This is a genomic window from Spirosoma terrae, assembly GCF_010435915.1.
Classification (GTDB): Bacteria; Bacteroidota; Bacteroidia; order Cytophagales; family Spirosomataceae; genus Spirosoma; species Spirosoma terrae.
On sequence record NZ_JAAFZH010000002.1, the window covers coordinates 461,372 to 576,714 of the forward strand.

Below are 115,343 nucleotides of genomic sequence, written 5' to 3' on the forward strand. Positions count from 1 at the left end.
CATTACCGAAAATCGTATCCAGACAAAAGCCTGGGGACCGAGTAAACCCATTGCCAGTAATGAAACCGAAGATAAACGCAAACTAAACCGCCGGGTAGAATTCACGATTCTGAAGCTATAAGAACTCGAATTTTGCGCTAGTTTTGCCGCAATGTATACCCCTTCCTCGCGCAAAACTTTGTTTTTATTGAGTGCTTTGCTTATTATGGCACTGGCACTACGTCTGTACCGTGTTGGTACGTACAGCATTTACTTCGATGAAAAGTCGACTCTGCTTATTAGTCAGAGTGTGGTTCTGGAAGGCTATAATCAGAAAGACGTTTTTAGTAAAACGTACTTTACACCAGCCGAATTCTGGAAACCCAAGACATTTAATGACTTTATTGAGGCCAACATTCGGGGCGATATTGGCAATAGTCCTGCTTACTACGGCGTATTATGGGTGTGGTTGAAAATCTTCGGCCTTAGCGATGCGTCGTTACGTATGCCTTCGGTTATTTTCAGTACGTTAATTGTTGCGCTACTGTTCGTCTTTGTCCGACGGCACTTTAAGTCGGATGCTTTAGCCCTAACGAGTGCCGCCATTGCTACCATTGAGCCGTTTTTTGTGGCCTATAGCCATATTGCCCGGAACTACTCCATGACATTCTTCCTGACCTTATTAGGTACGCACCTGTTCCTGCTCATTATGGAAAGGGTCCGTAACGCATCAAGGAACAGTAAGCAAGAGTCGCTGGCTGGATTGTATCTGGCCTATGGCTTTGTGTTTGTCACATCGGTATTGTCGCATTACCTGACAGTAACGGTGTTTTTGTGTCATGGGTTGTATGCGCTGCTCTATCTACGGAATAGCAGAAGCTGGGTGGCTTTAGGCCTTACAGGCATTGTTGGTCTGGGGCTGGTGTCGCTTTGGTTTATTTTCGGAGGGGGCAAATACACATTCTTTACGTTAGATTATCAGGCTAAATTTTACCGGAATATAGCGCTGACTAATCCGTATAAATCAGGTTTCGGCACCATTCTGCCAGCTACCATTCCAAATATTACCGTACGGGCCATCCCGATTTTTACCGACCTGTTCATGCTGACCAACGGCGTCATTGCTGCTCTGGTTAGCCTACGTAACGTACTGATTGCGGTAGGCGTAGGGGCCGCCGTTACGTTCGTTATTCATCAATACATTGACGTAAGGAAACCGCCCGTCTGGGTCTATGCCGCTGTAGCGGTTTTATTGCTCCTAGGTTTACCATTCTACGTATTCGATCCCGTACGAGCCCTGATTTTGTCGGTAGTGCTTCCATTCGTGTACCTAATCGGACGGTATATTGTCGAGAATGTTGGTCGAGAGCAGAAGCCACAGGTCGTCATGCTGTTTTTACTGGCATTCGTGCCAACCTTTTTCTTGTTATTTATGGCCTGGCGTTCGGGCCACACATTTGGCATTACACAGCGCTATTCTGGTTTTTCTTTTCCGTATGTCTGTATTTTTGTGGCTATGGGCATCCAGAAACTGGCTTCGTTACGTTGGTGGTTCAGTGTGCCTATTGCCGTTGTGCTGCTCATCCAGGCGGGCAACGTAATCCAGTTAATAGCGGATCTCTACGCCGATCAGGCACCGAAATATACCTTTTTTTCTACGCCACGGATTGCCAACCCCTATTGGTCATCGGCTCAAAAACTAAAGGAACTTTATATGCCGGGCGATACAATCTTATATCCCAATAAAGAACGACCGATTTATTCAGAAAAGATTGATAAATCGTTTACGGATCTTTCTCTGTTAGATGCTCAGCTTGTCAATGTTTATTTGCCTAAAGAGGCTACTTACATCCAGCGCATCGATCCGGTCGAACGAAATCGCATCGTATTAGTTAAGGGGAAGACAGGCGAAAAAATTACTATTTTTGATTTTAAAGGCAAAACCTATCGCTACGGCGAATAGGACGTTGACCGTATCAACCAACTACTACTTTGACAACAGAAACTATTGATCTGCCAACACTCCAGGGACAGCTTCGGCTAAAAATTTTGGGGTTATATCATCAGGCTCACGCTGGACACATCGGCTGCTCATTAAGCTGTGTTGATCTGATGGTCGGAACGCTGATTATGCGGAAACGCGAACAGGATACTTTTCTGCTTTCGAAAGGTCATGCCGCAGCAGCTTTATATGCCTGCCTTAATCATACAGGCGAAATCTCGGATGAGGTTCTGGAAAGCTATTATAAAAACGGTACTACGTTGCCCGCTCACCCAGCTCCTAATCAGCACAAAGGAATTCCGTTTGCAACCGGCTCACTTGGGCATGGTTTTCCCATCGGAGCAGGCATTGCCCAGGCCAGTAAATTGCTCGGCGACGATTCGCGCGTGTACGTATTGATGTCAGACGGCGAAACCAACGAAGGAACAACCTGGGAAGCGGCTCATTTCGCGGTTCAGCGTGGATTGAGTAATCTGATTGTGCTGATCGATAAAAACGGTTTGCAGGGATTCGATCAAACGGCTAATGTACTGGGCGATACGGCTGATGTTCAGACTTGGAAAGCGATTGGGTTCGATACGTACGTAGTAGATGGTCATAACGTTCAGGATATTCTGGAGACAATTGACCAACTGAACGAAACCGACAACGGAAAGCCCAAAGTGGTGATTGCTAAAACAGTGAAAGGGAAAGGCGTATCGTACATGGAAAATCGGCTGGAATGGCATTATTTACCCATGACACCGGCTCAGTATGAGCAGGCGACTGTTGATGTAAACGAACGTTACTTATCAGCGCAAGTGGTATAAATTCATTAACCATTCAATAGCCGTTGGCTATAAAACTAGCAGCCAATACGTAGATCTATGCCTTTTGCCGTAATATTGCGGCCTGAATGAATCAGTCTGCCCCCATTTTGCTACCAGAAAAAATCGCCCGACTTCAGGGGCCAATTATTATTTTCGGAGCCAGCGGCTTCATTGGTGCGAATCTGTTTGAACAATTGTTTCGCGTTCGTACGGATGTTTTCGCGCTGACTCATGATGCCACCAAAGCATGGCGGCTTAAACTGCTGGATGTGCCGGCTGAGAACATCGTTCACTGCGATATTCTCTCGAATACCTCCGTTCAGGATGTTTTTGGGAAAATAAAACCCAAAATAATCTTTAACCTGGCTGCCTACGGTGCTTACAGCAAACAGAAAAACGTTGGACTCACGTACGAAACCAACGTACTGGGCACGGTTAATATTCTGGAAAACTGCTCGACTGATACGGTCTATATTCATGCCGGTAGCAGCTCTGAATACGGTTTTAATTGTACGGCTCCTAAAGAAACAGATCCTGTTGAACCCAACAGTCATTATGCTGTTTCGAAAGTATCGGCTGCTTATACACTAGACTATTACGCTAAAGTAAATGGCATAAATACGCTTAATCTGCGGCTCTACTCTATTTACGGCGGTTGGGAAGAACCCGATCGGTTGATTCCCCGATTAATTGAGGAAGCCCGGAAAGATAACTTACCACCGCTGGTCTCGCCTGATATTAGTCGCGACTTTGTTTATGTTGACGATTGCGTAGACGCTTTTGTTCAGGCAGCTTTACGAGTCAATAAAGACATTCGTGGGCGATCCTACAATATTGCGACGGGGCAGAAAACAACCATGCGGGAACTGGTCGACGTAACGCGCCAAACATTTGGTATTGTTCAGGAACCCGTTTGGGGAAGCATGAATAACCGGAACTGGGACCTGGCTGATTGGTATGGTGATCCCAGGGCTGCGGAGGCTGATCTGGGCTGGAAAGCGTCGACAACGCTTAGCGATGGACTACGTCGGACGGCTAACTGGCAAATTTCTCATGAGTATGAGAATCGAGTGATTCCGGCGTTTAATACACCAACGCTGAATCCGGTTATTTCACCGATTATAGCCTGTTATAAAGACGCTCAGGCCATTCCCTGTATGTATGAGCGTTTGGTGAAGACTTTCAATGACATGAAGGTTCGGTACGAAATCATTTTCGTGAACGACAATTCACCCGACAATTCCGACGAGGTACTGGCTGAGATTTGTGCGAAAGATCCGAACGTAATCGCTATCAAACACTCCCGTAATTTTGGCTCTCAGTCGGCTTTTCTAAGTGGCATGGAGATTGCCACGGGCGATTCGGTGGTTTTGATGGACGGCGATTTGCAGGATCCACCCGAAGTGATACCGAAGTTTTACGAGAAATGGCAGGAGGGCTACGACGTCGTGTATGGCGTTCGGGTTCAGCGCGAAATGGCTCCTCAGGTTCATTTCTTCTACAAACAGTTTTATCGGCTGTTCCGGAAAACGGCCTATATCAATATCCCTGTCGATGCCGGAGATTTTTCGATGATCGACAGAAAGGTTGTTCGTGAGTTGGTCAATCTGCCCGAAACCGAACAATTCCTGCGCGGATTACGGGCCTGGGTTGGTTTCAAGCAAACCGGTGTTGACTACGTACGGCCCGAGCGGATGTTTGGGGTATCGACTAACAACTGGACAAAGAATATCTGGTGGGCGAAGAAAGCCATTTTCTCCTTCAGTTTTGCGCCATTAGAGTTAATGACCTACGCCGGGTTCGTGCTTACGGGCTTATCCGTGCTAGGTATTCTGTGGCAAATACTGGCTAAATTCGTATTCTTCCCCGATACGCCCGCTGGTTTGTCGACCGTAATCATTCTGGTCATGTTTTTTGGCGGCATCAACCTACTGGGAATTTCGTTTCTGGGTGAATACATCAGCAAAATTTTCGAGGAAACGAAAAAGCGACCGAAGTTTATCCGTACGATGGTACGTAAAGGGCAACGGGTTTATAAAACAGCGGCTGAAATCAGCACGTTGGTTGAGCAGCGGAAAAGTAAATGAGGTTGTAGCTTGCGGTTGACGTAGTGCTACACACCACAACATAGTAACCATGAGAAACGAATTTTCAGCGGCTGTTGAACGGATAGCGCGCGAAGACGATAAAGTGGTCTTTATTACCGGCGACTTAGGGTATAATGCCCTTGAGAACGTCGTAGAAGCCTTGGGTCCTCGTTTTATCAATGCGGGTGTTGCCGAACAGAACATGGTCGGCGTGGCTGCGGGCATGGCTTACAGAGGCTACAAAGTATTCTGCTATAGTATTGCCCCATTCGCCGTATACCGGTGTCTGGAGCAATTCCGGAATGATGTGTGTTTGCACAAAATGCCTGTATTCCTGGTCGGGAACGGTGGGGGATACGGGTACGGGATTATGGGCAGTACTCACCATGCTATTGAAGACCTGGCCTGTTTGAGTAGCCTTCAAAACGTAAATACGTATATTCCTGCCTTTTCGGATGAAGTAGCGCCCATGCTCGACCAGATCATAGCCGAGAGCGGTCCGGCTTATCTTCGTCTGGGTGCTGGACCTAAAACACCTGACGGAGCCGAAAAGCTTGGGACGTTTAAACACATTGTACGTAGCAAGTCGCCGGTGGGGACGGTGGTTGCGCTTGGGCCGGTAGCGGCTAACGTATTAACTGCGTTGCAGGATGAACTACTGACGGGGCAGTTTGATGTGTATACTGCCACTAACCTTCCGCTCGAATTGCCTGCTAGCCTGGCGCACCGGTGGGCGGGTAAACCATTACTGGTTGTTGAGGAACACGTATCGATTGGTGGGTTGGCGCAACAATTGTCTGTGAAACTGCTGGCCGATGGAGCGGCTCCCAGCCATTTTGTAAGTCTGTCTGCTCAAGGCTATCCGAATGGCTTATATGGCGATCAGAAGTACCACCAACAGCTTTCGGGACTTGATCCGGCCAATATTTCTCGCCAGCTAGCGTCCTTTTTGATTGGCTAGCTGCTGAGTGATCCATCGTGAATCCCTATCTGTAGACCTTAATAAATCAACCGCATTTGCCAACCCTGCAACATACGGCTCCACCCCGGTTAGAATCGACCCAGTCGCGGTCGGTTGATCGGCTATTGGGCGGAATTGCTGTAGCTGTTCCGGTAGTTTTGTTTTGGATTATCTGGAGCTACTACGCCGTAAATGTGCCCAAGTGGGACGACCATGCATTGCGGGGCTTTCTGTATGATTTAGATGAGGAAACAACCTTTTTCGGGAAGATTTACCAGTTCTTTCGTCAGCATAACGAACACCGTATCGTAGTTGACCGCCTTGTTGCTTTTATTGATTACAACGTAACAGGCAAGCTTAATTTTCGCCATTTGATGGCTGTCGGTAATCTTAGCCTGATCGGTATTGTCTTATTACTGATGGATCTCTTTCGTCGTGAAGGACGGTCGGCCTGGTATGTTGTTCCGGTACCGTTTCTACTGTTGAATCTGGCTAACTGGGAGAATATGTATTGGGGCATGGCTGCTCTGCAGAACTTCTGGATCGTATTCTGGAGTATGCTGACCTGCTATTTACTGGCCTACACGCAACACTGGAGGTGGGCTATTGCCGTTGCTACGTTGGCAACGCTTACCAGCGGCAATGGACTGTTGATCTGGCCGATCGGTATTATTCTTCTCGCGCTACGTAGCGTCGATAGTCAGATTGGTGGTAAACACAGGTTCTTACCTTTGGTTGCATGGGTTGTTAGTGCCGGAATCGTCATCGGTTTGTATTTCGCTGGCTATAAAAAACCCGCCGGTAATCCGCCTGATAAAAGTTCTGTTTTTGAGGTAGTAAAGGGGGGCGTAGCATTCCTGGGTGCTTCAGTTGAGGCTTTACCTGTACGGTCGGCCCTTCAATCCAGCGTTCTTTTTGGAGGTGCTTTGGTGCTTGTAGCCATCTTGCTTATTGGATTCGGATTGCTACGTTACGGCCAGGTAATAGGGCATACAATCCTTCAATTTACAAAATCATCTGCTTCTGGTAAGAGTAAGGCCATTCCGCCGATTACCCTGTTTTTCTGGGGAGTCATGGCATTTATATTCGGGACAACAGCGGTCGTGGCCTGGGGACGTACGGGGTTTGGGCTGGATCTAATCATCACGAGTCGGTACAAGATTTATTCGCTTCTACTGCTCGTTATGCTGTATGTTTATGTCGTTCTTATTGCCGGGCGGGCGTTAGGAAAATGGATAATGGTAGGAGGGATTGCCGGTAGTGTTCTTTTTTACTGGTCTTCGTATTTTTCGTTTCTGGATGAAGCCATCTGGTTTCGGCACTGGCAGCTGACCAACCAGTTTAACTGGACGTATACGATGAGCAAACCCATATCGACTCTCAAGCCAGAGGCCTATACCGAACCTGCACCTGCCTTTTACGACGTAGCATTGCCGGTAATTTATGGCCCTGCCGAGCAGAAAACGATTCCATTAACAGTGATAAAGCAACCGACCGGCTATCTGATAGAAACTGATAAGTCAACACCCGCTGATTTGTTGAAGCCGCAAACGGTTGAGCAGGATGCTGGCTCTTATTTGCTGGCGCGGTCGGCCAAACGTTCATATTTGTTTCCGGTAAGGCCTAACAAGCGTTCGCTAATTCAGGCTCGACTCTGGCCTTTTAACCAATTTACGGACGGCTTCAAGACCGAGATCATGCCTGGAACACTGGAACCCGGCACGTATCAGCTTTTTGTGCTACGTGTTACGTCACAGAATCAATGTAAAATATATCCGACTAATCAGCTCGTTACGTCTTCGGAGCTACCAAAGGATGTTGAAAAGAACTGGTAATTGAGTAACAAATACATGCAGACAAACGCACCTACAACGACCATGACTCGGCCAGCGTTAAACCACCTCCAGCAACTCGATGGTGTACGGTTTATTGCGGTTGCTTTGGTGCTTTTCGACCACTGGATGGCGGGCCAGATCGAGTTACCATTAGGCGCTTTGGGGGTAACCATATTTTTTGTGCTTAGTGGTTTTCTGATAACCCGAATCCTGCTGTCGAGTAAGGATAAGCTTAAGGACAACCCGAATGGTGGACTAAAGAAATACCTCAAGATTTTCTACATCCGGCGGACTATACGAATTTTCCCGGTCTACTACTTGCTTCTGTTCGTCTTATATGCTGTTAATGAACCACCGGTAAGGAAGACCTTTGGCTGGCTGTTTTTTTATGCTACTAACCTTTATATGGCCTATTACCATGTGTGGATGGGAACAGTTGACCATTTGTGGTCATTAGCAGTAGAGGAGCAGTTTTATTTATTTTTCCCGTTGCTGCTGTTTGTCGTGCCACGTCGCTGGGTACCGCTTACGGCTACGTTAATGATTGTGGGCGCGGTTGCGATGCGTTACTTTCTCTTTCGGGCAAGAATGCCCTGGTTTATCGGCTACGTAACCATGCCTGCCTGTCTCGATTCATTTGGCCTCGGAACCATCATGGCTTTCTGGTGGCTGTATCAGCGGGATCGCTTTGTACAGGTTTTTCAGAATTCTATCTGGATTTTGGTGAGTATTCTTCTGTTTGTGACGGTGGTATACATGACTAAAATTTTACCGGCCATTCCAGACCCTCGGGGATGGCTGGGACATCATAATGTGATGTCTGATGTTTGGGAGCGTTTTGCCGGTTCACTTATTGGCTTTTTCCTGATTGGTCGGGCTGTTCTCGGATTCAGTGGGCCTATGAAATGGGTGCTGGAGAATCCGGTTAGTCAGTACCTGGGTAAAATCAGTTATGGATTATATCTGTACCACAACTTTGTGTACAACGTATATCATACTCCTCCAACGCACTTTACGATGCGAGCCTGGCGTCGAATTACAGATATTGTTCCATTCCTGAACAGCTCTTACTTCTTTCAGTTCAGTTACTTTTTGGCACTTACGCTGCTGATTGCTACGTTATCCTGGTACTTAATTGAAAAGCCAATCAATAACCTAAAAGATCGGTTTACCTATTGACCGATCTCGGCCCGGTGTCTGATCAATAGCTGGAAAATAAGATCGCCACTATGTTACGACTAGATTATAAAAAATATGTCAGGTTGTTTGTTGTAGTAAGTTGTTGTGATACAGGCTTTTGTTGCTTTTGTTTGGCGCTGCAATAACTCGTAGTTGAACCGGAAGGAATGAGCGTGAAGAAGCTATAGATTCTGCCCGTAGAGGATGAGTGCGAAAGCCTTCCCGCTCAATAAAGTCCTATTCAGTTTAAGTAAGCACCAACAACTATTTCCTATATTTGCAAAGTTTTATACTTGTACCCTATTGGCGTCGTGGCTGAACTGATTGCTCGGCGTTTAGGTGAATCGGCAAACGGCTCACCGATTAAAGACTCCATAAATACGCTGCATGAGCATTCTGCTGTCAATTGTAATGCCCGCTTACAACGAAGAGGAAGTTATTGAAGTCGTTGTTAAGCAATGGACTGATTTATTAACCCGTCAGTTCCCTACCGAAAACACCCGGCTTATCGTGGTAAACGATGGGTCGCGGGATAATACGGGAGCCATTCTGGATCAGATCAAGAGTAAATACCCTAAGCTGATGGTGGTTCACCAACCCAACGGTGGTCATGGCAATGCCGTTGTGAACGGATATTGGCAATCTGTCGCGTTAGATTCGGAGTACGTATTCCAGACCGATAGCGATGATCAGTTCGTTACCGACGATTTTGCAAAATTGTGGGCTAAACGGGACGCGTCGCCTTTTATTCTGGGGTACCGCGAAGAACGGTTCGATGCGCCTGCTCGTTTGATCATTACCCGAATTTTGCGGCTTAGCATTGCCTTTATCTACGGAACGTATATTATGGATAGCAATATTCCGTTCCGGCTTATTCGGGGAAGCTTCCTGAAGAAACTATTGAATCAATTACCGAAGCCAACTCCGTTTGCGCCTAATATTTTCCTGGCGGTGATGGCTAAAAAAGCGGGCTTCAATACGTTTGATATTCCAATTACGCATAAAGAAAGGCAGACTGGGACGGTTTCTATTCTGAAATGGAAACTGTTAAAAGTGTGTATTCAGAGTTTTAAAGAACTGGCACAGTTCCGGCTTGACTTAGGAGGCAAAGTAAAAGAACTGAAGAAACCGGAGCCCGTTACTGCTTAATCGAGTTGGTAGGTTATAGTTTACTGCTTTTCGTCGTATCGAATAGGCTGTACTCTATGAACCCAAAACTATATACTCAATTCATGAACTATAAGTATGTTATTATTGGCTCAGGACCAACGGGACTGGGTGCTGCATATCGACTGAAAGAGCTGGGCATTACGGATTTTATCGTTCTGGAAAAAGAAAACCGTATTGGTGGCTTATCAAAAAGTTTTGTTGACGAGAAAGGATTTACGTGGGATGTAGGCGGCCATGTGCAGTTCTCACACTACAAGTATTTCGATGATCTGATGGCTAAAGCGCTGGGAGAAGATGGCTGGTTGAGCCACCAGCGCGAGTCGTGGGTCTGGATTGAGAATCGATTTGTTCCATACCCTTTCCAGAATAACATCAAATACCTGACGCCCGAAACCATGTGGAAGTGTCTGGAAGGCATTATCCATAATTATAAACATCCTTCTAACCAGAAACCGGCCAACTTCCGCGAATGGATTCTGGCTACGTTCGGGCCTGGGTTAGCCGAAACGTTCATGTTTCCCTACAACTTCAAGGTTTGGGCGTATCCGCCTGAAGATATGAATGCCGTGTGGGTTGGTGAACGGGTGGCGATAACCGATTTGCAGCGCGTTACTAAAAATATTATTTTCAATCAGGACGATTTTTCGTGGGGGCCAAACAGCACCTTTCAGTTTCCTAAACACGGCGGGACCGGTGGTATTTGGGAAGCTGTTGGTAATTTGGTTGGGCGGGAGAACATCAAGCTCAATGCCACGGTCGAAAAAGTTGTTGGACCGGAGAAAAAAATCGTGCTGGCCAACGGGGAGGAAATTCATTATGAATACCTGATGAGTACAATGCCACTCGATTTGTTTACACAGCGAGTGGATGGTCTGGATTCAACTATTGTGCAGACTGCTCAGGGCCTGAAACACTCCTCGACAAATGTGGTCGGTATTGGCTTAAAAGGTAAGCCTAAAGAAAGCCTGAAAACGATGTGCTGGATGTATTTTCCTGAATACAACAGTCCTTACTACCGGGTAACCGTGTTCTCAAATTATAGTCCTAACAACGTACCGGATAGTAACGAATACTGGTCGCTGATGACCGAAACGAGCGAATCATCGGCCAAACCAGTTAATCGCGAAACCCTGATCGACGATACCATTCGGGCCTTACTGGAAGATCAGCTGATCGAGTCTGCTGATGACGTTGTGTCGACGTTTCATATGGCTTTTGATTATGGATACCCGACGCCATCGGTTGAGCGGGATGCTATCCTGAAGGCTGTATTACCTCAATTAGAACCATTCGGCATTTATTCTCGTGGCCGTTTTGGTGCCTGGAAATATGAAGTTAGTAATCAGGATCATTCGCTGATGCAGGGTGTAGAATGGGCCAATCGGGTTGCACTTAATGTGCCTGAGTTGACGCTACCTTTCCCTGAAACAGCGAATGCAATGTGGGGAAAATAAAATATAGTTGTAAAGTTTAGAGGTTGTAGCGCTATAAAGTAGCCTTCTTAGGATTTATAGCACTACAACCTATTCTTTTATAACGCCTTACGTCTATAATGAATCGCAAACTCTGGATTGGCATTGGAACAATAATACTGTTGTTTGGGGGATGGTTTGGGTATCGCCAATTTTTTCCATCGAATCGTACGGTTTGGTCTCTCATGCCTTCCGGGTCTTTGCTGGTGTTGGCTAGCGATCGCTTGCAGGATACTGTTTCGGCGCAGGCTTTACGGACAACTATTGCGCTACAGCAGTTGCCCATCTTTCACGAAGCTCGCCAGCGACTCGATCGATTTATCTATGCGGCTATGGATTCGGCCACGGCGATTCAATTCGTTAAGGGTAAAAATATTCGCTATTCGTTACACACCATCTCAAAAACAACGCTTGATTTTATCTTTTACATACCCAGGGCAGAGGTCGATCAACCTTTTATAGACCGGTTAACTAACCCCGATCCTCGTCAGCATCGTATCCTCCGACATACATTTTCTGGTGAAAAAATTCTGGATCTGGTAAACCGGTCCAATGAATCTGTCGGCTCATTTATACTTACGGATAATTTTCTGGTTGGCAGCGCTTCCGGAATCCTGATTGAGAACGTAGCTAAGCGAATGCATCAGACCTTTCAACTACCCCGGTCTGAACCTAATTTCCGAGTCGATTCCGACCATTGGGCTGGTATATCCATCCGTCCTGAAGTCCTTCAATCGCTCTTCGGCAATGCTACGTCGCTGGTACGGCTGTTTCTGCCCGAAGAACTAAATCTGCAATTTCGTCCATCGGCCTCGCGGTCGCATCTGATCGGTTATGCCGCTGATGCCATCGGAGAACGGCAGGATGTAGCCTCTTTGTTTACAGGCCAGACGCCCCGACGTATCCAGAATTCAGATTTAATACCGCAAACGACAGCCTCGTTATTTCATATCGGTATAAGCGATGCCAACCGTTTTGGCAAGTCGCTGAGTCGATTGCTCAGCTCAGCATCCAGCGATTTTCTTCGTGAACGATTCGAACAAATCGAACCAGCTACTGAAGCTATTTACCAATCGTTAGGAACCGAAATTTTGCTTTGTCGGATGGAGTCACCATCGGGCGCCCGGCAGCATGTGCTGGTGCTGAATGCGAAAAATATAAAGGAACTCTCAAACGCCTATCAGCAGGCTGCTTATCTGGCAGGAGCCAAAGCCCCCGCTACGTTAAAAACGTTTCTGGGACACAAAACGCTGCGGCTTGACGTCCCCGAATTACCGGCTTCTTTATTCAGTAGCTTGTTTACTGGCTTCCAGCGGAGCTGGATCACGCAGCATGGTTCGTCGCTCATTGTGGCGAACGCTGAGGAAGCAATGCAGGAATATTTGCAGCAGATTCAACGTAAAGCTGTTTGGTCTACGGATGAACGGCAGGCCGATTTGCTGAAGAATACGTTACGTCCTGCCAATTTTACGGCCTTTGTTCGGTTAACACGTATCAATGCCGATCAGTCGCAGACAATGCTAACCTCGACCTGGCCGCTGGCATGGCAAAACCTGTTGAATGGCTCGGAAGAGGGATCGGCCTTATCGAATCTGGAAAATATCGCCTATCAGGCCAGTTATGGGAACGAAAAAATCCTGTCTACACTGGTTTTAGGACGTACTACCCGCCGGGCGAGTCAGGCCGTTCTGAACCGATTGTTACTACAGAAGAAAGTAGAGTTTAATGTATCATTGATTGCTGCGCCGGTGGTAACAGGCAGCCTGAGCGACGGTACAGCCCAGTTCTATGCACAGAATAGCGCTGGCCAATTTGTACTGGTTACACCAGAGGGCGATAAGATTGTACAGGATACAACCGATGGGCCAATACGTAGTAATGCGTTAGCCGTTGACTTTCTGGATAATAGCAACCTTCAGTATCTGTTCATGACCGATCGGACGCTCTATATTGCTGATCCAAAGAAAAAATCGGTTCATTTAAACACAATCCGTCTGCCAGCGGGTATTGATCCTACTTTCCTGACACGCCCTCGCGGAAGTTTGCAGCGGAACTGGGTTGCGTTGGTCGCGCATCAGGATGGGCATGTGTATGCCTTAGATCGCCAGCGTAAAGCATTTGTGCGAATCATATCGTCTACCAATAAAAAGCCACTTATTCTGCCTTTTCAGGTTATTGCGTCGCCAACCGGAATGGAAATCATGGCTACGCAGTCCGACGGAACGCTGAATCGCTGGAATGAAAATGGTACGCAGTTGCCGCATTATCCTGTGAAAATCGAACGAACAAAAGAAGAAGAAGTCGAAGTTCGTTTTTCAGGCCCGGCATTGTTACCACCGGGCCAGCAACAGATTCAGACCATTACGGAAGAAGGGCAGTTATTGACCCTGAATCAAAATGGTCTGATTGCCAGTCGTACGCAGCTGTACAGACCTGTACGCAGGGGCGTTTTTCGGCTCTTCCCTGACCAGGCTATGACGAATTGGCTGCTCTTACGGGCAACTGATACGGAGGTGGCCATATTAGATCAGAAAGGGCAGCAGCGATTTGATGTACGGGCTTTACAGTCGGGTAGCAACAACGTTCGTTACCACAGGCTCGGGGCTGGTGTAGAACTGATTAGTGTTAAGTCGGGAGGTTTTACAACGCTGTACGATCTGAGTGGCCGTATTATCGGTAGCCGACCAATTCCAAGCGACTTTCCGGTTTCACTGCAATTTGATGAGCGTACCAATGAGTTATATATCCTGAGCGGATCCAAACAAGCCGTTCAGTTATTTAGTATTCGGCTTCGATAATAGAAGCATTAATCGGCGCTTGGTTGGCAGGCGGTGAGTAACAACAACTATGAGAATTATACGCTATATCGTTCTTGTTTTTGCACTGGTTTTGTGGATAGGAGGCCTTTCTTCTACCGTATCACATTGGTTATATACTGTAGGGGTTATTGTCGATGACTACCGGTACGGCGATTTATATCGGATATCGGCTTTATCTCAGTTTAAAGATGTACAGCCTGTTTGTTCACCCTCAAACCGGGCCAGCGATACGGCATCGGCGCATTTATACATTATAGGCGATAGCTTTTCGGAGGAGCAACGTATTGGGCGTGAGGATTTTCGGGTAAGTTACTACAAACGAGTGAAGTGGGATTTCCCGAAACGCATTCAGCTAGACACAACCAAACGTAACGTATTGATTCTGGAAACGGTGGAGCGCCATTTTCGGGAGCATTTTGCCCAGCCAGTCGATGACTTGATTGTTGAAAAAGATACAACTCTGACGCCAGCCAGCAAACGCTCGTGGTGGCAGTGGCTGAATGAAGATTTTCATCGGAGCGATGTTGAAGAACGACTGGCTTCTACCTTATTCAGCCAGGACTGGGCCTTCTGGTTTAAAGAACTGAAAGCATCTATAACACTGAACTGGTTCGATCGGGCCAGTGCTGGCGTAAGTTTGTCGCGCGATTACCGTAACATTTTTCTTGATTTTGATACGGATACGACCCGGAAAAAGCTTTCCTCGTTTGTTGATTTTCCAGACGTTGAAGCCCGGATGTTAGTAGATAGTATTAATTCAACGGCGGATCGGTATCGGAAACTAGGTTTTGATGAGGTTTATTTGTCTATTATTCCCAATAAGGCCAGTATTCTTGAACCCAATCGGGGTCAGTACAACCACTTGATCGAGCGTATTCAGCATGATCCTCTGCTACGAGTGAAAACTATTGATGTCTATTCATCATTTAAAGCGGCCCGGCAGTCGCCTTATTTAAAAGGAGATACGCACTGGAATTGCATGGGACGGTCGTTGTGGCTCGATGCTGTGCACAAACAGGCTGACTTGTAAAAGTCGCTATTTTTCAATCAAATTAGTAACCTATTTTTGTCCCTTTTGAACAAGTGCCTCCTTTCACTAAGAATAGCTATCAGCTGTGATTTTGCCGATACGTAGTGTTGGCGTTATTTGATATTTTCGGCCTCCGCAACAATACTCCGACAATAGTAGTAACTACTGTTTAAGGTCTTTACTAATCGTTACGGGATCTACGAATGGTGGCCACACTACCTTATCTATGTCGGAGAATTAATTTAGCCTTCGCTGGTTACTATAAACAGGCTTTATGGCTTTGGTTTCTTTTTACACTAATGGTTAGTGTGTCGAAAGGACAGCATAGAGTAACGGATAGTTTACATCGCGAATTGAGTATATCTACTCAAGATACAAACAGGGTACTTCTTTTATCCGAACTCTCCCTCCAATATCGATTATCGACGCCCGATTCAGCCATGTGGTATGGCCAGAAAGCGTTAAGTCTGGCGCGCCAAATTAATTATCCCAAAGGCGAAGCCGACGCATTGGGAAGTATAGGGTTTGTGATGCGGGAAATGGGAAATTTACCGAACGCGCTAAAAGTTGAATTTAAAGCCATTCAACTTGCTGAAGAACATAACCAGCCCTATGAAGTTGCTCGCAGCCAGAATATTATAGGAAATATCTATCTGGATTTAAAGGATTTTTCGCAGGCATTGTCATACTATCACCGAGCCCGAAAAAAACACGCAGCTATTCATAACAGAACTGGTCTGGCAATTACAGAGTCAAATATTGGCAGTGCATATGAGCAGCTCAATCGCCTGGATTCTGCCTGGTATTATGAGCAACGAGCCCTTCGGGAGATGGTTCAGTTGAAATTAATTAACAATCTGCCCTATGTTTTGCGTGTTTTAGGGAATATTCAGGCTAAGCGCGGAAATTCTGATTTAGCCATGCACTATTATCAGGCTAGCTCAAACATCGCTTTTCAGGAAAATAGTCTGCGGAATATAGCTTTTGCCAACACGGCAATCGCCAGACTCTACCAGAAAAAAGGTCAGATCGACTCGTGTATCTATTACGCCAGAAAAAGCTTGTCGGAAAGTCAGAAAGGATCGTACAGGCGCGGAGTGCTCATGGCCAGTAGTCTACTGGCCAGCGTGTATGAAACTCAGGACATGAACGAAGCGGTGCGGTATTATAAACTGGCCGCAGTGGCGAAGGATAGTCTATACGGGGCCGAAAAACTACAGGCTCTTCAGACTATATCGTTCGAGGAAACAGAGCGACAACGCGACATTGAAATGGCCCAGTTGGCATACCAGCAGCAAATGAGGCAATATATTTTTGTGATAAGTTTGCTCATTCTTCTGCTGATAGCTCTCCTTCTTTGGCGCACCAATCTACAAAAGCAAAAGGCGAATGCACTTTTGTTTCAGCAAAAAACTAAAATCGTACAGCAGGCCGATCAGTTAAAGCTTATGATGCGGGAGCTTCACCACCGGGTGAAAAATAACTTCGCTATTGTAGCCAGTCTGCTCAAGTTACAATCCGTCCGATTACAGGATGAAAAAGCTATCCAGGCCATGCTGGCAGGCCAGCAGCGGGTAGAAGCTATGTCGTTGATTCATCAGAGGTTGTATCAGGGGGAACGCGTTACGTCTGTCAATATGGATGAATACCTAACCGATTTGGCTACCGGGCTCATGCAGGCGTATGATTACAATGCCAAGAACTTTGATCTCTATATTTACATTGAACAACGGACGTTGGATGTTGATGTGGCCATGCCGCTGGGCTTGATAGCCAATGAATTAATTACCAATGCGTTTAAGCATGCATACGGAGATGTACAACGACCCATGCTACGTATCGCTTTATTAAGACGGGATGGAATTACGCTGGAAGTACAGGATAATGGACGGGGAATCGACGCGGAAACCTGGCGAAAAATTAACAACCGGTTGTCGTTTGGGAAACAGCTAATTATGTCTCTCAGTGATCAGCTGGAGGCCGAAATCGACGTTATTAGTCAGAATGGTATGCTCTTTAGAATTCGGATGCCTATTCATCCCAAAGGCAACATGACCTCCGTTCTGCCCAAACAAACGGTACGTACTTCCTGAAATTCCTGGCAGGTTGTATAGCCCACGGATCGTTACGATACGTATCATAACAATCCGTGGCGCATGAGCTTGTGCTAATTGGTAAGCGCTATATTAACTGAAACAGGTCTTTTACGCCCAGCATACGCCGACTAATAAAGCCCTCCCCAAATTCAACACCAATCATGTGTCCATGTTCGCGGGTGCGTGCTTCAAGAAATTTCATAAACGGCTCACCCGAAATATAGCTTTGTGGCTCGTCGCTATCCGGATTGAAAAACTGACTTTTGTAAGCCTGAATGGCGGCTAATTTTTGATGCCAGTAGGGCGTTACGTCAACCACAAAATCAGGTTTTAGCGAACGATCCTGAATGAAATGATAAATGTATGTAGGGCGGAACGCTTCCTGCGGCTGACCATCTTTACCAACGGTTTTGATTTGCCGCAAGCCAGCATAAAAGCAGGCGTCGATTACAAGTTGAGCTGCTCTGCCATGATCGGGATGGCGATCATCGACCGTATTAGTTAAGATGATTTCGGGCTGATAGTGCCGGATGATAGGAATAAGTGCCATTTGATGCTCTTCGTCATTTCGGAAAAATCCATCCCGAAAGCCCATATTTTCGCGGGCAACGAGGTTCATAATCCGAGCACCTTCGGCCGATTCCTGGAGTCTGATTTCGGGTGTGCCGCGCGTTCCCAGCTCTCCTCGGGTTAAGTCAACACCAGCTATGGTTTTACCTTGTTCACTGAGCGAAAGAATTGTGCCCGCACAAGTCATTTCAATATCGTCGGGGTGAGCCGCAATGGCTAATACGTCAACCTTCATGTATCTGTTTATTAATAATTCGCTATTTGTGATAGCCTGCTACCTTGACAATCAAAGTCAGAAAGAATTTGTTCGTATCCCGACTACCGATCGGGTATCATTTTTTCAGCGGAAACCTATAATTTAGGCCCTGAGACAGCTATGTTTCAACCCACCCAACCCTATCTATGTCATATAAAGCCCTGGCACTTCAGCTAACCTGCCAACCAGTAAATGCCTGTCAAACCCGCGATGAAGCCGAAGCGGTAATGCTCAAAACGATTGACCGCCTGGAAAAAAAAATAGCCGCTTCCATTAATTTTATTGGCCGCGATACGCTTCTGGTTGTTGTACCAGAATATTTTCTAACGGGTTTTCCGATCAGCGAAACAACCGACCAATGGCGCGAAAAAGCCGCTCTCGATATTGATGGCCGCATTTATGAAGCGTTGGGGGCCATGGTGCAGCGGCAACAGATTTACTTTTCTGGCAATGCGTACGAACAGGACCCATTCTTTCCCGAACTCTACTTCCAGACTAGCTTTATTATAGGTCCCAATGGCGATGTGCTGCTACGTTATCGGCGTTTGAACGCTATGTATTCGCCAACGCCACACGATGTTTGGGAGCTATATATGGACGCCTACGGCTATGATTCGCTGTTTCCTGTTGTTAAAACCAATATCGGGAACCTGGCTTGCATCGCTTCTGAAGATATCTTGTTTCCGGAAGTCGCCCGGTGCCTGGCGATGCGTGGGGCAGAGGTATTGCTGCACTCAACATCAGAAATGGCAAGCCCATTGTTAACACAGCGCCACGTTGCCAAAGTGGCACGCGCTATTGAGAATATGGCCTACGTCGTATCGGCCAACACCGCCGGTCTAGCCGATAGCCCGATCCCGTTTGGATCAACGGATGCTGGCTCTAAGATTGTTGATCCGAAAGGTTTAGTGCTGGCCGAAGCCGGGTACGGGGAAAGTATGGTCGCCAACGCCGATATTGATCTGGCCGCGCTACGTGAATTCCGTCAGCGTCCGGCATCCGGTAATCTACTGGCTCGCCAGCGATCTGAATTGTATGCGCAGAGTTATGCGGAGCATACCATTTATCCTCCGGGCACTTTATTGAGTCAACCCGCTGAACGACAGCAGTTTGTTCGAACTCAGCAAGAGGTTATCAAAAAAATATACACGTAGCAATACCTCGTCTCTCTTTGACAAACGTAGGGAAGCTACTCGTTATTTGATTTCAGCCATTGGGGAACAGGATGGCTGGTTTGGTGAAGAACAGAATTAGGTTAGGCGACAGCACGTTCCAGTAGCTGAATGGTGCCTTTGTCGGCGTTTATTTCTGCTTCCAAACCAACTGGAATAGTGAACTTATCAGTAATATGGCCGATCATTGCGCCTGCATAAGCCGGTATATGTAAGGGTGTAATGTGATCATTTAGAACATCTTCGAATGTAAGAGAGCCGTAGCCACCGCTGCCTGCTTCGCAGGAAGTGCATTTCCCAAAAACAAAACCCGCTAGCTTGTCCAGTACACCCGCCAGCTTGAGGTGAGTTAGCATACGGTCTACACTGTAAATGTCTTCATGAGTATCTTCAACAAATAGAATTTTTCCTGCCCAGTCGGGAACGTACGGCGAGCCCAGCAAATGCGAAAGCACAGTCAGATTGCCGCCAACTAACTGGCCTCTGGCAACGCCCGAACGTAGCGTAAAGACCCGATCTTTTGTCTGTGTCAGGTTATCGTCTTTTCTCGCCGGATTTCGAAACAAGACAGACTCGCCATCCATCAGAACCTGGCGGAACCAGCCTACACTGAACGAATTCCACGTAACGGCCCCCACTGGACCGTGCATCGTTAATAGGCCAGTTTTAGCGTGAATGCCAAGTAACAAGGCTGTTACGTCGCTGTAGCCGATCAGGATTTTTGGGTTTTTCCGGATGAGGTCATAATTCAGAAGGGGCAGGATGCGGGCACATCCCCAACCGCCATGCATAGCCATAATCATGTTGACCGACTGATCGGCAAACATCCCGTTTAGGTCAGCAGCCCGGTCACTGTCACGACCCGCCAGATAACCGTAGCGATCGTAGAAATGAGGAGATAATTTTGTTTTCAGGCCCAGCGCTTGCAGCGACTCGATAGTAATTTGTACGGTTTCCCGACTATAGGCAGGTGCGGCCGGGCACACTAAACCAACGGTGTCGCCTGTCTTCAATCGGGGTGGTTTGCTAATTGTTGAGTGAGTATCTAGCGAGAGAAAAGGCGCAAAAGCAGCTGTTTTTAGTAGCGTACGACGAGTAGGCATGCGTAGTTATGGCGTTAAGATTGATATAAAGTTACTGGTTCACGCAGATGTCGCCTAGTTCTGATAACTAATTGCTGTTACGTTAGCTACCTGGCTTTTTGAATGGGGTGGATAGTATTAGGGAAAAATACTTACTTTACGGCTTCAATGAGAGCTTTATGCAACTAATTATTAATGAACGATCAAGTACGCCTAAATACCGTCAGATAGTTGACGCTGTCATGCACGGTATTGAAACGGGGGCTTTGCATCGTGATGAACAGTTGCCATCGATTAATGAGTTGAGTGGTGAATATGATCTGGCGCGTGATACGGTCGAAAAAGCGTACAACTTTCTCAAAAAAGAGGGAATTATTCATTCCGTAAAGGGAAAAGGATATTTTATCCGGCAGGAAGGGCCCGATCAGTTACGTGTTTTGCTGATTATCAATAAGCTCAGCGCTTATAAAAAAATCGTCTATTATTCGCTGCTCGATGCGTTAGGACCAGGGGCCGTTGTTGATTTACGATTACATCACCATAGCGTTTCGCAACTTGAGCATCTGTTGCAGGAGAATAAAGGACTATACAATTACTACGTTGTGATGCCTCATATTTATGCCAAATGTGCTACGTCTGGTCATGAGGCTACAAAAGTAGAAAACTTATTAGCCGCCATTCCTTCCGAGAAACTGGTGCTGCTGGATAAAGATCTGCCGGGTTTGAAAGGGGATTATATTGCGGTTTATCAGGAGTTTGATCGAGATATTTATGAGGCTTTGGTCGCTGCTTCGGACTTACTCGCAAAATACCAGAAGCTGGTACTGATCTTTCCAAAAGATGTACGGTATCCCGACGATATCGTACGTGGATTTCGGAATTACGCCGTGCATTACCAGAAGGAGTTTACGATCCTTGAGACAACGATAAATTATAGCATTGATACTAACACAGCCTATATTGTACTGGAAGACAGCGATTTGGCCGAGTTGGTTCGGCAGGCGCGTCGTTCCAGCTTAACATTAGGAAAAGACGTGGGGATTCTTGCCTTTAATGAAACGCCACTAAAAGAAGTGTTGGCCGACGGGATTACCGTTGTATCGACCGACCATGAACTAATGGGCCGAACAGCTGCCTTATTAATGCTGAATCACCGGGCCGAAAAAGTGAAGAACCCGTTTAAACTGATTCGCCGTAGTTCGCTGTAGGCCAGTTATTTCTGATACGTAAATTTGAGAATATAGCCTTTCTTTCCATCCCCTTCACTGGCAATAAACAGATCGCCATTGGGGGCGAAGCAGATGCCTTCCGGCTGCCGGAACTGCTTCGGGTCCAGCGGCTCCGAATACCGGATTTTAGCCTGCCGGTTTGTGATCACCAGGCGTTTCCCGGCCGATGTAAGAATATACCATTCGCCGGTGATTGGATGGACGGCAATGCCGGATGGTTTATAGGTTTTGGGGTCGATGCCAGCTGCTTCGAGCTGTTCGTCGTTCAGGCTCATATCTTTAAAGACAGCTTTGTTCAATAAATCGAACGAATAAACGGTTTTGTCGCTGGATGCCCCACCGTTTTTTACTGCTATCAATAGTCGTTTCGTTTTTGGATCATAACCAAGTCCTTCAACTTCGGTCTTTTTCGGTAAATCGGTTTTAGTACGGCCGATATCTTTTGATTCAGGTTTGAAGCGGAACAGGTTGCCGTTGCTTTCTAATACGTAGATGTCATCATTTACGTATTCAATTCCTTCAAAATCGCCGTATCCGCCAAAGCCAAACTCATCCGTAATCGATTTCTTCTTTGTATCATAGACAAATACGATCGCTTCTTCGTCCTGAACGCAAAGTAGCTTATCATCTTTATGATAGCTCAGTCCCGATATTTCTTCCAGCTGTTTGGGCAGCGTGTACCGTTCATCGGGCGTAGTGAGCTGGTAAGGAAGTTTGAAATCCGGTTCCAGTGTTTTGGTTTCTGGTTTTTCGTTTTTCGTTGACGATGTACCACAACTTATGAGCAACCAAGCAATTCCTATTAAAAGACGATTCATTGTGCAATTCGTTTTGCTGTAAAAATAGGGTTCTTTATTAGTTCAAACTACTCGAAGAGGAAACTTATGCGCTGGCTATTGCGGCTGGAAACGACACGGTTATACAACCGTTTCTTGTTTAGGAGGAGCCTACTCACAAATAGGTTTCATTAGGCTCATAATCAGAATCACGTCATTCAGAATCCTGAAACCGGCATTCCGCCGGTTTCTTTTTTGATGACTGACCGCTATTCTTAGTTTTGTATAATGACTTCTTCTACCTTAACATACCGTTTGACTAATCGACAAAAATGGCAGCTTGCGCTCAGTATTTTTGTCATTTACTGGCCCATTCGACTGTATGTAAATATTCCAGCCCATTACGTTAGCTGGAATTTTCTGGTTCGAAACATTCCGTTCTGGATTTTAGAAACGATACTCAGCGTTCTATTTTTTTATGCCTGGATCAACGTAACGGAATGGTTGCAACAGCGCTTTTTTAAACGGTTTGGCGATGGTTTTCTCATTGAATTCAAGATTCCGGCGCAACTCGCTACGTTAGGTATTGCCAGCGCTTTGGCCGTTGTTTTCAATATTGGCTTTTATACGCTCTGGCATAGTGTAGACGATACGCTCCAGCGGGGCTTTGGTCTGATTCGAGATCAGGAAGTTCGACCGCAGAAACCAACGCCACCGGTTTCGGAAGAGCGTCGGAAAAACCGTGAGCAACGCCGTCGAGTCAATAACGGTATGACCGTAATGGCTATGCTATCGGCGTTTTATCTGGCAGCCAACCGGCGGGCCTATCAGCGTCTTGAAGATGTTCAGATACGGGCTGAACGACTGGAGAAAGAAAACGTACAGGCTCAGTTTGCGGCCCTGAAAAGTCAGGTCAATCCTCATTTTCTGTTCAATAGCTTAAGTATTCTGTCATCGCTGGTTCATGCCGATGCCGATTTGTCCGAAAAATTCATTGATCAGTTATCCCGTGCTTACCGCTACATTCTGGAGCAGAAGGATAACGACCGCGTACTGCTCAAAACAGAACTTGAATTTATTCAGGCGTATCGGTTTCTGCTCAACATCCGCTTTGAAAACAAATTCGATGTCGTTATTAACGTACCGGAAGCCGACCAAAGTCGCTATAGTATAGCGCCGTTGACGCTGCAGTTGCTGGTAGAAAACGCCGTAAAACATAATCGGATGTCAACTAGAGAGCCGTTGCATGTGCATATTAGGCTGGAGGGAGACTGCCTGGTTGTGGAGAATAATCTGCAGACTCGCCCGCAGTCAGAAACATCAACTGGCGTCGGATTGAAGAATATTATTACCCGTTATGCTATGCTGACCGATAAATCGGTCTGGGTTGGTGAAACGGAAGGTAGTTTTATTGTCAAGGTTCCACTGCTTACCTAAACTGGCCAGTGAATGGCGAGCAGCCCTGGCTGTCTTTTCTATTCATTCGTCTGCTCTTTATGGATATGAACGTTGTAATTATCGAAGACGAGAACCTGACGGCTAAACGGCTCGAAAGTCTTCTGCACAAGTACGATCCTACGATCAACGTGCTGGCTCGTATTCCGTCTGTTGCTGAAGCCGTCGATTGGCTTAATGAGCCCACACGTCCGGCAATCGATCTGGCATTTATGGACATTCATCTGGAAGATGATCTGGGTTTTCGGATTTTTGAACAAACCGATTTAAGTACACCCGTAATTTTTACAACGGCCTATGACGAATACATGATTCAGGCCTTCAAGGTAAACAGTATTGATTATCTGCTTAAGCCGATCAATTATGATGAGTTGGTAGCTGCTATCGAAAAATACAAATCGCTGAAAAAGCAGTTCGGCCAGACTAATGCATCGCCAGATCTGGAAGCGATCCTGAACATGATTGGTAGACAGAAGACCGTTGAATACAAAGACCGGTTTATGATTACGGTCGGGACAAAAATCCGGAGTATAGAAACGGCCGATATTGCCTATTTCTTTCTGGAAGAAAAAGTGGTGTTTCTAGTTACTAAAGATGGGCTTACACTTCCTGTTGATTACAGTCTGGATAAACTAACGCAACTTCTGAACCCCCGTCAATTTTTTCGGATCAGCCGTCAGTTTCTGGTTTCGTTGCCTGCTATCCAAACAATTCATACGTTTTCTGCGGGTAAACTGAAACTCGATCTGGTTCCGAAAACGAAGCAGGAGGTTTTTGTTAGTGGCGACAGAATGACGGAGTTTAAAGAATGGCTGGGCAAATAGAAACGTAACAGATTATGTCTCCCCAGAGCTGATGATCTGATTGTTTTATCTACCACAGAGCGTTGACATCTCTGTGGTAAATAAACCGGTGTTAGTACGTAACACCTATGGAAAGGACGTAGCGTAGGAGGTCGTTACGTTAAGAGATTGGTTGGCGCTGACTGTATTTGGCAATCTTTGAAAACAAATCTTTGGGGTTGAAGGGCTTGGTTACGTAGTCGGCCATGCCAACCTCTACGGCCCGATCCCGGTTGCTGAACGTAGCGGAGGCTGTCAGAGCAATAATAGGAATGTCGGGGTTACTTTTTCTGATTTCCTGCGCGGCTGTGTAGCCGTCCATCACCGGCATTTGCAAATCCATCAGTACGAGATCAAACTGCCCGTCCCGGCATTTCTCGACGCCAATCTGCCCATTCTCAGCAGTATCGACGTTAATTCCCCACATAGATAGGAATTTAAGGGCCACTTTTACGTTAACGGGATAGTCTTCGACCAGCAGCACTTTCAATCCTTTCAATGTTTTGTTATCAACAGTATCAGTTGCCTGAATAATAGGTGCCGTTACGTTACTGATAGCCAGATCCAGCGTAAAAGAGAAGGTAGCACCTTTACCTTCCTGACTTTCTACGCCAATTTCGCTGTTGTGCAGTTCGAGTAGTTTTTTGGTAATAACAAGCCCCAGCCCGGTTCCCCCAAATTTGCGGGTTGTGGCTGAATTGGCCTGGGTAAACATGGTGAAGATAGCTTCCTGTTTTTCAGGGGCAATGCCAATACCCGTATCCTGAACGGATACGTAAATGCGGGCGCGATTTTCTGTTCGGTTCTCTAAGGACAACTCAATCGTTATGGTCCCGTTATGCGTAAACTTAATGGCGTTGGATACCAGATTGGTCAGGACCTGCCCAATGCGAAGCGAATCGCCGATAAGTGAGTCAGGGATATCATCGTCAACCATCAGCTTGATGCGGTTGCCGTTTTCCTGCGCTTTAGCTTGCTGCGCCCTTTTTATGTTAGAAACCAGGTGCTTAAAATCGAAATTGATTTCTTCCAGCTCTACTTTACCGGCTTCAATTTTGCTGAAATCAAGAATGTCGTTGATCAACGCCTGTAGGTGTTCAATGGAAAACTGGAGTGTTTTTAGGTTTTCGGTCAGTGTAGGCGGAACATCTTCCTGCATCATTAGATAAGTCATGCCAACAATGCCATTGAGCGGGGTTCGAATTTCGTGGCTCATCATAGACAAGAAATCCGACTTGGCCTGCGTCGCATTTTCAGCAACTTCCTTGGCATTCCGAAGCTCATCCTCAATGGTTTTCCGGTATTCGATCTGGCGTTGTAAAAACCCAACTAGTCCCACCAGGTTGTTAGGGTCGAAATCAACGATTGATTCACCTTCAGGAACCTCAATGGAGTGAATGGCTTCGATCAGTTTCTCTATCGATTGGCGTCTCTGACTTACTTCTTCCTTCAGCTTCTGATTTATTTCCGAATATTCACGCTCATTGAGCATGGCCGAATGTTCGAGTAGCTCTTTGTCGCGGTCAAAGCTAAGATACGACTCATTGACTGCGTGGATAAACTGCTGAAAGTGGGGATGTTCCAGACAGTCTGGGGTTAAATGCCTGTTTATTTGACGTTTAAGGATTTTGTGTAGAGAGTCTACCTCCATGAGCTATTGTTCGGATAGGATAGTTATGGTCATTGTTTGGTTGTGGAGTTCGCCCGGCGAGGCTGGTCCGGCTGGTGCTATTTCGCCGTACGAATAAAAGCCTGTTACGGCCGGCTCTGTACCGAAAATATCCCTGGCTACTTCAAGTTCTTCCTCAGTACGTTGTCCTAAAACCAGTTTACGACCAACACAACTAATTAATAAGGCTAATTCGGGGGAGGAGCCTAGTTGCTGAAGCGATGTTTGAGCTGCCGTAGCCGAAGCTTCAACGAGCCGGTCCATGTTGGCTCGCATGAAACGAACACGGGCTCCCTGCGGTATATCGCCCGCAAATGTCATGCTTTTGGTTTCCTCGTCGATGGATAAAATGGTACGTACCAGTGGTTTGGAATCGGGCGTGATACGTATGGAAAGTGGGAAGAGTAATGCCGTACCGGGCAAGCCGTCTACGTATTTACCCAGGTAATCTTTGTATAGGTCCAGCGCCATCCGATCATCGATCTGATACAGTACGTTATACGACGATTTTGTGACTTCGCGCTCCGGGCCAAATACGTCCCAGCCGCCCATTGACCCGTGCCCAATTTTCAAGGATGAGCCGTATAAGCCGATACCGACTACTTTACCTGGCTCGGGGTTCTGATTAGCGCCAACTAACGTTCGTTCAAAACGGTCGCCATCACCGGCGAGTCCACCAACCACAGGAACTAACCGGTTCAGACAGCGATTGCTGGCATCAATCAGATCGCTACCATTGACGACACCACCATCGGAGATTAGAATAATGGCCGCCAGGTTTTCGTCATCCAGTGAGCAGGCAATCTGTTTCCCGACTTCGTAGCTCTCCTTATAGTCAGTGATGTCGGTCTGAGCTAATCGAACCGTTGTTTTTTCGAACTCAATAGCGGTGACTACCAACGTATCGTCATACACTTTGTCAGAAAGTATTTCGCCGGAGGTGGAATTAATAACGATTTGCGCAGCCGGGTAGAGGTGCCGGAGATGGTTGTAGGAGGCAAGCGATTCCAGTAATTTACGACCTCCGAAAGCCAGTACTAGCTGTGCTTTTTCGGACTGGAAACCCGCTGTTTCTGAGACCGTTTCCCAGTTTCCATTGGCAAACCTGGCCTGCCCTATCTTCATGGTGAATAGTAAAATGTATTCGTTACGATCTAATATGGCTTTGTAAACCAGAACTCCTGAACGAAAGTAAATAAGTTTATAATTAAAACATAATGCGTACTATTGTTTTACAATTTATGTGTACTTTTTGGCTGTTTTTGTGAATAATTGTAGATAATGGCTAATGAAAACGTTGAGTGGAGAAGGCATCGTAAGTCCATCTAATGAACTAACTTACAACTGATGGTACGGGAAAGGGCAATCAGTTAAAAATGAGCCGTACCTTTGCGTGATAGTTAAAAATACAGAGCCGTTGGTTGGATTCTGTATGTTTTCAAATTGTAGATGGAAAATCCTCAGCAGCCTCCCCGAAAACGTGGTCAACGTTCGGATATTAATTTAACTGTCTCGGCACCAACTGAGTTGATGCTATTTTTGATTGAAAAACTGCCTTCCAAGAACCGGAACAATATAAAATCGTTGTTGCGGAATAAACAGGTTCTAATTGACGGCAAAGTCTATACGCAGTTTAATCATCCCCTACAGCTTGGGCAGACTGTTACGGTGGCAGCTAACCGGGCGCCAGAAACGGCGCAGTACCGGGGGCTAACCATTTTATACGAAGATGCCTATCTGATTGTAATCAACAAACAGGCAGGATTGCTGTCGATGGCCACCAACAAGGAAAAAGATCGTACGGCCTATAGCATTCTGAGTGATTATATAAAAAAGGAGAATCCTAAAAATCGCCTGTTTATCATTCACCGACTCGATCGCGAAACCTCGGGTGTAATGATGTTTGCCAAAAGCGAAAAAGTGCAGCGCCTTATGCAGGAATCATGGAATGCAACCACCAAAGAGCGTACATACGTAGCGCTGGTAGAAGGCGTTCCTGAGCCGCCAAAAGGAACCATTACGTCCTATTTGCGCGAGAGCAAAGCGCTAATTGTGTATTCAAGTCAGAACCCCAATAATGGGCAGTTGGCCGTTACGAACTACAGCGTTCTGAAAGCCGCTAACGGCTACTCGCTGCTGGAACTGGAACTGGAAACAGGACGTAAAAACCAGATTCGTGTGCATATGCAGGACATTGGGCATTCGGTAGCGGGCGACGCTAAATACGGTGCTGTTTCCGACCCGATTGGGCGCCTGGGATTGCACGCCGAAGTGCTTGCCTTTGAACACCCCATTACAGAACAGGCCATGCGTTTTGATGCGCCCGTACCGAAAAGCTTTCTGGCTGTTTTAAAGGGGAAAGAGTAAACAACATAGTAAACCAGCCGTCATCATCGCTTGGGAAAGTCATTTTAGGCCGACCTTTCCCAAGCTCAAACTCCCGCTTCAGCAGGCAAAAACTGGCATTCGGCCAGATTGATTTTTAGACTCCAATGGACTACACGACTTTTGGAGCTTCAATCCCCGATGCCATGAAACGGTTATTACTTTCTATATTCATCATAAGCTCCACAGCGGCAATGGCGCAGGTGTCGAATACGCCTACGAACCCTGCCAGTGGAACCGCAGTAACTCCTCCAGTTGCCAATCCTGATCCGTTTGCAACGCCGGCCAGCAGTGCTACTGGCACTCAGCCCGATTCGTTTACGATGCCGGGTAGCCCCAAACAGGAAGACACTATAACTCCGGCAAACAGACGACCTCAACCCGGAACTACCGGCTCAGAAGCGGAGCCGATTGCTCGGGGAAATGGTAAAGTATCCGGTATGCTGGTCGATTCAGCCTCGAATAAACCAGTCGAATTTGCTACAATTGCCGTTTTGAGCGTGGCTACCAACAAACCCATCGATGGTACAACGGCTGATGCAGATGGTAAATTTGCTCTCAACAAGTTAGCGCCGGGCCAGTATCGACTCCTTTACACATTTATTGGTTATAAAAACAAACGATCGAATATCATTACCATCGAACGAGGTACTGATATCAACCTGGGGACGATCAAAATTTCGGCCGATGTTCGCACGCTGAAAGAAGTGAACGTAGTAGGGCAGGCGGCTCTGATCGAAGAAAAAGTTGACCGACTAGTTTTCAATGCCGACAAAGACCTTACCGCTAAAGGGGGAGATGCTTCTGACGTAATGCGTAAAGTGCCGATGCTGTCGGTCGATATGGATGGTAACGTGAGTCTGCGGGGAAGCAGCAACGTAACAGTTCTGATCAATAACAAACCGTCGACCATTGTAGCCAGTAGTGTTGCTGACGCTCTAAAACAGATTCCAGCGGATATGATCAAAACGGTGGAGGTTATCACCAGCCCATCCGCCAAGTATGATGCCGAAGGGTCGGCCGGGATTATTAATATCGTTACCAAGAAAAATACGCTGCAGGGCGCTACGTTAAACATTGATGGCGGTGTTGGTAACCGGGGTAGTAACCTGGGCATCAATGGGAACTACCGTACCGGTAAAATGGGCTTTAGCTTAAGTGGTTTTGGCCGGGCTGAGTATAACGTTAAGGGTTCGTTTGCGAATGATCAGACAACCATATCCTCCGCCGGAAACGTACGGACGCTGCAATCGTCCAGTACGCTGAGCCAACGTTTATTTGGTAACTACCAACTGGGGTGGGATTACGATATTGATAAAAACACATCGTTAACCGCCAGTCTCCGATATGGGGCACGTAACGGATTGGTTAATCAAAACCATTTGCTGACCCAAACCTTCCGTCCGAGCGCTTATTTCCCTACCATTAACGATCGTAACGTAGAAACCAAAGATTTATCGGGTACGGTTGATGCGAACGTATCCTATACCCGAATTTATAAGCCTCAGCGGGAGTTCAGCGTATTGGCTTTGTTCAGCCGAAACAACCGCACAAATAATTTCGTCGCTGATATTTTGAGTAATACGGATTTCGAAACAATTACGTCCCGTCAGAAAAACGACAACAACAGCTACAACCAGGAGTCTACGTTGCAGCTAGATTACCAGACGCCTATCAAAAATAACCAATTGTTAGAATTTGGGGCAAAAGGAATTTTCCGTCAGGCAAACAGTGATTATGCGTATTACTTTGCCAACGGAACAGAAGGAGAGTATCAGATTGATCCGACGCGTCAGAGTAATACGCTGTTCTATAATCAGAATATAGCCGCTACGTATCTGTCGTATACGTTAACAACCAAAAGTAAGTTTACCATTAAAGCGGGTGCACGTTACGAGTACACGTTCATCGATGCTAAATTCAGTAACGAGTCGGCGGGACAGGCTACCTCAATTCCAGACTATGGAAATATCGTGCCGAGCATTAACATCTCTAAAAATATTGGCGGAGGAAAAATTATTAAACTGGCCTATAACCGCCGGATTCAACGACCTGGTATTCAGTTCCTGAACCCGAATGTTAACTCCTCTAACCCGACCAATATTACGCAGGGTAACCCTTATCTGTCTCCAGAGCTGACCGATAATGTTGAGTTTAGTACTAGCACGACCATTAAAGGGTTGTATTTGAACGCATCCTTATTCGCTCGTCGGACTAACAATGAAATTACCGCTGTCCGCGACGTATCGGAACAATCGTTTGGCGATGTTACGAACCCCGTTCTTCAGCAGGTAATACGGACGAGTTACCAGAACGTAGGTCATCAGGATGCCTATGGTTTAAACCTGTTTGGCAATGCTACGGTATTCTCAAAGCTGCAGATTGGTGGTGGTGTCGATTTATACCACGTTAGTCTGACTAACAACAACGTAAATCCGATTTACGCTGCGTCGAATTCAGGCTGGGTAATATCAGGACGAGTTAATGGTAGCGTTTCGTTGTCGAATGGGTGGGCGTTCCAGGCATTCGGGGGTATGCGCGGTCGGCAAGTTCAATTGCAGGGGTATCAAACCAGCATGTACTTCTACAATGTGGGACTTCGGAAAGAGTTCAACAACAAGAAAGCAAGTCTTGGTCTGGCTGCCGAAAACTTCCTGAACCATCCATTTACGCAGCGCGCAGAGCTAGTTTCGCCAATCCTGATGCAGAATTCAACCACGAACTTCTACAATGCTGGTGTTCGGTTAACTTTCAGCCTGAAATTGGGTAAAATGAGCTTCGACGCTCCTACCAGAAAAAGCCGCCGATCGATTAGCAATGATGATGTGAAAGATGGCGATGGTGGCGGTGGTGATAACGCTGGTCCTCAGCAGCAACAGTCGTCGCCAGCCAGTGGCGGAGGTGGTCGCCGTCCTCGCTAATAAACCAATAGCATAAACAGTGAGTTTAATACAGTCTTAATTAGAATAGGTTGGTGGTAATCCTCTTGGCTTTGCTGGGAGGATTCCTTTTTTATGTGGTTTGCTGCTACGTTATATTGTCAACGTAGCATTGAATAGATTAAGGCAAGGTTTACAGGCCTCCTGTAATTAACTGAATCTGGAAAGGAGGAACCACTAATACGCTCTGTAGTCAGGTAGTTAGTACGTATCACAAAACGAATTTTACAAAAACTTAAAAGCTGTTGAGCTATACTTCTGTTAGTGTTTATCGCTTCAAAGAAAAGGGTTGGGGATGGATGAACGAACATAGCAACAAAAGCTATTTTGATCCACTAAGCAGCTTTTATTGATCCGTGAATTAATCCGTAAAGAAATTTCAGGGTTGATCTTTGACAAACCGGGCCGCCGGGCGGTTCTAAACTTTGTCAAAGATGATGGTTGAGTGATCTGGCAGACTTTACAAACTTATTCACCCACCAATAACGTTTGCTGTATGCTATAGCAATACCCCATCGATAAACAAGCCAAAGAAAAAGCCCCTTAGAGCCGAATTGTCTAAGGGGCTTTTTATGATGTAATACGTGCTACTTATAGATAATCAATAATTCGTTTGCCGATTATGCCGTTTTGTAATTCTCGACGTAACACGGCCCGGCGTCTGCGTGGATGAGTGGCAATATACATCGCCCGCATTTTAAGCATAAAGCTTGTGATCATATATAAGCCGAACAGTCCACCCAGGATAAGTAAAGATTGGGTATTGGTGATATTTCGGTGCAGCAGAAAGAACAAAATCGTATTTACTAAAGAAGCTCCGCACAATACAGCTGTTGCCTGAGCGTGCGATAAGCCGTTGTCCAAAAGGATATGGTGCATGTGGTTCCGATCGGCTGAAAAAGGTGAACGACCAGCCAGTATACGTACCAGAAAGACACGTAACGTATCGAAAATCGGCACAATCAAAATAACAATGGCAATAATGGGGGCATTGAAGAACGATGTTGGATCGAAGCGATACGAAGCGTTTAAACTGACAAAACGAACAGCAAAGAAAGCCAGCATGAAACCGATAATCAACGAACCGGTATTACCCATGAAGATCTTGCTGGTCTTAGAGAAATTGAACCGTAGAAAGCCGAGTAACGCACCCGTTAACGTAAACGCCAGGCAAGCCATCGTGAAATGATTTGTGAGCAGAAACCAGGCCCCAAACGTACCACTGGCAATAGTGGCTATCCCCCCAGCAAGACCATCAATACCATCGATAAGGTTGATGGCATTGGTTAAGGCAATAAAGATGAAACAGGTAAGCAGAATGCTGAAGAATTGATCAATGTGATGAAGGCCAAACATACCATACAAATAATCGACCCGCAGATCGCCAAAAAAGATCAGAATCATGGCGGCCAGCACCTGAAAAAGAATCTTTTTGTTAGGGTCAATACCGACCAGATCGTCTTTGATGCCGATAAAAAACAGAATGGTCATCCCGGCTACGGAAAGATCAGTTCTGTATACGTCGATTTGGTCGATGCTGGGCCATAGGAAATATGCGATGAGAATAGCCGCATAAATGCCTATACCGCCAAAAGTGGGCGTTGGCGTAGTATGGGACCGGCGTTCGCCCGGTTTTTCCATCAATGACTTAAGCTCGGAGATCTTGATGATAACCGGAATCGACACTACTGATACAAAACAGGCTACTAAGAATGCCAGAATGCATTGGTATAAACCCAGGGCAAAGAGGTCATCGTTTAGTTTATTTTGCAGATAAGTAAATAATAAATCCAGGTTCATAAGGCTTTATGTTAGGTGTGTTTGTCACCAATAAAATTCTTTACCGAAGTGGTGCTTCAGACAAAGCCCATTTTAACTCGTTATCCAGACTGACTAGCGAAAAATCAAATGCAGATTACTTCAGAATTAGCATAAAATTCAATCCTTTATGTAGAAAGGCAAGTATAATTTGATTGAACGGTCCGTAGTCTAGGGAGTAACAGGTTTTGGAGGCTTCGTGATATATTGGCTTAATTTACGTAAGGGTTTGAGCCACAGCGTAAAGAAGTACGGTTTCAGGCCATTCATATCCCAGGCTAGCCTGTCTTCGCGATTGGCTCTAAGTCGATTCTTTAAACTGCTATTACTGATACCACCGGCTCGCATAACGATCGTTACTTCGTCCATATAAGCCAGTTTGGCATTATTTTTATGAATAAACCGAAGCAGCAGTTCATAGTCCGCTGCACTTTTCATATCGAGCCTAAACAGGCCATACTTCTCATACATCCACCGTTTGGCAAAAAACGATAGGTGGCCGGGCATCCAACCCCATAAAAAGGCATTCTCGGTATACCAACCGGAGCGCCAATACCGCTTCAGCGATTGCGTATCTACCCGGTCTACGTAGAGCATATCGCCATACACAGCATCGCTGTTGGTGCGTTTGAACGTAGCAACCATATTCTCGATCACTCGATCATGGCGGTAAAAATCGTCGGCGTTGAGTAAACCAATAACATCGCCAGTTGCCATGCTAATCCCCTTATTCATGGCATCGTAAAGGCCTTTATCTGGCTCCGATACAAACCGGGCAATGCGGGCTCCATACGATTCAACAATATCGACCGTACCGTCTGTCGATTTTCCGTCCACTACAATATACTCGATATCAGAATAGGTCTGATTAATAATTGATTCGATGCAGTCCCGAATATGCTCTGCTCCGTTGAAAACGACCGTAATGATAGATACCTTCATGCTGTAATTTCCCGTTTGCGAACCAGCACGGCTGGATTTCCCTGATAAATGCCATAAGCCTCCAGCGATCGTGTCGCCACTGAATTGACGGCTAGCACAGCGTGCGAATGACAGCGAACACCGGGACAAACCACCGCTTTAGCTCCGATCCAAACGCCATCTTCGAGCGTAATAGGTTGTGTGTTCAGATCAAAAGTTGAACGCCGGTAGTTATGATTACCGGTCAGCAGCATCGAGTCTTGCGATAAACAGCTATTGTCGCCGATTACAACTTCACTCAAATTATCAATCCATACTTTCTCGCCAATCCAGACGTGATTACCAATCTGAAGTAACCACGGATATTTGATATTGACCGCTGGCTTAATGACCACTCCAGTACCCATTTTAGTGCCAAACGCTTTCAGAATGAGCCGCTTAATGGCAATAGGAATAGGTAAGTACGTATTAAGCGTTACCGAATTAACGATGAACCAGAGTATTATTTTCCATTTTGGCCCTGGCTTATACCAGCTAATGTCATAGACCGACAAATCGGTCCGACCTGCTGCTACGTCAGGTACGGTTGTTTGGGTTGAGGTCTTTGCCATAATGCGTTCGGAAAAATTGAATAATCGCCTGCTTATCGCGTCCGACATGATAATAGACTTCAAACATTTTAGCGTCTACCAGAAACCGATACCAAAGTCCCTGCAGAAAATGCCAGATGAGTCCCTTCTGACCGTCCAGAAAACCCAGTCGAACAACGTATCGATAGAAAAAATACAAAAATGGCCTGGTAAACAAAGGTAAGGAGGCATATTGTATTTTTAGGTAACGGGTTCGCTGTTCCTGCGATCCAAATAACTTAGGTTCTACTCGCTGGGTTTCATCGAAGTTATATTTAATATTCAACAGATCGATGACTTCCCGGATGGCATAATTGTTATGTTTTTGTGTCCACCAGGTTAAATCGTTCAGGTTATGATCAACAAGATCATGCTGAAACTGAATGGATTTTCCCTGCGACAGTTTGATATGCTCATCCATCCAGGTCTCTTCACAGATGCCCTGGTTACGTCGCCAGAGCCGGAGAAGCCACATTGGATAAAAAGCGCCGTGCCGTATCCACTGACCGAAGAACAGAACCCGCCGTTTTACGTAGATACCTGATACGTCGTCGGGTAGAGTCGGTAATTGTCTGTTGATTTCCTCGGCTAATTCGGGCAATACGTATTCGTCGGCATCCATACGCATGAGCCAGGTAGTCTTAAACGGCGTATTATCTATGCCATAATTGAACTGAATAGCATAATTAATCCAGGGATTTTGGACCACTACTGCACCCAGTGAACGAGCAATGTCGACCGTTTTATCCGTTGAAAATGAGTCGACAATAAAAACTTTATCGGTAAACGGGTGAAGGCTTTGCAAACATCTGGCAATATGCTTCTCCTCGTTGTGGGTTAAAATGATGACTGATACGTCGGCCATGCCCAAGTAAGACGCCTGTTAAAATAGCTTTATATGTAGTCTATAATACCTAAAAGCGACTATTTTTACAAGGTCGTTTTTATACTGGTTAATGCTGCAATATTATCACTTTTTTTAGCTAAGAAAAAGTCTATGAAGTTACTGTACTGCTGCCTTATATTGTTTTTATTCTATTTTACGGCTTCTGCTCAAATTAATTTTAGCCAGTTGCCCCGCGATCTGCAATTATATCCGAGAGAAGCGAATAGCATGGCTGCTGTACCCGTTAGCGGAACCGTTATCGCTGGTGGATACACAAAGGTTGCCGTCCAGGTCTTACGCGAAGGCGCTATAACTGGTTTTGTGAGCCAAACACTGGTGCCAACGGCTACCAGTCAGCCGTTTAGTTTATCCAGTGCGATCAAGGCAGAAAAGGCAGAGTATGAGTTTAAAGTCTTTTTATACAAGGGAGCCGACTCCACCTTGATTGTAGACCGGAAACGTATCGTAAGTGGTGATGTTTATATTATTCACGGTCAGTCGAATGCACTGGCGCTGGGTGGTTTGGATACGTATTACTCATTCGGATTTGATGATAAATACCTGCGGAACTGTTCCTATCCGTATGGTGTGCCTAGTATTCCTGATGCCATGAGCTGGTATGCGGCTAAAGACCCGTACGGAAGCGTAGGGGGCTTTGGGCTGACGCTGCAACGACTCATTCTGGAGAACTATGGCATTCCGACCCTTGTACTGAATGGAGCCTATGGTGGTACCGGCATTGCTACGCTGACGGCACGTAATCCGGTAAATCATGCCGATTTAAACACGTTTTATGGCCGCTTATTATACCGGGCTCAGTGGGCGGGGGTTGATAAAAAAGTAAAGGCCATTATCTGGAAACAGGGCGAAGATGAAGCGGGTAACGAGCCTGCTGGATATGATCAGAAATTTAAAACAATGTATGATCAGTATCACGAAGATTACGGTAATGTTCGGCTCTATGTTGGGCAGATAAACATTCTGGCCGATAAAGTAGAAGGGGCGGCCGCTCTTCGCGATTTTCAGCGACGTACCAAATATCTGTTTGCCAATGTGGAAACCATCACAACCATCGGGGCGAGTGGCTATGACGGTATTCACTACGATCCGCCAGGGCATCAGAAGATCGCCACTGAGCAGTTTCGGCAAATAGCGCGTGATTTCTATGGGTCGACGGATACCCTGCAGATTAATTCACCGGACATTAAAAAGGTATTCTACAACGCCAGGAAAGATTCTGTTACGTTGGTGTTTGATGAAGGCATGCAGATGGTATGGCGCGATACGGCCTATTATAATTTTGCCACTGGCGAGAAACTAGGCTCCCGAGAGTTAAAAGATTACTTCTACCTCGATGGTCAGTCGGGGTTATTGTCGGGTGGAATTCCGAAGGGCAATCGGGTCATATTAGGGCTGAAACAGCCTGCATCGGCCAAAACGTTACGTTATCTACCCGCCTACTTCTCCGATTTTTTATCGCCTTTTTATAATGGGCCGACGTTACATAATGGCCGGGGAATGCGTGCTTTTAGTTTCGATGGGGTAGCTATTGCCGATGCCATTCCGGCTATAACAACGCTGGCTGCGAAACCGATTTCGGATAAACAGATTCAGTTGACATGGACGGCACCCGCCACGGCCCAAACGCAGATTCTGGAACGTAGCGATGGGGCCCAGAATGCGTTCAAAGTGGTGCAGACCGTAGCTGGTAACGTAGCTACGGTCACGGATAACAATCTGCCTGATCCGCTTGCTACGTATTATTATCGGATACGCACGTATAGCAACGTATCAGAATCTACGTATAGCAACATTGTCTCCTCCAAACCACTCGTGCTGGGTGCTGAAGAATTGATTGCTACCTTACGAATCTATCCTAATCCGTTAGCTACCGATCGGACGCTGCGGATTGTGGCGGACAAGCTGACAATCAAATCGCTGGTTATTCGCGATTTGTGGGGGCGTACGCTGAAAGAATGGGAGGGTAGAGCGCAGAACGAACTGGTTATTGGTCTGGATAATGCTACGTCGGGCGTGTATGTAGCGGATTTGCAAACGGTCGACGGACAAACGCTACGTCAGAAGATTGTTGTTCAATAATTCTTGACGGTGGCATTAAGCCAGATTGCTTAGCTTTGCAGCGAAACTCTTTTTAACACTATATGCGCCTAGTAATCCTGACGCAGGACGATCCGTTCTATCTTGCCCGGAATATCGACTATCTACTAAAAAAGTTGCCTCCCTACGCTGAAGTTGTTGCAACCGTGGTTTTTGACGTATCGCCGTTTGGAAAGCGCGAGAGTTTTAGCGAGAAGATGAAGAAAACATACGACATCTTCGGGCTTCCTTTTTTTGTTCGTTATGGATTTAAGTATGTATTCTCGAAGCTTGACAGCCGTAACAATGTCCGCAAAGTTTTGGCAGATCGGGGCATACCACTCATAGCGCTCGAAGGAGGAATTAACAAAGACGAGAATCTGGAAAAAATCCGGGCTTACAAACCCGATCTGTTGGTGTCTATTGCTGGTAATCAGATTTTTAAGCGTAAGCTGCTGGACGTAGCTACTCATGGTTGTATTAACCTTCATACTGCTCTGCTACCTAAGTATCGTGGATTAATGCCTTCGTTCTGGGTGCTGAAAAATGGAGAAACGCATACCGGCGTATCGGTTTTCTTCGTCGATGAAGGGATTGATAGCGGTCCAATTTTAGTGCAGAATAAGCTGGCAATCGGAAATATGAGCCAGGCCGAATTAATTGACGTGACCAAGAAAATGGGCATGGATGCCATTCTGGAATCGATCGAAAAAATCCACTCGGGCAATTACGAGCTAATCGAAAATGATGCCGCTCAGATGACCTATTTCACGTTCCCGACCCGTAATGATGTAAAAGAATTCCTGGCTGCCGGGAAACGATTCTATTAACTAACAAGGAGCAGAGGCTAGTTCGTTTGGACAGGATTTACACGATAAAACATGATTTTCTCCGAACCTTAATCACAGTTCATCCTGTAAATCCTGTCGAAAAATAAACTAGCCTCTGCTTTTATCTTTTTCTATGAATATCCTGACGTTCGATATTGAAGAGTGGTTTCATATACTGGATAATGCGTCAACGCGTACGGAGGCCGAATGGAGCCGTTACGAAACGAGGATCTATGCCAATATGGATCTTATTTTTCAGCTACTGGAAGATACCAAAAGCCGGGCAACATTCTTTTGCCTGGGCTGGGTGGCCGATAAGCATCCAGATGTAATACGTCGGATCGATGCGGCTGGCTTCGAAATCGCAACCCATTCCTATGCACACCAGTTGGCGTATGAGCAGAGTCCGGCGGAATTTCAGGCCGATCTGGAACGTTCCATTAAGCATTTGCAGGATATTACGGGCAAAAAAGTACGTTCTTACCGAGCGCCTGGTTTCTCGATTAAGGAGTACAATCGCTGGGTTTTCCCAATTTTGATTGAGCAGGGTATCGAAATTGACTGCTCTGTATTTTCGGCGCGACGGGCACACGGAGGAGATGCTTCGCTGGGTATGTTCGAACCCGGATATTTAAATGTGAACGGTACGTTGCTGAAAGAGTTTCCGATCAACACGGCGGCTGTACTGGGGCAGGATCTTATTTTTTCGGGTGGGGGGTATTTTCGTCTGTTACCGTATCGGGCGATCAAAAGCCTGATGCATCGCTCCGATTACGTAATGACGTATTTCCACCCACGCGATTTTGATGCGACCCAGCCCATGATTCCCGGTCTGAGCCGCATGCGTCAGTTTAAATCCTATTATGGACTTAAAAACTGCCTGCCTAAGCTAAAACAACTATTGCTGGAGTTTCCGTTTGTTGACCTGACTGAGGCTGACCGGCAAACCGACTGGACCAAAGTTGTTAAGAAAGAGGTGAAGGTATAGCCTTTTTAGCGCCTACAATTTTTTCGTATTCATCGAGCAAACGCTTTGCCACAATATCGATGTCATATTGGGCTTTGAGCAGTGCGGTAGCATTATTGGCCACCTGCTGACGGAGCTGATCATCGCCAAGCATCGTTTCCAAGCCTTTCAATACGCCTTCGGGAGTCAGCGATTCGACAAGTCCGGCGGCATTGTGTTGACGGATTGCTTCGCCAAACCCAACCCGATCCGATACTAACGCGGGTGTTCCTGAGGCCATTGCTTCCAGTACTGCCATCGAAAAGCCTTCTGAGTAGGAAGGCAACGTAAACAAATCCGCATCGGCTAAAGCGGCCTTCTTATCGTTGCCGGTCAACATGCCGACCATACGTATTGAATCGCCCAGCTGATGCTCGTCAATAAACTGGCGGGTGGTAGCTTCATAGCCGTCATCACCTCCGGCCAACACTAAAATGGCATCGGAATGTTTCGATAGATACTCTCTGAAAGCGGGTAGTAACAGACCCAGTCCCTTCTTGACATTCAGCCGACTCATAAATAGTACCATTTTTTTAGTCGGCGGTACGTTGAATTTCTGCCGAAAAGTGCCTTTGGCCGGTAAGTTGACAAAGTCGCTGAGCTTGATTCCGTTGGGAATGATGGCTACGTTTGGGTGAGGGGTTCCCAGATAACGGGCAATATCTTCCCGCTCATCCGTATTATTGATTTGAATGAGATCGGCTCGCCGGAGATAGCGTTTCTGGGCAAGCGTATCCATCAATTGCTTTTTCCAGTTGTTATGAGCATATACCCAACGGTCAAGAACACCGTGAATGGTGATGACTTTAGCTACACTGTTGTTGACCATGAAAGGGGCCAGTGTGCCAAAATGCCAAAGACCGTGGCAATGAACGACGTCGTAGTCGTTTATATGCTTTTTGAGATATTGATAAAGCTCGCCCGATACTTCCCGAAAATACCGGCTAACCAGTGGCGTTCGTTTACATAAAATTAACCTTGCACCTTCGGGGACGGTATAGGGTTTTTCGCCATCGCTGATCGGGCTAAGAATATCAACCTGGTGCCCGTAGCGAAGGGCTACCTGCGTATGGTCGAAGATGATTTTGGGCGGGCCACCAGCCTCCCAGGTATAAGCACAGATATCTAGTATTCGCATAAAGTACTGCGAAATAACGCTTAATTCTTGATTTTAAGGAAACCCTGAAGCATTTCTTCGGCTACGGCATCGGGCGAATACGGGGCAATATATGTTTCAGCTGCCTTTTTCATTGACACTACGTCAACCTCCTGATTCATAAATTTTAACAGCCAGTGGGTAAGCTGAGTCGGTTGGTCGGGGTCGATAACAAAACCAGTTTGACCATGATGAACCAGGTCGATTACGCAGCCACAACGCGCCGATACGATGACCGGCAAGCCGCACACCATCGCTTCGTTCACCACCAGGCCCCAGGGTTCAGATCGGCTTGGCAAGACAAGAACGTCGCTAAGAGCCAGTATTTCCGGGACTTTGAACCAGGGTTTCCCGGATAGAAAGGTTACGCTATTGCCGAGTTTTAACCGAGCTGTCTGAGCCACTAACGAATCCCGTTCTACGCCATCCCCCAGAAACAGCAATCCCCAGGAGTTGGCATTGGGTGATTGGGCTGATGCTGCTGCAAAGGCATCGATGAGCATTGGTAGATTCTTAAACTCGATCAGCCGCCCAACAAAAATGAAATTATGTTGACGAAGGGCCAGCGCTTGCTGTTGCTCACTACGTTGGCGAAGTGCTCGTTGGTAAACGCTACGTAGCGTTGTGTTATCAACCGCATTCTTTTTGAGCAGGATTTTTTCCGGACTGACTCCCAGCCGAATAACGTAGTCGGCCGATTGGCTGCCAAAACAGAAAAAACCATCACATCGGCTAAAAATAAATCGCTTGAATCGTTCCTTTAAGCCGCTACGTTCATGATCGGCCGCTGTGCTTTCATTTTGCATGATAACACGAATGCCGTTCAACTTGGCCCAGCCTAATAGTAGAAGTTGGGCCGGATCATAATAACCCGTCAGATTGATTACATCAGGCTTATAGGCACGAACGCGTCGAAGTAAAGCGGTAAATCGTTCCGATACGCTTACATCCTCCAGATACCAATCAAAAAGCAGTTCGTAGTTGTACGAATACGTCGGAACATCGACATCTGGCTCGGATTCCAGACCCGCGCGTGAACGTTCGTTGCGGGCAATTTGAAGAACCAGCATCGAAACGTCTGAACGTTGATCGACTACTTGTTGCAACGACTGAAAAACGGCCGATTTATAATGAGCCCACAAGATGTTATGAACAATCAGTATGCGCATCAGGTGGCCTGACCATTAGGAACAACAATGTATTCGTCTGTTGGAGTAGGAGCAGGCTTATCCGATAAATAGGCCGGAAACAAATGCTCAACACCGATAAATCGCACCATGAGTGCCAACGGGAACCAGAACGAAATTTCGTACGGTCGCCCATTCGTAAAGAGCGTTACCAGAATCAGCATATAGAAGTAAGCCAGGAACGTACTCAGTGGATTTGGATTGGTACGAATAATTCGGACCGAATTGTAAAGCACGATTCCATTAACCCCGGCAAACAGAATGAATCCCAGAATACCCTGATTCGTTAAGGCTTCCATGATTGGGATGTCGAGGTAGAGAAATTTGTAGCCAAAGCCCAGAACCAACATGTAGATGTGACCGACGAGGACGTTCGAAAAGAACGTAGCACTAATCGAACGGTTGGCTGCTGAAGCATCTAATGAGGCTTTATAGGCAACGCCTTTGGCTTTAAGACCCAGTAGGGCGTAAACGTTTTCGAGGTTCTTTTCTGCAAAAGCGGATACGTACCCAAAAAGAACCTCATAAACAACGGCGTAGCGTCGGAAAAAGAAAAGAATGCCAACGAATCCGAGGAAAATGGTAATAATCGGTACGGGCCGGAATATTCCCCGAATGGCCGAACGAACCTGTGCCGGGCGAACATGATAGAACATGAAAAGCGCCACTGCAATAGCAAGTGACAGAATACTGGAACGGGTTTGGGTAAGGACCAGAATGGCCAGACTCAGAATGCCCGAAAAGATAGCCAAAAGCCTGAAAAGTATATTGGTCTGCGGACGTAGCGCCCACATGGCACAGGCAATTATCCCCATAAATGCATTTCGGGAGAAAGCGTGAGGGTTTCCTGATCCATCGTCGCTATCACCTAACGTAATGGTTGCGCGCTGCCCAATGGCCCAGGTAGGGTTGGTCAGGAGTGAATAGACTAGCCCTAAATTGGAAATCAGCGTGAAAAGGATGACTACCGGGATAAAGACCCGAATAATATCGTTAGGAACGTTGATCAGTAGGAATAGAAAGATAAAAATATAGGCATAGTAAATCATGTCTTTGGTATAATCCTTAAAACCAGGGTCACCCATGTAGACATACATATAAAAGATGCATAACAGCAAAAAAGCTACGCTCATCCAGAGCATCGGTACATTAGGCCGATACAAACGTCTGAATATGGTAAACGGAATCATCATCACCAGACCACCGGCCAGAGCAGCAGCCGTAAAGGCAGTGCTGCCCGGAGCCAATCGTAAGGTTTCCCGAAAGAAAAAAATCAGCGGGTAACCATCCACTACGATACAGATGCCCAGCACGATGCGCATGTAGTCGAGCGTTTGTATAAAACGAATTAGACCATTCATGAACAATGTCTGTTTTAATGATTAGTTATACAGTTGTTCGACGCCGTAGTTCTAAACGGTGACGAACGTAATCAAAATCGCCTTTGAAAACGAACGTTAATAGTTTGCGTACGCGGCAGTAACGTTGCCAGAATCCACTCCCCAGCGAACTTTGCAGTTGAGGTAAGTATTTCTCTTTAATACGCTGATGTTCGGCTACACCGACGGTTTGTATGGTCGATGACTTCGCATTTGGCTGTACGCGAAAAGCGCCCCAGAAACCATCGACATGCAGAAACCGCATTCCTGACTGAACACCTAGCCGCGCTATAATTTCGTAGTCGATTACAAAGCGCAGGCTTTCGTCGAGCAGACCAAACTGGGTTAACCGTTCCCGTTTGATAAACAACGACTGGTTAAATACCTGCATGCCTTCATAAATCTGGCATTCGACGCAGAATTCAGGAGCGCGTAATTCTTCAAGAATAACGTCTTCATCGTCGGTTATGTACATATCTCCGAAAAATACATCTGTTTCGGGGGCGCGTCGCCAGGCTTTAGCAACCTGAGCAAGCGCATCCGGGGCAAACGTATCGTCAGAGTTCTGGAATGCTACGTAGTCGCCGGTGGCCAGTCTGAACCCTTTATTGATGGCGTCTGTTTGGCCCCGATCTTTTTCGCTAAGCCAGCCTGCCAGATAAGGTTCGTATTTTTTGATAATATCGACACTGCCATCCGTTGACCCTCCGTCAATTATAAAATATTCGAGGTTCGGATAGTTCTGATTTAGTACGCTGAGAATTGTACGTTCCAAATATTCGGCCTGATTATAGGAAGGCGTAACAACGGTCAGTTTAGGATATGATTGATCATTCTTTTCCGCCAGAGGTTGAGACGGCTTGGTAACGAATGAATGAAGCGATTGGCCAATTTTAGTCATACTTATAGCAAAGATTGATAGACCGCTAAGGTTTTCTGCGCTGTTTTTTCGCACGAGAAATGCTTCAGCCGTTCCGTTCCTTTCTGGCGTAAATCGTTCCGTAAGGCGTTATCCATTAATACTTGTTCAACCGCACTGGCAATAGAGTCTTGATTTTCAGGATCGAAGTAAACGGCCGCGTTCGAGGCTACTTCGGGTAGTGAGCTTCTGTCACTAACAATAACCGGGCATCCGGCGCTAAAGGCTTCGAGAACTGGAATCCCGAATCCTTCATTTAAGGAAGGAAAAACAAACGCTTCTGCGTGCTGATAGAGCCGAAACAGATTATCGTCGGTAATTGGGCGATAATGAACCCGTTGGCTTACATGCGCTTCCTGAAAAGCCATCTGTTCTTCAGTACTAAAAATGCCTCCGCCCGCGCAGATCAAATGCAGATCTGGATGACGTTTTAAAATAGGCCGAATGGCTTTGAAGAACGTATCAAAGTTTTTGTAAAGACCTCGTTTGCCAACGTAAAGCAAATAAGGAAAGTCGGTCGGTGCACTTACCGAACTGTTAGTCGTGTTATTGGGGAAATTAGTGCCCAGATGAATCACACTAATCTTATCGGGATCAATGGGGAAAAAGCGGACAATTTCCTGCTTTGAAAACTCAGATACCGAAATAATACGGTCGGCCTGAAGCATAAGTTGCTTTTTGGCCTCATACAAACCTTCCCCTACATCAGGATAGATTTTGCCGTATCGCTCACTCGTTGCATCGTGAAACGTAATAACAAACGGCTTTTTATGAATTGATTTCAGGAAATACCGGTGATAATACGTTGGATGGAATATATCAAACTGGCCTGCCTTAACCCGCTGAGCACTATACATGCGATTAAACAGAGAAGCTGCCATGTTTATGTTACGCAGATGGGCGAGCTTCTGATAACGCCAGTGATTGCTGAACGATGCCTTATTCAGGTATTCGTTGTTCGACAAACGGAGCGACAACTCGAACTCTATATCAGAACGGCTGGAAAACGAACTCATCAAGTCGAAAAAATACCGGGATACTCCTCCGTAAGTTAGGCCAGTAAAACATTGATGGTCGAACAGGACATTCATGCAATAGAATTCAGTTGTTTGTATTTTTTTTAGAAAATACGCCTGCAAAAATACAACTTATGGCGATAAAGCCAAGATTCTATCGGGGCGTCTGAGTCAACGGGATTATCGTAAAACCGGCAACGGAACCTTGTCTACAAACTGGGTTACGGCCCGCATGGCTTTTACGGTTGTAAATCGCCAGCCACGTAATACGACCGGTTCGGGTTGTTGGCCATAGGCGGGAAGAACGCCTTTCAGGGTTGGATCTTCGTAGTGGCCGACTGTTTTGCGATACGTATCCAGCAGACGCATTACGTCGGGGCGATTTTTTACCACCAGTCGGTTCTGGTGCGGGAAAAAGCCTTCATCTGGATTGTATAATCCTTTGGTATTTAGGAACAACAGTGGTGCTTTGCTGCCTTTCAGCTGCCATTGCCCGCCTTCGTCAGTTAGATCGCGCTGGGGGAGATTCCAGAGTGCTACGTGCCAGTTTGGCTCTTTTACAATAGCAACATCCTGGAAAAATATGGGCACGTGCATCAGCCAGCGTTGATCCGTACAAAGCCCTTCGCAGAAGTTGACGAAAGCGCGTTCCTGAACCCGATCCTGCCACCAGTTGAGCATTTTGTTGGTTTCCGCCGACCGACGAACTGCTAGAAAATCAGCACTATATAACCCTAAATTCTGGAAGAATTTTTCGTCAGGCCACGTTTGGCCGGTATTGCCAATGTTGGGCAAAGCGCCAGTAATATAAGGCGTTAGTAAAATAGTAGCCTTGCTGAGCCGCTCCCATATGGGGGTTAACTCACTAAAAAACGCAATACCAGGGTCTAAGTATACTACCGAGTCTGTATCAGGGAAACGGCGAAATACGTCTTGGATAAACGCTGGTTTACAGGCGCCTGCAAACTCGGTGGGTGTATATTGCGCTGACAGTTTGTCCAATTCGTCTGACCTAAGGAAATCGCTAACTGGCACAATAGTATAGTCAGAAGAAAAACCACCAGGCAAATGCTCCAGCTTATCGGCCAGGCCAATAACAAAAGAAATGTTTCTTTCTTTGGAGGCATATTGAGTAATACTAGCACCCAGAGCAAAAGCCTGGGGTAGTTGACGAATGGTACAGATTGTTGCGATTATGGCAGACATAACTAGTAATTATTCGAGTATATCACCTAAAGCAGCCAGATACGGAGCAAGCCGGTTGGCCGACGCGTCGGCATAGCGATGATAATTTCCCTGAAAAAAGCTTGTTAAAACGGGAGCTATACGAAGCAGCCGTCCAGAACGTAACGTACTACGCATCGTATAATGGGCTAATCGTTGGCGAAGTTGCAGTAAACCGGGGGCTTTAGCGCCTACCCGATCCGAGAGTTGCTGTCCAATAAGCGACAACAGTTCCTGTTTGCTACGTAGTGGAGCCAGTTTATGCTCCCGGTTCCGGCTGAAACGATCCTGAACCCGGACCGTTGGCGGAGGAGCTTCTTCACGAATACCTATTTGTTGTTGACTATGCGTACGGTACAATTGGAGCGGCTGGTCGATAAATTGGATCGTTTGGTGGGCTGCGGCTATCAAACCAATCCACCCATCGTAAATATAGCCCGAAATTCCTGTAGGAACGGGTATAATTTCGTTGAGTAATTCGCGTCGAAGTACCGTAGCGCACCCCATCACCCGATTTCCATCGAGCAGTACGTCCATTTCCTCGCCCTGTTCCCAGCGCTGCTGGGCTGTTTTATCGAAGCGCACCTGCTCCCAGAAACGACCCATACGCTCCTGTAGGTGTTCGTTTGTAACCCAGGCATCGCAAAAGGCAACCTGCACGTCAGGTCGGCTAGCCATGTAGTTAACCATCGTACTGATTTTGGTTGGTAGCCAGAAATCGTCCTGATCACAAATGAAGATCAGATCGCTGGTACATTGAGACAGGGCCCGTTCAAAATTTTTATTAGAGCCTAACTGAATCTCATTCACCAAAATTTTTACCGGGAAAGGTGCGTTGGTGGCCAGCTGTTTCAGCAGGGCTACCGTACCGTCCGTAGAGCGATCATCGCATATGACCAGCTCGTCGGGGAGTTGTTGCTGTTCCAATAAGCTACGCCATTGTTCGGGCAGATAAGCTTCTCCGTTGTACGTACATAAGGCAACAGATACAGTTGGTCGGGCCAAAGCGTTCATGCTTATTAATTAAATTTGGTAACCATACTGCGCAAAGATAGGTCGCCAGTAGTCAGTCCCATGAATGTCCCAGGCATGACAGCCAAATGGTAGTTGGCCACCATTATAATTTTCGATAGCTCGTTGAGGGTAAAACTCAATGGCAAACCGTAAGGCTGTCCGAAAGTCAGGAATACGTAACGACGGCCAGAATCGATTGACTTCAATGCCCCAGAATACATCTTCGTTATACTGGTGAAGGTCGTATTGCTCGTAGCGTTTAATGATATAGTTGTACTTCTTCAGGCTACGTAACATAGCTGGAACCCGGCGCAAAGATAACCCTCCGTTACCGACGCTGTTCAGGCTAATTATTTCCCGTGGCGTAATGCCGTCCGGTTTTTTGAGTCCGGCAAGAGTAGCTATTTTTTGTTTTATTCTGAACCAGAGTTCATCGTGCCAGCTCGTATAATCGCGGTCGCGGAGCCAGGGTGCGCCAATATAATCGTAGCCTTTTCGGCACCAGTCGGCCAGTTCATCCTTGAAAACGAATGCGTCTAATTGGTGGATAAGCATATATTCTATGTCCTGAAACGCTTCATAGAATACATTGGACAACATCAGTTTATTGTAGGCTGCAATACCTGTAAAAAACTGATCATCAAACGTTCGGACCTGTAGATTTGGATATAGATTCAGGTAATACGAAAGATCTAAACGGTGTGGTGCTGCCAGCCAAACCGGATAATGTCCTAACACCTGCATGCATTGCTGCAGAGCAATGGATTCATGATTGGTTATGGTACGTTTATAAACCGGAATAACAACGCCGACACTAATAGGGGTAGAATCTTTCATGCAAACTGTGGTTCTCCTAATTGCTTTTGAGCTGCATTTTCCACCCAGTGATAGGGCAACTCGGCGCAAGGGTGACCGTAATCATTTAGAATTGTAATATTTTCTCCCCGCTTATATCGTCCAGAATAAGGAAGGTAGTCGACAAAGTCATACAGTTGGCCCAACAGAATAATACCGGGCGTATTGCCTGCATTGGCCATGTGAGCCGGGCCGCTATCGATACCGATAAAAAGCTGGGCACGATGGATAACTTCGGCCGTTTCGAGTAAGCTTAGTTGGCCACAAAGGCTCTGGAAGTTCGGATGCTCAATAGTTACCGTGGGGAATAGACCGATTTCGATGACGGGAAATGGATATGTTTCCAACAACCATTTTACCAGACGATTCCAATTGGCGGCAGGCCAGTCGCGGGCGACATGGCTGGACTGGCAGTGAATAACAATGGGAGAATCCGGAAGGTGCAGCGAATTGATACGCTGTTTAACGTAATCGGGAATATGCATTTTAGGGTCAGCCGTAATTGGAGGGAGCCCCGCTGCCTGCGAAAACATATACAAAATATCGCCCCGGTGATAGTAATTGTCGAACGTAAGACCAATCTGATCCGCAGTTGGATTAACAGGATCTTCCGGGCAGTATTTACACTTGCGATGCGAAATATGCATATTGTATACTACGTCGAAAACCCCCGTTTTCAACAGATAAATGCGTTCACTGGGGCATTTCTCAACCAAATAACCATTTAGATCTGGATGATGACGTACTAATTCGGCGTAGGCCTCGCGAACCAGCCAGATAATATGGCCGTTAGGGTGGCGCTTACGAACCTCGCGCGCTACGGGTTCACAGGCAATAATGTCGCCGATTTGCTCGGATAAAATAATGGCTACCAGTGGTCGTCCGGCTATCTGAGCTTTGAGTCGACGCAGGTACGAGTACTTCCGGGCAACCGATGCAAATTTCTCCAGAATGTGGACGAATTTTTGATACTTAAAAATCCAGACGGCTTTATCTCTCCACCAGGCCTGTTCAGATGCCATATTATTGCTGCTCTAATAGCGAAATTAATTGGTTAAAAGGAGCATTAATAGCTTTTCTCACTCGCTTATAGCGTAGTATGACGGGCGGCTTTATGTACACACAGGGGTATTTTCGATACCGGTCGTTTTCGTTCAGCAGGAGCTGATTGCGGTACAGATCGAATAAGGGTTTGGCATCTGGCCGTTCGATGCCAGGAATTTCCGTACGGTCAAACGTATAGCGGGTTTGGTATTTCGATACGTCGTTGGGCCGATTAGGGCCGTAGCCACTATAATGAAAAAACTGTAGTGGTTCGGTTTCGTTTACGTACCACTCTCCGGTTTCGTTCTGAGAGAGGTTTCGTTCATGCAGATTCCAGTACGCTACGTTATAGCCCAGATGTTTTTCTATAAAAACGTTATCGTAATAAACAGGGGCAAAATTAACCCAGTGCTGATCGACAAACAGACCATTACAGAGATCAATCCGGCATTCGAAGGCCAGCCGGTCTTTCCACCAGTTTACAAACTGCTGGGCTGTTTCGTCCTTGCGTAGTCCAATAAAACCTAGATTGAAGATCCCCGTATTCAGATGGTGCTGCTCATTAGGCCGTTCCCAGTCGGGAGTAGGGGAGCAGGTGTGTGGAGTTAGTACGAGGCTATGCTGACGTAGCGCTGCATTTAGCCGTTCGAGTGGCTGATACACGATAATATCCGGGTCGAAATAAATGACCTCCGTGGCGTCAGGGTAATTTTTAAAAAAATAATCGATGTAATACGGTTTTACAGCCGTGTTTAACTCTGTAATATCGTACCGATCGCACATGGCTTTGAAGTCGGGAATATCGATCTGGTCGACTTCGAGCATGGTGTAGGCGGGTACTAAATCGGCAGGAAGGTTGGCCACGCTGAGTTTATCAACCAAACCTATAATGTACTGATAGTCAGGGTTAGTCTTCTTCAGCGAATCGCCAAGCGTTCGAGCCTGAGCTAAGTAATTTATGGAACAGATAGTGAAAGCTAACGTCATTCTTCAAAATTAGTAAGTTAATTGGCTGGTGATACGTTAACTTACTGATTGGACAGGCTGATCTGTCGATTTATGATACGAAAAGAACCGTTTAAGATCGTTAATCGGTTTCTCAAAAAAGTACCACGATAGAGAAGCCACGATCAGTAAAAGGAGTAGGCTGACAGCTCGATGCGACCAGAAAGTTAACGTTATCGGTAAACCGATCCGGTTCATGATACGCATTAAAAGTGGCATGAAGAAGTCGGGTACGATCATGTGAAATACGTAAATTCCATAGCTGATACGGCCGATATACTGTAAAACAGAGCTGTTTAATATTGCTCCGACAACTCCTCTGATACCAAGACTGGCGTTGGTGATAATGAACAGCGATAAGGTCGAAATTAATAAGCGCTGAAACAGAACCACCGCAATATGATCGCCAGGCAGGAATAGCAAGCCAATGAAGCCCGCAAGCGCCAGAATGCTCACAATCGATAACTTCTTCATGAACGCTGAAATCGTGTCTGGCTTTTCCGTGACTGTATAAGCCCAGAGTGCTCCCAAACCAAAGGCATCAAAACTGGCCGGCGTCAATACACCATCGAGGTTTCCCTGCGTATAACCGTATCCACGGAACAGAACGCCGGTCAGAATCATGGCTGGAATGACCCATTTGAAAGCGTGCCGGGGCGTTAAGAGCACAATCCAGGGCCATACAAAATACAATTGTTCTTCAACGCCGAGCGTCCAGAAAGGCGAAAGAATGTCGGCCCAGTTCCCGGTTTTATGAAGCAGAATATTATACCCGTATAAGTAGTAATAGAGTGGATGGTCGTCGATATCCGATGTTTGCGGAAACATGACGAGTACGAACGTAATGGCCAGGTAATAGAGCGGAAAAATCCGGAGCGCCCGGCGAATGAAAAAGTTACGATACGTATCGCCTAGTTTGCTTTGACCGGCGTTGATCCGGTTTCGATTGTCGAGCAGAATTTTTGTGATCAAAAAGCCACTAATCACAAAAAAGACCATGACCCCAATCGTTCCATTGGGAAGTCGATTAATACCTTCTCCCGCTGGGAACCAGTGATAGACAACTACCAGCAGAACAGCGAATGTTCGCAGGGAGTCTAACTGAGGCATATGACCGGAAGGAACCTTTGACATCCAGACGTTTTTATTAATATGAAGGGCGTTTACCGGCTGGTAACGACTAGGCCAATCAGGTGAATTGGTGAAACAAAGTTACAATAGTTTCTACGCTTTGTTGGGCGGGATGCCGTTCCATGATTTTCTGACTGAGCCGTTTCCCCATTTGCTGCCGCAAATCCGGGTTTTGTAATAACTGAAGCGTTTGGGAACTCATTGCATCCAGGTCCAGATAAGGCACAACGAAACCGCCATCGGCTTCGACCAACTCAGGGGCACCACCGGCGCCATCAAAACAAACAACAGGAACGCCACTTAAGCCCGCTTCAAAGACAACCAGCGGATAAGGGTCTTCGCGAGAACACAACACAAACACATCGAAGCGGCTCATGTACCGTAACACATCGGGTGTTGGTGCAATTAAATGAACACGTTCGCTGAGCCCTGCTTTGCGAATATCCAGCGAAAGATCGTCATGTAAGGAGCTTGGTGGTATGCCTACCCACACGAAGTGAATAGGTTGACCTGGTGCCCGTCCTATAACCTGACGAGCTAACGTAATAAAAAGATCATTGCCTTTACGCCACTCGGCATTGCCGCAGCCACCCACAATTAACGCGTTTTCCGGCAGCCCTAGCTGCCTGTATATGTCGGGCTGGCTTTTAGCGTGTTGCACGTTACGTTCCAGGGAGGGCGTATCGATTAGCGTGAACAACGTAACACGTTTAAGATCGACGCCGTGTTGCTGTTCGTAATAACGGGCCGTTGCTTTCGATACGGCCAGAATATGGTTGCTACGTTGAAGCAGGTGAGCGAGCTGATCGGGGCGCGTATACAGACGGACCGACATATCCAGCTCGTGAACAAACGTAATAACCGGCGTTTTTTCTGGAACGCCCAACAGGCTGAACCAGCGGCTGCTCATGACCGTGTTCACAAACACCAGATCGAATGAGTCGAGTGCTAACTGAGCCCGGACAACTTTTTGTTGTTGCAGAAGCTGTCGTTGGTAAAAACGCTCCCATTGGCCTAGTTTGCCCAGCACCATATCGGCCAGCGCATTGACCACGTGCTTGCCGGAAGCTGGCCAGAGCGTAACGGGTGCTACGGAACGATATTCATCCAGGAGCGGGCCGCCTTCACCCAATAGCAAATGCACTTGAAAGCCTTCAGCCTTTATATGACGCATCAGGTTCAGTAGAACCAATTGCGCTCCGGCTCGGTTGGCATCGTGGCCGATAAAAAGTATCTTTTTCAGATGGTGTTACCAATTTTTGGCTTGTGATACGTAGCAGAAGCCAATACCACAAGCCAGAGAGTTAATACGTTTCGTGGCTGGGGGTAGGTAGTTTTTTGGCCGGGTTGCCGATGTAAACACCCCATTCATCGGTATTTTTATAAATGGCCGAAGCCATCCCGACGAGCGTTCCCTGGGCAATATGCAGAAAATCACGGATGGTACTGTTAACACCAAAGAAGCAATATGGCTCAATGACGCAGTGGCCCGACATCACCACGTGCGATGTAAAGAAGACGTGATCTTTAATTTGTCCGTGATGACCGATGTGGTTGCCGCTCCAGAGCACTACGTTGTTGCCAATAGTGGTGAATGGCTGTATGGTATTATCTTCCAGAATGAAGCAATTTTCGCCAATGCTGTTGCCAAATAACGTGGCCTTTGAACTGACATATGAAATGAATTCATATCCTTTCGCTTTGGCTTCCAGATAAATCCGTTCGCGGTTGCGGTTCATACCTCGACCCGTCATGGGCGCGAAAAACTTGTATTCCTGTGGCGAAAAGACTGTTTCTACGTCTTCGAAGGCTACCAGTGGCAACCCTTTAAACTCGGTTCCCGTCAAGTATTCGCGGCTTACCGTAAAGGCTGCTACGTCATGTTCTGAATCGTGGGTGAGATAGAAATGGGCCAGTTCGGCGGTGTCCATCACACCAAAAATGATAACTTTTGCCATGAGTGAAAGGGCGAATGAGTGGGGAATGATCGTCAATACGTGTCCACTCGTACGCAAGTTATAGTCGTCCTTAAACTAATTCGTACTCTTCTAACAATTTTCGAACGTCCGGTACGTCGTTGAACATCAATACGTCTAAAATGGACAGCCAGGGAATAAATTCATTTTTGAACTGCGGATACATTACGCGCTTCGATTGGATGAAGCTTAAGTTAATACCAGCCTCCACAAACGTTGATTTGTTGTATAATTCGATACCGCCAATCGGATTAATGTAATGCGATGCTTTTTCCTGTTGGCAAATAGCCAAAATACGCTCCTGTGCCTTTAAATGGGTATTGTTGTAAATCGAAGAGGAGGCTATCAACTGGGTTGTTAAACCTAGATATTGATTAAGCTCAACCAGACTGGCGTGAATCAGTTCGGCAATTGAGTCGGTGGTAAAGTTGATGATTTTTTCCGTGAGCGGCATTACCGTTCCGTAATATGGCGCTTTCCGGTAACCCTGATCGATTGTCTTCAGCAGCTTGCTGCGCCATTTGGGATCATCGGCCAGATGAACTTCATTGATCAGCTTATTTTGACTGGCGTCTTTCAGCGGAATCGTAAACAGATGCTCCTGCCCGTTGATTAGTAATCGGTTACGGTTAATCCATCCCCGATTAATGAAGGCAACGTCGTCGTACAGAATGAACTTGTCCACCGCACTCATGAGCTGCATATAGCCAATATACGGGAGGAAATAAGGCTGCATGATGGCTATAGTCATGAGGTTTTCGGATTTATTGTTGCCAGTTAATGAATTTTAGGTACTACTTATTTCAGTTTTCGCAGGTAATAGTCTTCGCCCGGTACGATCACAGCGTTGCGCATGGTGGTGTCAGTACCCAGACGAATGTCGCCCGGCTGCGGTTTGATGACGCTTTTTGCGAAAAATAAATAGTCTGCATTCGCCGGAATGGGTTGAACGCCCTGTTCAAACGGGTTAATCGTTATTAAGCGACGAGATAGATGCGGGCCGTAAAGCGGGTACTCATAGTCATCATTAATCGTGCCCAACGCAACCGTAGCGTTTTCAGGAACTAGTTCTTCGAATCGCTTATAAGGAACATAAATATCCGGTCGACCTAGCGTCATTTGCTGAATTCGATTCGAATGGAACGCCGAAGGAAATGATTTTCCATCAGGAGCCGTCCAGGCAAATGGCAACGCACGGGTATTCAGGAAGACACAGAGTAAGGCAGAAAGGCAGCCTAAGACGGTTACGACGCCAACGTAGCTTTTCCAGATGCTACGTCCGGGGACCTCAACCGTTGTCCGTGGATGTAGAAAGACAAGCGCCAGAAACGTAATGCCGAATAAGCCGGTTTCAATAAAATAGCGCCCTTTGAATGGATCGTAAGGGGCAGAATAGGACAGAGCTGCGAAATGGAGTAATAGAGCCAACCCCAGAAAGATGTGGGGAGTTGAACGGATGTATCCTACCAGCACCAGAAGCAGCAACGGAAGTGCTAGTCCAAAACCCAATATGCCCCAGTATGGATTGGCATTGTAGAAGACAAATTTGCGGTCGAACGCAAACGGCTGAATGGAAAAATCGGTTTCTTCGTCGAGCCGTAAGTGTAGTTTATCTTCCAGGACGACCAGCGGCTGACGCATGGCGTGATTGATGTCCGCTCCAACTTTGACATTTCTAATACCGTCCAGGTTAATATGATCGTAGCCATAGCGAACAACATTCCGGCTACCCTGCTCCAGCAAATTACTAAAAGAACCGGCTCGTTCTACTGACTGATGTTTCAGGGCGGTAGGCGGACCAATCGGGTGGCCGAACACTTCGATATTTTTAAGATAGCCAGTGGGCAACGTCCAAAGGCCAACTCCCACCATAATAGCCAATGCCAGGCGCCAGGTTCTGTTGAACGTAATGGCCAACGACGGCGACAAAAACACGGTGTAAACCATAACGACAAACACCGAAGGTAACAACAGAGCGAAGGTGATCTTATGGCCAAATGCGATACCGAAAGCCATGCCTGCCAGCCACAGATAACGCGAATCGTTAGTCTGGTGGTAGGTAAACAGCATGTACAGCAATACGCTTAAGTAAGCTGTCAAGACAATATCGGTTTCCGTTGTAATAGCCTGCATCAGAAAATCAGGCAATAGCGCATAGGCAAGTGCCGCAAAGAAGCTGGCTGATAAAGCCGTATGTTCCGGTCGACCTGATCCGATTCGTTGCACAATGCCAAAAACGGCGATTATAGCCACCCAATAGCTGAGATGATGAATGAATTTAAACCCATTCTCAATGTGTCCTGTCATTAGAAACCCGTATATCTGCAACGTACAGACACTTTTTGGGTACGTATCGATGTTCCAGTTGGTTCCGCCGAAATGGCGCATAGAACCCCGCTGGATGTACTGCATCACGCGATTCAGGTGGCCTGTCATGCTATCCCATTCGTTCGGAACGGTGAAAAGAACGATCAATACGTTCGTAATCGCGATGATAGCAATCGTAATAAAAAGGCTTGAGAACAAAAATTTGGGAAATGGCGATAGACTACGGAACCATCGTCCGAACGTCTTTCGTCGTTGCCGTATGAGCAGTGAAACCGAAAAACGCTGTTGTTCAGGAACGAGCCGTCGAATGAGCTGACCCAGGATGGTAGCCGTAATAAATACGGAGCCCGCCCAAACGGGGGCGTTGGCTGTCTGGTAGAGCGCCGACAAAATGAAACCCGTCAGGATTACACTGCCGGCACCCAGCAGAAACGTAGTCAATAGCCATTCAACCAGCGACTTCCGGCAAATACGAGCCGAGAGCCGTCCCAGATAAATGACAAATAAGAGTAGTGAAAGAAGATAAAAAATAGTCATGACTGCTAATGAAAGATTGACGAAATAGGCCAGTCAGTTCATTATACGGGCTCACTTTCTATGGCTATGGCTTCGTTTACAATAGCCGCAATACGTTCTACGTCTGATTTTGGTAAATCGGGGTAGAGGGGGAGACACAGCACGCGGAGAGCAATATCTTCAGAAATTGGGCAGGACTGAGCATCCTTCACAAAGTGTAATGTATTGAGTGAAGGATAGAAGTAACGACGTGGTAAAATCTCCTGCGCTTTCAACGCATCCATGACACGTAGCAGGGCTGCTTCCGAATCGAAGACGATAGGATAGTAGGCGTAGTTATAATCAACACCCGGCGTTAACGATGGGCGGGTGATTTTATCGAAGTTCAGATACGTAGCGTACCACTCAAAAACCTGTTTACGAGCCGCAATGAGGTCGCCAACCTTAGGCAACAGGCACAAACCCATAGCCGCGTGGAATTCCGAGTTCTTAGCGTTGATACCGATGCTGTAATAATCGTCGTTACGGTGACCAAACGAGCGATAGAAATGAAGTTTTTCGGCCAGAGCGTCGTCGTTCGTAACTATGCACCCACCTTCTACGGTATGAAAAACCTTGGTAGCGTGAAAACTGCATGTACTGACATCGCCGTAGCTTAAAATCGATTGGCCATTATAGGATGCCCCAAATGTATGGGCTGCATCGTAAATAACTTTCAGATTATGCTTGTCGGCAATAGCCTGTATTTTTTCGATCTGGCAGGCATTCCCATACACGTGCGTAGCCATGATGGCTTGCGTATTTTCGGTAATCAGAGCCTCAATTTTGTCCGGATCGACGTTAAAGTCGTCGGGATTGATGTCGGCAAAAACGGGCGTGCAGCCTTCCCAAAGCAGCGCATTTGTGGTTGCTACGTAGGAAAAAGGAGTCGTAATGACTTCCTTGGTAATGTCCAGCGCTTTGAGCGCCATTTGCAGCACAATGGTACCGTTGGTGCAGAATTTCAGGTGTTTTACGCCCAGAAACTCTTTCATCTGACTTTCCAGCTCCCGTAGAAGAGGGCCGTCGTTGGTTAAATGCACGCGCTCCCAGATACCTTTCAGGTAATTGGTATATTCCTCCAGGTCTGGTAAATATGATTTTGTTACGTTAATCATTGTCTAGAAAAGTGTTGGACGAAGTAATTCGATAGGCCGAAATACCGACACGACACGTTGTGTGCTTGCTAACTCATTCCAGAGAGGCTGGTTCCAGCATGCCCATTTCGAATGGAAACTGCGGGCGAACGTAGCCCGGCCATTTACCGTACCAGGCAATCCCTTCCCGATAATCCTCTACGTCAAAGGTAATGCCTTCTTCCATAACGTATAGAGGAGTAACGGTATCTTTAACGATCATAATGGAAATCGTGTAGGAACCATCGTTCAGGAAAAAGCCAGGAATGGTACATTCACCAGCAATAAGCCCTTTGCCGTATGGTTGAGAGCGTGTGCCTACATTGAATATGCATTCGCCTGTCATTGAATTGAGGTGCATCGACAGATTCAGGTTGGCCCGATCCATCATGTTCCAGAATTCGAACCGGAATTTCATCGGTGTGCGAACGTCGATATGCGTCAGGTCATCCTGATAGTCCGGGATCAATTCAATACGTTTAACCCGAACGAGGTCGTTTCCGGGCGCTTCTTCGGGCGTATCCCATTGGCGTAGTAGCCGGGTTTTTGAGACTTTACTCAGATACGAAGCGATAACCTGATTCGTTTCGCCCTGCTCGATCAACTGACCTTTCTCGAAATACAGCGTTTTGTTGCATAAGGCCTGAACCGCTGTTAAGTTATGGCTAACAAAAAGAATGGTACGGCCGTTGGCTGCGTTATCGCGCATTTTTCCCAGACTTTTCTTCTGGAATTCGGCGTCGCCCACGGCCAGCACTTCGTCGACGATCAAGATTTCGGGGTTGAGGTGCGCCGAAATGGCAAAACCCAACCGAACATACATTCCTGATGAATATCGTTTTACCGGCGTATCAAGGAATTTTTCGACACCGGCGAAAGCAACAATTGCGTCGAATTGTTCGCGAATTTCGCCACGGCTCATCCCTAATAAAGAGCCGTTCAAGAATATATTTTCACGGCCCGTCAGTTCAGGGTGAAAGCCTGTTCCAACCTCCAGCAATGAGGCTACACGGCCACGAATCCGAACCGAACCCGAAGTAGGCTCAATGATCTTGCTGAGAATTTTCAGCAGCGTTGACTTACCCGCCCCATTGTGACCAACAATACCGACCCGATCGCCCTGCTCAATAGAAAAACTCACATCGCGAAGGGCCCAGAACTCTTCGCGCGTAGGCGTATTGCCGTCTTTCTTGCCACCAAAAAATTGCCTCCAATTTTCCGCGAGCACGTCACGCAGCGTGTTGCTACCCTTGCCTTTCTGGTGGTCAATAATGTATTGCTTACTTATATTTTCGACAGTAATAACGGACATAGCTATGCTGCGGTATCGCTCGTTAATGATAGTGGATGACACTCACTGATCGCTTATCAGAAGGCTGCTATACAGCACAACCAAAACAACCTAAATGTCGTCAACAAATGTGTTTTCGCGTTTACGAAAGAAGTAAATTGACAAAAATAAACATACGCCAACGATAACAACGGATAAGAGCAGGCTTTGCAGATTAAAGTACGCTTTTTCTCCCAGAAGAGCCCAGCGAAACCCGTCGATAATACCTACCATTGGATTAGCCCAGTAAAAAGGCGTCCACCATTCATCCCCTTTATCGGCTACAAGGCGGCTACTGTAGGCGATTGGACAGGCGTAGAAGCCTACCTGTACTATAAAGGGAATCAACTGACCAATATCCCGGAACTTAACATTGACTACGGCAAAAAATAACCCAAAGGCGAATGACCCTAACAGGGCTAATATAATAAACGCAGGTAATAAAAGCAGATGCCAGTCGGGTACAAACTGATACCAGATTGCCAGAATAATGAATAAACCCAGCGATACTAAAAAGTCGAGAAAGCTCACGGCTATTGAGCTGATGGGCATAATTAGCCGTGGGAAATACACTTTAGTAACCAGGTTCGAGTTCAACGTAACACTAGTACTTATTTGCGTAAACGACGTGGAAAAGAACGTCCATACCGTAATACCACCAAGCACCATTAGCGGGTAGGGAATACCCGGATCTGGTGGTAGTTTGGCAATCTTGCTAAACACAAACACCATGATCAGCATGGTTGTGAGTGGTCGAATCAGTCCCCAGGCGGCTCCGAGAGCGGTTTGTTTATACCGTACCGATACGTCGCGCATCGATAAAATATAAAGTAGCTCACGGTTGCGCCATAAGTCGCGCCAATAATGCCGCTCAGAGCGACCTGGTTCAATAAGTACTTCGTGTGTTTTCATTGTTGATACGTAGTGGCTGATCGAGCTGAATAAAAGCCTAATGCTCTAATGGATAAAAGCCACCTGCTTACCCTTCCCGCATAACAGACCGGTAGGTTTCTCGCAAAAATATAACGATTAAAGCCAGAATCAATCCCAATGCAATGCCTGCCTGCATGCCCACGGGGGTAATGATCTCTTTGTACAAAGGCAGAATTACGGGTTCGATAATAGTAAACAAAGGAGCTTCCCGAATCAGCGACAGGCGCATATTGTCGGCGCTTTGCAGCGCCTGGAAATAGATGGTGCTGAGGAACGACGAATTACGGGTTAGTTTAGTCTGATTGATTTGCCCCTGTGCGACCACAACCTGCTGGTTCTGGTCCATATACTGAGCAAGTCGGCTTTCCGTACCAGACAACAGTCGGGCAATAGAGTCAGCTCTGCTCTTGAGCATATCATACATTTCACTCGTTTTCTTGGTCTGCTTCTGCCGATAATCCTGCTCAATGGTTGTTAAGTGATTTTCGATAAACGTAGCCGCCAGCATTTCATCCTGCATCCCGCAACGTAGCTCCATGAACGATGATTTACGCTCGGGCTGGCTAACCGTCATTTCGCCTTTGATCCGCGTATAAATCTGCGACATGGCAATCTGTTCCAGCTTCGTATATTCTTCCGGCGTTTTGCTCTTGGAGAACGAAAAGGATTGTAATGTATCGCTATCTTCCCAGTCTTCGTTAAGGATGCCGCTATGACGAATATAGTAGTCGACCAGCAGTGTGTCACGCCCATGAATTTTTACGGTTTTCATGAGTGTTTTTTCAACCACGGGGCGCGACTTGGCGTAAATCAGAAAGTTTTCACCGGCAAAAATATTCGCATCGGACGCGCCCTGGCCCAAACCAAACGCACTGGCTAGAGAACCCAGCTCACCAAAGCTGTTTCCTGTGCTACCCCCTCCGAGGTTGAAGGTCATTGTTGCGGTGTATACAGGCTCTTTTTTATGGGTAATGTCATAAATAAAACCTATTATACCGCCAATGGCCACGAAAATGAGCAATAGCTTCCAGTTCCGTTTTGCTACGTCTTTTAGTTTGGCTATACGTAGCACGACCGATTTTGGCGAAATCTGATCAGGGGGTAACACTCGGGGAGTCGTATTATTTGGGTCTGATGGTGTCAGGTTCGTCGAGTTCATGTCCTGAATAAATTTAGTTTCCGACTCTGCTTAGGGCGATAACCAGACCGATCACCGAAAGTAGTGAAGAGATCGTACCGGCGGTTGAGCTAAGAATCTGCTGTGGCGTTAAAGGAGTTGAAGTCTTCTTAGGTACGATCACTTCAGATCCAGGTTCGATCCGTGGATACACATTGAAGAACATAAACTTCCGTGTCCGGTCTACAGAACCATTGGCATACACGACAAACGATTTTCTCCGCTGTGATTTAGAGGTAAAACCACCCGACTGAGAAATATAGTCCTGGAATGTCTGGCCCGTGCGGAATTTCACGGTTGTTGGTAACAGAACCTCTCCCTGAATACGTACTGTTTCCAGTAATTTTGGAATACGCAGAATATCGCCTTCCTGAACGAGAATATCCTCCGTAGAGCCGGGTCTCGCAATAATTTTCTTGAGGTTAATGCCAATTGATTCAGGTTTGTCGGCGCTTAATGTTTCGGCTTCAACAACGGCTTTTCCGGTAGATGTCGCTTCCGCCAGGTCATCAACTGACTTCTGGCGTCGTTCCAATTCGTCCGGACTTAGTTTGACGCGCCGAATCAATGTAGCGCCTTCTACGTAAGCCTGGGGGGTTAAGCCACCGGCCAGACCAATCAGGTCAGAAACCTTCTGGTCTTTGCTACGTATTGGGTAAGCACCTGGCACAATAACTTCGCCCTCTACATTGGCGTAGGTTTGCACCAGATAGTTGGGCGATTTGCGCACAATAACCTGATCGAAAGGCTCCAGCACGAATTTGTTCTGATCATTGCCGATTGATAGATCGCGATTCACATTGAAGCGGAATGTTTCGGCTATTTGGGCCGATGCCGACCGGGGGTCAACATCGCGTTTCCGACGAACCACTTCAACCAGCGATGCAGCTGCCGACTCTTTCATGCCGCCCGCTTTCAATAAAGCATCTTCCAGCGTCATATTGGCCAAATACGGAATACCTTCTACCGGTTTATTCACTTCGCCCTGAACCGAAATAGCGGCTTGTTCTACCAGGTCAAAACGAGACGTAATAATAATCTGATCTTCACGCTGAAGTGGTACGTCGGGATCAGTACCGGCCAGAATATTACCCAGATTGACGGTAATATTTTCCATGGCCAAGTCTTCCCGGGTACGAACAATATTAACTCGTCCCTGGAAGGCGTCACCCATCAGCCCTTCAGCCGACTTGACAAGTTGGGTCAGTGTTTTATTTTGATCCAGTGAATACTGACCAGGGCGGTAAACAGCTCCCTCAATGGTTACCTGGTTTTCGAAACGATCCAGCAATTGCTCTACTGTTGCTACGTCGCCATCCTGCATGACAAACGTTTTAAATTCAGGAGCCGTAACATCCATTACTTTTATTTCCCGATCCGTTAAGCGAGTAACTTTTACGCGGCCTTTATAGGCGTTAGCGGCAAAATCACCGGCGTAAAACAGCAGACGGTCAAACGTTTCGCCAGGCAACATCTCGAAAATGTTGTTACGTTTTACGGTTCCAATGATTTCGACACGACTGATATAGGTCGTAAACCGGATGTTGTCGTTGTCCTGTAGGCGGAAATCGTTACGTTGGGTGCCATTCAGGAGATAATCATACAAGTCCAGTGTGGCAGCTACTTTGTTGTTACGTATCAACTGAACCTTCCGGTACGAACCCAGTTCGTTGGGGCCACCAGCCAGATAAATAGCATTCAGAACGGTCGATAGAGACGACATCGTATAGGTGCCAGGGCGTATGGCATCACCGGTTACCGTAACTCGAATGCTACGTATATTGCCGAGCGATACCTCCAAAAATGTATTGACCGGGCCGTACGAGGAATTGCGGAGGCCGACAAATTTTGTGGCTAACCGTTGAACAATCCGGGCTTTGGCCTGTTCAACGGTCAAGCCCAGAAGTGACACCGGGCCTATACCGGTTTGATTGGCAAAGTAAATGGAGCCTTCCGGCGAAACGGTCTGACTGAAATCAGCCTCTGAGTAGCCAAACAGTCGAATATTTAGCTGATCACCTGGCCCGATAATGTAATTTCGGGGCGTAGCAATATTGTTATTGGGCTGAGAAATTCCCTTATTGTTTGGATCATTGAAGATTGCGTAGCCAAATATTTTTCTCAGCTTCTCTTCTTTTTCGGCCAGTCGGGCTTTTTCGTAGCCATCTTCAATAACGGCTGTGCCTGATTTTGGCGTGCCCGTTGTGTCAATTTCCGATAACTCTCCATTAACCGTTCTGCCGTTAGGATTGGCATTTATGGTGGATTGAGAGTTGGTTCGTCCGGGGACCGTAGAGCCAGACTGCGTTGCCTGTATTTGCTGACGAACGTTGGCGGGTAAGTTATTGACATTAACACCAGCGGGTAATGCCGCGCCTTTAGCGGCTCCTGATGTAGAGGTACCTGCCGGTGTAGCGGCAGGAGCAACCTGAGCCTGAGTTGTAAATGAGCTCAGACCTAAACAAATTACCGCCAGGCTGGCACCCATCTGGTGTGTGAAATGGCGCGAAATTCCTTTAAAATATTTTAACACGAAGTGGTGATTATTTCGGTTTTTTTGCATATTTTTAAGAAGTCGAATACTACTGGCTGACGATGTATGTGGGCTTTTAGGAAACGATATAATCGATTGCGTAGTACGTTTCTTAGTTTAGCCAGCAAAGTAAATGAACTTTTGCCGGATTATGAAGATTTCTTACTATGCGGAAATTTTTCCTGACGAACTTCGTATAGGTATAATTTTTCTAATGTCTTAGTTAGGGCCTCGGTTAAAAAAACCGATTGTCCGGATTTAAATTACTGATCAACCGTCTATGGCAGAACAGGCAAATCAGCCCGTACAGTACAACGAAGATAGTATTCGCTCCCTTGACTGGCGCGAACATATCCGCTTAAGACCGGGTATGTATATTGGCAAACTCGGTGACGGATCGGCCGCCGATGATGGTATCTACGTTCTTATTAAGGAAACCATCGATAACTGTATCGACGAGCACGTAATGGGTTTTGGGAAAAATATTGATGTACGTGTTACGGATCATCGGGTTGAAGTTCGCGACTATGGCCGTGGTATTCCACTCGGGAAAGTGGTCGAAGTCGTATCCAAAATTAATACCGGTGGAAAATATGACTCCGGTGCTTTCCAGAAATCGGTCGGTCTGAATGGCGTTGGTACTAAAGCCGTTAACGCGTTGTCGACCTATTTTCGCGTGCAGGCGTTCCGGGAAGGCCGTACCGTCTGGGCGGAATTCGAACGGGGAGAACTCAAAAACCAGGGCGAAGAAACAACCAATGAACGGAATGGTACGTTGATTTGCTTTGAGCCCGACGATAGTGTTTTTAAGCATTTTCATTTCATTCCGCAGTTTCTGGAAAATATGATCTGGAATTACTGCTACCTGAATGCTGGCTTAACCATTACGTTCAACCGCCAGAAATACGTATCGCAAAATGGTCTGCTCGATTTGCTTCGGGACAAGACCAAAAAAGATGAAGAGTCGTTACGATATCCAATCATTCATCTCAAAGGACACGATCTGGAAGTAGCCATGACGCACGGCAACCAGTATGGTGAAGAATATTATTCCTTCGTCAATGGGCAGTATACTACGCAGGGCGGTACTCATCTTCAGGCTTTGCGCGAAGCCGTTGTAGAAACGATCCGTAAACATTTCGATAAGAACTATGAAGTAGCCGACGTACGGGCGTCCATCATAGCCGCAATCAGCATTCGCGTTCAGGAGCCGGTTTTTGAATCGCAGACCAAAACAAAGCTTGGTTCTCTTAACATGTCGCCGGAGCCGAATGCGCAGTCGGTGAACTCGTTCGTTAAAGATTTCGTCAAAGAACGGCTGGACGATTTTCTGCACATGAATCCGGCCGTGCGCGATGCGCTAAAGAAACGTATCGAGCAATCGGAACGTGAGCGGAAAGAACTCGCCGGTATTAAAAAACTGGCCAACGATCGTGCCAAAAAAGCGAGCCTTCATAACAAAAAACTTCGCGACTGCCGAAATCATTTGCCCGATCCGAAAGCTGAGGATCGCTACCAGACTACGCTTTTTATTACGGAAGGGGATTCGGCCAGCGGATCAATTACGAAGTCACGTAACGTTCAGACTCAGGCCGTGTTTAGTTTGCGGGGAAAGCCACTAAACTGCTTTGGACTAACCAAGAAGGTAGTTTACGAAAATGAAGAGTTTAACCTGCTTCAGCACGCCCTCGATATTGAAGATGGTCTGGATGGACTACGCTATAACCGGATCGTTATTGCGACGGATGCCGATGTCGACGGTATGCACATTCGTCTGCTGATGCTGACGTTTTTTCTGCAATTTTTCCCCGATCTGGTCCGTAACGGCCATCTGTATATTCTGGAAACTCCGCTCTTCCGGGTGCGAAATCCAAAAAACCATAAAGAAACCACGTATTGCTACTCTGATGAAGAAAAGCTGGGAGCTATCGACCGTCTGACTAAAGGCGGTAAAAAGGTGGAAATAACCCGATTTAAAGGGTTGGGTGAGATTTCTCCGGAAGAATTCGGCTTGTTCATCGGCGAAAATATGCGCCTGGAACCCGTGATTATGGAGAAAGAAACATCCGTTTCTAAGCTGCTTGGCTACTACATGGGTAAAAACACACCAGATCGTCAGCGCTTTATTATCGATAATCTGCGCATTGAAAAAGATATTGACGAGGCTGCGTTAGTGTAAATTTTAGGTTTTCGGTCTTTGAGTTCTCAGTTTTCAGTGGGTCATTTGTAAGCCAGTATTCACGGTGACCTGCCGAAAACTGAAACTGAAGACTTTTTACAATGACTCTCGAATCCCTACGTAGTGAAATCGACTCGCTCGACGACCAACTCCTGACGTTATTAAATCAGCGAATGGAGCTTGTGCGTAAAGTAGGTGAGCTGAAACGCTCAACCAACGCCGTTATCTATCGACCCGAACGCGAAAAGCAAATCATTGACCGCTTACACAACCAGAATAATGGGTTAATGAATCGGGCGGCCATCGAAGCAATTTTTCTGGAAATCTTTGCGGTATCTCGTAATCTGGAATTACCCGAGCGGGTTGCCTTTTTAGGGCCTGAAGGAAGTTTTACGCATCAGGCCGCCGAGAGTCGGTTTGGTGCTATGAGTAATTACGTGGCTCTGCCAACGATTCGGTCGGTGTTTGAGAGCGTTGAAACGGGCCGGGTTCGGTTCGGGGTAATACCAATCGAAAATAACCAGGAAGGTATTGTGGAAGAGGCTATCGATCTCTTGCTGGAGAAAGACCTGTCGATAGCTGCTGAGGTGAAGATTCCGGTCCACTTTACGTTTGCTACCCAAAGCGAAAATCTGGCCGATATCACACATATCTATTCGAAGGATATTGCTTTTCGACAATGTAGTCGGTTTCTGAGTGATTCGTTTGACGGGTTGCAGGCTGAGATGGTGCCGGTCGAATCGACATCAAAAGCTGCTAAGCTGGCCGCTCAGCACCCCCATACAGCCGCTATCTGCTCCCATATTGCCGCCAAATTATTCGATGTGCCCATCCTGTTCGACAATATCGAAGACAGTGATCTGAACCGCACGCGATTTCTGATTCTGGCAAAAGACTTTAAAAACCAACCCAGCGGAAACGACAAAACGTCAATTATCGCCAAACTGGCCAATACGGAGTCGCCGGGGGTATTGGCTAAATTCCTGCAGGAGTTTGATGCGCAGAACATCAATTTGACCAAAATTGAGAGCCGCCCACTACGCGATGGCGCTACGTTCCGCTACTGGTTTTTGATTGAATGCGAAGGCCATGTCAATGAACCGCATTTACAGGAGATTCTTAAAAAGCACGGTGCCGAAGTGAAAGTATTGGGTAGCTACGTGCAGGTGGAGTAACTATAGCCTTGTATTTACTGTTCTCCTAAAAATCGTGCATCTATGGAAGCGAACACACAATCTGAAGGACCAGATAAATTAGATCGAATTGTTGAAGCCCGAATGAAGTTAAAGCGTCGGTTCGAAGAGAAGATGGCGCAAACTCCATCGATGGTCGATGAGAAACCTCGGGGTTCTGGTCCGCCAAATCGTCATGGTATGCCAACGGTTCCTGTTGGGCAGACCGTTACAACCAAATGGCCAGTGCTGGATCTGGGCTATCAGCCGAGTATTCCGCTCGATAAATGGCAGCTACATATCGATGGTGAAGTAAACCATCCAGTACGTTTAAAGTGGGAAGACCTGATGGCATTGCCGCAGGTGGAAGACACAAGCGATTTTCACTGTGTTACTACGTGGTCCCGTTTAAATGTTCCTTGGGTTGGTGTACGCTTCATGGATTTGGCTGCTTTGGTTGATCCAAAGGGGAGTGCAACACATATTATGTGTTACGGCTATGATGGCTATTCAACGAACGTATCGCTCGAAGAAGCCCTGAAACCCGACGTATTACTGGTGCATACGGCCGACGGAGAGCCATTAACTCGTGAACATGGCGGCCCGTTACGTATGATAACTCCACAACTATACGCCTGGAAAGGCTCGAAGTGGATCAAACGAATTGAATTTCTGACAAAAAATCAACTTGGTTTTTGGGAGGAGAGAGGGTACTCGAATACGGCCTACCCCTGGCGTAATGATCGCTATTCATAAAAAAGCATCCAGCCGTTATCGACTGGATGCCTGTTGATAAAGACGAGCTGCAACGTAACAGTTGCGGCTCGTTTCTTTTTAAGACTCAATGAAGCCGTAGCAGAGCATGTGGCAGATCGTCATCTGTGCATCTTCAACTCGCCCGTAGTGTTCATCCTGCACAATAATCACTTCGTCGGCAACGGAGGCCAGACGACCACCTTTACCGCCAACGAGCGCTATCGTGGTTAAGCCATGATCTTTGGCCCACTGAACAGCTTTCACTACGTTCGGGGAGTTTCCGCTAACGCTGAGCGTTAATACCAGATCGCCGGGTTGTGCGTAGTTGTGTAATTGCTGTACGTACACGTCTTCATACGCATAATCATTGCCCAGCGCGGTTATCCAGGAAATACTTTCGTTCAGCGACATACAACGAAAACGCTTTCCCATCCGATCCGATGCACTTTTGCCAAGATCCGTAATAAAGTGTGATACGTTCGACGCACTACCTCCATTACCGAAGGCAAATAGCTGACGATCTTCCTGCCAGCACGTTTTGATCAGGTTAATAATGTATTCAACCTGATCGATAGGGATGGCATCATAGGCGGCTTTCTGCCGTTCCAGATACGCTTCAAAATAGGCCTTATTCATAGGGAAATAAGTTGATCAGGCCATAATTTTACCCAACGCATTGTCATATAATGCGTGCGATTCGGAAAGAGTCAGGATACTCGCATTATCGATGACAAACGAATCGGCCGTAACGGTTCCTAAAAAGCGGAATGGTAGAATCGTATCTTCCAGATAGGCTTCGAATTGTTTCTGGTGTTCGGGCAAAACCGTTACAACAACCCGGCTCTGGCTTTCGCCAAAGAGGAAGGCATCGGCCCGGTACCGATCGTCCGTCAGGATCTGGAAACCTTTGTTGCCAGCCATAGCTGACTCGGCCAACGTAACAAACAAACCACCGTCCGACAGATCGTGGGCTGAATTGAGCCAGCCATTACGGATCGATGTTTTGATCGCTTCCTGAACGCGCCATTCCGAATCAAAGTCGAAGAATGGAGCAGGAGAAGCCTTAATGCCACGGAACGAATAGAGATATTCAGAAGACGCGATATCATTCGTCGATTGGCCAACCAGATAAATCAGATCGTCTTCATTCTTGAAATCGAGTGTCATCCGGTGAGCTGGGTCTTCCATCAGTCCCAGCATACCGATCGTTGGGGTTGGGAAAACCGGACCATCATCGGAACTCTGGTTGTAGAAGCTCACATTACCACCCGTAACCGGCGTGCTGAACCGACGGCAGGCTTCGCCCATGCCCTGAACGGCTTCCACAAACTGCCAGTATACTTCCGGTACGTATGGATTACCGAAGTTCAGGTTATTGGTTACGGCCAAGGGTTCGCCACCGGTACAAACAATGTTACGGCAGGCTTCAGCCACGGCAATCATAGCTCCCTGGCGTGGGTTTGCATTAACGTAGCGGCTGTTACAATCGACGGTAATCACAATCGACTTATCCGTGCCTTTTACCCGTACTACGGCTGCATCGGAGGGAGCGTTTGTGCTGCGGTTGGCGGTTCCAACCATCGAATCGTACTGCTCGTAAATCCACTTGCGGGAGCAAATGTTCGGATGAGAAAGCAGATGCGTAGCTACTTCTTTAATCTCTTCTTTTTCGATATCATCGACATCGGATGCATCGAATTTGGCAAATTCCTGAATGTAGGCTGGTTCGCTGTATTCGCGGTGATATTGTGGAGCGCCACCACCTAATACAAGGTCATAAGCTGGAACATCGGCTACCAGTTCGCCGTAGCGATAGAAGTGAAGACGCTGGGTATCGGTTACTTCGCCAATTTGTGCGCAGTTCAGATCCCACTTATCAAAAATGGCCTGAATAACATCTTCTTTACCTTTCTCAATCACAACCAGCATACGCTCCTGCGATTCAGAGAGTAAAATCTCGAAAGGAGCCATATTAGGCTGACGGGTTGGCACCTTATCAAGGTCGATAATCATACCGTGTTCGCCCTTGGCACTCATTTCGGACGTAGAGCAGATAATGCCGGCAGCGCCCATGTCCTGAATACCAATAACGTAACCCGTAGCAATAATTTCGAGGGTTGCTTCCAGCAGTAGCTTCTCCATGAATGGGTCGCCAACCTGTACGGCAGGCAACTTGTCGGTAGAAGCGGCTGAGATATCTTCCGATGCAAACGTAGCGCCGTGAATACCGTCTTTGCCCGTTGCTGATCCAACAATAAATACAGGGTTACCAACGCCGTAGGAAGTGGCTTTAGCTACTTTATTCACTTCTACAATGCCCGCCGAGAACGCATTGACGAGCGGATTGGTATTGTAGCACTCATCGAAATAAACTTCACCACCAACAGTAGGAATTCCGAATGCATTACCGTAATCGCCAATTCCTTTGACTACTCCACGTAGCAACCGCTTCGTTTTGGCCAGTTCCAGACTACCGAAACGTAGTGAGTTTAACTGCGCAATGGGGCGGGCTCCCATGGTAAAGATATCGCGGTTGATACCACCTACACCCGTTGCGGCTCCCTGATAAGGTTCCAGAGCGGATGGGTGGTTATGCGATTCAATTTTGAACGAGCAGGCCAGACCACCGCCGATATCGACCAGTCCGGCGTTTTCTTCTCCCGCTTTAGCGAGCATTCGATCCGAATCGCGCGGCAGGGTTTTCAGCCAGACAATTGAGTTCTTGTAGGAACAATGTTCTGACCACATTACGGAGAAAATACTTAACTCAGTAAAATTTGGCCGACGACCCAGAATTTGGTTGATGCGATCAAACTCGTCAGGTAGTAATCCTAACTTACGGGCTGTTTCGAGCGTGGGGAGTGATTCAGTAGCGTCCATTTTGGCGAAAAAGCGAAAAAATAACAGAGCTGGTGACTATCAGTGGATTAGATGTTTCGAACAACTCGTCTGTTCTTTCGCTCATTGAAATGATTGCCCAAAATTACGTTTTTTTAGCGGAAAATGGCTGTGGGAGGGTTGACAAATCTCAAAACGCTCGTATATTTGCACCCAGAAAGAGAGATGGCAGAGTGGTCGATTGCGTCGGTCTTGAAAACCGAAGACTGTAACAGGTCCGGGGGTTCGAATCCCTCTCTCTCTGCGAAAGCAAATTACTAGCTTACTGGTTAACAAAAAATGCCCCAGCTTTATAGTTGGGGCATTTTTTGTTAAATGGTATTTTGTCGCCCAATTCGCTTTTAGGTGTAGCTCCAATGAGGTAGTACAGAGCATTGCTCTCGCTGAAACCAGCTTATGTACTACGTAGTACACAAGCAACAAGGGCTTGTTTGAGGTGTGGTGAAGAATCGCAGTTACGTATTGTACAAGCGTTCAGGTTGCATACCCACCTGCGTAGGATCAATTTGGACTCAATTGATCGAAGTTGAAAGGGGAATCGGGTAAAACCGTGCTATTCCAATACGTTCGGATGGAGGTTAATAGGTTTTTCCATTCGGCTAATTCCGCTGGTTTGCTTAAATAGCTGGCAGCGCCGAGCATATAAGCATCGTCGATATCTTTGCTCGATTGACTGCCCGAGAGCACAATAACCGGAATCAGGCTGCCTAAAGGCTGATCTTTGATGAACTCCAGAAACTGTAGGCCCGTTTCGTAGCCGAGTAAATAAATATCTAAAACGATTAGCTTAGGCCAGGCACCATCAATGTTGTAATAGAAGTCTGTAGCTTCTTTGAAACTGGTTTTATGAATAAACTGGGCTTCTGGAAACGCTGTTTTAGAAACCCGTTGCATAATGTCAGCAGTCGTAGAATCGTCTTCTACCAGCAGGATGGGAAACTCGTCTTGGCTTAGTTGTCCCGTATATAACATGAGCAGAAGAATTAGTTTATTAACAAAGAAACAACAGATTACGGCTTTTGTGAAAAAAGTTTATTGAATAACCGGCTAGTAAGTACTCTTTGGCTTTGCTTCGACTTATGAGTTAGGTAGTTAACGCGTAAACTGAATAAATTAATTTTCGGCTCGTTTGTATTTAGCAGCAATGTTGGGAGCCGATCTAAGCGTATAAAAAGCCTAGCCACCCGACTGATGCCGACCAGCGTAGCGACTATAATAGGTACGGCCGGAATCGCGCTGAATTCCGGCCGTATGTATAGAGTAGGTAATGAAGACGTACACTACGGTCCGGTACTGCCACCCACCTTGGTTACCATGCTGCTGGTAGTAAACGTAGTGCCCTGAGTGCCGGGCGAATACGTACCGCTGGTGTACAGGCCATTGATAGCTGTTCCGTTCGATACGTTTCCACCCGTATATACTTTGTAGGTTTGATTGCTTTTCAGTTTAGGGCTGGAAAACAACATCGTATTATAAGCTTTGGGAATCAGGAACGTAAGAGCTTCGGCACCATCATTGGATTGAATATGAATCAGCTGGTTTGCCGTGCCACTGCCTAGTATAACGGATGGCTGCGTACTGACGCTGGCTGTCGGACTGCTCGTATTACCGGCAATTCCAACCAGAATTCCGCCGGTAACTTTAAACGTATTTCGGTCGCAGTCGAACGAACCTTCCGGGTTGCCAGCCCCTACGGCTATAACTTTTCCGCCCGTAACGGTAATCTTGCCGTTCGAGTCAATCGCGTCATTCGACGTACTATAGGCGTAGATGGTGCCGCCGTTGATGTAAATGAACGTACCGGCATTCAATCCATCATCGGCTGTTTTGGTAATGATTGTCCCGTTGTTGATTGTCATCACACTTTTACTTTCAATGCCTTCACCAGCACTCGACGTTACGTTGATCGTACCCCCATTGATGGTCAGATACGGGTCTATGGTTGTGTCGGTATCATACGTAGCCGCAATTCCTTTGTCGGCAACGTTGATGGTAAATGTACCATTGTTGATCACGATATAGCCTTCTTCACACTGAATGCCATCGCCCGAGGTTGTCATCGTAATAGAGCCGCCGTCAGCAATAAATGCATCGTTGGTATGAATACCGTCAGAAGCGGCACTGGTTATGGTTATGTTGCCGCTGATAATGCGGACGTAGTCGTCGCTACAGATGGCGTGTTTGTAGTTGCCTTTTAGACTAAGCGAGCCATTACCGCTGAAAATGAGCTGCCCCTCGCTAAAGAACGTCGCTTTCATATCCTCAGTGCCAGAAGCGGTATACGTAGTGCCGTCGGTTAACGTATTGGTTGTGTTGTCGGTTAATACCACAAAGGCACGTTTGCTGGACTGGATGTTGATAGCCGGCCCATCGATATTGGTGATATTGACCCCATTTAGAGTGAGTTTGAATTTTTTGTCGCTATAGATTTTCACCGAACCGTTGGTTGTTGTACCCGTCAATACGTACTCAACGGCCGACGCTGTCGAATTGATGACGACATCGCCGTTCGATTCTGTAATTGTTACTCCTCCGCCCGATAACGGATTCGTGATGCTGATCGTACTACCAAACGTGATGGTTACGGTAGACGAAAAGGTTGAATTAGCCAACAGGTCTTCCGTGTTAGCGGCCGTATCGGTATTACCCTCTTTTGCGCTGGATGTTGTACTAACGCTGTCGATGACGACAGAACCAGTCGAAATAGTGCCTGTTGTGCTGCCGGGAGTAGTGGTTCCGCCGTCGGCGGCTATATCATCACTTTCTTTGGAGCAGGAGCTAAGCAAGCTAGTCGCTATTAGACTGAGCGCTACGAACGTGGCCAGGCGTTTTGGGAGTTTATGGGCCAGGCGGCTTATAAATCCATTTACTGAACATTCACTGTATGTCATATTGGTATCTGGAATAGAGTAAAGTATCTATACCTCGGTACGCCCGCAAAGGGTAGAATCGTTGCTAATCGTGATGCAGTTGCGGTGAACACGCCAATTTTGCCGGTTAATTGGCTACGTTGCCGTTTGGCGGAGGCTGTAAGTCAGGCCGAGATACCAATCAGCAGCAACCCATCTAAATAGACGTAGTACCAATAGTCAGATGATTGGCGGCTAATTAGTCGGGCGGTTAAGAGCAACACAATCATAGGCAGCGCCAGACCCAGGCTAATTAAGGCGGTTAAGCCGTGGTTATGGAGGGCAATCAGCGTCAGGAAAAAACAACTGGCAATACCGATTTCAAAGGTACGGACCTGCTTTTCGTTCAGCATTGATACAATGGTTAGCCATTTTGAGTGCCGGTCATCGACCCGGTCGCGGTAATCGAACCACAAGGCAATGCTGTAAATGAGAAAAAAGCGATTTAGAAACCAGTTTACCATGATTACCCAGTCAAACGAATGCGGCACCAGGCTAAAAAAGAACGGTAAAACAGACGTAGCATACGCCCAAACCAACGCTAAATACGCTGTCTTCAGGATAGCGATTCGACGCAGAACGTAAAAAGGAGGCCAGTCAATTTTGGGAGCCGTATAAAGAAAGGTTAACAGTACAACCGGCAGCAGGACCCGTATATGGGCCCTCAACTGAACCAACACGATCAGACAAACAATGGACGCTCCGGCAAAGATACCCATCAGAAGCCGTTTGTGCTGATGATTCCAGCGCCCTCTATGGGTTTGATCCGCTGATGAGTCGGTCAGATACCAGTGAAGCGAATAGCTGGCTAGCGTACCCGTAAACAGTAAAATGAAAAGCGAATCAGGAACTTGTAAACGAAACAAGCGAGTCGTAGCCAGACACATTACTACCGCACAAAGAGCTATGTAGCCATTGCCAAAGATGACCAGATGAAAAACGTTTCGCCAAAAACGAAGCAATAACTGCCACATGCTACTGTAAGCTTCCCTGAAATTAGGACAGTGTAGGATTAGACTCCTAAAAAGCTAATTTTAAACTGTGCCATGAAAAAGAAACTATTTACCGAAGCCCAGATTGTGGCTGTCCTCAAACAGTACGAAGGGGGACGAGAAGCTATGGACGTTTGCCGTGAGTACGGCATCTCGAAAGCTACGCTATTTAACTGGCGTAAGAAGTACAGCGGCATGGAGACTACCCACCTGAAGGAACTTAAAGCGCTTCAGGAAGAGAACCGTCGGCTCAAGCAGATGTACGCCGAACTCAGCTTGGACTACAAGCTCGCTAAGGAGATCATTGGAAAAAAGCTCTGAGGCCCTGTCAGCAGCAAGAATTGGTGGAATGGGCGGTGAACAAAAACGTATCAGTGGACAGGGCCTGTCGAGTAGTGGGTATGCATCGATCTAAATGGTACTACCGAAGCAAGAGGGACGACCAGTTAGTGGTTGAGAAGTTGCAGATGTACGCAGCCAACTACCCAACTCGTGGCTTTGATAACTACTATGGAAAGATCCGGAACGAGGGGCTTAGATGGAATCGCAAACGAGTGTTGCGAGTGTATCGGTTGCTGAATTTGAAACATCGAAGGCGGCATAAACGACGGCTACCTGCGCGAGTAAAACAACCTCTACAGGTGCCAGAAACGATCAACTTCAGTTGGAGTATGGATTTTGTGGCGGATGTTCTAGTTAATAAGCGAAAGATCCGGGTTCTGACCATTATTGATGACTGTAGTCGGGAAGTACTGGCAGCTCATGCTGATTTTTCACTACCTGCTCAAAAAGTGGTCGATGTTTTAGATATGATTGCTCAAGAACGTTCTCTGCCTAAACGGATTAGAGTGGACAATGGGCCGGAATTTATCGCAGATAAGTTTCAGCAATGGTGTAAGGCCAATAACATTATACTTCAATACATTCAACCCGGAAAGCCCATGCAGAATGGCTATATTGAGCGGCTTAATCGAACCTATCGGGAGGACGTATTGGATGCCTATTTGTTCGAGACACTTGAGCAGGTTCGGATTATATCGGATGAGTGGATGGATCAGTATAATCGTTTTCATCCTCATCAGTCATTGAATGGTTTGGCACCAGTCACCTATGCTAGGCAAAAAAAGTGATGAAAGTCTAAATGCTTGCTGCCCTAATTTAGGGAAGGCTACACTACCTAATAACCGGATTCGTAAAAATAAGACAGGTAACTGAGCTATAGGTTGGACCTTTATAACTACAAACGCAACAAAGTGGCTTATGACCACCCGGTTCACGATAAAGTTAGGGGCACAATGCCGAGGTTTTCGTGTAGGGGACGGTTCATTCGATACAGTTTTGTAGCTTTACTGTTTCGTTCGGAAGAATGAAACAGGTCTATAGGGCCTTGCCTTATTCGTTAGTTGTATTAATTACTCACGCACTCCTTGAATCTACCAGCCGATCATATTCGCCTGTTATTTGGCCTGAAAATGCGTCAGATGCGAATCGATAGGGGACTGTCGGTTAGCGAACTGGCCCAGCAGGCTGGTTTGTCTGTCTCCTACGTTACTGAAATCGAAAAAGGACGTAAATATCCTAAAGCTGACAAGATTTCTGCGCTGGCAAATGCTATGCAGGTCGACTACGACACGCTGGTATCGCTGAAGCTAAGCAAGAAACTAGAGCCGATTTCGGATCTGTTACGGTCTAAATTCCTGACCGAAATTCCGCTTGAGCTTTTTGGCATCGATCCGTCCGATTTGCTTGAGCTACTGGCCGAAGCACCAGCCAAGGTTAGCGCCATGATCCGTACGTTTATGGATATAGCGCTGAGCTATAACATGAGCGTGGAGCGGTTGTATCTGACGATGCTACGTTCTTATCAGGAAATGCACGACAATTATTTTCCTGATATTGAAACGGAAGCCGAACGATTTCTGAGTGAGTTTACGGCGTCGGGCCAAGCCGTTGGGGAGGCCCTGCTGGTGAATTTGCTCAAGACGCGGTATGATGTTCACATTGAATTTTTTGATCCGCTCACGCAGCCAGAACTGGGGTCACTACGTTCTGTTTTTCGGCCAGAACACCGACGGTTGTATCTGAATGTAAGTCTTACTACTGAGCAACGGTCATTCATTCTGGCTCGAGAGGTGGGTTTTCACTATCTAAGCCTGAAAAACCGACCTTATACGTACTCGTGGGTAGAAGCCGAGTCGTTTGAGCAGATCCTAAATAACTACAAGGCTTCTTACTTTGCCGGTGCTATTCTGATTCGGAGAGACGTACTGGTTGACAAACTTACGGCCCTATTTGCCCGCGATACGTGGAGCAACGATGCTTTTCTGCAATTAATCACTGATTTTGGTTCAACGCCCGAGCGGTTCTTTTACCGGCTCAGTAACGTGTTGCCGAGCCATTTTGGCATCGATCAGCTCTTTTTTTACCGGTTCAACCATACCGTTGGGCAGACAACGTTCCAGCTCACAAAAGAGATGCATTTGTCGCGCCAGCAGGGGCCACGGGGCATTGTTGACGAACACTTCTGCCGTCGCTGGATTGCCTGGACCATCCTGCAGGAGTTGCAATCGTTGCAGCAAAAAGGATTCGACGGAACGCTGTGCCGGGCTCAACTTTCAGAATATGCCGATTCGGGACTACAGTTTCTGATTATTTCGGTTGCCCATCCTTTTCAGCCGCAGTTTCAGCAAAATATCAGTGTGTCGATGTGCTTTGCGGTGAATGATGCTCTGAAAAGTAAGATGAATTTTATGAATAAGCCGTCGGCAGATATTCCGTTTCGGGTTGTTAATGAAGCGTGTGAGCGGTGCGGAATTTTTGACTGTCGAGAGCGGGTGGCGGCTCCCATTGTGCTGCAGAAGAAACGGCAGTTTGCGGGTATGAAGAAAGCAATGGAAAAGTTAAAATAAGGCAGGACGCCGTGTTTCAGCTGTGAAGCGGGCACCAGACTCTGGTGCCCGCTTCGTTTATTTACTCGTTGGTATACCAATCTGTACGCCGACATTAACCGTGAAGAACTTGGACGTATTATCAAAGCTTATATTGTTGACACCCCCCAGGTTGACACTGCCATCTTTATTGCCAAAAATAAAGTTATAGGCTCCTTCTGCAAAAATACCCAGGTTGCCTAGTGCCAGCATAAGCCCTATTTTAGGGGCAGCTCCCGCATTGGTTGAGCTGATCTTGCTGCTTTCCTGCCCATTAAATTTAATGCGATAACCCGTTGCATATACACCCGCGTCGACGCCAACGTAAGGACGCAGGAAACCGTCCGACAGATAATAGTCGAGCATAGCGGTTATGGGTATAATGGAGCTTGTGTATTGAAAGTTTTGGTTTGCTACGCTGAAATCGTATTTCTCTCCAAACGCTTTTACACCAACGCCAATAGCGAGCTTGGAGGATGGGAATATTTTAGCATTTAAACCGCCACCGTAGAATGTATCCGAGTTTTTTACGTCAGAAAAGGCGGCTGAACCGTTGATCCCTACGGAAAACTGAGCGAGAGCAGACTGGGTGGTCAGTGTGAATAAGCACACGCCGACCAACGTAGCGACTAGAGAGTGTATTGTTTTCATACAGGCAACCAGTTAATAATAACGATTGAGAACAAGTTGATAGATAGGTGGTTATGTTATGATTTGCGAATTCACTTATCGATTCCATCCACCTTCGTATATAATTAACCGTTTACGTTCTGAATGGTTTTAAAAGGATTGGCTACATAACAAATCAACCCGGCCGACTATCCTGTTAGGGACAATCAACCGGGTTGTCTATAATCGTTGAAACGGACCAGGCCGCTTCGATTCGCTTACGCGTTTTGCTTCATCCGAATGATGTTCAGAGCCGCACCGGCTTTGAACCACTCAATCTGACCTTCGTTGTAGGTATGGTTCACCAGGAACTCGTCGGTTGTACCATCGGCATGGTGCAGAACGATTTCGAGTGGACGACCTGGCGCAAATTCGGTCAGACCTTCGATGTCGATCACATCGTCTTCCAGAATTTTGTCGTAGTCGGCTGGATTTGCGAACGTTAACGCCAGCATACCCTGTTTTTTCAGGTTCGTTTCGTGGATACGAGCGAACGAACGTACCAGAATAGCGCGAACACCCAGGAAGCGAGGTTCCATAGCCGCGTGTTCGCGGGAAGAACCTTCACCGTAGTTTTCGTCACCAACAACAATTGACCCAATGCCAGCTGCTTTGTAAGCCCGTTGAACGGCAGGAACTTCGCCATACTCGCCGGTCAGCTGATTTTTAACGCTATTGGTTTTGTCGTTGAAGTAGTTCACGGCACCGATCAACATGTTGTTCGAAATGTTGTCGAGGTGACCACGATACTTCAACCAGGGACCAGCCATTGAGATGTGGTCGGTTGTACACTTGCCTTTTGCTTTGATCAGCAGTTTCAGGCCAGCAAGATCTGTTCCTTCCCAGGCTGAGAATGGAGCCAGTAACTGCAAACGATCGGATGTTGGGCTAACGATAACCTCTACGCCAGAACCATCTTCGGCTGGAGCCTGATAACCAGCGTCGTCAACAGCATATCCTTTTACTGGCTGTTCGATACCAGCTGGTTCATCAAGTTTAACCTGCTCACCGTTCTCGTTGGTCAACGTATCGGTCATTGGGTTAAACGTCAGATCACCCGCAATGGCAAACGCGGTCACGATTTCTGGTGAAGCCACGAACGCGTGCGTGCTGGCGTTACCATCGTTACGTTTCGCGAAATTCCGGTTAAACGACGTAATGATCGAGTTCTTGCGGGTTGGATCGTCCATATGACGCGCCCACTGACCGATACAAGGTCCACAGGCATTGGCCAGAACAACGCCACCGATTTGCTCGAACGTAGTAAGAAGGCCGTCGCGTTCAGCCGTAAACCGAACCAGTTCAGAACCTGGCGTTACGGTGAATTCGGCTTTTGCTTTCAGGTTTTTAGCCGTTGCCTGAGCCGCTACAGACGCTGAACGGGTCATGTCTTCGTAGCTGGAGTTGGTGCAGGAACCGATCAGACCAACTTCCAGTTTTTCTGGCCAGTTGTTTTCTTTAACGGCTTTCGCAAAGTTCGACAGTGGCCACGCCAGATCCGGTGTGAACGGACCGTTGATGTGCGGTTCGAGCGTATCCAGGTCGATTTCGATCAGTTGATCGTAATACGTAGCAGGATCGGCATAAACCTCGTCGTCAGAACGCAAATGCTCTTTAACGGCATCGGCGGCATCGGCGATGTCGGCCCGGGTGGTTGCCTTCAGGTAGTTGGCCATCTTCTCGTCGTAGGCAAAGATCGACGTAGTAGCACCGATTTCGGCACCCATGTTACAGATCGTTCCTTTACCCGTTGCCGATAGACTTTCTGCGCCTTCACCAAAATATTCTACGATGCAGCCTGTTCCACCTTTTACGGTCAGAATACCAGCCACACGCAGGATAACGTCTTTCGCTGATGCCCAGCCACTCAGCTTGCCGGTCAGTTTAACACCAATCAGCTTCGGCATTTTCAATTCCCAGGCTAAACCCGCCATAACGTCGCAGGCATCGGCACCGCCCACACCGATCGCGATCATACCAAGACCACCGGCGTTTGGCGTATGCGAATCCGTACCGATCATCATACCACCTGGGAAGGCGTAGTTCTCGATAACAACCTGGTGAATAATACCAGCACCTGGCTTCCAGAAACCAATGCCATATTTGTTCGAGATCGACGATAAGAAGTCATAAACTTCTTTGTTTTTGCTCTTGGCAATGTCCAGATCTTTCTCGGCACCAACTTCGGCCTGAATCAGGTGGTCGCAGTGAACTGTTGATGGAACAGCCACTTGAGGCCGTCCTGCCTGCATGAATTGCAACAGGGCCATTTGGGCCGTCGCATCCTGCATGGCTACGCGGTCTGGTGCGAAGTCCACATAAGCCTTCCCCCGCTCAAACGCTTGCGTAGGTGTTCCTGCGAAAAGGTGACTGTACAAAATCTTTTCCGACAGAGTCAGCGGTCTGCCCACTGCTTGCCGGGCTGCTTCCACGCGTTCGCCAAGGTTAGCATAAACGCGCTGAATCATGTCTAAATCAAAAGCCATAGCAAATAGGATAACGGTATTACTGAAAGGTACACTCTAATGAAATAACCAAGGAATTCATAAAATGGATTCCGGTTTGTGGGCCAAAATTAGAAGATTCTGCCTCGTTTTGGAAATAATCTGACAATGAGTAACTATAATCGTTGAAAAGAGGCAAATAGCAGGGCCGTTTTCTCGGTTTATTATACGCTGCCTAATAAACCTGCGTGTTCACTATTCTATTTTTTAGAACTTTGTACTTTCGGGTATTTACGCAGGTTGAGTGCCCAGAGAACACACAAAGACACCTAAATTTATGAGCAAAAAAAACGCCCTTCTCTCAGTTGTAGCTTTGCTGGCACTGGGAATGACGTTTACGTCATGTAAAGATGAAGAGAATCCAACTACTATGCCTACGAGCACTCGGTTAACGGCGGTGTTGAATGGATCCAGTGAAAAACCGACTTCCACTACGTCGACCGTGACAGGTACGTTTACCGGAGATCTGAATGAAACAACCCGGGTTCTTAGCTATACCGTTACGTACTCCGGCCCATTTTCAACGTCGATGACGGGTGGACATATTCACCGCATCACCAGCACAACGGCCATGACTGGTGGAATCGAAATTCCGTTCTCGAATCTGGCCTCGCCGATCACGGGCTCCGCTACGTTAGCTAACCAGAACCGGGTCGACAGCCTCAAAAACGGCTTCTACTACGTTAATCTGCACACCGTTCAATATCCTGCGGGCGAAATCCGTGGCGATATCAAGAAACAGTAATTTTAATAAGTAAAGTAAGAACAAGGTCGAATAGAAAAGCTGATCGGTTTGCCGAAGCGGCAACCTATTCGGCCTTGTTCTTTTTACTTAAAAGCTTTTCACCCTTTCCGTCTCCCTTCCAGAATCCGATAGAATGATCGGCTGCGGATTTCGTCCAGAGTCAGGCCGGTTGCTGTTGCTTCTTCTTCCGAAATAGCGCCACAATTCATGGCTTTCAGGAAGAAATTAAGCAAACCCTGACCTGTAGCCGCGTCGTCGAAAATATCTTTTGTGAGGGTTGAAATAGCAGCTCGCTCCACAAATGTTTTCAATCGAAAGACGGCATCGTCATAACTACTCAGAAAGAAATTATACGTAGCCGCGTAGCGCATGGGTAACTGGGCCGGGTTCAAATCCCAGCCCTGATAGAAACCATTGATCAGCGAATGCATCGTATGATTATAGCCGGTCTTCCAGGCGTTATGCACGGCCATTCGATTTTCTGACTGTTGTTCAAAAGTGAGGGACTCTCCGCGGTGGGGACCAATGGGCATTACGTTCGTGGCACCGTCCGACAGAAAAATTCCCGTACCGCCCAGGGCTACCTTGGTCATATGGTGGGCGAAGTCGCAGACTGGATGAGCCATTGTCTGGTATTTTGCCGTTATGCCGCAGGACGCGGTGTAATCGTAGGTGCCAAAATGAGCCGCAATACAACGACCTTCACTCGCCTTGATGATACGCATCAGCGGGTTTCTGCCTTCGTCGTCCATAATAATCTGCGTGGCTTCCACCATTGTTTCCATTTTGAGCGTGCCCGGCGCCAGATTATTCGCTTTTTCCAGCAATTCGAAGAGACGTACCATCGTAATAACCTGTTCGGGAATGGTCACTTTGGGAAGCATTACCACAAAATTATCGGGCAGGACACCGCCTGTTTTTTCCAGTAGAGTCGACAGAAACAGGTCTAGCGTACGTACTCCTCTGAACTTCAGGTCTTCTGTAAACGGTTTGATACGTATGCCGATAAAGGGTGAAAGGGTTTTGTTTTTCATGCCCTCGGCCACTTCCAGCGCGGCCTCAACAGCGGTAGCATCTTCTTCGTCGTCCGGCCGATTGCCGAATCCATCCTCAAAGTCGATACGGAAATCTTCGACGGGCTCGGTCTGTAGTTTTTGGACAATCTTGTTGTAGACGGAATAAGCCAGCCAGGCAGGTTCCTGACGACGCGCTGCTTCCGATAAGCTGTCTAATCGATTGGTCAGATCTGCTACGTCTTTTCGCAGGTGAGGGAGTCGGTCATAGCCATCGAGTTGTAGTACGTTTGCCAGAACAACAAAATTGGGCGAGTACGTTTGCAGGCTTTTGAGCGCTATTTCGCCCATTCGTACGCACGTATCGGATTTAAATAAGTTGGCGCCACCATACACGGTATGAACGGGCTGGCGATCGGGTTTATCGCCTGGGTAAGTAGCCTGAAAGGCCAGGTTGGCCGGTTTTAAGGCATCAAGCAGGCTTGTTTTATCGCTTTCCTGGATCGATAATTTCATAGTAAAAGTGTTTCTGTTGGCTAAATGACTACGTTGTCATGAACCTCGGTACGTGGAAAACCCAAAAGGCGAGAGCAGGAGCGGTACGTGATAATGTTCGCCCGTGGTAACGCTAACGGCTATCTCAATGAACGGATAGAACGTAGCAGTATCGTGGTGCAAAAAATAAGCCTCGGTTTCGAAACGTAATTTGTATATACCGCTGGGCAGAATAATTTCTTTAGGAAGCAGATCACTGATTCGCCCGTCTGCATTGGTGATGCCTCGCCCGATTTCTGTCCATTCTCTTAGCTGTTGATAGAGCACAATGGTGATGCCTGCTGCGGGTTTTCCTTGCGTTACGTCGAGTATGTGGGTGGTTATTGCGCTCATTGGGTCAGTAATTTGTCAAGGCGGATTCGGGTAATCTTATTTTGTTCCTGACTGGCTATCAGGATTTCGTCGTCGGGCGAATTCGGCAATCGGGATTCCAGAATGTCGAGCATATCGTCGGCCGATTTTCCGGTAGCGCATACGATGAAAATGTAGCCAAATTTCTCTTCGTATAAGCGATTGCCCTCGGCCAATTTTTCGAGCGTCTCCGGCGAGGCTGTTGACACGCCCGATTGTTCATTAGCCGCCAGGGCTTCAGTATTGGCGTATTTTTTCTTTAATGAGTTTATGTCGCCGATTTTTGGGTGGTGGTCGAATGCTTCGCGCCAGTCGTTTTCGGAGCAGGCAAACCAAATTGCTTCGGCCTGCTCGAATAAACTTTCCCGGCTCTCAACCGGAAATAGTTTAGCCATTTCGTTCACCCAGGCCGTTGATCCACAGCAAGTAGTGAGTGTGGCCTGGAGCTGAACTAGCGGCAATTCATTTAATTCGGATAGGATCATAATTTACTATAGAACGCAGATCGTTATGATTTTTTATGATCTGCGTAAATCATATAAATCATACCGATCTGCGGGCTATTAATTAATTTAAATAGTTGTAGGAAAGCGATTTACGTTCTTGTAATAGATATAAACGGCGGGTTCTTTCCCCATGGCCGTAAACCATTGCTGGCAATACGGAGCCATCCAGATCGAATCTCCTTTTTTGATCGGGTACCAGTCTTTATCGAGCATGTACACTCCCTGGCCTTGTAAATAGATCAGACCGTGTTCCATGATGTGGGTTTCCACTAAAGGCAAATGCCCACCCGGATCGTAGGTGAAGATATTGACGGCCATGTCGAATGATAACGTATCGGGTAGTAGCACTTGCAAACGTAACGCCGGATCGCCCAGGTAGGAGGGCCCCTCTACCGTAGCGGCATCGCCAAAAAGAACAGCCGGTACGTCGAAGCCCTCCAGTCGTTCATAGACCTTGTGGAACGTCAGCAGTTGCGTTCCTGGTTTGGGCTGGCTGAAGGTGTACTGATGACCGATGGGTATATAAACAAACTGACCGGTCGTTAAGGGCTTCGTTTCGCCGTCTACCGTTGCGCTACATTCGCCTTCGATGACGTAGAAAAAAATCTGGGATTGTTGCGTGCTTCCAGTAAGCTGGCTGGTTTCGTTTAACGTAATCAACGTCTGGCACAGATTGGCGCCCATTTGTTCGTTGATAATGACATTAACCGTGCAATTATCCCATCCAGGAACACGACTGTTAATATAACCGTCGGGACTGATGACGGCGTGATTGCGTTTGACAACGGATCGGGTAAGGGCTGAAATTTCCATAGGTTATAGTTAACAAAATGGAACGCTGATTATTATGATGATTACGGTTCGTTATGATCGTAGAAATCAACGCTCTATCAATTCTTTTTCATGTAAATTATTGATAAACGTATCGGCAACCTGAAGGGCAGCCGCTAGATCTGCTAGTTCGACATTTTCGAGAGGATTGTGGCTGATGCCTTTAAAGCAACGGACAAATAACATAGCGATGGGGGCCACCTGCGAAATCGGAACGCCATCGTGCCCGGCTCCACTTACTAGCTGAATAAGTTCATAGTTATTGTCTTGAATGGCTTTCGCCAGCAACGTAGTGAAAAGAGGGCTGCAGACTACCGGAGCCGTTTCCTGAATGAAATGCCAATCTACCTGGATGGATCGTTTTTGCCCAATTTCTGCCAACGTATTCTGTAAGGATTGGCAGGCCGTTTCGAGAATAGCTACGTCGTTGCTACGTACGTCAAGGCTGCAACTAACGTCGCCGGGAATAACGTTACTGGCTGCGTTTACTACGTTTAATTTCCCAACCGTTGCCACCAGATTCGGTTGACTGGCACCGAATTGCTCAACGGCTAGCACGAACTCGGCGGCAGCGCACAGGGCGTCCTGTCGCATAGTCATTGGTACGGTTCCGGCATGGCCAGCCATGCCCCGAAACGTTAGTTCGATTCGTTTTTGGCCTGCAATATCGGTGACGATGGCGACTGGTACGTTACGTTCGTACAGTACCGGTCCCTGCTCAATATGAATCTCGAAATAACCAAGCCAATCATCTTTCGTAATGGCATCGGTTGGTAAAAATGCTACGTTACTTCCAATCTCCTGAATAGCGTTGACCAATAAGATGCCGGATTCGTCTTTCTTGTCGAGCAGCTCCTGGTCGAACGATCCGGCAACAACTTTGCTGCCCAGATACGTAGTGTGAAACCGGACACCCTCTTCGTCGCTGAAGGCAATCAATTCGATGTGAAACGGAAGCGATTGGCCGGATTGGATGATCTTTTCAACTACATCTAGCCCCATAATTACCCCCATAGGTCCGTCGAATTTTCCGGCATTCACGACGGAATCCATATGTGAGGCAATTACGAATGTTTTGGCGTCAGGGTTTTGGCTCACTAATCGGCCTCTTACGTTGCCAATGGCATCGACGCGGGTTTGCAGGCCAATTTGCTGCATCCACTGTTGAATAAGCCGACTTCCGGCCATGAACGCTGCAGAGCCAAACGTACGGGTAAGGTACGACGGATCTTCGCTAATCGACGCGAGTTCGTTGATTTTATAGAGTACATTTTCGGCGCGTCGCCAATAAGTCATCATGGTATCAGCGGAGAATAAGGTTGCCGGTATTTAATTGAGTGAATTGGCCATTGTCGAACACGTTTTCGCCACGCAGATACGTTTGCTCCACTGTTCCGTGGAGTGCTTCATTCAGATACGGGGTCATTTTATGCTTATGCTGCAACAAACTGTCGGTAACGGTTAACGATTGTTCGGGATTCCACACAACCAGATCGGCGTCGTACCCTTTCGCTATTTTCCCTTTTTTGTGGCTCAGCCCGGCTAGGTGAGATGGTTTTTCGGAAAGCCATCTGGCTATATCGATTGCAGAGAAGCCGCGTTCCCTGGCGGCTGTCCACAAGACGGGCAAGGCCAGTTGGAGAGAGGCAATGCCACCCCAGGCTGTCATGAAATTACCACTGTCGATTTGTTTTAACGAAGGGGGAGCGGGCGAATGATCGGTTGCCACAAAGTCAATGATGCCGTCCCGCAACGCCTGCCACAATTGGTCGTTGTTTTCTTTCCCGCGAATAGGAGGAGCACATTTAAATTGCGTTTGTCCATCCGGAATCGTTTCGGCGTTAAAATACAGATAATGCTGAGCCGTTTCAACCGTAAGCGGTAAGCCTTTTTGTTTGGCTATTGCAATGGGGTCGATGGAGTTGGCCGACGAAAGATGGACGATATGCGTTCGGCAATTAAATTCTTCGCACAGCCGAATCATCATGGCAATGGCTTTGTCTTCCCACTCGTTGGGCCGCGATGACAGATAATTGGCATAGGAACGAACATCACCCGTTGCCAGTACGTCGTCGGTCGATAATTCGCAGTGTACGAGCAGCGGTACGTTATGCCGGGCAATAATAGGCATGGCTTTCCGTAAGTCTTCTTCCGTTACGTTCGGAAAATCATCGATGCCCGAATGCGTCAGAAAGGCTTTAAATCCCAGTACGCCCTTGTCAATCAGCTTGTCGATTTCGTTGGTATTACCCGGTACCAGTCCTCCCCAGAAGCCACAAGCTGTATGCAGTTTGCCATACGTAGCGGCAATTTTTTGTTCGAACGCTTCAACGGTTGTGGTTACAGGCGATGAGTTTAAGGGCATATCGACCAGCGTAGTGATTCCACCGGCAATGGCTGCGCGGGTGGCTGTGTCGAAGCCTTCCCAGTCTGTTCGGCCTGGTTCGTTGATGTGGACATGGGGATCAATAACGCCAGGCATCAGAATATTGTCCTGTATATCAACGACATCGACGGTATGTTCGGGTAGAAGTTCGGGAAGAATGTCGTCGATCAGGCCGTTTTTAATGTAAACAACTCCTTTCTGAACCCCGTCTGGTGTGATAATGGTATTTCCTTTGATGGCAAATTCTGTCATGCTGGATGAAATGCGAAACGTTGGAAATAGGACGTAGCACAAACGCCGACGGCTGCGTACCGGCTGTTTCGACGTATCGCTAATCAGACGTAACGTGTAAACCGAAGTAGTGAGCGATGTAGACTAAAAATAGAAAAATTATTTCTATTATAGAGTTTGATACGATCCAAAATAGCCGAAACAGCCATGAAGATTACCCTGACCAAGAATGCATACGGCAAGAATGCCGTAAACCTGTCTAAAATTATTCGGCATCCCGACTATCATGAATTCAGGCAGATTTCTGTTAATGTATCATTGGAAGGTGATTTTGAGACGGCCCATACGCTGGGCGATAATGCCAATATTTTGCCGACCGATACGCAAAAGAATACGGTGTATGCCCTGGCGAAAGACCACTTTACAGATTCAATAGAAAACTTTGGCCTCTATCTGGCGAATCATTTCATAGCCAATAATCCGCAGGTTTCGCAGGCTACGGTCGATATTGTCGAATACCCGTGGACCCGGATGACGTTCGATGGCGAAGCCCATCATCATGCCTACGTTGGCGGCAGTTCAGAAAAGCACACTACGTCGATTAGGCAAACAACGAATGGCGTTACGGTCGTTTCTGGCATAAAAGACCTGCTGATTCTAAAAACGACCGACTCTGGTTTTGAAGGCTATATCAAGGATCAATATACGACGCTGAAAGAAACCGCCGACCGGATTTTTGCCACGCAATGCGAAGCTACCTGGACGTATACGACTCCTGACCTGGAATTTACAGCGCTCTTTACCCGCATTCGGAAAATATTATTGAAAACGTTCGCTCACCATAAAAGTCTGTCGGTTCAACAGACCTTACTGACCATGGGTAAGGCTGTTCTGGAAGAAAATCCTGACGTGAGCGAAATAAGTCTGAAAATGCCCAATAAGCATCATATCCTGTTCAATCTGGAGCAGTTCGGAATGGAGAACAAGAATGAAATTTTCATCGCCACCGACGAGCCCTATGGTTATATCACGGGGACAATAACCAGAACGTAAGCCGCCTAGTTGATGATCATTTTCATAAAAAGCAAACAGTATTTATTCCGGTTTATTTTTTACCTGAATGATCTGGGCCGCAATACTCACCGCTATTTCTTCGGGCGCCTGGCTATGAATCGGAAGGCCAATAGGCGCATGAATACGGTTTAGCTTCTCCTCCGTAATACCTTCTGCCCGATAGCCAGCGAATAAGGTGTTAATCTTGGTCTGGCTTCCCAGAACGCCAAAATACCGGAACGATTTGTCGAATAAGGCCCGAATCGCCTGATCGTCTGTTCGATAGCCAAATGTCATAACAACAACATATTGGTGATTGCCCGATGGAATCATGTTGTTTAGCTGGGCGTAGTCGTCGACAACGGTTTTGTCATGTGCTACGTCGTTTAGCTGCATGGTATGCAGATCGGGCCGATTGTCGTACACATGAATGCAAAAATCCATCGTCGACATTATCCGCGATAGTGCCAACGCGCAATGGCCTCCACCAACGATGAAGAGATGATTCGTAAAACCGATACGTTCCTGATAGCGCCAATCCTGTTCTGACCGTATCGTGAACTCATAGTCCGTTTCGGGTAACAGATCCGTTGAGAATTGAATACCGGACAGCGATAGGGTAAGCAAGCCTGTGTCGCCCTTCTTCAGACAGTTCACAATCGCCTGAACAGACTGGGCGTCGCTGGGCTGTACGCAATACTGTAAAATGGTTTGATCGCCAGAGCAAATCATGCCGCTCTGATTATGCGTTACTTTTTTGTCGTGGTATTGTGTCCGAATGGAAAGGGTAGCCGCCTTGTTTCGAAGCGTTTCTTTTGCCAATTCAATGAATTTATGCTCCATAATGCCACCACCGATAGAACCAGCCATCTCGCCAGGCAGATTGACGGCCATCAGAAATCCCTGCCTACCCGGACTGCTACCGTGGCTTTCCAGCACGTATAGAAGCATGACGGGTATATGTCGCAAAAGGCTATCATGAATTAGCTGCCAGGTGCTTAGCGCTTTCGGTTTGTTCATTCGTTACGGAATCTTCCTTCGCAGAGTTGTCATATAAAGCCAATAAAACTTTTTCAGGAGTCATTGGCGCATCAAACGGTATCGCAGCGGTAGAGTTAAATGCATAAATGGCGTTACGTAGCGCAAAATAGGCGCCGATACCGTACATCAAGGGTGGCTCTCCGACAGCTTTTGATCGGAAAATGGCCAGATTATCCTGCTCGGTTTTCAGGGGTTCAATGGCAATTTCTTTGGGAACAGAATAGATGTCGGGGACTTTGTAGGTCGATAAAGCATTGGACCGTAAACGCCCGGCTTTGTCATAGACGACTTCTTCCATAGTCATCCAGCCGAGTCCCTGAACGATACCGCCTTCAATCTGCCCCCGGTCGATCAGTGGATTCATGCTAACGCCAAAGTCATGGACAACTTTAACGGATTCCATGTCGTACGTACCGCGCAGACAGTCGATGGTCACTTCGACAATGGCTGTTCCGTAAACATGATACGCAAAGGGATGGCCTTTCTCCCGGCTGGCATCGTAGTGAATTTCCGGCGTAGCGTAATGGGCGTGTTCAGAAAGACTAACGCGCTTCGTGAATGCCTCCATCACCAGTCGATTCCAGTCCCAGTCGGTACGTTCGCCGTTCACATACACCCATTCGTCTTTCAGGATGATTTCTTCGGCAGACACCTGGAATTCTCCAGCAGCTACCACTTTTAATCGGTTAACGATTTCGGTACAGGCCATCTGCACTGCCTTTCCGTTCAGATCGGCCGTAGCGCTGGCGGCAGAGGGAGATGTATTGGCGATTCGATACGTACTGGTTGCTTGCAACTTAATGCGTTCTGGACGTACTGAAAACTCATGGGCCGCTACCTGGAGCATCTTGGTATTTACGCCCTGCCCCATTTCTACGGCTCCCGTGCTGACGCCAACGCTTCCGTCGGTGTAGACATGGACGAGTGCCCGCGCCTGATTCATCCGGGTGTTCGTAAATGAGATGCCAAAGCAGATTGGCATTAACGCAATTCCTTTCTTGTACAGTACGTTGGTGGCATTGAACGAATCGATTCGGCTTCTGATGGCACTGAGTTCGTACAACTCTTGGGCTTTGTTCCAGCAGGCATGTGCTTCACTCACTGCTTTCTGGCCGTAGGCAAATTCGTCGCCCGTTTTATTCAGATTTCTGGACTGAATGACTGATGCGTCAATGCCTAAGTTTTCAGCGGCTTTGGCAATGGCGGCTTCGATGACAAACATCCCCTGTGGACCGCCAAACCCCCGGAAAGCCGTGTTGGGTGGCAAATGGGTTCGACAGCTATAGGCCGTGGCTGTTACGTTCGGAATGAAATAGCTGTTGGTGCAGTGGAAAAGGGTACGTTCGAGAACAGCGGGCGACAGGTCGGCGGCCGCGCCTGCATTCTGGTAGAACGTAGCTTCGTAAGCAATGATACGTAGCTCATCGTCCAGCCCGATTTTGAAATCTGACGAATAGGGATGACGCTTGCCGGTCATGGCCATATCTTCCATCCGATGGAGCGAATATTTGACCGGTTTTCGGAGAATATGCGCGGCTAACGCACACAAGGCCGCCCACATATTGGCCTGATCTTCTTTGCCGCCAAAACCGCCACCGAGCCGCGTTACGTCGACATCAATCTGGTGCATAGCCAACCCCGACGATCGGGCAACGGCCCGTTGTACGGCGGTTGGTCCCTGTGTTGACGAATACAGCTTAATGGCGTTGTTCTCCTGCGGAATAGCGTAAGCTCCCTGCGTTTCAATGTACAGATGCTCCTGGCCGTTTGAGTCTGCCCGGCCCTTAGAAATATGCGTGCATTGTGCCCAGGCCGTGCTCGTATCGCCAAGCCGATGGGTTCGGGGACGGATGATCAATTCGCCCTTGGCATGTGCTTCGCGTGGATCAGTAATAACGGGGAGCGGATCAATGTCAACGGTTATTTTTTTTACAGCCGCCCTGGCTTGATCGTCGGCTTCGGCCAGTACGAAAGCAATGGGCATACCGACGTAGTGAACGTGATGTTCGGCCAGCAGTGGTTCGTCAGGCACGATACCCCCTATCTGATTTTCGCCCGTTACGTCCTGGTAGGTTAGTATTTTTACTACGCCGGGCATGGCTTCAGCCACCGACAGGTCAAGGCGTTTAATGATGCCATGAGCAATGGGTGAGGGAAATGCGGCTCCGAACAACGTGCCCTGAACTAACGGAATGTCGTCCAGATAAATTGATTCGCCCCGTACATGCGTTCTGGAATCTATATTTTTCATAATGCTATCGAAGTAGGATAGAAAGCAGATTTTTAGGATTGGTATGATCAATAATGATCTTAATCATCCTAACAATCTGCGGTCTATTGAATCAACAACTGCTCCACTTTCAGCTCGGGAAACAGCTTTATGAAATGAGCTTTTATCAATTGAGCCAGCAGTAGGCGTTTGTAGGTTTCCGTACCACGTGCATCGCTGATGGGCGAGATTTCGGTTTGAGCGATGGCTGTGGCCTGAAGTACTACGTCTTCGGTAATTGACTTTCCCGTCAAAAACGTTTCCGTTTTTACCAGCCGCTTCGGAATAGGCGCAACTCCTCCGGCCGATAGTTTTACCGACGTAATGACATTGTTTTCAACAGTGAGGTTGATAGCCGAATTGACACTGGCAATATCCAGATGCGTGCGTTTGCTGACTTTCTCGAAGTTAAACCGAGTGGTTGCACCAGGTAAATCAAATCGAATCTGGGTCAAATGCTCTTCTGGCTGTTTATCCAGCATTTTATAGCCCAGGTACAGGTTTCGTAGTGGTAATTCGCGTAACGTAACGCCATTGCTAAATGTCAACGTAGCATCCAGCGCCAGAAAAAATATTGTGAAATCGCCAATGGGTGAGGCATTGATGAAATTGCCACCAATGGTCGCTATGTTACGGATGGGCGTCGATGACACTAATTTAGTGTAGTCGTTGAAGCCAGGAAAATAGCGTTGTATGATCTCCGACTCGATCAGATCGGTTACAGTCGATGCGGGTCCAATAATACATTGGTTACCTTCCTGCTGAATGCCTTTTAACTCCGTTTTATCGAACAAAAACTGAATCGATGCGTCTTTAATTTCGTCATGCTTTTGTACGTAAACATCCGTTCCGCCCCCGATACGTTGTGCGAGTGGATTGTCGTTTTTGAGTTCTCCGTCTACCCCTAGAGACAACGTTTGTAAACGATCCTGAATCGTGGTGAAGTAAGCAGGTAGTATGTTTTGTCCTACGGCAAAGTCTGTAGGCGTTTCGTTGTTACGGGGTTCCAGCAGATGTGCTACGTGTGTGGCTGCCCTCTCGATGGATTTATAGCCCGTACACCGGCATATATTTCCGTCAATAGCGGTAATGGCATTCTGGACAGTAGGCTCGTTTTTACTCAGACAAAAACCGGCTAGCGACATCACAAATCCGGGCGTACAGAAACCGCATTGCGTGGCGGACTCATCGGTCATTGCCTGCTGAATAGGATTCAGATCAGTCATGTTGATGCCTTCTACCGTTACAATATGTTTGCCATGCGCATTACCCAACGGCATCAGGCAGGAGGTCGCCGTACGATAGCGTAACGTCCCCGTCGACAGGTCGCCAACGAGTACGGTACAAGCCCCACAATCGCCCTCGCGACAACCGATTTTCGTACCCATCAGGTGTTGATGATAGCGTATAAAATCAAGTACAGGCGTTCCGGATGGGAGGGACGTGTTAACTTCTTTGTTATTTAAAATAAATTCAATCAATTGTATGTCACATGTTTATAGAAAAATAGAACGCAGGTCGTCATGATTTTTATGATCTATATAGATCTTAAGTAATCATAAAAATCATGACGATCTGCGTTCTATTGTGTATTAATGATCATTCAGCGGCAAACCGCGCTGTTGGAATTCTATCCAGTTCAGGTATTCGTCGCCTTTACGTTGTTCTACCATCGTGATACAATTGTCGACGGGACATACCAATTTACATAAATTACAGCCAACGCACTCATTTTCGATGATCGAATACGTATTATAGGGCTTGCCGTAGGTCAGGTTTATGGCCTGATGTGACGTATCTTCGCAGGCGATGTAGCAGAGGCCGCAATGGATGCACTTGTCCTGATTGATGTTGGCAACGATGTGGTAATTGATATCGAGATCTTCCCAATGCGTGATGGTCGGGACTGATTTGCCAATAAAGTCGTAGATGGTGTTAAAGCCTTTTTCGTCCATCCAGTTGTTGAGTCCGTCGCAAAGGTCTTCGATGATGCGAAAACCATGCTTCATAACGGCCGTACAAACCTGCACCGACGTAGCACCCAGAAGCATAAATTCGGCGGCATCTTTCCAGGTGCTGATTCCGCCGATACCCGAAATCGGTACGCGCGACGTAACAGGATCTTGGGCAATGGTTGTCAGCATTTTGAGAGCAACTGGCTTGACGGCAGGGCCACAATAGCCACCATAGGCCGATTTGCCCGCTACGTATGGATTGGGTACAAACGTGTCCAGGTCGACCCCCGTTACGGACTGAATGGTGTTAATGAGCGACAAGGCATTTGTTCCCCCCTCGATGGATGCTCTACCAGTCGGAACAACCGAATGCACATTTGGGGTCAGCTTGGTAATAACCGGAATCGTCGCTTTTTCCATGACCCATTCCACCACCATTTTCGCGATTTCAGGATCTTGCCCGACGGCTGCGCCCATACCCCGTTCGGTCATGCCATGAGGACAACCGAAATTTAGTTCGAGTCCATGCGCTCCTGTGTCCTCAACCTGGGCAATCAGTTCATGCCATTTGTCGCGGGTATTGTCGGCCATGAGCGATACAACCATCGCCCGGTCGGGAAACTCCCGAATGCATTCGGCAATCTCGCGCAGATTGATAGCCAATGGCCGATCCGAAATGAGTTCGATATTATTCAATCCCATCATTTTCGTACCGTTGTAATCAACTGCCGAGTACCGCGACGATACGTTCTTGACCTGCGACCCCAGCGTTTTCCAGACAACACCGCCCCAACCTGCTTCGAAAGCACGTAGTACGTTGTATTTTTTGTCCGTCGGTGGAGCGCTCGCCAGCCAAAACGGATTCGGCGATTTAATACCGAGAAAATTTGTTGATAGATCAGCCATATAGTTAATCAATAGAACGCTGATTGTTAGGATTGGTATGATCAATAATGATCTTTTCGGCTGTTGGCAAAAACTCTACGCTTTTGTTGCGGTTGTCGACCAAAATTGAGTAAAAGACCAACTTCAATATCAGTAGCTTTAAGATAATTAGTCAATTGAGCTTCATGCTCAGGTACTATTCCATCGGCGGCTTTCAATTCGATAATAACGCAGTTATTAACAATCAAATCAGCGTAGTACACGCCTACCTTCTGTTGTTCGTAATACACGTCGATTGGTTGCTGCGTAACACAGTCTAACCCCAGCTTAAGTAATTCGATACGCATTGCGTTCTCATACACTTTCTCAAGAAAACCATAACCCAGTGTATTATAAACTCGATAGAAAGCCTTTAAAATCAGTTGCGTCAGGTCAGAATGTTGATAGTTAGTATCCATGATTAGCAGAATTGCTTACTAAAATCATAAATTCATCTTAACCATCATAAAAATCAGCGTTCTATTTCCTGAGGAACCCTAAGATCGCTCGGGCTCCGTCTTTCCCGGCTTGTACGGCATCGACGACTTCTTTGCCGCCGTTGACGCAATCGCCACCCGCAAACACGCCGGGGATGTTGGTTTCGCAGTTTTCGTTGATCACTAGTTTACCGTACCAATGAGTCAACTGGTTGTCCTGTACCAAATCTTCGTATGGAATTTGACCGGCCGCTTTAATCACCATATCGACGTCCAACGCAATAGTTTCGCCTGTTTCGACAGGAGTCCGTCGACCGCTGGTGTCGGGTACACCCAATTCCATTACGTTGCAAATCAATTGCGTGACACGCCCATTTTCACCACGCACTTCTTTAGGCGATGCCAGCCAGATAATGGAACAGCCATCTAGTTTGGCCAGATTTAGCTCCACTTCGGTGCTTGGCATTTCGGCTTGTGTCCGACGATAGACGATCGTTACTTCTTTAGCGCCGAGTCGTTTCGCTTGGGTGGCTGCATCAATGGCCGTCATGCCCAGGCCAATTACCGCTACTTTATCGCCAACCGGAACGGATGGGTAGCCTTTCTCGCGAATGTCGTAGATGAAGCGTAGAGCATCTTCAACGCCTGCCAGCTCTTCGCCGGGAATGTCCAGAGAACGGGCTACACCAACGCCAATGCCCAGATAAACCGCGTCATAATTGGCCTGCAACTCCGCCAACGTAACATTACGGCCCAGTTCCTGCTCGTATTTGATGTGAATGCCGCCCAGCGACGTAATGAACTTAACTTCATCGTCGCAGAACTGGGGTGTCACTTTATAGGCGGCAATGCCATAGGTCATCAGGCCACCCCCTTTGCTTTCTTTTTCGTAGATCGTTACTTCTACCCCTTCGCGACTCAATACGTGGGCGCAACTCAAGCCAGCCGGTCCTGCCCCAACAATAGCCACTTTTTTACCGGTAGACGGCTTGCGCTGGAACAAGGGCCACTGAGCGGCAATGGCTTTTTCTGTCGAATAGCGTTGAAGTTTAGCGATGGGGATCGGTGGTTCGTCCAGCAGGTTGTAGACGCAGGAACCTTCGCATAGTTTCTCTACAGGGCAGACTTTAGAGCAGCCGCCCCCCATAATATTGGCGTCCAGAATCGTATAGGCCGAACCTTTGATATTATCGGTGCTAATCTGCTTAATGAACTTGGGAATGTTGATGCTCGTTGGGCAACTCTTGGTGCAGGGAGCATCGTAACAAAACAGACAGCGATTCGCTTCCACCAATGCCGCTTCCCGGTTTTCAAAGGGCGGGTGGATGTCGCTGAAATTTTGCTCGTATTGTTCAGCCGTAAGTCGATTATTTTTAATAGACACGTCTTTCGAATGGTGAATGGTGAATAGAACGCTGATTGGTATGATGATTATGGTTCGTTATGATCTGCGTAAATCATAATCATCATAAAAATCAGCGTTCTATTCACCTATTTACAGTTCAACTAACTTATCATACGTCTCTGGGCGTCGGTCTCTAAAAAATTGCCAGACGCTACGTACCTCATCGATCATGTCGAGGTCAAATTCAGCAATGAGCAGTTCGTCTTTATCTTCTGAAGCAATAGAGAAAATTTGCCCGCGTGGATCAACAAAGTAGGACGACCCGTAGAAACGACCGAGATTCCAGGGCTTTTCCTCGCCAACTCGGTTAATACAGCCCATAAAATAGCCATTGGCAGCTGCGTGAGCGGGTTGCTCTAATTTCCAGAGATACTGGGATAATCCCGCTACCGTTGCTGATGGATTATAGACAATTTCTGCTCCGTTCAGGCCCAGGCAACGGGCACCATCCGGGAAATGCCGGTCGTAGCAGATATAAACGCCAACCTTAGCGTAGCGCGTCTGGAAAACCGGATAGCCTAAGTTGCCGGGTTTGAAGAAGAATTTCTCCCAGAAGCCGGATGTATGCGGAATGTGGTTCTTCCGGTATTTACCCAGATACGTACCGTCAGCGTCGATCACGGCCGCTGTGTTATACAGTACACCCGCCTGTTCTTTTTCGTAGACCGGCACGATGATGACCATATTGTATTTCCTGGCATACTCCGCCATTCGATCGGTGGTCGGACCAGGGACTGATTCAGCGGACGCATACCACGCCGAATTCTGGCCCGGACAGAAATAAGGTGTGCTGAAAATTTCCTGCAAACACAAAATCTGCACGCCCTTCTCACCAGCTTCTTCGATGAGTGGGATGTGCTTCTGGATCATGGCTTCTTTAATTTCCTCAATCGTGCCTTCGCCCTCTGTCTTAGGCAGACTCATTTGTATTAGTCCCGATTTAATAATCCGTGGCATGCTTACGTAAGTTTAACAGATGGACATTCTAGATTATAGCACTCACTTTGCTACGTTTGATAAACTGCCCGTATCCCTTGTCAATCAGGCATTTGTTGTTGTCTATGGCCACTTGACCACGTAGCAGTACCGTTTTTACTTTACCGGTTAGTTCCCAGCCTTCGTAGCCCGAATAGTCGACGTTCATGTGATGGGTTTTGGCCGAGAGCGTATGTTTCTCTTCAGGATCAAAAATGACAATGTCGGCATCGCTACCAACAGCTATCGTACCTTTGCGGGGGAACATACCGAAGATTTTGGCTGGGTTTGTACAGGCCACTTCAACGAATTTGTTCAATGTGATTTTGCCTTTCTGTACACCCTCACTGAAAAGCAATTCAATTCGATTTTCGATGGCGGGATGCCCGTTGGGAATCTTCGAGAAATCATTTTTGCCCATCAATTTCTGTTCCCACATAAACGGGCAATGATCGGTTGCAACGATTTGTACCAATCCCTGGTTAATGCCCGCCCACAAAGCTTCCTGATCTTTTTTCTCCCGTAACGGCGGACTCATCACCCATTTCGCTCCCTCGAAATCCTGTTCATAGAGCGATGCGTCGAGTACGAGGTACTGGATACAGGTTTCCGCAAACACTTTCTGATTACGGCGGGTGGCATTTCGAATGGCATTGAGTGCCCCTTCGCAGGTCATGTGAACAATGTAGCCGGGGCATCCGGTGTAATTGGCCATATCCGAAAAGCGGCCACTGGCTTCCGCTTCCGTAACTTCGGGTTGGGAGAGGTAGTGATACAACGGCGATACGTTCCCTTCCGACCGATGCCTGGCCACGAGATAATCGATCATATCGCCGTTGGTGGCATGCACCGTTACCATCCCGCCCTGCTTCTTCACTTCCTGCATGAGTCCAACCATCTGGCTGTCGTTGATCATCAAGGCACCTTTATAAGCCATGAATGTTTTGAAGGACGTAATGCCTTCGTTCTCAACCATGTCCTTGATCTCGGCTTTCGAATCGTCGTTGAAGTCGGTTACGGCCATGTGGAAACTATAGTCGCCAACGGCGGTTCCCTGAGCACGGGAGTTCCATTCGGCCAGGGCTTCTTTGAGTGAATGCCCTTGTTTTTGCAGGACAAAATCAATGACGGTTGTTGTGCCGCCAAATAGAGCGGCACGGGTGCCCGTCTCGTGCGTATCGCTGGAGAACGTACCCATAAATGGCATATCCAGATGCACATGCGGATCAATACCACCCGGAAACACTAATTTCCCTGATGCGTCGATCACCGTATCGGCCTGAATGGGCAGATTTTTCCCGATGGCGGAAACCGTTTCGCCTTCAATAAAAATATCCGCTACGTAATCGTCGGCTGCCGTAATGACCCGCCCGTTTTTAATTAGTGTACTCATGATTAGTCAGAAACTATGGACCGCAGATTCTTATGATAATCATGGTCAATTATGATCTGCGCAAATCATAACTATCATACCAATCAGCGGTCTATTAGCTGTTTGCTAAGAGTTAATCGATAAATCATCGGCGCGCTTCACCAAAACCGTCTCGTCTTTCATGGCTAAGACGACTGGTCTCATCAAGCCTAAATAAACCACACCGCTTACAAAAAAGCCGACGAACCAGGCGTAGTGGTAAAGCTGTGAAATCCAGCCAGGAACGCTGTCGGTAGGAATGGCATGAATGGTGGTTAGAAACCCTGGAATATTAGGGATAATGCCCGCCAACAGGGCCAGGATAGCCGCTGAATTAAAGCCGTTCTTGTAGCTATACCTTCCTGTTGTACTGTATAGATCAGTCAGGACCAGCTTCTGTTTTCGCAGAAAGAAATAATCGGCAATCATGATGCCGCCGACTGGTCCAAGTAAACTCGAATAGCCGACTAACCACGTAAAGATGAAGCCGGTCGGGTCAGCAATTAGCTTCCACGGAAAAATTAGAATGCCAATGATGCCCGTGATATAGCCACCTTTTCGGAAGTCAATTCTGGAGGGTGCCAGATTGGCAAAATCATTGGCAGGGCTAACAATATTAGCCGCAATATTGGTCGCCAGCGTAGAAACCGCTACTGAAATCATGGCCACGCTGACCAATAATTTGTTCTCAAATTTTCCGGCCAGAACGAGCGGGTCCCAGATGGTTGTTCCGTAAATAATAGTGGTGGCCGACGTAACGACTACACCGATAAAAGAGAATAATGTCATAGAGGGCGGTAAGCCGATAGCCTGGCCCTTTATCTGCGCTTGCTGGCTGGTTGCGTAGCGGGTAAAATCAGGAATGTTCAGGGAGAGCGTTGCCCAGAAGCCGACCATGCCGGTTAAGGCCGGGAAGAAAAATGTCCAGAAAGCGGATGAATCGGTAAACTTCGCCGACTGCTGTAAAATTGGTCCTAGCCCGTTCCCGGCTGAAATAGCCCACCAGAGCAATGCCAGGGCGGCAACGGGTAAAAAGAATGCTTTAAAGACGAGCAGCTTTTTGATGCTTTCAACACCCAGATACACTACGTACATATTTACTAACCAAAACAGAACAAAGCAGATAGCGGGCCCGGTTTGCAGGCCAAACGAAGCCGGAAATACGTCAGGTACTGTTTCCAATGCCGGAATCCATAAACGTAGCATCTGATAAACCGAAAAGCCACCCAGCCAGGTCTGGATGCCGAACCAGCCGCAGGCAACAATAGCCCGTAACAGAGCCGGTACGTTAGCGCCACTGGTTCCGAAACTCGCCCGCGCCAGAACCGGGAATGGAATACCATATTTGGCCCCGGCATGGCCATTTAGAATCATGGGAATCAGGACAATGGTGTTACCCAGAAAAATGGTCAGAATAGCCTGCCACCAGTTCATGCCGCCTTCAATCAGCGAACTAGCCATCATATACGTAGGAATGCACAAGCTCATGCTGATCCATAAAGCTGCGTAATTCCAGGTATTCCATGTCCGTTTTGACGCTGGAATAGGGGCTAGGTCCTCACTGTAAAGCGCTGACGATTCATCGACGTGTTCTTCCTGCATGGGTCAGTTTTTGGTTTCTGATTTTTTGTTTTGGCTAAGGTTCGATCCGTTACGGATGGGACAATAAACCAAAAGCTACACATTATCTAGCTCATTTTCAATGTGTCAAATACCATCTTCTTGAATTTGGCTTCATCGGCTTCAACACAGATGGTGGCGTTTGGCTGCTTTCCCCAAACTCCCAGCTCATCGATGGCCAAAGCGCCCAGCGTTAATTCTCCCCGTGTTTCGACATCGACAAAGCGTGATACCTTTTCGGATACGATGCTCGGATCAATCACAGCAGCTATCGTTATGGCGTCGGGGTGATTGGAGCCGTTCATTTTCTGATGCTCTTTGCAATACTTCCGACGGATGCGGTTGATTTTCATGAAGAAGTCGGAGTATTTCGTGCCTAACTTTTCGACTTTCACATAATCCTCATCCGTAAATACAGAACTCTTGACGCTCACGTCGAAACCAACCGTTGTTATTGGAATACCCGATTGAAAAACGACTCGAGCGGCCTCTGGATCGACCCAGGCATTGTACGTGGCGCCGGGATTGATGTTTCCATAAAACTTGTAAAAGCCACCCATGAAATACAACTCTTTAATTTTCTTCGCGATAGTTGGATCTTTAAGGAGCGCCAATGCTACGTTGGTCATTGGTCCAATGGCAACAATAGTCAGTTCGCCGGGATTGGCATTCACAAGCCGAACAATAGCATCAACCGCGTGCTCTTTGTCTGGTTTTTGCTTTGGATCCGGAAAATGAGCATCACTCATACCATCGCTGCCGTGTACATACGTAGCGTTGCCGTGAACCTGACGTACCAACGGTCGGGCCGATCCCTGATACACGGGAATCTGCCCTGATTTTCCGGCTAATTCCAGCGTATAGAGTGCATTTTTGGTTTGCTGGTCAAATCCAACATTGCCGCACGTAATGGTAATCGCTTCGACTTTCAGTCTGGGCGAGGTCACGGCCATCAGAACCGCCAGCGCATCATCGGTGGCCGTATCACTGTCGAGAATGATTCGTTTTACGGGATCGGCCGTTGGTTTCCCTGATGCAAATACCCAGGCAGGCAGCAATGCAGCAGCCGATCCAACCGAAATGGTTTTAATGAATTGACGTTTTGTTACGTGCATTTAATCAAGTTTACATTTCATAAATCTGTCATCAATAGAACGCTGATTTTTATGATGATTATGGTTCGTTATGATCTGCGTAAATCATAATCATCATACCAATCAGCGTTCTATTACGTATTCGTCGGCTATTTTTAAGGCTTCACTGATGATGGCTAATCCTTCGTCAATTTGCTCTTTGGTTACGCAGAGAGGAGGGGCTACAAACACATAGCTCCAGCGCACAAACGTATACATGCCCAACTCCTTAATTTTGGCCCCAACTTTTGCCATTACAGCCATTTGATCGGGCGTAGCGTTGAAAGGCGCCATGGGTTCTTTCGTTGTCCGGTTTTTGACAATTTCGAAGCAGCCAAGCAAACCCGTTGTTCTGAAGTCGCCGATGCTGGGGTGTTTCTGCTTCATCAATTCTGCCTGCTCTGTTACGTATTGACCCATCTGAGCAGCATTCTCCAGCAGATTCTCATCTTCGTAGATTTTGATGTTTTCCAGAGCGGCTGCACAACTCACCGGATGGGCATTGTAGGTCATGCCCGTGGCCAGTATCCTATCGTTATAGTGAGCTGCGATTTTATCCGTAACCATCAGACAGCCAAATGGCAGATAGCCCGACGTAATGCCTTTCGCCATCGTAACCATGTCGGGAACAATGCCATGATTCTCAAATCCAAACCACTTGCCGGTTCTGCCGAAGCCGCTTAGCACTTCATCCATGATCAGCAGAATACCGTATTTATCGCAGATGTCGCGAACAGCTTTCAGATAGCCTTCAGGATATTGCAGACAGCCCGATGTTCCCGATTCGCCTTCCAGCATGATGGCGGCAATATTGCCCGGACCTTCATAGCCAATAATACGTTCCAGTTGCGCTATGGAATCGGAGAGCATACTTTCCCGGTCGTGATTCCAGCGATAGGGATAAGGAATATCGAAATGAACAAAATTGGGAGCCTGTTGTGAATCGTCTGGTAATTTGCGTGGATCACCACCAACCGAAAGTGCCCCATACGTAGCGCCATGATAGGACTGATAACGGCTCAGGATTTTGTGTCGGCCTGTGTACGAACGAGCCATTTTTATGGCGGCTTCATTTGACGTAGCACCGCACAGCGTAAAATAGGCTTTATTCAAATCGCCGGGGCAGATTTCAGCTAGCTTTTTACCCAACTCTCCCCGAACTTTTGTGACGCAATAGGGCGTAACGTAGCTGACTTCCTGCATCTGACGAACAACCGCTTCCGTAATTCGCTGATTACCGTGGCCGATGTTGACGTTCATTAGACCCGACGAAAAATCGATATATCGTTTGTCGTCATAATCGTATAGATAAACGCCTTTTGCGTATTTAACCGCAATGGGTGAAATGCCTTTTTGTTTGCTCCAGACAAATACGGTAGAGTCGAAATTATCCTGAAGGACCTCTTCCGTTTCAGAAAGCGTTGTTGCGTCAAGCATGATTGTGATATAGTTTGTAGCCTATTAATTAACTCATCCAGTTTATTCCCGCTTCGGGATTCCACTTGGTTGTGCTCTTCTTCAGTTTTGTCCAGAATTCGATGGAGCTTTTACCCGTAATGTCGCCAACACCGAACCGGCTTTCGTTCCAGCCGCCGAACGAAAAAGGCTCGCGGGGAACCGGAACACCAACGTTTACGCCCACCATACCGGCGCTGGCTTTGTCCATGACGTAGCGCGCCATACCACCATTTTGGGTAAAAACAGAAGCCGCATTACCATACGGGTTGGCATTCTCAATGGCCAGCGCTTCATCGACCGTATTGGTGCGCATGATGCTAATTACTGGCCCAAAAATTTCTTCCTGAGCAATGGCCATATCGGGTCTGACGTAGTCAATAACTGTTGGACCGACATACGTACCATTTTCTTTGCCTTCCACCTTCGGGCTACGTCCATCGACTAATACTTTCGCGCCCTGGCTCTCAGCCTCAGTGATGTAACGTTCAATGCGTTCTTTGGAAGCCCGGTTGATTACGGCCCCCAGATTTTTACCCGGCACTACCTTTTGCGCTTCTTCGCACAGTTTCTCAATGATATGATCAACTGGCCCGACTGCCACCATGGCCGATGCTGCCATACAGCGTTGCCCAGCACAGCCCGCCATGGATGCCGTAATGTTTTGAGCGGTCATGGATGGAATGGCATCGGGCAGAACGATCAGGTGGTTTTTGGCTCCGCCGAGTGCCAGACACCGTTTGAACGTACTGGTTGCGCGTTGGTAGACCAGTTTGGCAATCTTAGTTGAGCCAACGAACGAAACGGCCTCAATGCCCGGATGATCACAGATCGCATTCACTACGTCGCCATCGCCGTGAACGATGTTAAAAACGCCAGCGGGCAAACCTGCCTCCTGCAATAAGTCGGCCAGCCGCCCCACACTAAGCGGGACTTTTTCGGATGGTTTGATAATCATGCAGTTGCCAAGGGCGATTGCATTCGGGATGGTCCAGTTGGGAACCATACTCGGAAAGTTAAAGGGAACAATACTGGCAACTACACCCAGCGGTACGTGCTCTGTCCGGCATTCAACGCCCCGACTCACTTCCAGCACTTCACCAGGAATTAGCTGTGGTAACGAACAGGCAAATTCCGACAACTCGGCTCCCTTCTCGATCTCGGCAACGGCTTCATCGTACGTTTTGCCGTTTTCTTCCTGAACCAGTAAGGCCAGTTCCTTCAAGTTCTTCTCCAACAGTGCTTTATAACGAAAGAAAACCTGAACGCGCTCTTTTATTGGCGTTCGGCTCCAGATCGGAAATGCTACTTTGGCAGCTTGTACCGCTGCATCCAGATCCTGGTTATTGGACAACGGAACCGTCGATAAATGGGAACCGTCTACCGGAGAAATAACGTCCAGCATTCGGTCGGATGAGGAGCTGATAAATTGCCCGTTTATGTAGTTCTGAATAGCAGCGTACTTCATGGTTTTGTTGTAGGTCTGCATATTTTGCAGATAATTGAGGTGTAATCTAAAAATAATTTAGAGTTAAGTCAACTTTTAGCAATATTTTTACAGTAACAAAACAACAAGAATGGAAAAGAATACGAGTACGCTGGACGATCTGGACTTCGCGATTTTGTCCTGTCTTCAGAAAGACGGGCGTATGTCCTTTACAGAAATCGCGGAGCAGTTGAACGTATCGGTGGGAACCGCCCGAACACGGCTCAATCGCTTAATCGAAGAAGGAGTAATTCATATTGTAGGCCGGGTTGATCCTGACAAAGTAGGCTTTCGGGCGTATGCTCACGTAGCTGTTTATGTCCGTCCCGCTACGTTGAAAGAACACGTAGCAGAAGAAATCGCTAAAATGCCGGAAGTGAGTTTTCTGGCCAGTACGTCAGGGGATTACGACCTGGAAGTAGATGTCATGTGCCAGACAAATAATCATCTGGTCGAATTTATTAATGAGATTTCCAGGATCGAAGGCATTTATCAGACCAAAACAACGCTGTATTTTAAAGTATACAAATACGCTCAGCCTGACCTGAACTTGCTGAAGAACTAACTGAGCTGTTTCGATGCCCAGGTCGTAAACGTACACCAGTTGGCTATCTGGCTGGTACGTTCCGTGAACGCTTTCGACAGTTTGTCATAACACTGCGTTTTTTGACGATTACGAATCGCGGTTAGCAGCAATGCGAGAAACGTCGGCAATAGAAGGTTTGCGCAGTGAAAAGTGTAGTCGATAAAAGCTACTTAAACGTCCGGTAGGAATGAATTTTTGTTGAATAAATGGATGTTTGTTGATCTATTTTTAGTAACTGTCAAATAGAATATTTTATAGTTTATGTGGGTTTCAGTAATGGCTCACCATTATAGATAAAGCAAAGGCCGAAAACGGATCAGTAAGTTAGGAATCTCACAATTTTTTTGGCTACACGTCAGAATGCAAACGTTTGCGGCAGCGTTTGCATAGGTTAGGCATCAGTGCAATAGAAAAATCGTGTTTCGCGTCCTTTGATAAGTTGAATAATTCAGATAATATTCTGTAAAAAGCCAGTATGTGTCGGTAGGCACTACGCTGTGCACTTGTTTTTAGAATCGCTCCGGAAGATGCTAAAATTGGATTTATCAGTGAATTGGTGTTGTGCCGTAGTTCATTGACTTAATGCCATTTACACGGAGGACGTGGTTTTAAAACGAAATGCCTTTTCTTAAACTTTCTATTTCATGAAATCCTGTCTAGTTTTTCTTTTTTGCCTGCTTACCCTATCCGTATCAGCACAATCGTCAATTGATGTTGATAAAGAATTTGCTTTTGCGGCCAAACAGTACGAGCGGATGCTGCAAACCCACCCGGACACCACCAAATTTCCCCAATCGACTAACCCCGATGGTAGCATCCGAAACATGAAATCAGACTGGTGGTGTAGTGGCTTTTTTGGCGGATCGCTTTGGTATATTTATGAGCGTACAAAAGCACCAGCCTGGAAAGATGCTGCTCACAAATGGACAATGGCGGTTGCTAAAGAACAATACAATACCGGTACGCACGATTTAGGTTTTATGCTTTATTGTCCGTTCGGAAACGGATATCGGTTGACGAAAAACCAGGCTTATAAACCAATTATGCTGACGGGAGCCAAGTCGCTGGCGACGCGTTTTGATCCTAAAGTTGGTGTTATCAAATCATGGAATAAATTTCAGACCTATAACTATCCAGTAATCATCGACAACATGATGAATCTGGAGTTTCTGTTTTGGGCCGCTAACGAGTCAGGCAATAAAGAATTACGAAATGTTGCCATCACCCACGCCGACAATACGTTGAAAAACCATTTCCGGCCTGATTACAGCAGCTATCACGTCATTTGTTACAATCCAGACGGAACCGTAGCGGCTAAGAAAACACACCAGGGCTACGCCGACGAATCGGCCTGGGCGCGGGGACAAGCCTGGGGTATGTATGGGTACACGGTCATGTATCGTGAGACAAAAGATAAAAAGTATCTAGAGCAGGCTCGTCATATTGCTGACTTTTTCCTGAATCATCCGAATCTGCCTGCCGATAAGATTCCGTACTGGGATTTCAACGCGCCTAATATCCCGAATGAAGAACGCGACGCATCGGCTGGGGCCATTGCTGCATCGGCATTGCTGGAACTCGCTACGTATGGTGGCCCTTCGGCGAAAACCTATTACCAGTCGGCGGTGAAAATGCTGGAAAGCCTGGCTAGTCCGGCTTACAAGGCTAATCTGGGCGAAAACAATAATTTTATCCTGAAACACAGTGTAGGCCACAAACCCGGAAAAAGCGAGATCGACACGCCCCTGATTTATGCTGACTACTATTTTCTGGAAGGCTTATTACGTTATGATGCGCTCCGTAAAAAAGCAGCGTTTAAGTCGTAGTATGCTATAGAAAACAGTAGGCAATTCGCAGTCTTTACTTCTCATAAGAAGCGCTCTGGTCTGAAAAACGGACTAATCGGAACGCGTCAAAAGTTATGCTTAGTAAACGATACGGTATTATCCTGCTTGTTATTCATACAATTTTGTCATCGCTGGTTGGTTATGCACAGCAGAACCGACCAGCGATGTTGTTTGCTGATAGTACCCATCGGAAAGGGGGCTATGCGAAAGATCCACACGTCGTACAATTCGGTGGGCGTTATCTGATGTATTACTCTGTTCCTACACATAAAGATTCGTCGGGGGCTGATCATTGGGGTATTGGCATTGCCGAAAGCCGTGATCTGACCAATTGGCAGAAAATAGGGGAGATTAAGCCGGTGGACGACTACGAGAAAAAGGGAATCTGCGCTCCCGGTGCGCTCATCCGGGATGGCCGTGTTCATTTGTTCTATCAGACGTATGGCAATGGCCGCAAGGATGCTATTTGTCATGCGGTTTCCTCCGATGGTATTCAGTTTACCCGCAATCCTACCAATCCGATTTTTCGTCCGGCCATTAGCGATTGGTCGTGTGGACGCGCGATCGATGCCGAAGTCTTTCCGTTCAAAGATCAGTATTTTCTCTACTTCGCCACGCGCGATACGTCCTACAAAATACAACAGCTTGGTATAGCCGTGGCTCCTCTCACTACCAGCTTTAACCGCGAAGACTGGAAACAAGTAGCAACGAATGGGCCTATTCTAAAACCTGAGTTGCCGTGGGAGGGCGAGTGCATTGAAGCCCCTTCGATTATAGAACGTAACGGTACGTTATACATGTTCTACGCCGGAGCCTACAACAACTGGCCGCAGCAGGTAGGAGTCGCCACCAGCCAGGATGGTGTTCACTGGACTCGTTTGCAAAACGATCCGTTTTTACGTAATGGTTCTCCTGATTCATGGAATGCCAGCGAATCGGGCCATCCGCACATTTTTTCCGACAAGAGTGGAAAAACGTATTTGTTTTTCCAGGGAAACAACGATAAAGGGAAAACGTGGTTTTTATCAAACCTACCGGTCAACTGGAAAGGCAACAAGCCTGTTTTGGGTAAATAACGGGCACACTATGTCCGACATACTACGCTTTTTGGACAGCCTGGCAGGCCGCTATTGAACGTATTGCCGCTTTTCGTTGTCAATAAATAAATAGTTTCCTCGTCACAAATCGGGTTATTCGCTAACTTTTATTCATGAATTTTACTGAAAATTAGGTTTGGTAAATAAAAATTAGCGCTCATTTATAGGCTTATAGATGGTAAATTCGAACGTTGAGGTGCTACAAATTGTTAATTGACTACAAGTAATCTCCCCACTTCATTTTGTTGTATAAAGCTTGCTGCATTGCACAAGTAAGGTTTTTGCGTCTATATTTGGCGCAAACTGCGTGGCGATTGAGGAGGAAAGGACGCGTGTGATGCGCTTCGGAGAGATCATCAACCTGAACACCAACTATGTCGAAAAACTTAGTCATTGTGGAGTCGCCAGCGAAAGCGAAAACCATTGAAGGCTACCTGGGTAAAGATTTTACGGTGAAATCCAGTTTCGGTCATGTGCGCGATTTGCCTAAAGATGGGCTGGCCGTAGATGTCACGAATGGCTTTCGGCCGTCTTACGAGATTTCGCCCGATAAAAAGAAATTAGTGAGTGAACTGAAGTCGCTGGCTAAGTCTGCCGAAGAAGTATGGCTGGCTACTGATGATGACCGCGAAGGGGAAGCTATTTCGTGGCATTTGAAGGAAGCATTGGGCCTGCGCGATAATACCAAACGTATTGTTTTCCGCGAAATCACCAAGAATGCGATTCAGAACGCCATCAAGACGCCACGAACCATTGACGTTGATTTAGTCAATGCGCAGCAGGCCCGGCGCGTACTGGATCGTTTGGTTGGCTACGAATTGTCGCCGGTGCTCTGGCGCAAAATCAAAGGTGGTAGCACGGGACTGTCGGCTGGGCGGGTACAATCGGTAGCCTTGCGGCTGGTGGTTGAGCGTGAACGCGAAATCGACAAGCACCAGTCGAAATCGTCGTTTAAAGTTACGGCTCAGTTCATTGTGGATGGAAGCAAGGTGCTGAACGCGGAGTTGCCCAAGAATTTTCCGTCGGCGGGCGACGCTCGTGCCTTTCTGGAAGCCTGCATTGGCGCTACGTTCACGATTAAAAATCTTGAAGTAAAACCCGCCAAAAAATCGCCTGCACCACCTTTTACGACTTCAACACTGCAACAGGAAGCATCGCGTAAGCTGAGCTTCTCGGTTGATCGCACCATGCGTCTTGCGCAGAACCTGTACGAAGCTGGTAAAATATCGTACATGCGGACTGACTCGACTAATCTGTCGCAGGAGGCTATTGAGAAGGCTAAAGCAGAAATTGAGACGGAATTTGGCCCTCAATACGTACAAACCCGTCAATTTAAGACCAAAAACGAATCGGCTCAGGAAGCACACGAAGCCATTCGGCCCACCAATTTCAATGACCGTAATGCTGGTGCCGACCGGGATCAGAAACGGTTGTACGAATTGATCTGGAAACGGTCGATAGCGTCGCAAATGGCCGATGCTCAGCTCGAACGTACCACCGTTACGATTGGCATCCGGTTTGCGAACGGAGCAACCACAACGGTTCAGGCCAATGTGGATGATAGCCCATTCGTTGATACACCAAAAGCGCAGTCGCAGAATTTTCCCAATGAGCTGGTAGCCCAGGGGGAAGTCATCAAATTTGATGGTTTTCTGCGGGTCTATCTCGAATCGAAAGACGATGAAGACGACGAAGATGCCAAAGGAATGCTGCCCCCGCTGACTATCGGCCAGACACTGAATCTGGGGCAGATGAAAGCCACGGAGAAGTTTTCGCGTCCGCAACCACGGTATGCAGAAGCATCGCTGGTGAAAAAGCTGGAAGAAATGGGCATTGGTCGTCCGTCGACCTATGCGCCAACGATTTCTACGATCATCAACCGGGGCTACGTCATCAAGCAGGATAAACCCGGTCAGGAACGCAAGTACCAGGAGTTTACCCTGCAGCAGAATCAGATCAAGGAAACCAGTGGCAAAGAAACCTTTGGCTCCGAAAAGGCCAAGCTCTTTCCTACTAATACGGGAATTGTTGTCAATGATTTCCTGGTCGAATATTTCCCTGACATCGTTGACTACCAGTTCACCGCAACGGTTGAAAAAGAATTCGACGAGATTGCTGATGGACGAATGAACTGGCAGAAAATGCTGGAAGGGTTCTACGGGGATTTTCATAAAAACATCGAGGAAATTCAGGGCGCATCGGGCGTAGCCTTCAAAACGGGTGAACGCGTCCTGGGTGCTGATCCCGCTTCGGGCAAACCGGTGTCAGCACGCTTGGGCCGTTACGGTGCTTACGTGCAGATTGGGGAAGCCAGCGACGAAGAAAAACCTCGGTTTGCCAACCTCCGCGATGGACAGCTGATTGAAACCATTACGTTGCAGGAGGCTCTCGATTTGTTTGCGTTGCCTCGTGAGATTGGGTTCTTTGAAGACAAACCGATGACGATTGGTATCGGTAAGTTTGGCCCCTACGTGAAGCACGACGACAAATACGTATCGCTTACGCGTGAAGATGATCCGTATTCGATTGATGCCGAACGGGCCGTTGCCTTGATTCAGGCAAAACGGGCCGAGTCGGTAGGGGAAACCCTGGGTGAGTTTGAAGGCAAACCGGTTACTACTGGTAAAGGACGATTTGGCCCGTATGTCAAGTTTGAAGATAAATACGTGTCGTTACCCCGGAACGAATCGCTGACAGGGCTTACGCTGGAACGGGCCATTGAGCTGATTCTGGCCAAACGGCAACAGGAAGCCAATAAATACATCAAAGAGTTCCCGGAAAATCCGGCAGTGAAGGTTGTTAACGGTCAATATGGTCCTTATCTGGCCATTGGGAAACGTAACGTCAAAATCCCCAAAGATGTTGATCCAGCTACGTTGACGCTGGAAGATTGCCTGCGACTGGCTGGCGACGATCCGGCAGCTGCGAAAACTCCGGCGAAAAAAGCTGCGGCCAAAACCACGACTGCAGCGGCCAAGAAGCCAGCCGCCAAAAAAGCGGACAGCGCAACTAAAAAGCCCGCATCGAAGAAATAAAAAAGAATCCCGCAGCGAGTCCGTTGCGGGATTCTTTTTTTGTAAAGAACTGGCCAGTACGTTGATACGTCAACTATGGACTTTATTAATATGGGAATCCCTATATAAAGTTTTCAGGCCGGTCAGCCTTTCCTCTTTGACAAACCGAGCCGCCGGGCGGTTCAAAACTTTGTCAAAGAGGAAACACAGAGAACTTGTCTGTGCGGAGAAGTAGTGCTCTGTACGCTCCGCGTGGTTATGGCTCATAGACGAATGATATATGGATGGATCGCTTACCTATCGATTGGCGACGGAGAATGATTTGATCGATATTATTAATTTACTGGCCGATGATACGTTGGGCTCCCAGAGGGAAACATTAGAACTGCCGCTGCCAGAAAGCTATCGCAGGGCGTTTGCAGCTATCGCCAGTGACCTCAATCAGGAATTGACAGTAGCTGAGTTGAACGGCGACATAGTGGGAACGTTTCAGCTATCCTTTATTCAATACCTGACGCATTAGGGAAGCCGTAGAGCACAAATAGAAGCTGTGCGGGTTCGTTCATCGTATCGAGGGCAGGGCATAGGTACCAGCATGTTTAGGTATGCGATAAGCCGGGCAAAAGAAAAAGGTTGTTCCATACTTCAATTGACAACCGATAAAAAGCGACCTCAGGCCCTTCTATTTTATGAGTCACTGGGTTTTGTCGCCACACACGAAGGGATGAAACGTAAGCTGTAGTGGAGGATAGTCAGTGAATATGTTGGGTATTTGGTTGTCCCCGACATCATCCTGCTGTCTGAGCCGTAGGCTAAGTTGTAACTACCCAATTAGCCACTGGAGTGGTTCCGACAGCAGGATGATGTCGGAGACAACCTATTGATACACCCACTTGTTCAGGCCGTTGATCTGTCGACTGCCAGTGCCTGGGAGATATGCGCTCCGGTGCTGTCCATATTGTCGGAACAGACCCTAAAAATGGCGCAATTAGCCCGTATCCATTCTGGCTCATTCTGTTACTTTTGTAAAGAAGGTGTTGCGTTCAGCACCTACGTAACGAAGCATCTTTTTAACAATAAAATAGCAAAAAGATGCTTCGTTGACCAATACGTTCACCTTTACAAACCGTGTAAACAGCAAAAATGGTAACACTAAATCCTTATTTAAACTTTAACGGCAATTGCGAGGAGGCCTTCAATTTTTACAAGTCCGTTTTTGGGGGCGAGTTCGATTCATTTTCCCGCTTCAACGATGGTCCCAATAATCCGCCGGTCTCGGAAAGTGAAGCGAATAAAGTCCTGAATGTTGCCTTACCGATAAGCCCAGGCAATGTATTGATGGGCAGCGATGTTCCCGATTCGTTTGGTAAAGCAACATTCGGCGACAATAACCACATTTCCATCACGACGGATAGTGAAGAAGAGGCTGACAAGCTGTTCAATGGACTTTCTGATGGGGGAGAAGTGATGATGCCGCTGGAGAAAACGTTCTGGGGAGCGTATTTCGGTATGTTTGCCGATAAGTTTGGTATTCGCTGGATGGTGAGCTACAACTACAATTCCTGATCATGTCGTCAATGTATTACGTTGTTAGCTTAATCGTGAGAATATGAGAAAGTTAAAATTGCAGATGCAGATAACGCTGGATGGTTTTGTGGCAGGATCGAATGGCGAAATGGATTGGTTGGTGTGGAACTGGGACGAGGAGTTACAGCAATACGTAGGCGCCCTTACCGAATCGGTCGACGATATTTTGTTAGGTCGCGTGCTGGCTGAGGGGTTTATACCCACCTGGAAAGCCAGAGCCGACAATCCGGAAACGGCCGATGCCGCTGCGCACACATTTGTGAACCTCCCCAAACATGTTTTTTCAAAGACATTAATTACCAGTGAGTGGGAAAATGCGAGCGTGATCAATGGCGATTTGGTAGCAGAAGTAGAACGCCTGAAAGGGCAGCCCGGCCGCGATTTAATCGTTTATGGTGGAGCTTCGTTTGTGTCGGATCTGATTAAGCATAATCTGATCGACGATTACTATTTGTTTGTGAACCCCGTAGCTATCGGAAAAGGAATGCCCATATTCGCATCACTCGACCATAAGGCGAATCTGACATTGGTAGAAGGAAAGACGTTTTCCTGCGGTATTATTGGCTTACATTATCAGCCGAAGCACGACTAGTATAGAACGACGGCTTAATTTCACTATTCAAACGACCTTTCGACCGGAAGGTCGTTTGTTTTACGGCCTTTGCAAATTCATCGTTATTTTGCCGTCTGAACTATACGTAACGCATGAAATATCTTCTGTTTTGTCTTTTCTTACTATCAAATTCATTAATTGCTCAAACCGAAAACCAATATAATCTGATTCCATTTCCGGCCCGGTTTGCGGGTCAGGAAGGTCAGTTTACGCTCAATTCTACTACGCGCATTGTTGTTGCACCAGCCAGCGATGCCAGCGTTAAATCGGTGGCTCAAACGTTTGCAGGTCAGGTGAAAGCAGCTAATGGGTTATCGTTAGCCGTAGCACCCACCAGTGCGGCTCTGGCAAAAGGGCCACACATTTTTCTGTCGCTGAATAAAAAACTAACCCTGGGCGACGAAGGCTACAAACTAACCGTTACGCCCGGAAAAGTAATGGCCGAAGCATCGACAGCCAAAGGTTTGTTCTATGCCGCCCAGACCATGCGCCAGTTATTGCCGGTTGGGCAATCGGCCACCGTAACGATGCCCGCCTGTGCGATCACCGACAAACCCCGTTATGGCTATCGGGGGCTGCATCTTGACGTATCGCGCCATTTTATGCCGGTGTCGTTCGTGAAGAAGTTTATTGATCTGATGGCCATGCACAAGCAGAATACGTTCCATTGGCATCTGACCGACGATCAGGGATGGCGTATCGAAATCAAAAAGTATCCGAAACTGACCCAAATTGGCAGCAAGCGGGCTGAGTCGATTGTGGGCCAATACTACCAGAATTATCCGCAACAGTTTGATGGGAAACCCGTCAGCGGTTTTTACACACAAAATGACATTAAAGACGTAGTGCGCTACGCCCAAAGCCGCTACGTAACGATTATTCCTGAAATTGAAATGCCGGGTCATGCTCAGGCAGCTTTAGCGGCTTATCCGGAACTGGGCTGCGAACCCGGCAAAAACTACCAGGTTTTTACCCAATGGGGTGTTTCGGACGATGTGTTCTGTCCCTCCGAGAAAACGTTTTCGTTCCTGCAGGACGTATTGACCGAAGTGATGACGCTCTTCCCCAGCAAATACATCCACATCGGGGGCGACGAATGTCCTAAGACGGCCTGGAAAAAAAGTGCGTTTTGTCAGGAGCTAATCAAGAAAAATAACCTGAAAGATGAGCATGGGCTGCAAAGCTATTTCATCCGCCGGATGGAGAAATTCCTGAACAGTAAAGGCCGCTCAATTATTGGCTGGGACGAAATTCTGGAAGGCGGGCTGGCACCAAATGCCACCGTAATGAGCTGGCGTGGCACAGAAGGCGGCATTGCGGCTGCCCGACAAAAACATAATGTCATTATGACGCCCGGCGAATTTTGCTATCTGGATCATTACCAGGGTAACCCGGTTACTGAACCACTCGCTATTGGTGGTTATCTGCCTATCGATCAGGTGTATGCCTATGAGCCTATGCCAGCTGAATTGAGCGCTGCCGAGCAAAAGTATATCCTGGGCGTACAAGGCAACATCTGGACTGAATATTTGCCCACGACCGAACTGGTAGAATACATGGCGTATCCCAGAGCCATTGCCTTGGCCGAAATAGGCTGGATGCAGACGGGGCCTCACAATTTTGAAGACTTTGCCCAGCGGTTGAAAAATCATTTACCCCGATTAGGTCAGGTGCCGGTCAACTACGCCAAACGTCTGTTCGACATTACGGCTAGTACACAGTCAAATGATCAGGGGCAACTACAGGTCGTGCTTAAAAAGATTGATTCGGATAGCCGGATTTTTTACACGCTTAATGGCAAGGAGCCGAACGAACGTAGTACCGAATACATTGGGCCCATTACGTTGACGAAGACAGCCACAGTCCGTGCCATGACTCCCAGCGGAGGTCGCCTGACGCAAACGTTCACGCT

At 47.2% G+C, this 115,343-nt stretch carries 91 protein-coding genes, 1 tRNA gene and 1 pseudogene (2 of these 93 running past the window's edge); 38 read left to right on the forward strand and 55 right to left on the reverse strand.

What is annotated here, in order from left to right:
• The 12 genes from GK108_RS06940 to GK108_RS06995 form a co-directional block, all read left to right on the forward strand.
• Positions 1-121: the final stretch of an OmpA family protein gene (locus tag GK108_RS06940; protein WP_246224736.1), read on the forward strand. The gene continues 1,982 nt to the left of window position 1, outside the view; only the last 121 of its 2,103 coding nucleotides appear in the window; its start codon lies beyond the left edge, outside the window; its stop codon occupies positions 119-121.
• Positions 122-151: 30 nt separating this feature from the next.
• Positions 152-1,942 carry a glycosyltransferase family 39 protein gene (locus tag GK108_RS06945; RefSeq protein ID WP_163944867.1) on the forward strand — a complete coding sequence of 597 codons (1,791 nt, stop codon included), beginning with the start codon at positions 152-154 and terminating at the stop codon, positions 1,940-1,942.
• A gap of 29 nt (positions 1,943-1,971) precedes the next feature.
• Positions 1,972-2,790 carry a transketolase gene (locus GK108_RS06950; RefSeq protein WP_163944869.1) on the forward strand — a complete coding sequence of 273 codons (819 nt, stop codon included), beginning with the start codon at positions 1,972-1,974 and terminating at the stop codon, positions 2,788-2,790.
• An 86-nt stretch (positions 2,791-2,876) separates the two neighbouring features.
• On the forward strand, positions 2,877-4,877 hold the full coding sequence (locus GK108_RS06955; protein WP_163944871.1) for an NAD-dependent epimerase/dehydratase family protein: 2,001 nt from the start codon (positions 2,877-2,879) through the stop codon (positions 4,875-4,877).
• A 49-nt stretch (positions 4,878-4,926) separates the two neighbouring features.
• Entirely contained in the window at positions 4,927-5,838 is a 912-nt protein-coding gene (locus GK108_RS06960) for a transketolase family protein (RefSeq protein WP_163944873.1), read from the forward strand.
• 56 nt (positions 5,839-5,894) lie between these two features.
• A complete protein-coding gene (locus GK108_RS06965; protein ID WP_163944875.1) occupies positions 5,895-7,673 on the forward strand; it encodes a hypothetical protein in 1,779 nt (592 codons plus the stop codon).
• A 42-nt stretch (positions 7,674-7,715) separates the two neighbouring features.
• The gene (locus GK108_RS06970) at positions 7,716-8,852 is read left to right on the forward strand and encodes an acyltransferase family protein (RefSeq protein ID WP_246224737.1); all 1,137 of its coding nucleotides are present in this window, start codon (positions 7,716-7,718) and stop codon (positions 8,850-8,852) included.
• Between the two features lie 387 nt (positions 8,853-9,239).
• Positions 9,240-10,001, forward strand: a complete 762-nt coding sequence (locus GK108_RS06975; RefSeq protein ID WP_163944879.1) for a glycosyltransferase family 2 protein — start codon at positions 9,240-9,242, stop codon at positions 9,999-10,001.
• 83 nt (positions 10,002-10,084) lie between these two features.
• Positions 10,085-11,476 (forward strand): protoporphyrinogen/coproporphyrinogen oxidase, encoded by a 1,392-nt coding sequence (locus GK108_RS06980; protein ID WP_163944882.1) that lies wholly within the window; start codon positions 10,085-10,087, stop codon positions 11,474-11,476.
• Positions 11,477-11,574: 98 nt separating this feature from the next.
• Entirely contained in the window at positions 11,575-14,292 is a 2,718-nt protein-coding gene (locus GK108_RS06985; RefSeq protein ID WP_163944885.1) for a hypothetical protein, read from the forward strand.
• Between the two features lie 49 nt (positions 14,293-14,341).
• On the forward strand, positions 14,342-15,343 hold the full coding sequence (locus GK108_RS06990; RefSeq protein ID WP_163944888.1) for a hypothetical protein: 1,002 nt from the start codon (positions 14,342-14,344) through the stop codon (positions 15,341-15,343).
• A 440-nt stretch (positions 15,344-15,783) separates the two neighbouring features.
• Positions 15,784-17,436, forward strand: a complete 1,653-nt coding sequence (locus GK108_RS06995; RefSeq protein ID WP_163944893.1) for a tetratricopeptide repeat-containing sensor histidine kinase — start codon at positions 15,784-15,786, stop codon at positions 17,434-17,436.
• Between the two features lie 88 nt (positions 17,437-17,524).
• Here the strand turns inward: GK108_RS06995 and bshB1 are convergent, their stop codons facing one another.
• Positions 17,525-18,244, reverse strand: coding sequence for a bacillithiol biosynthesis deacetylase BshB1 (gene bshB1, locus GK108_RS07000; protein ID WP_163944895.1), 720 nt, complete (start codon positions 18,242-18,244; stop codon positions 17,525-17,527).
• A gap of 167 nt (positions 18,245-18,411) precedes the next feature.
• Here bshB1 and GK108_RS07005 point away from each other — a divergent pair, with 167 nt between their 5' ends.
• Positions 18,412-19,419, forward strand: a complete 1,008-nt coding sequence (locus GK108_RS07005) for a nitrilase-related carbon-nitrogen hydrolase (protein ID WP_163944898.1) — start codon at positions 18,412-18,414, stop codon at positions 19,417-19,419.
• Positions 19,420-19,520: 101 nt separating this feature from the next.
• Here the strand turns inward: GK108_RS07005 and GK108_RS07010 are convergent, their stop codons facing one another.
• Positions 19,521-20,540 carry a S66 peptidase family protein gene (locus tag GK108_RS07010; protein WP_163944900.1) on the reverse strand — a complete coding sequence of 340 codons (1,020 nt, stop codon included), beginning with the start codon at positions 20,538-20,540 and terminating at the stop codon, positions 19,521-19,523.
• Between the two features lie 158 nt (positions 20,541-20,698).
• Between GK108_RS07010 and GK108_RS07015 the strand changes: the two genes are divergently transcribed.
• Entirely contained in the window at positions 20,699-21,727 is a 1,029-nt protein-coding gene (locus GK108_RS07015; protein ID WP_163944903.1) for a GntR family transcriptional regulator, read from the forward strand.
• A 5-nt stretch (positions 21,728-21,732) separates the two neighbouring features.
• On the opposite strand, the gene GK108_RS07020 is transcribed toward GK108_RS07015, so the two are convergent.
• On the reverse strand, positions 21,733-22,566 hold the full coding sequence (locus GK108_RS07020; RefSeq protein ID WP_163944907.1) for an SdiA-regulated domain-containing protein: 834 nt from the start codon (positions 22,564-22,566) through the stop codon (positions 21,733-21,735).
• 246 nt (positions 22,567-22,812) lie between these two features.
• Here GK108_RS07020 and GK108_RS07025 point away from each other — a divergent pair, with 246 nt between their 5' ends.
• Entirely contained in the window at positions 22,813-23,961 is a 1,149-nt protein-coding gene (locus GK108_RS07025; RefSeq protein WP_163944910.1) for a sensor histidine kinase, read from the forward strand.
• Positions 23,962-24,026: 65 nt separating this feature from the next.
• The gene (locus GK108_RS07030) at positions 24,027-24,803 is read left to right on the forward strand and encodes a LytR/AlgR family response regulator transcription factor (protein ID WP_163944913.1); all 777 of its coding nucleotides are present in this window, start codon (positions 24,027-24,029) and stop codon (positions 24,801-24,803) included.
• A 139-nt stretch (positions 24,804-24,942) separates the two neighbouring features.
• On the opposite strand, the gene GK108_RS07035 is transcribed toward GK108_RS07030, so the two are convergent.
• Both GK108_RS07035 and GK108_RS07040 read right to left on the reverse strand, forming a co-directional pair.
• The gene (locus tag GK108_RS07035; protein WP_163944916.1) at positions 24,943-26,472 is read right to left on the reverse strand and encodes an ATP-binding protein; all 1,530 of its coding nucleotides are present in this window, start codon (positions 26,470-26,472) and stop codon (positions 24,943-24,945) included.
• A gap of 3 nt (positions 26,473-26,475) precedes the next feature.
• On the reverse strand, positions 26,476-27,615 hold the full coding sequence (locus GK108_RS07040) for an FIST signal transduction protein (RefSeq protein WP_163944919.1): 1,140 nt from the start codon (positions 27,613-27,615) through the stop codon (positions 26,476-26,478).
• Positions 27,616-27,939: 324 nt separating this feature from the next.
• Here GK108_RS07040 and GK108_RS07045 point away from each other — a divergent pair, with 324 nt between their 5' ends.
• Together GK108_RS07045 and GK108_RS07050 are read left to right on the forward strand one after the other, a co-directional pair.
• Positions 27,940-28,857, forward strand: a complete 918-nt coding sequence (locus tag GK108_RS07045) for an RluA family pseudouridine synthase (RefSeq protein ID WP_163944922.1) — start codon at positions 27,940-27,942, stop codon at positions 28,855-28,857.
• Positions 28,858-29,021: 164 nt separating this feature from the next.
• Positions 29,022-31,796: a TonB-dependent receptor domain-containing protein gene (locus GK108_RS07050; RefSeq protein ID WP_163944925.1), complete on the forward strand. Its 2,775-nt coding sequence runs from the start codon at positions 29,022-29,024 to the stop codon at positions 31,794-31,796.
• A 609-nt stretch (positions 31,797-32,405) separates the two neighbouring features.
• Here the strand turns inward: GK108_RS07050 and GK108_RS07055 are convergent.
• The 4 genes from GK108_RS07055 to GK108_RS07070 all read right to left on the reverse strand — a co-directional run bounded on the left by GK108_RS07055 (position 32,406) and on the right by GK108_RS07070 (position 36,047).
• The gene (locus GK108_RS07055) at positions 32,406-33,614 is read right to left on the reverse strand and encodes a glycosyltransferase family 4 protein (protein ID WP_163944928.1); all 1,209 of its coding nucleotides are present in this window, start codon (positions 33,612-33,614) and stop codon (positions 32,406-32,408) included.
• A 189-nt stretch (positions 33,615-33,803) separates the two neighbouring features.
• Entirely contained in the window at positions 33,804-34,574 is a 771-nt protein-coding gene (locus GK108_RS07060) for a glycosyltransferase family 2 protein (RefSeq protein WP_163944930.1), read from the reverse strand.
• Entirely contained in the window at positions 34,571-35,164 is a 594-nt protein-coding gene (locus GK108_RS07065; RefSeq protein WP_163944932.1) for a WcaF family extracellular polysaccharide biosynthesis acetyltransferase, read from the reverse strand. Before GK108_RS07065 ends, GK108_RS07060 begins: the two co-directional genes overlap by 4 nt.
• Positions 35,130-36,047: a glycosyltransferase family 2 protein gene (locus tag GK108_RS07070; protein ID WP_163944934.1), complete on the reverse strand. Its 918-nt coding sequence runs from the start codon at positions 36,045-36,047 to the stop codon at positions 35,130-35,132. Before GK108_RS07070 ends, GK108_RS07065 begins: the two co-directional genes overlap by 35 nt.
• A gap of 132 nt (positions 36,048-36,179) precedes the next feature.
• Here GK108_RS07070 and GK108_RS07075 point away from each other — a divergent pair, with 132 nt between their 5' ends.
• The 3 genes from GK108_RS07075 to GK108_RS07085 all read left to right on the forward strand — a co-directional run bounded on the left by GK108_RS07075 (position 36,180) and on the right by GK108_RS07085 (position 39,983).
• Complete coding sequence (locus tag GK108_RS07075) at positions 36,180-38,168, forward strand: sialate O-acetylesterase (RefSeq protein WP_163944936.1); 1,989 nt, start codon at positions 36,180-36,182, stop codon at positions 38,166-38,168.
• A 62-nt stretch (positions 38,169-38,230) separates the two neighbouring features.
• Positions 38,231-38,995, forward strand: a complete 765-nt coding sequence (locus tag GK108_RS07080) for a methionyl-tRNA formyltransferase (protein ID WP_163944938.1) — start codon at positions 38,231-38,233, stop codon at positions 38,993-38,995.
• A gap of 133 nt (positions 38,996-39,128) precedes the next feature.
• Positions 39,129-39,983: a polysaccharide deacetylase family protein gene (locus GK108_RS07085; protein WP_163944941.1), complete on the forward strand. Its 855-nt coding sequence runs from the start codon at positions 39,129-39,131 to the stop codon at positions 39,981-39,983.
• Here the strand turns inward: GK108_RS07085 and GK108_RS07090 are convergent.
• From GK108_RS07090 to GK108_RS07185, 20 genes are all read right to left on the reverse strand, one after another.
• On the reverse strand, positions 39,961-41,139 hold the full coding sequence (locus tag GK108_RS07090; protein WP_163944943.1) for a glycosyltransferase: 1,179 nt from the start codon (positions 41,137-41,139) through the stop codon (positions 39,961-39,963). The genes GK108_RS07085 and GK108_RS07090 overlap by 23 nt on opposite strands.
• Before the next feature lie 20 nt (positions 41,140-41,159).
• Positions 41,160-42,326 (reverse strand): glycosyltransferase, encoded by a 1,167-nt coding sequence (locus GK108_RS07095; protein ID WP_163944945.1) that lies wholly within the window; start codon positions 42,324-42,326, stop codon positions 41,160-41,162.
• On the reverse strand, positions 42,326-43,705 hold the full coding sequence (locus GK108_RS07100) for an O-antigen ligase family protein (protein WP_163944946.1): 1,380 nt from the start codon (positions 43,703-43,705) through the stop codon (positions 42,326-42,328). Before GK108_RS07100 ends, GK108_RS07095 begins: the two co-directional genes overlap by 1 nt.
• 25 nt (positions 43,706-43,730) lie before the next feature.
• Positions 43,731-44,624: a glycosyltransferase family 2 protein gene (locus GK108_RS07105; RefSeq protein WP_163944950.1), complete on the reverse strand. Its 894-nt coding sequence runs from the start codon at positions 44,622-44,624 to the stop codon at positions 43,731-43,733.
• A 2-nt stretch (positions 44,625-44,626) separates the two neighbouring features.
• Positions 44,627-45,733 carry a glycosyltransferase family 4 protein gene (locus GK108_RS07110; RefSeq protein ID WP_163944954.1) on the reverse strand — a complete coding sequence of 369 codons (1,107 nt, stop codon included), beginning with the start codon at positions 45,731-45,733 and terminating at the stop codon, positions 44,627-44,629.
• A 105-nt stretch (positions 45,734-45,838) separates the two neighbouring features.
• Positions 45,839-46,864 (reverse strand): hypothetical protein, encoded by a 1,026-nt coding sequence (locus GK108_RS07115; RefSeq protein ID WP_212592747.1) that lies wholly within the window; start codon positions 46,862-46,864, stop codon positions 45,839-45,841.
• Positions 46,865-46,873: 9 nt separating this feature from the next.
• On the reverse strand, positions 46,874-47,896 hold the full coding sequence (locus GK108_RS07120) for a glycosyltransferase family 2 protein (RefSeq protein WP_163944957.1): 1,023 nt from the start codon (positions 47,894-47,896) through the stop codon (positions 46,874-46,876).
• A gap of 9 nt (positions 47,897-47,905) precedes the next feature.
• Positions 47,906-48,733 carry a DUF5672 family protein gene (locus tag GK108_RS07125; RefSeq protein WP_163944960.1) on the reverse strand — a complete coding sequence of 276 codons (828 nt, stop codon included), beginning with the start codon at positions 48,731-48,733 and terminating at the stop codon, positions 47,906-47,908.
• Complete coding sequence (locus GK108_RS07130) at positions 48,730-49,773, reverse strand: glycosyltransferase family 9 protein (RefSeq protein ID WP_163944962.1); 1,044 nt, start codon at positions 49,771-49,773, stop codon at positions 48,730-48,732. The genes GK108_RS07125 and GK108_RS07130 overlap by 4 nt, the downstream gene beginning before the upstream one ends.
• A gap of 1 nt (position 49,774) precedes the next feature.
• Positions 49,775-50,782 carry a glycosyltransferase family protein gene (locus tag GK108_RS07135; protein ID WP_163944965.1) on the reverse strand — a complete coding sequence of 336 codons (1,008 nt, stop codon included), beginning with the start codon at positions 50,780-50,782 and terminating at the stop codon, positions 49,775-49,777.
• A 36-nt stretch (positions 50,783-50,818) separates the two neighbouring features.
• Entirely contained in the window at positions 50,819-51,910 is a 1,092-nt protein-coding gene (locus tag GK108_RS07140; protein WP_163944968.1) for an acyltransferase family protein, read from the reverse strand.
• A 79-nt stretch (positions 51,911-51,989) separates the two neighbouring features.
• Positions 51,990-53,123 (reverse strand): glycosyltransferase family 4 protein, encoded by a 1,134-nt coding sequence (locus GK108_RS07145; protein WP_246224738.1) that lies wholly within the window; start codon positions 53,121-53,123, stop codon positions 51,990-51,992.
• A gap of 112 nt (positions 53,124-53,235) precedes the next feature.
• The gene (locus tag GK108_RS07150; RefSeq protein WP_163944971.1) at positions 53,236-53,889 is read right to left on the reverse strand and encodes an acetyltransferase; all 654 of its coding nucleotides are present in this window, start codon (positions 53,887-53,889) and stop codon (positions 53,236-53,238) included.
• A 70-nt stretch (positions 53,890-53,959) separates the two neighbouring features.
• Entirely contained in the window at positions 53,960-54,658 is a 699-nt protein-coding gene (locus tag GK108_RS07155; RefSeq protein WP_163944974.1) for a WbqC family protein, read from the reverse strand.
• Positions 54,659-54,705: 47 nt separating this feature from the next.
• On the reverse strand, positions 54,706-56,772 hold the full coding sequence (locus GK108_RS07160; RefSeq protein ID WP_163944977.1) for an ArnT family glycosyltransferase: 2,067 nt from the start codon (positions 56,770-56,772) through the stop codon (positions 54,706-54,708).
• A gap of 41 nt (positions 56,773-56,813) precedes the next feature.
• Entirely contained in the window at positions 56,814-57,908 is a 1,095-nt protein-coding gene (locus tag GK108_RS07165; protein ID WP_163944980.1) for a DegT/DnrJ/EryC1/StrS family aminotransferase, read from the reverse strand.
• Between the two features lie 73 nt (positions 57,909-57,981).
• Complete coding sequence (locus GK108_RS07170; RefSeq protein WP_163944982.1) at positions 57,982-59,238, reverse strand: ABC transporter ATP-binding protein; 1,257 nt, start codon at positions 59,236-59,238, stop codon at positions 57,982-57,984.
• 90 nt (positions 59,239-59,328) lie between these two features.
• Positions 59,329-60,168, reverse strand: coding sequence for an ABC transporter permease (locus GK108_RS07175; RefSeq protein ID WP_163944984.1), 840 nt, complete (start codon positions 60,166-60,168; stop codon positions 59,329-59,331).
• Positions 60,169-60,235: 67 nt separating this feature from the next.
• The gene (locus tag GK108_RS07180) at positions 60,236-61,348 is read right to left on the reverse strand and encodes a hypothetical protein (RefSeq protein ID WP_163944986.1); all 1,113 of its coding nucleotides are present in this window, start codon (positions 61,346-61,348) and stop codon (positions 60,236-60,238) included.
• Between the two features lie 13 nt (positions 61,349-61,361).
• Positions 61,362-63,929: a polysaccharide biosynthesis/export family protein gene (locus GK108_RS07185; protein WP_163944988.1), complete on the reverse strand. Its 2,568-nt coding sequence runs from the start codon at positions 63,927-63,929 to the stop codon at positions 61,362-61,364.
• Between the two features lie 250 nt (positions 63,930-64,179).
• Here GK108_RS07185 and GK108_RS07190 point away from each other — a divergent pair, with 250 nt between their 5' ends.
• From GK108_RS07190 to GK108_RS07200, 3 genes are all read left to right on the forward strand, one after another.
• Complete coding sequence (locus GK108_RS07190) at positions 64,180-66,078, forward strand: DNA topoisomerase IV subunit B (protein WP_163944990.1); 1,899 nt, start codon at positions 64,180-64,182, stop codon at positions 66,076-66,078.
• A gap of 101 nt (positions 66,079-66,179) precedes the next feature.
• The gene (gene pheA, locus GK108_RS07195; protein ID WP_163944992.1) at positions 66,180-67,253 is read left to right on the forward strand and encodes a prephenate dehydratase; all 1,074 of its coding nucleotides are present in this window, start codon (positions 66,180-66,182) and stop codon (positions 67,251-67,253) included.
• 42 nt (positions 67,254-67,295) lie between these two features.
• The gene (locus GK108_RS07200) at positions 67,296-68,006 is read left to right on the forward strand and encodes a sulfite oxidase-like oxidoreductase (protein WP_163944996.1); all 711 of its coding nucleotides are present in this window, start codon (positions 67,296-67,298) and stop codon (positions 68,004-68,006) included.
• Between the two features lie 78 nt (positions 68,007-68,084).
• Here GK108_RS07200 and GK108_RS07205 read toward each other — a convergent pair whose 3' ends face one another.
• Positions 68,085-68,642, reverse strand: a complete 558-nt coding sequence (locus GK108_RS07205) for a D-sedoheptulose-7-phosphate isomerase (RefSeq protein ID WP_163944999.1) — start codon at positions 68,640-68,642, stop codon at positions 68,085-68,087.
• Between the two features lie 15 nt (positions 68,643-68,657).
• Positions 68,658-70,886 (reverse strand): phosphoribosylformylglycinamidine synthase subunit PurL, encoded by a 2,229-nt coding sequence (gene purL / locus GK108_RS07210; RefSeq protein WP_163945002.1) that lies wholly within the window; start codon positions 70,884-70,886, stop codon positions 68,658-68,660.
• Between the two features lie 177 nt (positions 70,887-71,063).
• On the opposite strand from purL, the gene GK108_RS07215 reads away from it, so the two are divergent.
• A tRNA-Ser gene (locus GK108_RS07215) sits at positions 71,064-71,148 on the forward strand.
• A gap of 257 nt (positions 71,149-71,405) precedes the next feature.
• Here the strand turns inward: GK108_RS07215 and GK108_RS07220 are convergent.
• The 3 genes from GK108_RS07220 to GK108_RS07230 form a co-directional block, all read right to left on the reverse strand.
• Complete coding sequence (locus GK108_RS07220; protein WP_163945007.1) at positions 71,406-71,876, reverse strand: response regulator; 471 nt, start codon at positions 71,874-71,876, stop codon at positions 71,406-71,408.
• Positions 71,877-72,184: 308 nt separating this feature from the next.
• On the reverse strand, positions 72,185-73,795 hold the full coding sequence (locus GK108_RS07225; protein WP_163945011.1) for a carbohydrate-binding domain-containing protein: 1,611 nt from the start codon (positions 73,793-73,795) through the stop codon (positions 72,185-72,187).
• A gap of 143 nt (positions 73,796-73,938) precedes the next feature.
• On the reverse strand, positions 73,939-74,787 hold the full coding sequence (locus GK108_RS07230; RefSeq protein ID WP_163945014.1) for a UbiA prenyltransferase family protein: 849 nt from the start codon (positions 74,785-74,787) through the stop codon (positions 73,939-73,941).
• A gap of 72 nt (positions 74,788-74,859) precedes the next feature.
• Between GK108_RS07230 and GK108_RS07235 the strand changes: the two are divergent.
• Positions 74,860-75,935, forward strand: a pseudogene (locus tag GK108_RS07235) (IS3 family transposase).
• Between the two features lie 297 nt (positions 75,936-76,232).
• Positions 76,233-77,714, forward strand: coding sequence for a helix-turn-helix domain-containing protein (locus tag GK108_RS07240; protein WP_163945017.1), 1,482 nt, complete (start codon positions 76,233-76,235; stop codon positions 77,712-77,714).
• Positions 77,715-77,771: 57 nt separating this feature from the next.
• Here GK108_RS07240 and GK108_RS07245 read toward each other — a convergent pair whose 3' ends face one another.
• Both GK108_RS07245 and GK108_RS07250 read right to left on the reverse strand, forming a co-directional pair.
• Entirely contained in the window at positions 77,772-78,383 is a 612-nt protein-coding gene (locus GK108_RS07245; protein WP_163945020.1) for an outer membrane beta-barrel protein, read from the reverse strand.
• Between the two features lie 236 nt (positions 78,384-78,619).
• The gene (locus GK108_RS07250) at positions 78,620-80,887 is read right to left on the reverse strand and encodes an aconitate hydratase (RefSeq protein WP_163945022.1); all 2,268 of its coding nucleotides are present in this window, start codon (positions 80,885-80,887) and stop codon (positions 78,620-78,622) included.
• A gap of 295 nt (positions 80,888-81,182) precedes the next feature.
• Here GK108_RS07250 and GK108_RS07255 point away from each other — a divergent pair, with 295 nt between their 5' ends.
• The gene (locus tag GK108_RS07255; protein ID WP_163945026.1) at positions 81,183-81,650 is read left to right on the forward strand and encodes a CHRD domain-containing protein; all 468 of its coding nucleotides are present in this window, start codon (positions 81,183-81,185) and stop codon (positions 81,648-81,650) included.
• A gap of 98 nt (positions 81,651-81,748) precedes the next feature.
• On the opposite strand, the gene GK108_RS07260 is transcribed toward GK108_RS07255, so the two are convergent.
• The 6 genes from GK108_RS07260 to allB all read right to left on the reverse strand — a co-directional run bounded on the left by GK108_RS07260 (position 81,749) and on the right by allB (position 87,544).
• A complete protein-coding gene (locus GK108_RS07260) occupies positions 81,749-83,179 on the reverse strand; it encodes a DUF6986 family protein (RefSeq protein WP_163945028.1) in 1,431 nt (476 codons plus the stop codon).
• Positions 83,180-83,215: 36 nt separating this feature from the next.
• A complete protein-coding gene (gene uraH / locus GK108_RS07265) occupies positions 83,216-83,551 on the reverse strand; it encodes a hydroxyisourate hydrolase (protein WP_163945032.1) in 336 nt (111 codons plus the stop codon).
• On the reverse strand, positions 83,548-84,054 hold the full coding sequence (gene uraD / locus GK108_RS07270; protein WP_163945038.1) for a 2-oxo-4-hydroxy-4-carboxy-5-ureidoimidazoline decarboxylase: 507 nt from the start codon (positions 84,052-84,054) through the stop codon (positions 83,548-83,550). Before uraD ends, uraH begins: the two co-directional genes overlap by 4 nt.
• A gap of 87 nt (positions 84,055-84,141) precedes the next feature.
• A complete protein-coding gene (allE, locus tag GK108_RS07275) occupies positions 84,142-84,888 on the reverse strand; it encodes a (S)-ureidoglycine aminohydrolase (RefSeq protein WP_163945043.1) in 747 nt (248 codons plus the stop codon).
• Positions 84,889-84,954: 66 nt separating this feature from the next.
• A complete protein-coding gene (locus GK108_RS07280) occupies positions 84,955-86,205 on the reverse strand; it encodes an allantoate amidohydrolase (protein ID WP_163945046.1) in 1,251 nt (416 codons plus the stop codon).
• Positions 86,206-86,209: 4 nt separating this feature from the next.
• Positions 86,210-87,544: an allantoinase AllB gene (gene allB, locus GK108_RS07285; RefSeq protein WP_163945049.1), complete on the reverse strand. Its 1,335-nt coding sequence runs from the start codon at positions 87,542-87,544 to the stop codon at positions 86,210-86,212.
• A 186-nt stretch (positions 87,545-87,730) separates the two neighbouring features.
• On the opposite strand from allB, the gene pucL reads away from it, so the two are divergent.
• Complete coding sequence (pucL, locus tag GK108_RS07290; RefSeq protein WP_163945053.1) at positions 87,731-88,576, forward strand: factor-independent urate hydroxylase; 846 nt, start codon at positions 87,731-87,733, stop codon at positions 88,574-88,576.
• Between the two features lie 42 nt (positions 88,577-88,618).
• On the opposite strand, the gene GK108_RS07295 is transcribed toward pucL, so the two are convergent.
• The 12 genes from GK108_RS07295 to GK108_RS07350 form a co-directional block, all read right to left on the reverse strand.
• Positions 88,619-89,596 (reverse strand): XdhC family protein, encoded by a 978-nt coding sequence (locus GK108_RS07295; RefSeq protein WP_246224739.1) that lies wholly within the window; start codon positions 89,594-89,596, stop codon positions 88,619-88,621.
• Complete coding sequence (locus GK108_RS07300) at positions 89,553-91,868, reverse strand: xanthine dehydrogenase molybdopterin binding subunit (RefSeq protein WP_163945055.1); 2,316 nt, start codon at positions 91,866-91,868, stop codon at positions 89,553-89,555. The genes GK108_RS07295 and GK108_RS07300 overlap by 44 nt, the downstream gene beginning before the upstream one ends.
• 83 nt (positions 91,869-91,951) lie before the next feature.
• A complete protein-coding gene (locus GK108_RS07305) occupies positions 91,952-93,367 on the reverse strand; it encodes an FAD binding domain-containing protein (protein WP_163945059.1) in 1,416 nt (471 codons plus the stop codon).
• A 111-nt stretch (positions 93,368-93,478) separates the two neighbouring features.
• Positions 93,479-94,747 carry an NAD-dependent dihydropyrimidine dehydrogenase subunit PreA gene (gene preA, locus GK108_RS07310; protein WP_163945062.1) on the reverse strand — a complete coding sequence of 423 codons (1,269 nt, stop codon included), beginning with the start codon at positions 94,745-94,747 and terminating at the stop codon, positions 93,479-93,481.
• A 41-nt stretch (positions 94,748-94,788) separates the two neighbouring features.
• Positions 94,789-95,184, reverse strand: a complete 396-nt coding sequence (locus GK108_RS07315; RefSeq protein WP_163945065.1) for a GxxExxY protein — start codon at positions 95,182-95,184, stop codon at positions 94,789-94,791.
• Positions 95,185-95,245: 61 nt separating this feature from the next.
• Positions 95,246-96,586 carry an NAD(P)-dependent oxidoreductase gene (locus tag GK108_RS07320; protein WP_163945067.1) on the reverse strand — a complete coding sequence of 447 codons (1,341 nt, stop codon included), beginning with the start codon at positions 96,584-96,586 and terminating at the stop codon, positions 95,246-95,248.
• A gap of 111 nt (positions 96,587-96,697) precedes the next feature.
• Complete coding sequence (locus GK108_RS07325; protein ID WP_246224740.1) at positions 96,698-97,564, reverse strand: nitrilase-related carbon-nitrogen hydrolase; 867 nt, start codon at positions 97,562-97,564, stop codon at positions 96,698-96,700.
• A 28-nt stretch (positions 97,565-97,592) separates the two neighbouring features.
• Complete coding sequence (gene hydA, locus GK108_RS07330; protein WP_163945070.1) at positions 97,593-98,975, reverse strand: dihydropyrimidinase; 1,383 nt, start codon at positions 98,973-98,975, stop codon at positions 97,593-97,595.
• Between the two features lie 105 nt (positions 98,976-99,080).
• On the reverse strand, positions 99,081-100,595 hold the full coding sequence (locus GK108_RS07335; RefSeq protein WP_163945073.1) for an NCS1 family nucleobase:cation symporter-1: 1,515 nt from the start codon (positions 100,593-100,595) through the stop codon (positions 99,081-99,083).
• A gap of 86 nt (positions 100,596-100,681) precedes the next feature.
• Positions 100,682-101,728 (reverse strand): nucleoside hydrolase, encoded by a 1,047-nt coding sequence (locus GK108_RS07340; protein WP_163945077.1) that lies wholly within the window; start codon positions 101,726-101,728, stop codon positions 100,682-100,684.
• A gap of 102 nt (positions 101,729-101,830) precedes the next feature.
• Positions 101,831-103,183: an aminotransferase class III-fold pyridoxal phosphate-dependent enzyme gene (locus tag GK108_RS07345; protein WP_163945080.1), complete on the reverse strand. Its 1,353-nt coding sequence runs from the start codon at positions 103,181-103,183 to the stop codon at positions 101,831-101,833.
• Positions 103,184-103,211: 28 nt separating this feature from the next.
• Positions 103,212-104,669: a CoA-acylating methylmalonate-semialdehyde dehydrogenase gene (locus GK108_RS07350; RefSeq protein WP_163945083.1), complete on the reverse strand. Its 1,458-nt coding sequence runs from the start codon at positions 104,667-104,669 to the stop codon at positions 103,212-103,214.
• 109 nt (positions 104,670-104,778) lie between these two features.
• On the opposite strand from GK108_RS07350, the gene GK108_RS07355 reads away from it, so the two are divergent.
• The gene (locus tag GK108_RS07355; protein WP_163945086.1) at positions 104,779-105,252 is read left to right on the forward strand and encodes an Lrp/AsnC family transcriptional regulator; all 474 of its coding nucleotides are present in this window, start codon (positions 104,779-104,781) and stop codon (positions 105,250-105,252) included.
• On the opposite strand, the gene GK108_RS07360 is transcribed toward GK108_RS07355, so the two are convergent.
• The gene (locus GK108_RS07360) at positions 105,249-105,401 is read right to left on the reverse strand and encodes a hypothetical protein (RefSeq protein ID WP_163945088.1); all 153 of its coding nucleotides are present in this window, start codon (positions 105,399-105,401) and stop codon (positions 105,249-105,251) included. The two genes, GK108_RS07355 and GK108_RS07360, sit on opposite strands and share 4 nt — an antisense overlap.
• Positions 105,402-105,917: 516 nt before the next feature.
• Between GK108_RS07360 and GK108_RS07365 the strand changes: the two genes are divergently transcribed.
• The 8 genes from GK108_RS07365 to GK108_RS07395 all read left to right on the forward strand — a co-directional run.
• Positions 105,918-107,099, forward strand: coding sequence for a glycoside hydrolase family 88 protein (locus tag GK108_RS07365; protein ID WP_163945090.1), 1,182 nt, complete (start codon positions 105,918-105,920; stop codon positions 107,097-107,099).
• Between the two features lie 95 nt (positions 107,100-107,194).
• On the forward strand, positions 107,195-108,196 hold the full coding sequence (locus GK108_RS07370; RefSeq protein ID WP_246224741.1) for a family 43 glycosylhydrolase: 1,002 nt from the start codon (positions 107,195-107,197) through the stop codon (positions 108,194-108,196).
• A 395-nt stretch (positions 108,197-108,591) separates the two neighbouring features.
• Complete coding sequence (gene topA, locus GK108_RS07375; RefSeq protein WP_163945093.1) at positions 108,592-111,252, forward strand: type I DNA topoisomerase; 2,661 nt, start codon at positions 108,592-108,594, stop codon at positions 111,250-111,252.
• A 259-nt stretch (positions 111,253-111,511) separates the two neighbouring features.
• A complete protein-coding gene (locus tag GK108_RS31220) occupies positions 111,512-111,754 on the forward strand; it encodes a hypothetical protein (RefSeq protein ID WP_246224742.1) in 243 nt (80 codons plus the stop codon).
• A gap of 18 nt (positions 111,755-111,772) precedes the next feature.
• Positions 111,773-111,973, forward strand: a complete 201-nt coding sequence (locus GK108_RS31225; protein ID WP_317166497.1) for a GNAT family N-acetyltransferase — start codon at positions 111,773-111,775, stop codon at positions 111,971-111,973.
• 401 nt (positions 111,974-112,374) lie between these two features.
• Positions 112,375-112,797: a VOC family protein gene (locus GK108_RS07385; protein ID WP_163945095.1), complete on the forward strand. Its 423-nt coding sequence runs from the start codon at positions 112,375-112,377 to the stop codon at positions 112,795-112,797.
• Positions 112,798-112,840: 43 nt separating this feature from the next.
• Positions 112,841-113,410 carry a dihydrofolate reductase family protein gene (locus tag GK108_RS07390; protein ID WP_163945098.1) on the forward strand — a complete coding sequence of 190 codons (570 nt, stop codon included), beginning with the start codon at positions 112,841-112,843 and terminating at the stop codon, positions 113,408-113,410.
• Positions 113,411-113,523: 113 nt separating this feature from the next.
• Positions 113,524-115,343 carry the 5' portion of a glycoside hydrolase family 20 protein gene (locus GK108_RS07395; protein WP_163945101.1) on the forward strand. The gene runs 469 nt beyond the window's last position, so 1,820 of the gene's 2,289 nt are visible here — the first part of the coding sequence; the start codon lies at positions 113,524-113,526; its stop codon lies off the right edge, out of view.

Excerpts from the sequence above, each read along its gene's own strand:
- pucL (WP_163945053.1), top strand. The coding sequence starts at position 87,731 with ATGAAGATTACCCTGACCAAGAATGCATACGGCAAGAATGCCGTAAAC.
- GK108_RS07220 (WP_163945007.1), bottom strand. The coding sequence starts at position 71,876 with ATGTTATATACGGGACAACTAAGCCAAGACGAGTTTCCCATCCTGCTG.
- GK108_RS07205 (WP_163944999.1), bottom strand. The coding sequence starts at position 68,642 with ATGAATAAGGCCTATTTTGAAGCGTATCTGGAACGGCAGAAAGCCGCC.
- GK108_RS07050 (WP_163944925.1), top strand. The coding sequence starts at position 29,022 with ATGAAACGGTTATTACTTTCTATATTCATCATAAGCTCCACAGCGGCA.
- GK108_RS07280 (WP_163945046.1), bottom strand. The coding sequence starts at position 86,205 with ATGATGACTTATTGGCGACGCGCCGAAAATGTACTCTATAAAATCAAC.
- GK108_RS07090 (WP_163944943.1), bottom strand. The coding sequence starts at position 41,139 with ATGCGAATACTAGATATCTGTGCTTATACCTGGGAGGCTGGTGGCCCG.
- GK108_RS07200 (WP_163944996.1), top strand. The coding sequence starts at position 67,296 with ATGGAAGCGAACACACAATCTGAAGGACCAGATAAATTAGATCGAATT.
- GK108_RS07185 (WP_163944988.1), bottom strand. The coding sequence starts at position 63,929 with ATGCAAAAAAACCGAAATAATCACCACTTCGTGTTAAAATATTTTAAA.
- allE (WP_163945043.1), bottom strand. The coding sequence starts at position 84,888 with ATGGAAATTTCAGCCCTTACCCGATCCGTTGTCAAACGCAATCACGCC.
- GK108_RS07120 (WP_163944957.1), bottom strand. The coding sequence starts at position 47,896 with ATGAACGCTTTGGCCCGACCAACTGTATCTGTTGCCTTATGTACGTAC.
- GK108_RS07020 (WP_163944907.1), bottom strand. The coding sequence starts at position 22,566 with ATGAATCGTCTTTTAATAGGAATTGCTTGGTTGCTCATAAGTTGTGGT.
- GK108_RS06955 (WP_163944871.1), top strand. The coding sequence starts at position 2,877 with ATGAATCAGTCTGCCCCCATTTTGCTACCAGAAAAAATCGCCCGACTT.
- GK108_RS07005 (WP_163944898.1), top strand. The coding sequence starts at position 18,412 with ATGTCATATAAAGCCCTGGCACTTCAGCTAACCTGCCAACCAGTAAAT.
- GK108_RS07155 (WP_163944974.1), bottom strand. The coding sequence starts at position 54,658 with ATGACTATAGCCATCATGCAGCCTTATTTCCTCCCGTATATTGGCTAT.
- GK108_RS07045 (WP_163944922.1), top strand. The coding sequence starts at position 27,940 with ATGGAAAATCCTCAGCAGCCTCCCCGAAAACGTGGTCAACGTTCGGAT.
- GK108_RS07315 (WP_163945065.1), bottom strand. The coding sequence starts at position 95,184 with ATGGATACTAACTATCAACATTCTGACCTGACGCAACTGATTTTAAAG.
- GK108_RS07110 (WP_163944954.1), bottom strand. The coding sequence starts at position 45,733 with ATGAATGTCCTGTTCGACCATCAATGTTTTACTGGCCTAACTTACGGA.
- GK108_RS07025 (WP_163944910.1), top strand. The coding sequence starts at position 22,813 with ATGACTTCTTCTACCTTAACATACCGTTTGACTAATCGACAAAAATGG.
- GK108_RS07130 (WP_163944962.1), bottom strand. The coding sequence starts at position 49,773 with ATGGCATCTGAACAGGCCTGGTGGAGAGATAAAGCCGTCTGGATTTTT.
- GK108_RS07085 (WP_163944941.1), top strand. The coding sequence starts at position 39,129 with ATGAATATCCTGACGTTCGATATTGAAGAGTGGTTTCATATACTGGAT.
- GK108_RS07345 (WP_163945080.1), bottom strand. The coding sequence starts at position 103,183 with ATGCTTGACGCAACAACGCTTTCTGAAACGGAAGAGGTCCTTCAGGAT.
- preA (WP_163945062.1), bottom strand. The coding sequence starts at position 94,747 with ATGGCTGATCTATCAACAAATTTTCTCGGTATTAAATCGCCGAATCCG.
- GK108_RS07040 (WP_163944919.1), bottom strand. The coding sequence starts at position 27,615 with ATGAAGATAGGGCAGGCCAGGTTTGCCAATGGAAACTGGGAAACGGTC.
- GK108_RS07335 (WP_163945073.1), bottom strand. The coding sequence starts at position 100,595 with ATGCAGGAAGAACACGTCGATGAATCGTCAGCGCTTTACAGTGAGGAC.
- allB (WP_163945049.1), bottom strand. The coding sequence starts at position 87,544 with ATGACAGAATTTGCCATCAAAGGAAATACCATTATCACACCAGACGGG.
- GK108_RS07385 (WP_163945095.1), top strand. The coding sequence starts at position 112,375 with ATGGTAACACTAAATCCTTATTTAAACTTTAACGGCAATTGCGAGGAG.
- GK108_RS07075 (WP_163944936.1), top strand. The coding sequence starts at position 36,180 with ATGAAGTTACTGTACTGCTGCCTTATATTGTTTTTATTCTATTTTACG.
- GK108_RS07390 (WP_163945098.1), top strand. The coding sequence starts at position 112,841 with ATGAGAAAGTTAAAATTGCAGATGCAGATAACGCTGGATGGTTTTGTG.
- GK108_RS06995 (WP_163944893.1), top strand. The coding sequence starts at position 15,784 with ATGTGGTATGGCCAGAAAGCGTTAAGTCTGGCGCGCCAAATTAATTAT.
- GK108_RS07135 (WP_163944965.1), bottom strand. The coding sequence starts at position 50,782 with ATGACGTTAGCTTTCACTATCTGTTCCATAAATTACTTAGCTCAGGCT.
- GK108_RS06980 (WP_163944882.1), top strand. The coding sequence starts at position 10,085 with ATGAACTATAAGTATGTTATTATTGGCTCAGGACCAACGGGACTGGGT.
- GK108_RS07055 (WP_163944928.1), bottom strand. The coding sequence starts at position 33,614 with ATGAACCTGGATTTATTATTTACTTATCTGCAAAATAAACTAAACGAT.
- GK108_RS07100 (WP_163944946.1), bottom strand. The coding sequence starts at position 43,705 with ATGAATGGTCTAATTCGTTTTATACAAACGCTCGACTACATGCGCATC.
- GK108_RS07125 (WP_163944960.1), bottom strand. The coding sequence starts at position 48,733 with ATGAAAGATTCTACCCCTATTAGTGTCGGCGTTGTTATTCCGGTTTAT.
- GK108_RS07340 (WP_163945077.1), bottom strand. The coding sequence starts at position 101,728 with ATGCACGTAACAAAACGTCAATTCATTAAAACCATTTCGGTTGGATCG.
- GK108_RS07350 (WP_163945083.1), bottom strand. The coding sequence starts at position 104,669 with ATGAAGTACGCTGCTATTCAGAACTACATAAACGGGCAATTTATCAGC.
- GK108_RS07225 (WP_163945011.1), bottom strand. The coding sequence starts at position 73,795 with ATGACATACAGTGAATGTTCAGTAAATGGATTTATAAGCCGCCTGGCC.
- GK108_RS07370 (WP_246224741.1), top strand. The coding sequence starts at position 107,195 with ATGCTTAGTAAACGATACGGTATTATCCTGCTTGTTATTCATACAATT.
- GK108_RS31220 (WP_246224742.1), top strand. The coding sequence starts at position 111,512 with ATGGATGGATCGCTTACCTATCGATTGGCGACGGAGAATGATTTGATC.
- GK108_RS07245 (WP_163945020.1), bottom strand. The coding sequence starts at position 78,383 with ATGAAAACAATACACTCTCTAGTCGCTACGTTGGTCGGCGTGTGCTTA.
- uraH (WP_163945032.1), bottom strand. The coding sequence starts at position 83,551 with ATGAGCGCAATAACCACCCACATACTCGACGTAACGCAAGGAAAACCC.
- GK108_RS07035 (WP_163944916.1), bottom strand. The coding sequence starts at position 26,472 with ATGGAGGTAGACTCTCTACACAAAATCCTTAAACGTCAAATAAACAGG.
- GK108_RS07250 (WP_163945022.1), bottom strand. The coding sequence starts at position 80,887 with ATGGCTTTTGATTTAGACATGATTCAGCGCGTTTATGCTAACCTTGGC.
- hydA (WP_163945070.1), bottom strand. The coding sequence starts at position 98,975 with ATGAGTACACTAATTAAAAACGGGCGGGTCATTACGGCAGCCGACGAT.
- GK108_RS07010 (WP_163944900.1), bottom strand. The coding sequence starts at position 20,540 with ATGCCTACTCGTCGTACGCTACTAAAAACAGCTGCTTTTGCGCCTTTT.
- GK108_RS07140 (WP_163944968.1), bottom strand. The coding sequence starts at position 51,910 with ATGCCTCAGTTAGACTCCCTGCGAACATTCGCTGTTCTGCTGGTAGTT.
- GK108_RS07180 (WP_163944986.1), bottom strand. The coding sequence starts at position 61,348 with ATGAACTCGACGAACCTGACACCATCAGACCCAAATAATACGACTCCC.
- GK108_RS06960 (WP_163944873.1), top strand. The coding sequence starts at position 4,927 with ATGAGAAACGAATTTTCAGCGGCTGTTGAACGGATAGCGCGCGAAGAC.
- GK108_RS07115 (WP_212592747.1), bottom strand. The coding sequence starts at position 46,864 with ATGTCTGCCATAATCGCAACAATCTGTACCATTCGTCAACTACCCCAG.
- GK108_RS06970 (WP_246224737.1), top strand. The coding sequence starts at position 7,716 with ATGACTCGGCCAGCGTTAAACCACCTCCAGCAACTCGATGGTGTACGG.
- GK108_RS07150 (WP_163944971.1), bottom strand. The coding sequence starts at position 53,889 with ATGGCAAAAGTTATCATTTTTGGTGTGATGGACACCGCCGAACTGGCC.
- GK108_RS07190 (WP_163944990.1), top strand. The coding sequence starts at position 64,180 with ATGGCAGAACAGGCAAATCAGCCCGTACAGTACAACGAAGATAGTATT.
- GK108_RS07015 (WP_163944903.1), top strand. The coding sequence starts at position 20,699 with ATGCAACTAATTATTAATGAACGATCAAGTACGCCTAAATACCGTCAG.
- GK108_RS07325 (WP_246224740.1), bottom strand. The coding sequence starts at position 97,564 with ATGCCACGGATTATTAAATCGGGACTAATACAAATGAGTCTGCCTAAG.
- GK108_RS07080 (WP_163944938.1), top strand. The coding sequence starts at position 38,231 with ATGCGCCTAGTAATCCTGACGCAGGACGATCCGTTCTATCTTGCCCGG.
- GK108_RS07095 (WP_163944945.1), bottom strand. The coding sequence starts at position 42,326 with ATGCGCATACTGATTGTTCATAACATCTTGTGGGCTCATTATAAATCG.
- GK108_RS07295 (WP_246224739.1), bottom strand. The coding sequence starts at position 89,596 with ATGAACAAACCGAAAGCGCTAAGCACCTGGCAGCTAATTCATGATAGC.
- pheA (WP_163944992.1), top strand. The coding sequence starts at position 66,180 with ATGACTCTCGAATCCCTACGTAGTGAAATCGACTCGCTCGACGACCAA.
- uraD (WP_163945038.1), bottom strand. The coding sequence starts at position 84,054 with ATGATCCTATCCGAATTAAATGAATTGCCGCTAGTTCAGCTCCAGGCC.
- topA (WP_163945093.1), top strand. The coding sequence starts at position 108,592 with ATGTCGAAAAACTTAGTCATTGTGGAGTCGCCAGCGAAAGCGAAAACC.
- GK108_RS06985 (WP_163944885.1), top strand. The coding sequence starts at position 11,575 with ATGAATCGCAAACTCTGGATTGGCATTGGAACAATAATACTGTTGTTT.
- GK108_RS07030 (WP_163944913.1), top strand. The coding sequence starts at position 24,027 with ATGAACGTTGTAATTATCGAAGACGAGAACCTGACGGCTAAACGGCTC.
- GK108_RS07300 (WP_163945055.1), bottom strand. The coding sequence starts at position 91,868 with ATGAAAAATATAGATTCCAGAACGCATGTACGGGGCGAATCAATTTAT.
- GK108_RS06990 (WP_163944888.1), top strand. The coding sequence starts at position 14,342 with ATGAGAATTATACGCTATATCGTTCTTGTTTTTGCACTGGTTTTGTGG.
- GK108_RS07260 (WP_163945028.1), bottom strand. The coding sequence starts at position 83,179 with ATGAAATTATCGATCCAGGAAAGCGATAAAACAAGCCTGCTTGATGCC.
- GK108_RS07255 (WP_163945026.1), top strand. The coding sequence starts at position 81,183 with ATGAGCAAAAAAAACGCCCTTCTCTCAGTTGTAGCTTTGCTGGCACTG.
- GK108_RS07170 (WP_163944982.1), bottom strand. The coding sequence starts at position 59,238 with ATGTCCGTTATTACTGTCGAAAATATAAGTAAGCAATACATTATTGAC.
- GK108_RS07175 (WP_163944984.1), bottom strand. The coding sequence starts at position 60,168 with ATGAAAACACACGAAGTACTTATTGAACCAGGTCGCTCTGAGCGGCAT.
- bshB1 (WP_163944895.1), bottom strand. The coding sequence starts at position 18,244 with ATGAAGGTTGACGTATTAGCCATTGCGGCTCACCCCGACGATATTGAA.
- GK108_RS07365 (WP_163945090.1), top strand. The coding sequence starts at position 105,918 with ATGAAATCCTGTCTAGTTTTTCTTTTTTGCCTGCTTACCCTATCCGTA.
- GK108_RS07355 (WP_163945086.1), top strand. The coding sequence starts at position 104,779 with ATGGAAAAGAATACGAGTACGCTGGACGATCTGGACTTCGCGATTTTG.
- GK108_RS07105 (WP_163944950.1), bottom strand. The coding sequence starts at position 44,624 with ATGACTAAAATTGGCCAATCGCTTCATTCATTCGTTACCAAGCCGTCT.
- GK108_RS07230 (WP_163945014.1), bottom strand. The coding sequence starts at position 74,787 with ATGTGGCAGTTATTGCTTCGTTTTTGGCGAAACGTTTTTCATCTGGTC.
- purL (WP_163945002.1), bottom strand. The coding sequence starts at position 70,886 with ATGGACGCTACTGAATCACTCCCCACGCTCGAAACAGCCCGTAAGTTA.
- GK108_RS07060 (WP_163944930.1), bottom strand. The coding sequence starts at position 34,574 with ATGAAGGTATCTATCATTACGGTCGTTTTCAACGGAGCAGAGCATATT.
- GK108_RS07065 (WP_163944932.1), bottom strand. The coding sequence starts at position 35,164 with ATGGCAAAGACCTCAACCCAAACAACCGTACCTGACGTAGCAGCAGGT.
- GK108_RS07070 (WP_163944934.1), bottom strand. The coding sequence starts at position 36,047 with ATGGCCGACGTATCAGTCATCATTTTAACCCACAACGAGGAGAAGCAT.
- GK108_RS06945 (WP_163944867.1), top strand. The coding sequence starts at position 152 with ATGTATACCCCTTCCTCGCGCAAAACTTTGTTTTTATTGAGTGCTTTG.
- GK108_RS06975 (WP_163944879.1), top strand. The coding sequence starts at position 9,240 with ATGAGCATTCTGCTGTCAATTGTAATGCCCGCTTACAACGAAGAGGAA.
- GK108_RS07165 (WP_163944980.1), bottom strand. The coding sequence starts at position 57,908 with ATGATTAACGTAACAAAATCATATTTACCAGACCTGGAGGAATATACC.
- GK108_RS07160 (WP_163944977.1), bottom strand. The coding sequence starts at position 56,772 with ATGACTATTTTTTATCTTCTTTCACTACTCTTATTTGTCATTTATCTG.